Origin of the sequence: Marinifilum sp. D714, from assembly GCF_030851345.1 — a bacterium.
Taxonomy (GTDB): Bacteria; Bacteroidota; Bacteroidia; order Bacteroidales; family Marinifilaceae; genus Marinifilum.
The window spans coordinates 288,357-383,889 of record NZ_JALPNU010000004.1 but is presented as its reverse complement, the minus strand read 5'-3'; the positions used below and the strand labels follow the sequence as shown (position 1 = coordinate 383,889).

92 protein-coding genes and 4 tRNA genes (1 of these 96 running past the window's edge) are annotated in these 95,533 nt (G+C 35.9%); 64 read left to right on the top strand and 32 right to left on the bottom strand.

Annotated features, from left to right (window positions below; translation table 11 throughout):
* Positions 1–5: 5 nt before the first annotated feature.
* A tRNA-Tyr gene (locus tag M0051_RS06910) sits at positions 6–88 on the bottom strand.
* Positions 89–498: 410 nt separating this feature from the next.
* Between M0051_RS06910 and M0051_RS06905 the strand changes: the two genes are divergently transcribed.
* On the top strand, positions 499–1,365 hold the full coding sequence (locus tag M0051_RS06905) for a diacylglycerol kinase family protein (protein WP_306740799.1): 867 nt from the start codon (positions 499–501) through the stop codon (positions 1,363–1,365).
* A gap of 57 nt (positions 1,366–1,422) precedes the next feature.
* Here the strand turns inward: M0051_RS06905 and M0051_RS06900 are convergent, their stop codons facing one another.
* Entirely contained in the window at positions 1,423–2,115 is a 693-nt protein-coding gene (locus M0051_RS06900) for a tol-pal system YbgF family protein (protein WP_306740798.1), read from the bottom strand.
* 176 nt (positions 2,116–2,291) lie between these two features.
* Between M0051_RS06900 and M0051_RS06895 the strand changes: the two genes are divergently transcribed.
* Genes M0051_RS06895 through M0051_RS06885 form a run of 3 tightly spaced genes read left to right on the top strand, consistent with a single transcriptional unit; the run spans position 2,292 to position 3,971 of the window.
* Complete coding sequence (locus tag M0051_RS06895; RefSeq protein WP_306740797.1) at positions 2,292–3,401, top strand: DNA replication/repair protein RecF; 1,110 nt, start codon at positions 2,292–2,294, stop codon at positions 3,399–3,401.
* Complete coding sequence (locus M0051_RS06890) at positions 3,398–3,688, top strand: DUF721 domain-containing protein (protein WP_306740796.1); 291 nt, start codon at positions 3,398–3,400, stop codon at positions 3,686–3,688. The genes M0051_RS06895 and M0051_RS06890 overlap by 4 nt, the downstream gene beginning before the upstream one ends.
* A 13-nt stretch (positions 3,689–3,701) precedes the next feature.
* Positions 3,702–3,971, top strand: coding sequence for a hypothetical protein (locus M0051_RS06885; protein WP_306740795.1), 270 nt, complete (start codon positions 3,702–3,704; stop codon positions 3,969–3,971).
* Positions 3,972–4,026: 55 nt separating this feature from the next.
* Here the strand turns inward: M0051_RS06885 and M0051_RS06880 are convergent, their stop codons facing one another.
* Positions 4,027–4,446: a nucleoside-diphosphate kinase gene (locus tag M0051_RS06880; protein WP_306740794.1), complete on the bottom strand. Its 420-nt coding sequence runs from the start codon at positions 4,444–4,446 to the stop codon at positions 4,027–4,029.
* Between the two features lie 211 nt (positions 4,447–4,657).
* Between M0051_RS06880 and M0051_RS06875 the strand changes: the two genes are divergently transcribed.
* A complete protein-coding gene (locus M0051_RS06875) occupies positions 4,658–5,692 on the top strand; it encodes a bifunctional oligoribonuclease/PAP phosphatase NrnA (RefSeq protein ID WP_306740793.1) in 1,035 nt (344 codons plus the stop codon).
* Between the two features lie 208 nt (positions 5,693–5,900).
* Here M0051_RS06875 and M0051_RS06870 read toward each other — a convergent pair whose 3' ends face one another.
* On the bottom strand, positions 5,901–6,608 hold the full coding sequence (locus tag M0051_RS06870; RefSeq protein WP_306740792.1) for an SAM-dependent methyltransferase: 708 nt from the start codon (positions 6,606–6,608) through the stop codon (positions 5,901–5,903).
* A gap of 234 nt (positions 6,609–6,842) precedes the next feature.
* Here M0051_RS06870 and M0051_RS06865 point away from each other — a divergent pair, with 234 nt between their 5' ends.
* Positions 6,843–7,775 carry a bile acid:sodium symporter family protein gene (locus tag M0051_RS06865; protein ID WP_306740791.1) on the top strand — a complete coding sequence of 311 codons (933 nt, stop codon included), beginning with the start codon at positions 6,843–6,845 and terminating at the stop codon, positions 7,773–7,775.
* A gap of 31 nt (positions 7,776–7,806) precedes the next feature.
* Positions 7,807–8,571 (top strand): MBL fold metallo-hydrolase, encoded by a 765-nt coding sequence (locus M0051_RS06860; RefSeq protein ID WP_306740790.1) that lies wholly within the window; start codon positions 7,807–7,809, stop codon positions 8,569–8,571.
* Positions 8,572–8,629: 58 nt separating this feature from the next.
* Here M0051_RS06860 and M0051_RS06855 read toward each other — a convergent pair whose 3' ends face one another.
* Positions 8,630–9,802, bottom strand: coding sequence for an MFS transporter (locus tag M0051_RS06855; RefSeq protein ID WP_306740789.1), 1,173 nt, complete (start codon positions 9,800–9,802; stop codon positions 8,630–8,632).
* A 326-nt stretch (positions 9,803–10,128) separates the two neighbouring features.
* On the opposite strand from M0051_RS06855, the gene M0051_RS06850 reads away from it, so the two are divergent.
* Together M0051_RS06850 and M0051_RS06845 are read left to right on the top strand one after the other, a co-directional pair.
* Positions 10,129–10,203, top strand: a tRNA-Arg gene (locus tag M0051_RS06850).
* A 46-nt stretch (positions 10,204–10,249) separates the two neighbouring features.
* Positions 10,250–10,324, top strand: a tRNA-Arg gene (locus M0051_RS06845).
* An 82-nt stretch (positions 10,325–10,406) separates the two neighbouring features.
* Here the strand turns inward: M0051_RS06845 and M0051_RS06840 are convergent.
* The gene (locus M0051_RS06840; protein ID WP_306740788.1) at positions 10,407–11,651 is read right to left on the bottom strand and encodes a hypothetical protein; all 1,245 of its coding nucleotides are present in this window, start codon (positions 11,649–11,651) and stop codon (positions 10,407–10,409) included.
* A gap of 151 nt (positions 11,652–11,802) precedes the next feature.
* Between M0051_RS06840 and M0051_RS06835 the strand changes: the two genes are divergently transcribed.
* Complete coding sequence (locus tag M0051_RS06835; RefSeq protein ID WP_306740787.1) at positions 11,803–13,623, top strand: AAA family ATPase; 1,821 nt, start codon at positions 11,803–11,805, stop codon at positions 13,621–13,623.
* Entirely contained in the window at positions 13,620–14,525 is a 906-nt protein-coding gene (locus M0051_RS06830; RefSeq protein WP_306740786.1) for an HNH endonuclease, read from the top strand. The genes M0051_RS06835 and M0051_RS06830 overlap by 4 nt, the downstream gene beginning before the upstream one ends.
* 766 nt (positions 14,526–15,291) lie before the next feature.
* Here M0051_RS06830 and M0051_RS06825 read toward each other — a convergent pair.
* Positions 15,292–15,774 (bottom strand): hypothetical protein, encoded by a 483-nt coding sequence (locus tag M0051_RS06825; protein ID WP_306740785.1) that lies wholly within the window; start codon positions 15,772–15,774, stop codon positions 15,292–15,294.
* A 122-nt stretch (positions 15,775–15,896) separates the two neighbouring features.
* Positions 15,897–17,360 (bottom strand): hypothetical protein, encoded by a 1,464-nt coding sequence (locus M0051_RS06820; RefSeq protein WP_306740784.1) that lies wholly within the window; start codon positions 17,358–17,360, stop codon positions 15,897–15,899.
* 733 nt (positions 17,361–18,093) lie between these two features.
* On the opposite strand from M0051_RS06820, the gene hpf reads away from it, so the two are divergent.
* The 5 genes from hpf (at position 18,094) to M0051_RS06795 (ending at position 23,973) form a co-directional block, all read left to right on the top strand.
* Entirely contained in the window at positions 18,094–18,378 is a 285-nt protein-coding gene (gene hpf / locus M0051_RS06815) for a ribosome hibernation-promoting factor, HPF/YfiA family (protein ID WP_306740783.1), read from the top strand.
* A gap of 150 nt (positions 18,379–18,528) precedes the next feature.
* The gene (locus tag M0051_RS06810) at positions 18,529–19,068 is read left to right on the top strand and encodes an RNA polymerase sigma-70 factor (protein ID WP_306740782.1); all 540 of its coding nucleotides are present in this window, start codon (positions 18,529–18,531) and stop codon (positions 19,066–19,068) included.
* Positions 19,069–19,519: 451 nt separating this feature from the next.
* Positions 19,520–20,470: a FecR family protein gene (locus M0051_RS06805; protein ID WP_306740781.1), complete on the top strand. Its 951-nt coding sequence runs from the start codon at positions 19,520–19,522 to the stop codon at positions 20,468–20,470.
* 7 nt (positions 20,471–20,477) lie between these two features.
* A complete protein-coding gene (locus M0051_RS06800; RefSeq protein WP_306740780.1) occupies positions 20,478–23,057 on the top strand; it encodes a TonB-dependent receptor in 2,580 nt (859 codons plus the stop codon).
* 4 nt (positions 23,058–23,061) lie between these two features.
* Positions 23,062–23,973 carry a DUF4249 domain-containing protein gene (locus M0051_RS06795; RefSeq protein WP_306740779.1) on the top strand — a complete coding sequence of 304 codons (912 nt, stop codon included), beginning with the start codon at positions 23,062–23,064 and terminating at the stop codon, positions 23,971–23,973.
* Between the two features lie 69 nt (positions 23,974–24,042).
* On the opposite strand, the gene M0051_RS06790 is transcribed toward M0051_RS06795, so the two are convergent.
* Entirely contained in the window at positions 24,043–24,486 is a 444-nt protein-coding gene (locus M0051_RS06790) for a (4Fe-4S)-binding protein (protein WP_306740778.1), read from the bottom strand.
* Positions 24,487–24,739: 253 nt separating this feature from the next.
* On the opposite strand from M0051_RS06790, the gene M0051_RS06785 reads away from it, so the two are divergent.
* Positions 24,740–24,812, top strand: a tRNA-Trp gene (locus M0051_RS06785).
* A 137-nt stretch (positions 24,813–24,949) separates the two neighbouring features.
* Here M0051_RS06785 and M0051_RS06780 read toward each other — a convergent pair.
* Positions 24,950–25,096, bottom strand: coding sequence for a hypothetical protein (locus tag M0051_RS06780; protein WP_306740777.1), 147 nt, complete (start codon positions 25,094–25,096; stop codon positions 24,950–24,952).
* Between the two features lie 221 nt (positions 25,097–25,317).
* Here M0051_RS06780 and M0051_RS06775 point away from each other — a divergent pair, with 221 nt between their 5' ends.
* Positions 25,318–25,620, top strand: a complete 303-nt coding sequence (locus M0051_RS06775) for a GIY-YIG nuclease family protein (protein ID WP_306740776.1) — start codon at positions 25,318–25,320, stop codon at positions 25,618–25,620.
* 120 nt (positions 25,621–25,740) lie between these two features.
* On the opposite strand, the gene M0051_RS06770 is transcribed toward M0051_RS06775, so the two are convergent.
* The gene (locus tag M0051_RS06770) at positions 25,741–27,567 is read right to left on the bottom strand and encodes an ABC transporter ATP-binding protein (RefSeq protein ID WP_306740775.1); all 1,827 of its coding nucleotides are present in this window, start codon (positions 27,565–27,567) and stop codon (positions 25,741–25,743) included.
* A 120-nt stretch (positions 27,568–27,687) separates the two neighbouring features.
* Entirely contained in the window at positions 27,688–29,025 is a 1,338-nt protein-coding gene (purB, locus tag M0051_RS06765) for an adenylosuccinate lyase (protein WP_306740774.1), read from the bottom strand.
* Between the two features lie 193 nt (positions 29,026–29,218).
* On the opposite strand from purB, the gene M0051_RS06760 reads away from it, so the two are divergent.
* The 5 genes from M0051_RS06760 (at position 29,219) to M0051_RS06740 (ending at position 33,539) form a co-directional block, all read left to right on the top strand.
* Positions 29,219–30,001 (top strand): EI24 domain-containing protein, encoded by a 783-nt coding sequence (locus M0051_RS06760; RefSeq protein ID WP_306740773.1) that lies wholly within the window; start codon positions 29,219–29,221, stop codon positions 29,999–30,001.
* A gap of 74 nt (positions 30,002–30,075) precedes the next feature.
* On the top strand, positions 30,076–31,503 hold the full coding sequence (locus tag M0051_RS06755) for a nodulation protein NfeD (RefSeq protein WP_306740772.1): 1,428 nt from the start codon (positions 30,076–30,078) through the stop codon (positions 31,501–31,503).
* On the top strand, positions 31,496–31,921 hold the full coding sequence (locus tag M0051_RS06750; protein WP_306740771.1) for an N-acetyltransferase: 426 nt from the start codon (positions 31,496–31,498) through the stop codon (positions 31,919–31,921). Before M0051_RS06755 ends, M0051_RS06750 begins: the two co-directional genes overlap by 8 nt.
* A 9-nt stretch (positions 31,922–31,930) precedes the next feature.
* A complete protein-coding gene (locus M0051_RS06745) occupies positions 31,931–32,638 on the top strand; it encodes an MgtC/SapB family protein (protein WP_306740770.1) in 708 nt (235 codons plus the stop codon).
* A 34-nt stretch (positions 32,639–32,672) separates the two neighbouring features.
* Entirely contained in the window at positions 32,673–33,539 is an 867-nt protein-coding gene (locus tag M0051_RS06740; protein WP_306740769.1) for a bifunctional 2-polyprenyl-6-hydroxyphenol methylase/3-demethylubiquinol 3-O-methyltransferase UbiG, read from the top strand.
* A 223-nt stretch (positions 33,540–33,762) separates the two neighbouring features.
* On the opposite strand, the gene M0051_RS06735 is transcribed toward M0051_RS06740, so the two are convergent.
* The 9 genes from M0051_RS06735 to surE all read right to left on the bottom strand — a co-directional run bounded on the left by M0051_RS06735 (position 33,763) and on the right by surE (position 43,552).
* A complete protein-coding gene (locus M0051_RS06735; RefSeq protein ID WP_306740768.1) occupies positions 33,763–35,559 on the bottom strand; it encodes a long-chain fatty acid--CoA ligase in 1,797 nt (598 codons plus the stop codon).
* A gap of 236 nt (positions 35,560–35,795) precedes the next feature.
* The gene (locus M0051_RS06730) at positions 35,796–36,407 is read right to left on the bottom strand and encodes a fumarylacetoacetate hydrolase family protein (protein ID WP_306740767.1); all 612 of its coding nucleotides are present in this window, start codon (positions 36,405–36,407) and stop codon (positions 35,796–35,798) included.
* Between the two features lie 30 nt (positions 36,408–36,437).
* Positions 36,438–37,205, bottom strand: coding sequence for a 3'-5' exonuclease (locus tag M0051_RS06725; RefSeq protein WP_306740766.1), 768 nt, complete (start codon positions 37,203–37,205; stop codon positions 36,438–36,440).
* Between the two features lie 105 nt (positions 37,206–37,310).
* Entirely contained in the window at positions 37,311–38,441 is a 1,131-nt protein-coding gene (gene dnaN / locus M0051_RS06720) for a DNA polymerase III subunit beta (protein WP_306740765.1), read from the bottom strand.
* 247 nt (positions 38,442–38,688) lie between these two features.
* Positions 38,689–40,401: a gliding motility-associated ABC transporter substrate-binding protein GldG gene (gldG, locus tag M0051_RS06715; protein ID WP_306740764.1), complete on the bottom strand. Its 1,713-nt coding sequence runs from the start codon at positions 40,399–40,401 to the stop codon at positions 38,689–38,691.
* Positions 40,395–41,126, bottom strand: a complete 732-nt coding sequence (gldF, locus tag M0051_RS06710) for a gliding motility-associated ABC transporter permease subunit GldF (RefSeq protein ID WP_306740763.1) — start codon at positions 41,124–41,126, stop codon at positions 40,395–40,397. Before gldF ends, gldG begins: the two co-directional genes overlap by 7 nt.
* 111 nt (positions 41,127–41,237) lie before the next feature.
* Positions 41,238–42,371, bottom strand: a complete 1,134-nt coding sequence (gene lpxB / locus M0051_RS06705; RefSeq protein ID WP_306740762.1) for a lipid-A-disaccharide synthase — start codon at positions 42,369–42,371, stop codon at positions 41,238–41,240.
* A 124-nt stretch (positions 42,372–42,495) separates the two neighbouring features.
* The gene (locus tag M0051_RS06700) at positions 42,496–42,795 is read right to left on the bottom strand and encodes a hypothetical protein (RefSeq protein ID WP_268188722.1); all 300 of its coding nucleotides are present in this window, start codon (positions 42,793–42,795) and stop codon (positions 42,496–42,498) included.
* On the bottom strand, positions 42,779–43,552 hold the full coding sequence (gene surE, locus M0051_RS06695; protein ID WP_306740761.1) for a 5'/3'-nucleotidase SurE: 774 nt from the start codon (positions 43,550–43,552) through the stop codon (positions 42,779–42,781). Before surE ends, M0051_RS06700 begins: the two co-directional genes overlap by 17 nt.
* A 219-nt stretch (positions 43,553–43,771) precedes the next feature.
* Between surE and pheT the strand changes: the two genes are divergently transcribed.
* The 3 genes from pheT to M0051_RS06680 all read left to right on the top strand — a co-directional run bounded on the left by pheT (position 43,772) and on the right by M0051_RS06680 (position 48,964).
* A complete protein-coding gene (gene pheT / locus M0051_RS06690; RefSeq protein ID WP_306740760.1) occupies positions 43,772–46,219 on the top strand; it encodes a phenylalanine--tRNA ligase subunit beta in 2,448 nt (815 codons plus the stop codon).
* A 221-nt stretch (positions 46,220–46,440) separates the two neighbouring features.
* A complete protein-coding gene (locus M0051_RS06685; protein ID WP_306740759.1) occupies positions 46,441–48,129 on the top strand; it encodes a tetratricopeptide repeat protein in 1,689 nt (562 codons plus the stop codon).
* A 160-nt stretch (positions 48,130–48,289) separates the two neighbouring features.
* Complete coding sequence (locus M0051_RS06680) at positions 48,290–48,964, top strand: PrsW family glutamic-type intramembrane protease (protein WP_306740758.1); 675 nt, start codon at positions 48,290–48,292, stop codon at positions 48,962–48,964.
* A gap of 78 nt (positions 48,965–49,042) precedes the next feature.
* Here M0051_RS06680 and M0051_RS06675 read toward each other — a convergent pair whose 3' ends face one another.
* From M0051_RS06675 to M0051_RS06665, 3 genes are all read right to left on the bottom strand, one after another.
* On the bottom strand, positions 49,043–49,465 hold the full coding sequence (locus tag M0051_RS06675) for a VOC family protein (RefSeq protein ID WP_306740757.1): 423 nt from the start codon (positions 49,463–49,465) through the stop codon (positions 49,043–49,045).
* 276 nt (positions 49,466–49,741) lie between these two features.
* A complete protein-coding gene (locus M0051_RS06670) occupies positions 49,742–50,482 on the bottom strand; it encodes a hypothetical protein (RefSeq protein WP_306740756.1) in 741 nt (246 codons plus the stop codon).
* A gap of 327 nt (positions 50,483–50,809) precedes the next feature.
* Positions 50,810–51,265 carry a hypothetical protein gene (locus tag M0051_RS06665; protein WP_306740755.1) on the bottom strand — a complete coding sequence of 152 codons (456 nt, stop codon included), beginning with the start codon at positions 51,263–51,265 and terminating at the stop codon, positions 50,810–50,812.
* 854 nt (positions 51,266–52,119) lie between these two features.
* Between M0051_RS06665 and M0051_RS06660 the strand changes: the two genes are divergently transcribed.
* The 3 genes from M0051_RS06660 to M0051_RS06650 all read left to right on the top strand — a co-directional run bounded on the left by M0051_RS06660 (position 52,120) and on the right by M0051_RS06650 (position 53,782).
* Entirely contained in the window at positions 52,120–52,818 is a 699-nt protein-coding gene (locus tag M0051_RS06660; protein WP_306740754.1) for a hypothetical protein, read from the top strand.
* A gap of 37 nt (positions 52,819–52,855) precedes the next feature.
* The gene (locus tag M0051_RS06655) at positions 52,856–53,242 is read left to right on the top strand and encodes a hypothetical protein (protein ID WP_306740753.1); all 387 of its coding nucleotides are present in this window, start codon (positions 52,856–52,858) and stop codon (positions 53,240–53,242) included.
* 93 nt (positions 53,243–53,335) lie between these two features.
* Entirely contained in the window at positions 53,336–53,782 is a 447-nt protein-coding gene (locus tag M0051_RS06650) for a hypothetical protein (protein ID WP_306740752.1), read from the top strand.
* A 24-nt stretch (positions 53,783–53,806) separates the two neighbouring features.
* On the opposite strand, the gene M0051_RS06645 is transcribed toward M0051_RS06650, so the two are convergent.
* Positions 53,807–54,265 carry a hypothetical protein gene (locus M0051_RS06645; RefSeq protein ID WP_306740751.1) on the bottom strand — a complete coding sequence of 153 codons (459 nt, stop codon included), beginning with the start codon at positions 54,263–54,265 and terminating at the stop codon, positions 53,807–53,809.
* A 314-nt stretch (positions 54,266–54,579) separates the two neighbouring features.
* On the opposite strand from M0051_RS06645, the gene M0051_RS06640 reads away from it, so the two are divergent.
* From M0051_RS06640 to M0051_RS06615, 6 genes are all read left to right on the top strand, one after another.
* Complete coding sequence (locus M0051_RS06640; protein WP_306740750.1) at positions 54,580–54,876, top strand: helix-turn-helix transcriptional regulator; 297 nt, start codon at positions 54,580–54,582, stop codon at positions 54,874–54,876.
* 14 nt (positions 54,877–54,890) lie between these two features.
* Positions 54,891–55,127 carry a thioredoxin family protein gene (locus tag M0051_RS06635; RefSeq protein ID WP_306740749.1) on the top strand — a complete coding sequence of 79 codons (237 nt, stop codon included), beginning with the start codon at positions 54,891–54,893 and terminating at the stop codon, positions 55,125–55,127.
* Between the two features lie 65 nt (positions 55,128–55,192).
* The gene (locus M0051_RS06630; RefSeq protein WP_306740748.1) at positions 55,193–55,660 is read left to right on the top strand and encodes a nitrophenyl compound nitroreductase subunit ArsF family protein; all 468 of its coding nucleotides are present in this window, start codon (positions 55,193–55,195) and stop codon (positions 55,658–55,660) included.
* Positions 55,661–55,667: 7 nt separating this feature from the next.
* The gene (locus tag M0051_RS06625; RefSeq protein ID WP_306740747.1) at positions 55,668–56,372 is read left to right on the top strand and encodes an aromatic aminobenezylarsenical efflux permease ArsG family transporter; all 705 of its coding nucleotides are present in this window, start codon (positions 55,668–55,670) and stop codon (positions 56,370–56,372) included.
* A 23-nt stretch (positions 56,373–56,395) separates the two neighbouring features.
* Entirely contained in the window at positions 56,396–57,433 is a 1,038-nt protein-coding gene (locus tag M0051_RS06620) for a permease (protein ID WP_306740746.1), read from the top strand.
* Between the two features lie 24 nt (positions 57,434–57,457).
* Entirely contained in the window at positions 57,458–57,883 is a 426-nt protein-coding gene (locus M0051_RS06615) for a thiol-disulfide oxidoreductase DCC family protein (RefSeq protein WP_306740745.1), read from the top strand.
* Between the two features lie 350 nt (positions 57,884–58,233).
* On the opposite strand, the gene M0051_RS06610 is transcribed toward M0051_RS06615, so the two are convergent.
* A complete protein-coding gene (locus M0051_RS06610; protein ID WP_306740744.1) occupies positions 58,234–59,328 on the bottom strand; it encodes a 6-phosphofructokinase in 1,095 nt (364 codons plus the stop codon).
* 293 nt (positions 59,329–59,621) lie between these two features.
* On the opposite strand from M0051_RS06610, the gene M0051_RS06605 reads away from it, so the two are divergent.
* On the top strand, positions 59,622–60,119 hold the full coding sequence (locus tag M0051_RS06605; RefSeq protein WP_306740743.1) for an O-acetyl-ADP-ribose deacetylase: 498 nt from the start codon (positions 59,622–59,624) through the stop codon (positions 60,117–60,119).
* Here M0051_RS06605 and M0051_RS06600 read toward each other — a convergent pair.
* The 3 genes from M0051_RS06600 to M0051_RS06590 form a co-directional block, all read right to left on the bottom strand.
* Entirely contained in the window at positions 60,116–60,550 is a 435-nt protein-coding gene (locus tag M0051_RS06600) for a rhodanese-like domain-containing protein (RefSeq protein ID WP_306740742.1), read from the bottom strand. The genes M0051_RS06605 and M0051_RS06600 overlap by 4 nt on opposite strands.
* Before the next feature lie 114 nt (positions 60,551–60,664).
* Entirely contained in the window at positions 60,665–61,132 is a 468-nt protein-coding gene (locus M0051_RS06595; protein WP_306740741.1) for a hypothetical protein, read from the bottom strand.
* A gap of 123 nt (positions 61,133–61,255) precedes the next feature.
* The gene (locus M0051_RS06590) at positions 61,256–62,893 is read right to left on the bottom strand and encodes a DUF3078 domain-containing protein (protein WP_306740740.1); all 1,638 of its coding nucleotides are present in this window, start codon (positions 62,891–62,893) and stop codon (positions 61,256–61,258) included.
* 591 nt (positions 62,894–63,484) lie between these two features.
* Between M0051_RS06590 and M0051_RS06585 the strand changes: the two genes are divergently transcribed.
* Both M0051_RS06585 and M0051_RS06580 read left to right on the top strand, forming a co-directional pair.
* Positions 63,485–64,864: a tryptophanase gene (locus tag M0051_RS06585; RefSeq protein ID WP_306740739.1), complete on the top strand. Its 1,380-nt coding sequence runs from the start codon at positions 63,485–63,487 to the stop codon at positions 64,862–64,864.
* A gap of 216 nt (positions 64,865–65,080) precedes the next feature.
* A complete protein-coding gene (locus tag M0051_RS06580; protein WP_306740738.1) occupies positions 65,081–65,407 on the top strand; it encodes a hypothetical protein in 327 nt (108 codons plus the stop codon).
* Between the two features lie 76 nt (positions 65,408–65,483).
* Here M0051_RS06580 and M0051_RS06575 read toward each other — a convergent pair whose 3' ends face one another.
* Positions 65,484–66,164: a hemolysin III family protein gene (locus tag M0051_RS06575; RefSeq protein WP_306740737.1), complete on the bottom strand. Its 681-nt coding sequence runs from the start codon at positions 66,162–66,164 to the stop codon at positions 65,484–65,486.
* Positions 66,165–66,409: 245 nt separating this feature from the next.
* On the opposite strand from M0051_RS06575, the gene M0051_RS06570 reads away from it, so the two are divergent.
* The 4 genes from M0051_RS06570 (at position 66,410) to M0051_RS06555 (ending at position 69,194) form a co-directional block, all read left to right on the top strand.
* The gene (locus tag M0051_RS06570; protein ID WP_306740736.1) at positions 66,410–67,297 is read left to right on the top strand and encodes a hypothetical protein; all 888 of its coding nucleotides are present in this window, start codon (positions 66,410–66,412) and stop codon (positions 67,295–67,297) included.
* A gap of 126 nt (positions 67,298–67,423) precedes the next feature.
* On the top strand, positions 67,424–68,179 hold the full coding sequence (locus M0051_RS06565; protein WP_306740735.1) for a DUF4197 domain-containing protein: 756 nt from the start codon (positions 67,424–67,426) through the stop codon (positions 68,177–68,179).
* Positions 68,180–68,212: 33 nt separating this feature from the next.
* Positions 68,213–68,758: a GNAT family N-acetyltransferase gene (locus tag M0051_RS06560; RefSeq protein WP_306740734.1), complete on the top strand. Its 546-nt coding sequence runs from the start codon at positions 68,213–68,215 to the stop codon at positions 68,756–68,758.
* Between the two features lie 244 nt (positions 68,759–69,002).
* A complete protein-coding gene (locus tag M0051_RS06555) occupies positions 69,003–69,194 on the top strand; it encodes a cold-shock protein (protein WP_110360282.1) in 192 nt (63 codons plus the stop codon).
* A gap of 110 nt (positions 69,195–69,304) precedes the next feature.
* Here M0051_RS06555 and M0051_RS06550 read toward each other — a convergent pair whose 3' ends face one another.
* Positions 69,305–69,760 carry a cold-shock protein gene (locus tag M0051_RS06550; protein ID WP_306740733.1) on the bottom strand — a complete coding sequence of 152 codons (456 nt, stop codon included), beginning with the start codon at positions 69,758–69,760 and terminating at the stop codon, positions 69,305–69,307.
* 246 nt (positions 69,761–70,006) lie between these two features.
* Here M0051_RS06550 and M0051_RS06545 point away from each other — a divergent pair, with 246 nt between their 5' ends.
* The 22 genes from M0051_RS06545 (at position 70,007) to M0051_RS06440 (ending at position 93,178) form a co-directional block, all read left to right on the top strand.
* Positions 70,007–70,459: a DUF5362 family protein gene (locus M0051_RS06545; RefSeq protein ID WP_306740732.1), complete on the top strand. Its 453-nt coding sequence runs from the start codon at positions 70,007–70,009 to the stop codon at positions 70,457–70,459.
* Between the two features lie 383 nt (positions 70,460–70,842).
* Positions 70,843–72,375, top strand: a complete 1,533-nt coding sequence (locus M0051_RS06540) for a hypothetical protein (protein ID WP_306740731.1) — start codon at positions 70,843–70,845, stop codon at positions 72,373–72,375.
* A gap of 31 nt (positions 72,376–72,406) precedes the next feature.
* Complete coding sequence (locus M0051_RS06535; RefSeq protein ID WP_306740730.1) at positions 72,407–73,120, top strand: 3-oxoacid CoA-transferase subunit A; 714 nt, start codon at positions 72,407–72,409, stop codon at positions 73,118–73,120.
* On the top strand, positions 73,114–73,779 hold the full coding sequence (locus tag M0051_RS06530; protein ID WP_306740729.1) for a 3-oxoacid CoA-transferase subunit B: 666 nt from the start codon (positions 73,114–73,116) through the stop codon (positions 73,777–73,779). Before M0051_RS06535 ends, M0051_RS06530 begins: the two co-directional genes overlap by 7 nt.
* 7 nt (positions 73,780–73,786) lie before the next feature.
* Positions 73,787–75,133 carry an aspartate aminotransferase family protein gene (locus tag M0051_RS06525; protein ID WP_306740728.1) on the top strand — a complete coding sequence of 449 codons (1,347 nt, stop codon included), beginning with the start codon at positions 73,787–73,789 and terminating at the stop codon, positions 75,131–75,133.
* Positions 75,134–75,299: 166 nt separating this feature from the next.
* Positions 75,300–76,505 carry a 3-oxoadipyl-CoA thiolase gene (gene pcaF / locus M0051_RS06520; RefSeq protein ID WP_306740727.1) on the top strand — a complete coding sequence of 402 codons (1,206 nt, stop codon included), beginning with the start codon at positions 75,300–75,302 and terminating at the stop codon, positions 76,503–76,505.
* 306 nt (positions 76,506–76,811) lie between these two features.
* The gene (locus tag M0051_RS06515) at positions 76,812–77,081 is read left to right on the top strand and encodes a transporter suffix domain-containing protein (protein WP_306740726.1); all 270 of its coding nucleotides are present in this window, start codon (positions 76,812–76,814) and stop codon (positions 77,079–77,081) included.
* A 202-nt stretch (positions 77,082–77,283) separates the two neighbouring features.
* Positions 77,284–77,748 (top strand): hypothetical protein, encoded by a 465-nt coding sequence (locus tag M0051_RS06510; protein WP_306740725.1) that lies wholly within the window; start codon positions 77,284–77,286, stop codon positions 77,746–77,748.
* Between the two features lie 266 nt (positions 77,749–78,014).
* Positions 78,015–78,527, top strand: coding sequence for a nuclear transport factor 2 family protein (locus tag M0051_RS06505; RefSeq protein WP_306740724.1), 513 nt, complete (start codon positions 78,015–78,017; stop codon positions 78,525–78,527).
* Positions 78,528–78,581: 54 nt separating this feature from the next.
* Positions 78,582–79,535: a proline iminopeptidase-family hydrolase gene (locus M0051_RS06500; protein ID WP_306740723.1), complete on the top strand. Its 954-nt coding sequence runs from the start codon at positions 78,582–78,584 to the stop codon at positions 79,533–79,535.
* A gap of 11 nt (positions 79,536–79,546) precedes the next feature.
* Entirely contained in the window at positions 79,547–80,059 is a 513-nt protein-coding gene (locus tag M0051_RS06495) for a nuclear transport factor 2 family protein (protein ID WP_306740722.1), read from the top strand.
* A 395-nt stretch (positions 80,060–80,454) separates the two neighbouring features.
* Positions 80,455–81,309, top strand: coding sequence for an alpha/beta fold hydrolase (locus tag M0051_RS06490; RefSeq protein ID WP_306740721.1), 855 nt, complete (start codon positions 80,455–80,457; stop codon positions 81,307–81,309).
* A gap of 283 nt (positions 81,310–81,592) precedes the next feature.
* Positions 81,593–82,795, top strand: a complete 1,203-nt coding sequence (locus M0051_RS06485; protein WP_306740720.1) for a multidrug effflux MFS transporter — start codon at positions 81,593–81,595, stop codon at positions 82,793–82,795.
* 310 nt (positions 82,796–83,105) lie between these two features.
* On the top strand, positions 83,106–83,594 hold the full coding sequence (locus M0051_RS06480; protein ID WP_306740719.1) for a hypothetical protein: 489 nt from the start codon (positions 83,106–83,108) through the stop codon (positions 83,592–83,594).
* Positions 83,595–84,146: 552 nt separating this feature from the next.
* Entirely contained in the window at positions 84,147–86,474 is a 2,328-nt protein-coding gene (locus M0051_RS06475) for an SEC-C metal-binding domain-containing protein (RefSeq protein ID WP_306740718.1), read from the top strand.
* Positions 86,475–86,593: 119 nt separating this feature from the next.
* Positions 86,594–87,166, top strand: a complete 573-nt coding sequence (locus tag M0051_RS06470; protein ID WP_306740717.1) for a hypothetical protein — start codon at positions 86,594–86,596, stop codon at positions 87,164–87,166.
* Between the two features lie 257 nt (positions 87,167–87,423).
* Complete coding sequence (locus M0051_RS06465) at positions 87,424–88,212, top strand: LytTR family DNA-binding domain-containing protein (protein WP_306740716.1); 789 nt, start codon at positions 87,424–87,426, stop codon at positions 88,210–88,212.
* 114 nt (positions 88,213–88,326) lie between these two features.
* Positions 88,327–89,673 carry a TlpA disulfide reductase family protein gene (locus M0051_RS06460; protein ID WP_306740715.1) on the top strand — a complete coding sequence of 449 codons (1,347 nt, stop codon included), beginning with the start codon at positions 88,327–88,329 and terminating at the stop codon, positions 89,671–89,673.
* A gap of 294 nt (positions 89,674–89,967) precedes the next feature.
* A complete protein-coding gene (locus M0051_RS06455; RefSeq protein WP_306740714.1) occupies positions 89,968–91,089 on the top strand; it encodes an alpha/beta hydrolase-fold protein in 1,122 nt (373 codons plus the stop codon).
* A 28-nt stretch (positions 91,090–91,117) separates the two neighbouring features.
* Positions 91,118–91,945, top strand: coding sequence for a sulfurtransferase (locus M0051_RS06450; RefSeq protein ID WP_306740713.1), 828 nt, complete (start codon positions 91,118–91,120; stop codon positions 91,943–91,945).
* Positions 91,946–92,095: 150 nt separating this feature from the next.
* Positions 92,096–92,746, top strand: a complete 651-nt coding sequence (locus M0051_RS06445) for a hypothetical protein (protein ID WP_306740712.1) — start codon at positions 92,096–92,098, stop codon at positions 92,744–92,746.
* A gap of 129 nt (positions 92,747–92,875) precedes the next feature.
* On the top strand, positions 92,876–93,178 hold the full coding sequence (locus M0051_RS06440) for a hypothetical protein (RefSeq protein WP_306740711.1): 303 nt from the start codon (positions 92,876–92,878) through the stop codon (positions 93,176–93,178).
* A 141-nt stretch (positions 93,179–93,319) separates the two neighbouring features.
* Here the strand turns inward: M0051_RS06440 and M0051_RS06435 are convergent, their stop codons facing one another.
* Positions 93,320–95,533 carry the 3' portion of a TonB-dependent receptor plug domain-containing protein gene (locus M0051_RS06435; protein ID WP_306740710.1) on the bottom strand. Its footprint extends 267 nt past the window's final position, so the window shows 2,214 of its 2,481 coding nt (coding positions 268–2,481); the start codon falls outside the window, past its right edge — the gene reads right to left on this strand; its stop codon occupies positions 93,320–93,322.

The following is a 95,533-nucleotide window of genomic DNA, read 5'->3' as shown; positions in this document are numbered from 1 at the left end:
TTTTGTGGGGAGAGCAGGATTCGAACCTACGAAGACGAAAGTCAGCGGAGTTACAGTCCGCCCCAGTTGGCCACTTTGGTATCTCCCCAAAAGCAATCGCTATGTAAAAGAACTGTTGTTTATTTCTCGATTGCGGTTGCAAATATAGGGGCTTTGGCAGAATATACAAGGGCTACCAAGCTTTTTTTGAAAAAAAAATTAAGTTTTTTATGTAAGTGTTTGATTTCCTAGCTAATATTTTTGTCATTTTTTTTTAATACTTTTTTCATGTAAATATTACACCATTCAAACACCCCCTTTATAGTCACAACATCAGCAACTTACAGTAATATCCTTAACTTTAATCTCAATCAAGAGATATTCTAAAGCATTGAATGCTAAGCATTGGAACATTTAGAGTTCTTTTAATGATTATATTCGATGATATACTTATGAATCGATTTTTAAGACAAGCTTGAAATTGATTTTACAATTACATTTTCGAAATAATAGGAAGTCATGGAGAAAATTCTTTTTATTATAAACCCAATTGCAGGCAAAAAAGCAGGAAAAAATATCAATCAGGACATTATTCGATATCTGGATACCGATAAATTTAAACCTCATTTTAAATATTCGGAATATGCCGGACACATTTCAGAAATTGCAAAACAAGCATTGGAGGAGAAATACAAAGCAATTATTGTTGTTGGCGGAGATGGTACGGTAAACGAAGCTGCAAGAGTTTTGGTTCAATCTAATGTTCCAATGGGAATTATTCCATCAGGATCGGGAAATGGACTAGCCAGGCATCTTAAAATTCCCTTAACGATTAAAGGTGCAGTAAAACTCATTAATAAAATGCAAATCCTGCAAATGGATGCCATAAAAATAAACAACATGTATTCTTTTTGTGTTGCAGGTGTAGGTTTCGATGCCGAAGTTAGCCGAATGTTTCAGAAAATGGAAGCCAGAGGACTTTTCTCATATATTATAGCCTGTTTACGTTGTTTTAATCAAAGTAAAAATCAAAATTTCATTGTGCAAACCAAAGAGAAAGAATATCGATTAAATGGCTTTATGCTATGCTTTGCCAATGCCAGTCAGTTTGGCAATAATGCCTACATTGCCCCCGGTGCAGATGTTTCAGATGGAATTGTAGATCTGGTATTGGTTAAAAAGCCATCCTACCTACAAATTCCTCTGTTTGCTTACAAAATCCTTACAGGGACTGTGGAAAATCATTCTTTGTATAACAGGAGAACAGGAAAGGCATTTGAGATCACTCAAGAGAATGATTTTGCCCATTTAGATGGAGAACCAACAATTGTAGGAACAAAATTTACGGTAACAGTTGAAGAAAAAGTGCTGCGAGTAATTTATTGATACAAAAAAAACGGAAACCAATTAAGATTTCCGTTTTTAAATATCTTATAAAGATGATTACTTCACCATTGCTTTAGCTCTTGTAATGTATTTTTCGATATCACGAGCTTCTGCTGATTTAGCAAAATCCTTCTCAATTTTTTCGTAAGCAGCCAATGCTTTTTTGTATTCCCCTACCATTTCGTAAGCCAAACCAGCTTTTTGCAAATAAATAGGAGTTGTAAAATCATTTGCGTTAATTGTACTTGCATCCATATAGTTCGAAGCAGCTTTAGCATTTTCTCCTAATTCCATATAAGCATCACCTACAGCAGCTTTAGCTAAAGAACTTAAAAGGAAATCATCAGAACTGAAAGAAGTAAGCTTATCAATCGCATTTTGATATTCACCAATTCTTAAGTATGAAATACCAGCATAATACTTAGAAAGATTACCTGCTGCAGTTGAACCAAATTCGTCAACAATTTCTAAAAATCCAGGATAGTTTTCGTCACCATTTAAAGCCAATTTAAATGAATCTTGTTCGAAATATCTTTGAGCCTGGAACAATTGATTCTGAGCTTTTTCTTCTAGAGGAGTTTTGTAATACTTTTGATAAGCAAAAATTGCAACAGCCACCAAAACAACAGCAAAAGCAATGCTAGTCAATTTCTTTTGGTTCTTCTCTATATATTGTTCAGTTTTACTTAACGCCTCTTCTAGATTCTCGAAATTATCCGCAGTTTCCGGATTGTTTTTGTTCTTCGACATACTCAAATAATTAATAGGTTTATTTTTTCTAACGCAAATGTAATTTTTTTTGCCAAATATTAAGCATGATTAATATAAAAAATGAGAATAAATTAGAACTTAATTATTGGCTGGCTTTCCCTAAATTGAATTGATTTTATTTCTTAATTTTGCAGCATTACCTTAAAGTTTTGCACATGCATCTTGAAAAGCTATCTCTTATTAACTACAAGAACATACTTGAGTTGGAATTAAATTTCTCTCCAAAAATCAATTGTTTTATCGGCAATAATGGAATGGGAAAAACCAATCTTCTTGATGCTGTTTACTACTTAAGCTTTTGTAAAAGTTATTTTTCTTCTACCGATCAGCACAACATCAATCACGATCAACAATTCATGGTTTTAGAAGGAAAATATCAGCGTAAGGAATTGGAAGAAGTCGTTTATTGTGGTGTGAAACGTGGACAAAAGAAGAATTTCAAGCGAAACAAAAAAGAATACAAGAAACTCTCGGAGCACATTGGTTTACTTCCTATTGTTATGGTCTCTCCTGCCGATGGCCGACTTATTACCGATGGCAGCGAAGAACGCAGAAAGTACATGGATAGTGTGATATCGCAGTACGACAGAAAATACTTGGATGATCTGATTCGTTACAATCGAGTAATTCAACAACGGAATAAGTTACTAAAAGATTTTGCTGCAGGAACCAAATACGATGAAGATACCTTAAGCATTTGGGATGAGCAATTGGTGCATTTGGGTGCCGAAATCTATAAGAAGAGAAAAGATTTTCTGCATAAGTTAATGCCAGTTTTCCAGGAATACTATTCTGTTATTTCTCAGGGAAACGAAATTGTTAGTCTGGAATATAAATCGCAACTGCACAATCACGGAATGCGTGAATTATTAGATAATGCACGCTGGAAAGACCAGGTAATGCAATACACAACTGTGGGAATTCACAAGGATGATTTGATTTTGAATCTGGGTAATTATCCTATCAAAAAAATGGGTTCACAGGGACAAAAAAAGACTTATTTAATTGCACTAAAGATGGCTCAGTTTGAGTTCATAAAACAAATTGCAGGCTTTACACCTATACTTTTGCTGGATGATATTTTCGACAAGCTAGATTCGAATCGCGTTGAGCAAATAGTTCGTTTGGTTTCAGAGGATCGATTTGGTCAAATTTTTATTTCTGATACCAATCGTGATCATTTGGATGATATCTTATCAGGATCAGCTTTGGAATATCAACTTTTTACTATCGCTAACGGTGCCATTATTAATTCGGAATCATGAGAAGAAGCAACACTCAAAAAATAGATGAATTGATCAAGGAAGTTCTGAAAGAATCGAAACTTGATGTAAAACTGAAAGAATATGAGTTGGTAAACTCGTGGGAGAAGGTAATTGGCAAAACTGTAGCCAATGCAACTACCGATATCCACATTCGCAACCGAAGATTGTTTGTTGCGGTTCGATCATCGGTAATCCGAAACGAACTCATGATTATTCGTGATGGATTGGTAAAAGCTTTGAACCGTGAAGTACAAGCCAATATTATTGATGAAATTGTAGTGAGGTAAGTAAAAATAAATCATGAAAAAGTATACACTTATAATAATAGTATTGGTTGTTTCAACAATATTCAATGCTTTCTTTAGAGATGTTATGATTGATATTGCATTTAGTGCGATTTTATTTCAATTTTTGGGCTCGTTACTATTAGGATATGTGATATCAATGTTTGTAGCTAAGTACAAAGAAAATGATTGGGTAAAATATTGGAAAGTAATGTATGTTGTTATGGTTGCTATTAGTTTACTGGTCCATTATCTTAACTTTTTACCAACGAGTGATACATTGTGATATTAATGCTAAAGGCTAAAAGCTAACAGCTAAAAGCCTTTTGCAAATATCTTATTTAAATCACTTCTGTTGCAGAGAAATAAAATGCTCCTTCGATGCAAGCATTTTCGTCGCTATCTGAACCATGTACCGCATTTTTCGACATCGATTCTGCGAACTCTTTACGAATTGTACCTTCTTCTGCTTCGGCAGGATTGGTTGCTCCAATTAACTTTCTGAAAGCCGCTACAGCATCTTCCTTTTCCAAAATTGCAGCGACAATCGGTCCAGAACTCATAAAATCAGTCAATTCATCGTAAAACGGACGATCCTTATGAACTTCGTAAAACTTCTTCGCTTGTTCCTTGGTAATTTGAGTGTATTTCATGGCTGCAATTCTAAATCCAGCTTCGTTAATTTTTGCAAGAATTGCTCCAATATGACCCGCTGCTACTGCATCAGGTTTAATCATTGTAAAAGTTCTATCGCTTCTCATTAATTTGTGTGTATAAGGTTAAACTTGGTATACAAAAATAATATTTCTGAGTAGGCATACAACAAAATCCAACTAATTTATTTGGATTGATTCTAATTAATTATTGAGTTTTGATCATTGATTCAAATCACAATTATTTTTTAGCAATGAAATCTGCCTATCTATTTTTATCTTTACCCACTAATTTTGAATCATATTTACTCTTAAGAGAATGAATAATATAAAGAATAGAATAGATAGTAATTTAATTAAGAAGGCAGAAATTCTGTTGGAGGAATCAAAACAAATAGCAATAATCCCCCACTCTGGTCCCGATGGCGATGCCATAGGTTCATCCTTAGCATTGTACCAGTATTTAAAGAAAAAAGGTAAAACCCCTAAAATTATCAGCCCGAGTGCGTATCCTGTATTTTTGAATTGGTTACCACAAAATTCGGAGGTGATGATCTATACAAATGGCAAAAAAGAAGCCGAGGATTATTTAAAATCATCTGACCTGGTATTTATTGTCGATCACAACTCTTTTAAAAGATCGGGAGATTTGGAAACAATCCTTAAAGATTTACCTGCAAAGAAGATCATGATTGATCACCATCCCGAACCAGAACAAATTGTTGACTTGATGTTTTCGGATACAGCCATGTGTGCCACTTGTGAATTGATGTATGAATTTATTGAGGCACTTGGCGATGAAAACTTAATTGACACCCACATTGCCGAATGCTTGTATACAGGAATCGTTACAGATACTGGCGGCTTAAGCTATAATTCATCCAACCCAAGAACCTATCAAATTGTTGGAGATTTATTGGCCAGAGGAATCGATAAGAGTAAAATCCATTCAAATGTATACGATAATTTCTCTACCGATAGAATGAAGTTGTTGGGGCACTGTTTGGATCAAGGACTTGAGGTTTTAAGCGAATATCAAACAGCAATTATCACTTTAACCAAAGACGATTTACTACGATTCAATTACAAAGATGGCGATACTGAAGGTTTTGTAAATTACCCTCTATCCATACAAGGAATGCTGGTTTCGGTAATATTTATTGAGAAAGAAGATATGGTAAAAATCTCTTTCCGATCAAAAGGCAATGTACCTATAAATACTGTGGCTTCAGCACATTTTAATGGTGGAGGTCACATGAATGCCGCTGGAGGAAGAACTACAGATAATCTTAAAGATGCCATTGACAAATTCAAAGCTGTAATACCTGCATTTTATAAGAGTCTTGACCTCTAATTTAGACAGCAAAAAAGACTTGGTGGTATGATATTTGCCTTATCTAAGCCGACCAAAGTCTTGTCTTAAATAGTGGTTTTGTAAATTTTAAGGATAAAAAGACGAAGTCAAGAAATAATCCCGGTTTTAGGCGGTCGGGATTATGCCTAAATTTTTAACTATGATGCTCGCAGCGCAGGTTTTTACAATCTGCGCTGTTTTTTTGATATTATTTTTCTCGGTGTAATAGGAAAATTGCTGGTTTCTTGTGCAAATCAATATCCATTCCTTTCCATGCTTTTACAGGAAGGGTTTTAATAAATTCACTTTCCATGGTAATATCAACCGCAATACACAGTTTAGTTACTCCACTACAATTTGCAATTAAATCTTCAACCAATTTATTGTTACGATATGGTGCCTCAATAAAGATTTGTGTTTGATTTTCACTCAATGATCTTGAATCCAGTTGCTTTATTTTTTTTGCTCGTTCATTGGCTTTTATTGGCAAATATCCGTTAAAGGCAAAGTTTTGTCCGTTAAACCCCGATGCCATCAGCGACATTAAAATTGAAGATGGACCAACCAATGGCACCACTTGTATATTCTTTTCGTGAGCCAATTTTACAACATCAGCTCCCGGATCGGCAACACCTGGACAACCTGCTTCCGAAATAATTCCGATATCAAAATCTTTAATCGCATTCAGATATCCCGAAATTTCGTTAGGCGAACTGTGTTTATTTAATTCATAAAAGCGAAGCTCATCAATATTAATGGCAGAATTTACCTTTTTAAGATACCTGCGTGCCGTTCTTATATTTTCCACAATAAAATGCTTAATTGTGGGAATCAGCTCTTGAATATCCTGAGGAATTACTTGATTAACGGATGTATCTCCCAAAGTTGTTGGGATAAGATATAACTTGCCTTTCATGATGATCTAATTTTCGGCAAATGTACGAAATTACTTGTATTATTGATTTTGTATCCAATTCGAATTATCGTTTTGTAGACCTGTATGCCGAAAAAGAGAATAAATGACCTCCGCTTTTACTTTTCCTGCTTCTACCATTCAGCCTTATTTTCTATCTGGAATAATTCTAAATAATTTTGAAACCAATTAAAAAAGTTTCATCTTTACACCTAAATCATCATTTATCATTACAGAATGAAAGAGTTTGCTACAAAAATCATATTAAATAGAAACTTCATCTTGGTATTGGCAGTAATACTCGGCTTAGTCATTGGACAGTATGCATCCTTGTTTAAGAATTACACTTTTTACGTGCTGGCCGTGGTTATGACCTTCTCTACAACCGGGATTTCGACAAAAGCCATGTTTCCATTAAAGAAAATGATCAAGCCAATGATTATGGGCTCCCTTCTAAATTATGTGGTTTTTGGTGCAGTAGTGATTTCTCTTTCCTATTTCTTAATGCCTACACCCGAATTGTTTTTAGGATTTGTTGTAATCGCCTCAACACCTCCAGGTGTTGCTGTTATTCCATTTTCTCACATTTTAGATGGTGATTTAAAATATGCCATTGTAGGAACTTTGGGTGCATTCATATCTTCATTGTTTTTTGCTCCTTTAATTGTTGGTCTATTCTCTAATGTTGACGGAGGCATAAATCCTGTAGATTTATTCATTGCAATGGTTCAGCTGGTAATTATCCCTTTACTGATTTCCCGACTTTTATTGTGGAAACCGATAAAACCAACAATCGAAAAAGTGAGAGGTAGAATTGTTGATTGGGGATTTGCACTCATAATTTTTACCGCTGTAGGTTTAAACCGACAGGTATTTTTTTCTAATTTTGAAATACTCTTACTGGTTTCTTTGGTTTTGTTTCTGGGGATTTTCGGTTTAGGATGGACTTTTGAGAAAATAAGCAAAAAAATTGGAGTTCCTGCTCCGGTTGCTATGACTCAAAATTTATTGGTAACAGTAAAAAGCTCTGGTTTTGCTGTGGTTACAGCATTAACATTGTTTGGTGAAAAAGCTGCTATTCCATCTGCTGTTTTAGCAGTATTTGTATTGGCTTATCTACTATTTCTATCCATCCGAAAAGAACTTAGGGATTCAAAAAAATCAAATTAACCAAGAGGTTATATTCTGATTAGAACAAAGTATGGTAAAACTAACTTTTCTTGGAACTGGAACTTCTCAAGGTGTGCCAATTATTGCATGCAAATGCCCTGTTTGCTTATCTGATAATAAAAAAGACAAGCGATTGCGAACTTCTGTATTGATTCATGTTGACAATCAAAACATTGTAATTGACAGCGGTCCTGATTTCAGATACCAAATGTTGCGCGCCGGTGTTGAAAATATATCCGCTATTCTATTTACACATGAACACAAGGATCACACTGCAGGCTTGGACGATATTAGAGCATTCAACTGGGTAAACAAAACTGCAGTAAATATTTATGCAGAAAAACGCGTTCAAGAATCTCTAAAAAAAGAGTTTGCCTACGTTTTTGCTGAGTTCAAGTATCCTGGTATTCCTCAAATGAATTTGATAGAGGTGAACAACCAAGCTTTCAGAATAAATGGAACTACGATTCAACCCATTCGGGCCATGCACTTAAAACTACCTGTTTACGGATATCGAATAGGTGATTTGGCTTACATCACAGATGCAAACTATATCTCTCTCGAAGAGATGGAGAAACTAAAAGGCATCAAGGTATTGGTGGTGAATGCTCTTAGAAAAGAAAAACACATTTCGCATTACAACCTATCAGAAGCTCTTGACTTGGTGAATGAATTAAAACCAGAAAAGGCCTACTTTACTCATATCAGTCACCAAATGGGATTCCATGATGAAGTTCAGGCAGAACTTCCTGAGAATGTTTATTTGGCTTACGATGAACTTACCATTGAAGTCTAACCGTTGAAAAGTAAAATTGTAAAAATAGAGTAATTGGGGTATTTGAGAGAAAAATCAATTACCTCTCCACTTTTCTCATAAAAATCACACTCACTCCACCAAGAACAAGGAATATGCTTCCCGCCAGCATCAAGGCTGATGAAATACTGTAATGGTCGGTGTACCATCCCAGGAATGGTCCAATCACGGCAAAACAAATCCTGATGATAAAGTTACGCACCGATAAAACCGTGGCGCGCATATCCGATTCGGTAATTCTATTGATATAATCCTTCAATACTGGCGTAGCAATTCCTCTCACAAAATAGAAAAAGAAGAAAACGCCAACCCCAATTAAAGAGTGAAACCAACCACTTAAAATAAAGCCGCTTGAAATACCAATTACAATAAAAGTTGAAGTTCCTATTTTCCCCAGATATCCTTCAACTCGGTGAGCCAACAAAGCCACAAAACCAACCGTTAAATTCAATAGGGTCCAAATCACACCAATGGTGCTCACTTCCATATCTAAATCCTTTAAATACGGCTGTATGAACCAGGCCAAAGTTAGCGTAGCACAACCAATCACCGATGAAAGCACAATGTTCCAACGAAGCTTTGCACTGTCCCAAAGGGAGAACTTTACAATGGTTAAGATGTGTTTGAAACCAGCTTTCGATTTTTGAGAATCCTGATTGGGATCCAAAAGCAAAAATGCCGCTGGTATTGCTATAAAGGCGATAAATGATTGTAGCACAAAAGGGGTTCGCAAACTAATTAGAGCCAAACTACCCCCCGCTATTCCGGCAATTGCTTCCGCAAAATTTCCGACAGACATTACCCTACTCTCCTGCTTTAGATATTCTTTTTCGCGATTCATCTTTAAAAGACTATCGTAAAGCATTGCCGAATCGGAACCCGAAATAAAACTGCTCCCTATTCCAAGAATTAATTCAGCAGCCAGAAAACCAGTAAATCCATAACTGAACGAGTATACAACAAATCCCAGGCATCCCAATATTGCACCAAGAATAAGAGATTTCTTGCGTCCCCATACATCGGCCAGATATCCCGAAGGAATTTCAAGAACTACCACTGCAACAGAATAAATCCCTTTTAGGGTAAGTACATCTTGCATGCTTAAACCATTTTCCTGGTAAAACAAAACAATGATCGGCATGGTTAACATGAACCACTTGGCTATTTTAATAGCATACAGTTTGGGAATATTTCCTGCGTAAGTTCTTGACATTTTTATAATTTGAAATGCAAAGATAATTTCTCTGCTCAAATCTTAAAATATATTGACACAAGAGCTTCGATTAAGGAAAGATTATTCCACAATTGGATGAAAAAAAGAAGATTTTTACCCATGAAGGATAGGCTTTATCCGAAGCATCTGACCTATTCCCACCTTACCAGCTAAAATATCATTGCCGAATGAAAATATTTTCAAAAATTATTCTTTCTGAAACCTAAGTATTTAGTGCCTTTTAGCCATATATCTGAAAAAAAAATCATAAAAACATTTGCTTAAAAGCGCAATTAATCCCTATATTTGCATCGCCTTTTAAGGATGGTCCAGTAGCTCAGTTGGATTAGAGCAACAGCCTTCTAAGCTGTGGGTCCCAGGTTCGAATCCTGGCTGGATCACAAAAACTTTCTTAAAAGTTTAAAAATTTAATGTTTCTATAAGGCCGGTCCAGTAGCTCAGTTGGATTAGAGCAACAGCCTTCTAAGCTGTGGGTCCCAGGTTCGAATCCTGGCTGGATCACGAAAGGGTAGCAATTTGCTACCCTTTTTTGTTTGTACTGATTTCTATCTCAGAATTGAAATTTTCATTTAATCATACCACCTCAATACTCAAACTCTTCTACAGGCTCCTCCACTTCCATTCGTCCTTTTAACACATACTCGCGCAATCCATCTAAATTAGCGGTCTGCATGGCTTCAACCGAGAATTCTTCGTTGTGCAGCTTAAACAAATCGCCACAGCCTGCCTTTTCGAACATGGCCGATAGTTTGGGATACTGTTCTGCATCAACATTCATAAAAGTACTCAGGCGATCGATCTTCCAGTAAGGCACATCGTTTTTGCCCAATCCACAGATGTCTTTCAGATCACTACCCTCGGGCGTTGCAAAGTGTGTGATAAACAAAAAAGTGCGAATCACGAAGCAATCATCAATTACCTGGCAAAAGAAATAGCCCACCTTCACATCGTACAAATGATATGGAATCAAAATATAGGAACGAACATCATAGAAGTGCTTGAAGTACACCAAATTTTCGAACAAATTATAATTCAGCGCCTCATCGCTAAGCAAGTCCAGGCGCTCCCTCATTCTGTTCAAGGCATGTGCCTGAATATAAACCGGAACCTCATCTAAATCGGTACCATGATACTGTTTAAACCCTCCAATATTATAGTTCAAAAAGCGCGGAAAGTTAAGTCGGGGTTTGATTACCCGATAGGTAGTATGATATTTCCCCCCAATTTTAATGGATTTTTTCACCGAATGAAAAACCCCAACACATGAATTGATATCTAATCGAGGACGGTTATTCCTTTCTGGAGTATGCAGTAAAGTTAAGGTATAGATTTTACTTCTTACATCGCTGCAAAGTAAAATGGTTTTATACAGATGCAGGTAGATATTATCAACGAACTCCTGCGGTTTTTGATGAAAACTTGCAATATCCCCCAAGTATTTCCACAGCTCAATCCTTCGTTTAAACGAAATTCCCTGAATAGCCATTACTTGCTGATAGCAGAACAAGACATTTAACTCTCGTATAGAAAACCACCTGCCTTTGTATTCCGCTATAGGTTCGTGCAATCGCTGTTGTAGCAATTGCTCCATATCATGTAATTCCTTGTCCGAAACAAAATGCCCTTCCTGCGCAATCGGCTTTGACACCCTAAAATAGAAATCAAACAACACTTCTTGCTCCTTCTTATGGAATTGCATCTCCTCCTCTTGCCCAGTCAACTTTTTCAATTCCGACTGTATCTCTTTCACTACATACTTAATTCCATCTTTTCTTCTTGGTCTTTTCCGAGCTACTGTTTTCTTACCGTGCTTTTTCCTTTTAGCCATAACAAAAATCTTCTTTTCATAAGTTCTTGTACAATTTAATAAATAATTCCATCCATTGTTAAACATTATATACTTTTTTACAGCAGATTATGAGATGGATTGCTTACATTTAAAAGCTATAAAAGAGAATAAACGCTGACAGATCCTCAGGATGCTGTCAGGTTTTACCGACCTGTCAGACTGCGAAGCTGCTGACAGCCTGAAACACAAAACACCTGATACTATGGAATTGCTATACGTTTGGATTGAAGACTACAAAAACATTAAAAAGCAAGGCTTTAACTTTTCGCCGAAACATTGGTTCGATTTTGAGTACGAAGTAGACGAGGAGGGAAAAGTAATTGGTGGCACCCTACACCACAAGGAAAGAAACACCAACTATCCAGAAAACTTCTTTGGTGAAAACATTAGCAATGTAACGGCTATTGTTGGGAAGAATGGGAGTGGGAAGAGTAATTTAATGGAATTTATAATCCTGTTTTGCTCAAGTTCTCACGGACTTAACGAATACAATAAAAATATTGTTTTTATTTATGAAAGTGCTGGTAGAATTTATACCAATAGATCACAATTAAAATGTAACTTAAAATTATATCCAAAGAATTACATTCAATATCCATTCAATAGATATTCCAATAACGCAACAAAGTTAATCTTCTACTCCCCTCATACCGAAAAACATATGCTTGAAGGATTAGGAAGTGATCTAGCAGTAGATGATATCTCAGATGGAGGCATGCTCAAAGATGATTTTATGACTAGAAATGGTGAATCCTTTCTGTGTACAGATATTGAACTTCTCCAAATGGAAGACTCATTAAGACATATTCAGTTATTTAAATTATTCTTGCAGACAAAATTTAGAACGCACATTACCATTCCAAAAGAATTATACATACAAATCAATGCTAGTATAGAATTTAATGAGGAAATAAATAACAAAAACTATAGAAGGTTTTACCATAGGGATGATAATCTTTCCTTTATGCAGCACATAGAAAACAGATTATTAAATCAAATATTCGCCAATAATAATTCAATGTATACTGAGACTTATGCAAGCTTTGAAGAATTAATTATTGGGCATTATTCATTTGAATTTTATAAACAATTACAACATTTAAACAATAGTGACTTCATTGTTTATCAGAAAGAACCTTATCCATTAGGAAAATTTGATTATCATTTTACTTTCAGAATTAAAACAGAAAACCTTTCTGATGATTTCATGAGAGGTTTATATTACTATTACTTCCAAAGTAAAGTTCACTATGGATTAACAACTTTAAGCTTTACAAGAAATTTAAGTCGTAACATATTTTGGAAGTGGAATGGTATTTCGTCAGGAGAAATGTCCATGTATAATCTTTATGGTCGATTATTAGAAACGACCACAGCTTCACAATTCGTAAATTCTAACATTAAAAAAATCATTTTATTGCTTGATGAACCTGAAACATCTTTTCACCCAGAATGGCAGCGCATATTTATTACTGAGTTTATGCCATTTATTAACGAAATTTGCAATAAAGTAAATGTCCAAATATTTATAAACTCCCACTCCCCCTTCCTAGTCTCTGACCTTCCCAAAGACAATATCATCTTTTTAAATAAAAAGGAAAATGGAGATTGTGAAGTAAAACAGCCTGAAGACATGACTCACACCTTCGGCGCGAACATCCACTCCCTTTACCGCAACTCTTTCTTTTTAGAGAATGGTTTAATGGGTGAGTTTGCAAAGGAAAAAATTGATCAAGTTATACAAGACTTGAATCAACAAGATCCTAAATCGAATATTTCTGATGAAAGAAAACAAGAGATCCTTTTTATAATTGAACAAATAGGCGAACCTATACTCCAAGAGAAACTTAAAAAGAGATACAAAGAAATCTTTGAACCTCTGGACAGAAGAATCGAAGAGCTCAGATCAGAACTTGCACAACTTGAAGCATTACAAAACCTAAAATCATGATTCCAATTCATATCCCCAACCTAAACGAAATAATAGAAGAGTTTTACCAAGCAGTAAAAGCATTTTCGGAATCAAAAACATGGTTTGACACCGTAAACAATTGGCTAGTTGGTAAAGGTTATACACTAGAACAGGTTGTGAAAGCCAAACCATATGAACTTGCTATATTAATTCGAGAGCTACCAAAAGTAGGAACTCCACAAGAGTTCAAAAAAATCTACTCCGAATTCTCCAACAGCTCCAAAGGCCTGAAATATATAAATACAAATGGGGATCGAATTGTATACTCAGGAATTGATTTGATAGAAAGGTTAGGAATAAATGTTTGTCCATATTGCAACAGAACCTACGTACAAAGTATTAAGAATAAAAATCAATATCACAAAAAAAGAAGAACCTGTGAGTTTGATCATTTCTATCCGCAAAGCGAATATCCTTTTTTAGCCATCTCTTTTTACAACCTGATTCCATCTTGTAAAACTTGTAATCACATTAAAGGAAAAAATCCTATTCAATTTTCACCTTATGAAATTAATGGGGAGAGTTTGGTTGAATTTAAATATAAAATTGAAGGCATCGATTATCTAACAGATCCCAAACAAGTATCAATAGAAATCGATTGGAAGAATCAGGAGTTTTATGAATCGAATGGTAAGGTATTCGGCTTAGACGACTTGTATAAAAATCACAACGACATCGCTCAGGAAATCCTTTTGAAACGACACATCTATAATGACAGTAGAATTGATGAGTTGTTGGAAGAGTACGAAGGTCTGTTTTCTTCGAAGGAGGAAATCATTCAAATGATAGCAGGAAACTATATCAATGAAGAAGACCTCGGCAAGCGCCCACTATCCAAACTCACCAGAGACATCGCCCGCGAGGTAAAGTTCATAAAATAAGCTTTCATCAAAGGCTAACAGATCCTCCGGATGCTGTCAGGTTTTCCCAACCTGTCAGACTGCGTAGCTGCTGACAGCGTCAAACACCAATTTCTCAAGGAATAGAATCCAAACTCTGACAGGTCTATCGACGCTTTCAGGTTTGGCTGCTCAAAATTGCTATCGGCTACCCCAATTTTGGGGTCTGGGATAGGAAAATTGCTGTCGGCAATAGCAATCTTGGTCTTGCACCCCGCAAGCTTTCCCTTTAAAGGCTCGGCTTAGGGCAAAAATCCCTCGACAGAGATGTGGCAATACATCAATATATCCCATCTGAGGCTCAAGTTTTCCCTAAATTTGGTCGGCATTGCCCTATTTTAGCTCGGCCTTTCTATGGAAAGGCTCAACATTGCTATCTAAAAAAAAGAGCTCCCCTAAAAAATGGTGGCAATTTGCCCTCTCGTACCTCAATTTTGTACTTCCAAGCCTCAATGTCGAGCCATCGGATAGAAAGTTGGATGTTACAGAGGGAAATAATGAGCCTCTGGATAGAAAAGTGGCAGGTTGATCTCTTATGCTTGAGCAAATCTAAAACAAGGTGGAGCTGCAAGAGAACAATTGCGAGCCTGGCAAGAGAAAGATAGAGCAATTTTTCCCTTTCATCAAAATGTGAAGGGGAAGTTTCCACCTACTATTGCATTTATTAGATTATATAAAGATCTTGTAAACTGAGAAAGGATACCGTGCCTGGTACCCTTTCCTTTTGAATCCATCAAACAGGCGAGTCTTACTCGTCTGTTTGTTCTTCGGTTTTCTTCACACCTCGGCCTGGAAAACGTTTCGACAGCTCATCCAATTTATCCTGAGCTCCCGGATGTCCCATTTTGGCAGCATTTTTCATCAAACTATACACAATAAGTGAAGTTCGATAAGCTTCGCTACCTGCCAATGCGTAAGAATCCTTAACAGCTGAAACAATCTCAGACAACTTGTAGTCGATAGAACGCAATGTGCCAATCGCCGCCACGTCGTGATCGAATGCATCAAAATCGATAAATCCGCCTAGCATAGCAGTTTCCTGTCGAGCTACTTCGTGCGACTTGTCTACAAAAGCCACTGATTTATCGCCCATAATCAAAATATCCTTCTTCTCTTCTTTCGGAAGAACTTTCAATTTAGCCAACAAAACATCATTTAAGGTTTGCAGAGCAGTATCGATCTGAGTTTGCTCCTCAGCAGTTAAAACCAAATCGAATACATTTTTTTGCATAAAATTTAGTTTTTGATTAATACTATTTATATCAGTATCAATTTAATAATTCTTAAAGCTGTAAAAGATGATATTTGTCATAAAGCACAGGATTAATTCTCATTTTGTAAAACAAGATCAGATTATACCTTCTCTACCTTCTTAATTCCTCGTCGGTTAAAAATGATTCGATAGCGACGATAGCTGGTTTGATCGTCCATTTTGAAACGAATCACCATGTTCATGAAATAGACCTTTTCGCCCGCTGTCTTTTCGAACTGATCATCCTTTAGGTAGTAAAGTGGAATTTCAGGGTTGTCCATTTTCTGGATAAATCGGGATACATTGAAACGAATGATGTCCACAACCCCTGTAATGTTGTAGTTGCCATAGGAGTTGTCCAAAGCCTTTTGATCCAAACGCACCAGTTTTCTGTAGAAGATGATTTTCTCTCCCACTCCACGGCTTTCCACATCCACAATTCTCGATCGGTTTCTGTGTTTCATCACACGAAGTGGAACCGTATCTTCGTGAACAAAGTCGAAACTCTCCTTACACCAACCAATTTTCTCATCTCCCTTTACGCGGATGATACTTTTGTGATCGAAAAATCGTTTGTTGATCTTTCCCACCAAATAATGGCGGCTAAGGTCTTTGATTCTATCCTTTAGCATGTAAATAATTACCAAGGCTCCAAATAAAGGAATGGTAAAACTTCCCAGGCTCTTCTGAAACACAAAGGTAAGAGCAGCACCAATAATCATGGCCAGGCCTGCGGCAATGCTATACAGAAACTGAATCATAAACACCCCTTCCTTTTTCTTGCGGAAGGAAAGCAATAGCTGCCCCTCGAAATACTTCTTAAAGGCTCCCCTGCGGTGCACAAACCAACGGTTTTTGTCGGTAGGCTTTTCCTCTACCACCAGGTAGTTTTTGCTTTTCTTGTAGGCTACCTCATCGCGCACCTGGTTTAGAATTTCTTGCTTGCGTTTCTCAATCTCCGGATCATTCACTTTGCGCAAACCTCGGTGCAAATAGTAAGAGTACTCATCGAATTGATTACTCATGAACTCATCCCCAAACAAAAAGTAATCGAACATCTCCTTTCTTACCGTAGGAACATTAACAATTCTTCTCAGCTCTCGGTATCGCTCCCCAATTCTTCGAACATGGCTCAGGTAATCTTTAATGAGATATTGACGATCTTCCTCCTGATCATTTCTAAGGATATGCTGAATTTCGCGGCGAAGGGCAGAACGAAGAATGGTATGAAACATGCGAATGTGATACTCGTAGTTTGCTTCATTCTTGGAAGTGGGATAATTGGCTACCTTCTGAAAAGAATCCTCCAAGTACTTGAATACGGTTTGATCGCCCAAGGCAATTTCCCTTAGCAGGTAAGGCGGGGTAATCAAACGGATGTTGGAATTAAAATCGTTGTAAAAGTCCTCCTTCTTATAGGTGGATGGATTGATATCCAAACTACTTGGAACGAACAGCCAGGTTTTAATCGAAAACTCGTTTACCTTTCTTTCCTTACTGGGTTCGTAACCCATTTTTATCTCTACAGAAAACTTATCGTGTACTTTTACAACTTCATTTATCATTCGCCAGACTTCTTGTAATTTATGATTCGGTGTGTATTCAATGCTTAAAGGTACTGAATTCCTACCAATACATCTCCTCTTAGAAACCCCATTTTTAAAGGGATAACACTTATATCGTTTGCGGAATGAGATTCATAATTTTCAACACTTTTTCATTTTTATATCTACCTCTGCGAGTTATATATTTTTTTGGGGGATGCATTCCTCTTTTTCATCCTCATAATCGTGAACGATTACCTGCAGACTTGATACTCGAAACATTTATTTCTCAAACAACACCTATGAATGCAGGAAAAATCGTACACTGGTTTGTGTTCGATTTCTATCATTTGAAAGGACAAATGATCGCGATTCGCATTTTGCAACTCCTGTATCTCCATCATCTATTTGGTATTGGAAAGAGAATGTAATCTAATTGATTTTTATTAAAAATCCATATAGCATTTTTTCCAGATAAAAGTCAGCCTCCAACAAATTATTTTTAACATTTAAAAATTTATTTTTTTAGTTTGCTTATTTTGAACGCTTTGAAAATTAACATTTGTTAAACTTCAATAAAAACGCATTTTTCGTTTCGTAAGCTTAAAATTTTTGCTTAATTTCAGGGTAGAAAGATTAATCAAAAAGGCTTAACGAAGCCGAACATATGCGCAGAAAAAAAACCGGTTTACACTTATCAGAATATTAACTTATCCACTTGTGGATATTAAATATAGGAGGAATTGTGATGAACATGAAAATGCAATCCGTAGGTTTTAAAGCAGATAGCAAATTAGAAGCTTTCATTAACCAAAAACTTAAAAAGCTTGAGAAGTTGGAAAACAGTATTACCGCTTATGATGTAATACTAAATGTTGACAAAGCGAGTAATAAGGAAAATAAGGTTGTTGAGGTGAAAATGCAGGTTCCAGGATCGGAACTATTTGCCAAAAAACAAAGCAAGACATTTGAAGAAGCAACAGATTTGGTAGCAGATGCACTTCGAAGCCAAATTCTAAAATATAAAGAAAAGAGATAATCCTCGAACAGAAACGGAGCTAATGAGCTCCGTTTTTTTTTATTTTACATCCCTCCAACACTTTCCTTAACTTTTCTTCACATTTATTTTAACAATTTAATAGGATAATATTTCTATTTTTGATCACAGCGAACGAAAATAGAAATACAATTGTCCCACTCTACCCACAAAATTGATTTTAATCGTTGTTTCAAAGAGTACTACTCTCCTTTGTGCAATTATGCCTATTCGTTTCTAACTGATCAAGATCAGTGCGAAGATTTGGTACAGGACATTTTTCTTAAAATTTGGGATTCTCCTCCTAAAATCAATACATCCATCTCCTCTTATTTGTATAGAGCAGTTAAGAATGCCTGCATCAGCCAAATGAAGAAAAATGTACAGCAAAGCATTTTACCAATCGAGGAAGTTGAAGATCCTATCGATACTCCTTTTGAGTTAAATAGAGAAGAAAACCTTGCCAGGATTAGATCGAAGGTAGAACGTGCCGTTGAAAATTTACCACCAAAATGCAAAGAGGTATTTATCATGCGTCGAAATATGCAGATGTCCTATCTTGAGATCTCTGAACACCTTAACATTTCCAAAAAAACCATCGAAAACCAGATGAATACGGCAATTAAAAAATTAAGAGCACAATTGGATAAAAATGACTTGCTGATTTATTTCTTGATGATGGTGAAAGAGTAACAGTGATCAGTGAACAAACAGATTACAGTTTTAGGATTCATACAAACATTTCCATTCAACGAACAATCATCTCATCACATTCGCGACCTTTCTAGAGTCTACTTGAATTTAATGAAAACATTTAATTAGATGAAGAGCCTTTAATTTCGGAATTCTCCCTTTTCAGTGGAGATCCCGACAGGGAGAGGGGTGTGTTTAATTAAGTTTCTCATTATTGCACCCTTTTGCCTGTCGACATTTTCCCTAAAAGGGAAAAATTGAAATGGAAATGTAAGGTTCAATTAATTATTATCGATTGAGGAATTCTTTGAATCGATGAAAAACACTGCCAATGATACACTACTTTCACCTTTTTGTAAAAAAAAAGAAAATTCTATAGGGGTAAATCAGATTTAGTTGTCTTACCTATAGAATTGCAATTTATTTATACATGTATTAAGATTTCAGGGCCATGAAAATTAACACAGAAATATTAACTGATTATTTAAACAAGCTATGTGATAACAAAACAAAACAGGCAGTGGAAAATTGGATGGAGGAAGATCCTGCAAACCAAAAATACTTTGAAGAGTTAAGATTTTATTGGGAATGCAAATCTTCATCCGTAAAGAAAATTGAATTTGATTCGAAAAAAGCTTACAGTAAATTATTACAAAAGAAAAATTTGCAAAAACGTGTTAAAATTCGCCGTTACCTGCAGTATGCGGCAGCAATTGCAATACTAATGGTAAGTGGAATAACATCATATTTATATATGAATACCAGTTCGGATCAAACATTGGTTGTAAATAATATTGCAAATGAAAGGTTGTTGAATCTGCCTGATGGAAGTACGATTCTGTTGGCCCAGGGAAGTAGCATTAAGCATTCGAAACACTTTTCAGAGAAGGTGAGATCAATTGAGCTTACAGGGGAAGCTTTTTTTAATGTAGCAAAGGACAAAAACAGACCATTTATCATCACCACCAGTCAAACCCAAACAAAGGTTATCGGAACATCATTTCGAATTTCAGAAGCTAATGGCAATACCTTTATTGAGGTTGAATCGGGAATTGTTGAATTTAGGGGAAAAAATGAATCAACAAATAAGGTACGACTGGTGAGAGGTGATAAAGCGAAGTTTATTACCAAGCAACATGCAATTCTTAAAAGCAAAAATGAATCTCATCATTCAGAAATAAAAATTCAGTATTTAGCATATCAGAACGAAAGTTTAAAATCGATATGTAATGATTTAAATGAACTATTTAATGTAGATATCAGATTGGAAGGAGAAGCTGTTCCACAGCTCAGGTTGACAGCAGTATTTGAAAAGCAAAATCTGGAAAATATTCTGGAAACCATCTCTTTTACCCTAGATCTTGATATCGAAAAAAACAATTCGTACATCCTACTAAAATAATTTGTACATGAGAAATATATTTCTTTTTCTAACAGCAACATTCATGCTGTTGGGAATGAATACGGTAATGTCTCAATCGAAAGACAACCAAACCATTAAAACCAATCAAGAAGCTTATTCCTTTGTGGATTTAATGGATTTGATTAAAAACCAAACAAAATTGAATTGTACCTACCCAAGTGCAGAACTTGGGAAAGAGAAAATTTACCTGGGTAAGAAATCTTATCAACTAAGAATATTGCTGGATAAGGTTTGTTTGCAGCTACAATTAAAATACAAAATCATTGGAAATCAGATTGCTTTTAAAAAGTATCCAGCAAAAAAAGTAACCATTAGTGGGTATATAAAAGATGCAAACAATGGTGAAGACTTAATTGGTGCTACCTTTTATATCAAAGAGCTAAAAAAAGGTACCATCACCAATCCATATGGTTTTTACTCTTTAAGTGTTCCTGCTGGTTTTTATACGCTTAGCTATTCTTTTTTGGGTACAAAAACTCAATCAAAAGTTTTGGAAGTTACCGATAACCTGAATTTAAATATTGATTTGTCATCGGATAACCTCCAAATAAAAGAAGTTGTAGTAAGAGGAGAGGCTGCAGCCAGCAATGTTGAACGAGCTGAAATGAGTGTGGTAAAAATGCCGGCAACAACCATAAAAAAACTGCCAGCCTTAATGGGTGAGGTCGACCTAATTAAGGCGGTACAAATGCTTCCCGGCGTAAAACCTGCTGCCGAGGGTTCGAGTGGATTTAGTGTTCGGGGAGGTAATCCTGACCAAAACTTGCTGCTTCTCGATGAAGCGCCTGTATATAATGCTTCTCACTTGCTTGGCTTTTTCTCAATTTTTAATAACGATGCTTTAAGCGATATGAAGCTTTACAAAGGAGATATTCCTGCTGCTGTAGGTGGACGTCTTTCTTCTTTTCTGGACATCAGAATGAAAAACGGAAACAGCAAAAAGTTTAGTGGAAATGGTGGTATTGGTACTGTTTCATCAAGGTTAACTCTTGAAGGTCCAATAGGCAAAAACGAAAAGACCTCTTTCATGCTATCGGGAAGAAGAAGTTACGCCGATTTGTTCCTGAAGTTATCTTCCGACGAAGATGTGAAAGACAATGTCGTTTACTTTTATGATGTAAATGCAAAAATCAACCATCGCTTCAATGATAAAAACCGTCTTTTTGTATCAACCTATTTGGGGAAGGATGTTTTTAAAAGCAACGAAAATGAATTGAACTATGGAAATCGCACGGTTAGTTTGCGTTGGAACCACCTGTTTTCTAACAAATTGTTTTCCAATGCTACTTTCCTATATAGTAAATACGATTACGAATTATCAAATAAATTAGGAGCCGATGCTTTTAAGTGGCAGTCGAATATGGAAGATTATTCAGCGAAACTTGATTTCAATTACTTCTTAAATGCCAATAACAACATCAAGTTTGGTGGAATTATTACTTATCACAAATTTGAGCCAGGTCATGCGTTTGGTTTAGGAGAGCAATCTTTTCTTTCTGATTATCGTGTAAACGAATCAAATGGATTAGAAGAAGCTGTATACATTTCCAATGAACAAAAAATTGGCGATCGCTTGACCTTAAAATATGGATTGCGCTTTAGCATGTTCAATAATATAGGTAAAGGAACCGTTTATGATTTTGATGAAAATTACAATGTTGTTGATTCAACAATTTATAAAAATGGTGATATTTTTAATACATACACTAATTTAGAGCCTAGGTTCGGTCTTAAATACATGCTTACTCCTACTTCTTCGGTAAAGGCAAGTTATTCAAGAACCACTCAATACATGCAGCTGACTCAAAACTCTACAGGTGGCTTACCTTTAGACATTTGGTTTCCAGCTTCTCCAAATGTAAAACCTCAAACTTCTGACCAATTTGCTTTGGGATATTTCAGAAATTTTAGAGACAATACCATTGAAATGTCTTTGGAAGGATATTATAAAAAAATGGATAACTCCATCGATTTTAAAGACTTTGCAGAATTGCTTCTAAACAAGCATTTAGAGGGTGAATTGCGAACAGGATCGGCAGAAGCTTATGGTTTTGAATTAACAACCAATTTAACATTCGATCGCCTACAAGGTTGGATTGGATACACCTATTCCAGAACAAAACGAACAATTGAAGGCATTAACGGTGGCAATTCATATCGATCACCTTACGATGTTCCGCACAATATCAAAGCTGCATTGAGCTATACATTGACTAAAAGAACAAGCATTTCGGCCAATTTCACCTATTCTACCGGATCTCCGGTTACCTACCCAGTAGGAAGAGCGGAATACCAAGGTGCATTGATAAAAATTTATTCGGGCAGAAACTCCTATAGAATGCCTGATAATCACCGCTTAGATTTGGCATTAACTTTAAAAGGCAAAAAGAAACCTGGCCGTAAATGGGAAGGCGAATGGAATTTCTCATTGTACAATGCTTATGGTAGAAAAAATCCATGGTACGTTAGCTTCAAGCAGGATGATGACAATCCTAAGGTAATGAAAGCTGAAAAAACCTACCTATTTACCTTTGTTCCTTCAATCACTTATAACTTTAAATTCTAGAATGATGCAAACTAAAATATTAATTCCATTTTCGTCATTTGCGAACAAACAGTTAAAATACATTTGTTTGTTGATGTTTACTATTATTTTTTCATCATGTACTGAGGAAATTAATGTTGATGTAGACAGTGGAGAAACTCGCCTGTCAGTTGAAGCTGCTGTCACATCTGATTTAACAAAACACCATGTAATCCTGAAAGAAACAAGTGATGTCTTTTTCAACCAGGATGCCATACCTGTTCGCAGTGCTAAAATTACCGTTACTGACGGCAATACAATCTATAACTATCAAGAAACTAAACCAGGATACTACGAAAGCGAGGATGCATTTGCAGGCAAACCAGGTAACACATACTCTTTATCCATTACTAACGTAGATGTAAATAAGGACGGAACATTAGAAGAATATTTGGCCAGTTCAACAATGAAACCAACATACCTCATAGATTCTATAAAAATGCATTTCGATCCTGATTATGAATCGTATGACGAAGATGTTGATAAAGGACCATTTTGGTTGGTTTCTCTATATATGAAAGATGATATTAAAACAGAAGATTATTATGGTTTTGCCTGCAGAATAAATGATGTGATGGTACATGATACAATTACAGAAATACTGGTTCAAAAAGACACTTACTTTAATGGTGAAACCTCAAAAGGTGTTGATGTTGGTGAGTTTAATCAGGAAAAACCAGATGAAATACTAAAAGACAATGATATAATCACTCTGGAAACCTATGCAATAAGCGAAGAATATTACGACTTTGTGAGCCAACTTCAAGAATTGGATGAAGGCCAAAATATGTTTTCAGGACCTCCTGGAAATATTACTTCAAATATTTCTAATGGTGCCATTGGATTTTTTGCTGTCTACTCTATTACTCGAACCAATATTGTACATCGAGACAATTAATGTAGACAAATATTTGATATTTAAATGATTTCACAGATAAAAAAGAGCACTAGATTAAGTGCTCTTTTTCTATTCCTTAAAGCCAATATCAAGGTGTGAACCATCGCAAAAAGGTTTGTTTTTCGAAGCACCACACCTACAAAAGTAGCACGTATCTTCCAAAGCTTCCCTTTTTCCATCTGATTTAACCAGTGTAATTGGCCCTTCAACCATTAAAGGTCCATTGGTCATAACCTCTACCTTTTTGCCTGTCTCTAAAGCTTTAATTGGCCCCTTATCAGCCTCATCCTCTTCAGGAGAATTCATGTAAAAGGATAAAGCACGAGATGGACATTTTTGCACCTGCTTAATTATTGATTCCGTATCCGATCCTTGCATTTTTATCCAAGGACGAGTTCCTGGTTGAAAAACTGTTGGTAAGCCTTTAAAACAGATTCCGGCATGAATACAAATCGCCGAATCATAAACCACAGTCACCTCTCCGTTTGAATATTCCTTTTTTGTATTCTTCATGATTTCTTAATTTGATGTTAGATTGTCACCTCTTAATTTACCACATTTTTAAAAAATTTGCAGATTTTTATTTTAAAGCCTAAAAAATGTTTTTATGACAATTCCCTCATCCTGAATCTCCTGCAATAGCAGGAAAAACAAAGCTGAATATTTTCCTAATTTTAGCATGAAAAAGCTCTTGCAGATCTGAAAAAATGTTCTACTTTTGTCGCAGACTTTTGAGAAACGATAGTCTTAAAGTCTACAAAAACACACGGGTGTAGCTCAGTTGGTAGAGCACTGGTCTCCAAAACCAGGTGTCGGGAGTTCGAGTCTCTCCTCCCGTGCAAGACCTTCCAATTTTTTGGAAGGTTTTTTTGTATCCATATACAAACAAAAACCGCCCGAAGGCGGTTCCCTGTTTTTAATTGTTCCAATACTAATATTATTTCACTCTGGTATGAAGAGTCACCTATCGGTGATTTCACACACGCTCTTTCAATAAATAATTGTCTGCAATTTCCTGATAACTTTCTCGGTTTAAATTGTTTTTAAATCCTCTTTTTGATTTCTTCGATTGAGGTCGTCTTCTCTTTTCCCTGGTCTGTTCAGCTCTAAAAGTTTTCGACATAACATCAAATTTTTAGTTCTTCAAAAAATCATATTATCAGATATTTGTACGGGATATTTGCCTGGGACGTTACAAAAAATTGTATTTGATATTCAATAACCTTCTATTTCTCTCAAAAACCTACAATCCTACTTCAATTTACACTTCCAAAGGTTCCTGAGCGTAGTCGAAGGACCAAAAAAATAAAAGAGTTATCTTTAATAAAACCAAACTCCTATAATATGCTCTGCTATACCTACATATTAAAATGCAATGATGGTTCTTACTATACTGGTAGTACCAAGAACTTAGATAAACGATTAGAAGAACACATGCTTGGCTTAGGTTCTCATTTCACAAAAAAACACTTACCAGTAAAGTTGGTTTATTTCGAAGAATTTGATAGAATAGATGATGCGTTCTACAGAGAAAAACAGATTAAGGGTTGGAGTAGAATAAAGAAAGAAGCATTGATTAATAATCAAAAGGAAGAACTAAAATTACTCTCAGCATGTAAAAACAAAACGCACTACAAAAACTTGTAATGCGCTTGATATATTTGCGGCCCTTCGACTTCGCTCAGGGACCTAAGCTCCTACTCCACTTTGCAGATCCAAGGGTTCCTGAGCGGAGTCGAAGGACCTTTTAATTCAGAGGATTCAAACCTACAACAACTGCATATCATACAGTTTCTTATAGGCTCCATCTTTCTCGATTAATTCATCGTGTTTGCCTCGTTCTACAATTTCTCCTTCATGGAAAACACAAATTAAGTCTGCATTCTTCACTGTTGATAATCGGTGAGCAATCACCAATGAAGTTCTGTTCTCCATTAATTTATCCAATGCATCCTGTACCAGTCTTTCCGACTCCGTATCCAAAGCTGAGGTAGCCTCATCCAAAATCATGATTGGCGGGTTTTTAAGAACTGCACGTGCAATACTCAATCGCTGACGTTGTCCTCCTGAAAGCTTACTACCCCGATCTCCAATATTGGTCTCGTAACCATTCTCTGTTGCAGTAATAAAATCATGAGCATTGGCAATTTTTGCAGCAGAAATTACATCTTCCATTGTTGCATTCTCAACCCCAAAGGCAATGTTGTTAAAAATGGTATCATTAAAAAGAATTGATTCCTGGTTCACATTCCCCATCAGGTTTCGCAAATCTTTCATTTTGTAGTCACGAATGTCAACACCATCAACATTAATACTACCTTCATTTACATCGTAAAATCGTGGTAACAAATCTACAAATGTAGTTTTACCCGAACCTGATTGACCAACCAATGCTACTGTTTTTCCTTTCGAGATTTCCAGATTTACATTCTTTAAGACCTTCTTTTCTCCATTGTAAGAAAAAGCAACATTCTTATATTCTATTGACTTCCCAAAAGTTTCTACTTGTTTGGCATTATCTTTATCGACAATAGTAGATTCAACATCAAGCAATTGATCAATACGATCCATTGCTGCCAACCCTTTATGAACACTATACATAGCTTTTGAAAAGTGTTTTGCAGGATTAATAATAGAATAAAACATTCCCAAATAAGCAATAAAAGCAGAAGCACTCATATTTCCACTTCCTTCCAAAATCAACTTACCACCATAACACAGTATAATAATAATCACAATGGTTCCCATCAATTCACTCATTGGGTGAGCCAATACATATCGTCTCATCATACTATTCATGATTCTTCGATATTCATTACTCTGAACACCAAATCTATCATTCATTTTATCTTCTGCATTAAATGCTTTAATGATACGGAGTCCAGACAAGGTTTCCTCTATGGTACTTAAAATATCTCCCATCTTGTCCTGCCCAGCTCTGGATGTTTTCTTTAAAGACTTCCCAACTTTACCAATAATATAACCTGCAATTGGTAAAAGTATAAAGACAAATAAAGTTAGTTGGGGACTCATAATTATCATTCCTGACAGATAAACAACAATTATAATAGGGTTCTTAAAAATCATGTCTACCGAACTCATCACCGAGTTTTCAACCTCTTGTACATCGCCTGTTGATCGTGAAATAATATCACCTTTTTTCTCATCTGTAAAGAAAGGCAAAGGTAAACTTACAATCTTGTTGTATATAATTTGTCGCATATCACGAACAACTCCATTTCGAATACTAACAGAATGATAAGATCCTAAGAAAGTGAATAAAACTTTAAAGAAAACAACTCCCAAAAGAATCGCTCCAACATAAATAAGAGCAACTACAGCTCCATATTCTTCTGTTAATAAATTTGAGTAGTAATAAAAATTATTTTTTAATACCTCAGCTGAAAATTCAAATGGTAGTTTCTCAGTTACCACTTCAGAATTAAGTCCAAATATGGTATTTAATACCGGTACCATAACCCCAAAAGAAACCGCTCCAAATAAAGCGCCCAATAAATTGTATAAAAACATCATTCCTAAGTCCATCTGATAAGGAGGGAGGAATCGCTTAAGAACCTTAATAAAATCTTTCATTAAAAGTATAAATAGTTAAACAAGTATATTGGGGAACTAAGAATTTGCCCAATAAAAATAGGCTGTAAAAGTACAACTCTTACAGCCTAAAAACAAAGTATTAACAAATATTAATGTTTTCTAGATTCCTGTATAATTATCAGGACTAATAGTCTTCAATTGAGCTTTCAAATCATCACTAATCTCAAGTGTATCGATAAATTCAGCAATGCTTTCTCGAGTAACATGAGTATTGGTTCTGGTTAAAGCTTTTAATGCCTCATAAGGATTTGGATATCCTTCGCGACGCAAGATGGTTTGAACCGCTTCTGCAACAACAGCCCAGTTTGCTTCCAAATCAGCTTCAAAAGCTTCTTTAGCAATCAATAATTTGTCTAAACCTTTTAATAAAGATTTAAATGCAATGATGGTATGAGCAAAAGGAACTCCAATATTTCTTAGTACAGTTGAATCCGTTAGGTCACGTTGCAAGCGAGAAACTGGCAATTTTGTAGCCAAGTGCTCGAAAGTAGCGTTGGCCAAACCTAGGTTTCCTTCCGAATTTTCAAAATCGATAGGATTCACCTTGTGAGGCATAGCTGATGATCCAACTTCACCTTTTTTGATCTTCTGCTTGAAATAATTCATGGAAATATAAGTCCAGAAGTCACGGTTAAAGTCAACCAAAATGGTGTTGATGCGTTTCAGGTTATCGAAAATCGCACCCATATTATCGTAGTTCGAAATCTGAGTTGTTAACTCTTCTCTCTCCAATTTTAAAATGTCATTTACGAAGTGATTACCAAACTCTGCCCAATTCACTTCAGGATAAGCAACATGATGTGCATTAAAGTTACCTGTTGCACCGCCAAATTTAGCAGAACAAGGAACACTCTTTAACAAATCCAATTGCTTCTTCAATCGGTAAACGTATACTTGAATTTCTTTTCCTAAACGAGTTGGAGAAGCTGGCTGACCATGAGTACGGGCCAACATTGCAATTTCTTTCCAATCTTCAGAAAGACTTTCCAATTTTGCAATCAACTGATCCAATAGTGGGTAATAAACATCGTGCACAGCATCACGCAAAGAATATGGAGTCGCTGTATTGTTAATATCCTGAGATGTTAATCCAAAGTGGATGAATTCTTTGTATTTTTCCAATTTTAAAGCGTCGAATTTTTCTTTAATAAAGTACTCAACTGCCTTTACATCATGGTTGGTTACACTCTCAATGTCCTTTACTTTTTGAGCATCCTCAACAGTAAAATCAAGGTAAATGCTACGCAAATCAGTATATAAATCTTTGTTAAAATCTTTCAACTGTGGAAGAGGAACCTCGCAAAGAGCAATAAAATATTCTACTTCAACCAACACTCTGTATCGTACCAAAGCATACTCTGAAAAATACTCACCCAATAGATCTACTTTGTCACGGTAACGCCCGTCAACCGGCGAAATTGCTGTCAAACTTTGCATTTCTAAAATATTAAATGTCAATAATGGTTATTTAGAGTCACAAAGGTAATTAAAAGCTATGAAATCTGATAAGTCTGATGCAATATATTAAGCTGAGGTAGATTAAAGATTTTAGATTTAGGTTCTTTTGGGATTACGTATTTAATCTTATTTTTGTTAAAGCACACAATTGTTATCTCACATCTATAAAAACATGAAATTGATTAAAGATTTTGGCTTCGGTTTACGAACTTATTCGGAAGCCTTAAATTACATATTTAGAAAAAGACTGGCTTGGTTCTTTATTTTCCCATTATTACTCAACATTATTCTATTCTGGGTTGGATGGGATTATATCAGTTCACTATCGGAACAAACTCAAACCTACTTACAAAATTGGTTAGATCTTGAAAATGCTGATTTTTGGGGTTCTGGATTTTTAAAGGCCACAATCGGAGGATTTATCTGGATTGTGTTCAAAGTTCTCTTTTTCCTAATTTTTGCCTACTTCGGTGGCTATATCATCATCATCATCATGTCTCCTGTGTTCTCTTATCTATCGGAGCGAACAGAGAAAATTAAAACTGGTAACGATTATCCTTTTGAATTCAGGCAACTGCTTAGGGATATCATTCGTGGAGTTTTTATTGCAGTCAGAAACCTATGCATAGAATTGTTATTAACTGTATTAATGTTTTTTCTAAGCTTTATCCCAATTATTGGTTGGGCTTCAGCTATAATGCTGTTTTTTATTTCGGCTTACTTTTATGGATTTTCCTTTTTAGATTATGCCATTGAAAGAAAAAGGCTAAGCATTAAGGATAGTGTACAATTTATGAGAGAAAACAAGGGAATTGTAATTGCCAATGGCTTTGTATTTTCACTATGCTTAATTGTTCCTTTCTGTGGTGTTTCATTCTCAAGCTTTGCAGCAATTATTTCGGTTGTAGCTGGTACCTTAGCTGTTAATGAAATTTGGGAAAAAGAGAAACGTTAAATCTTACTCTTTGCAAAAGAATATTTGCGAGTTAATTGTTATCTTATATACAATAAACAACTAAAAGTACTCATATGAACCTTTTCAGAAATATTATTCTCTCTGTACTGGTTATGCTTATCAGCTTATCCGCTGAAGCAAAACTTGCCTCTGATTCATTAATTGAATCAAAGGAAAAACTTGTATACAAATTTGATATCAAGAGAGAAATTGGTCCAGCCGCCTGGCGTCAAACCAAAGATGCTTTTCAAGAAGCTGATGAATTAAATGCCGATTTGATTTTAATTCACATGAATACTTATGGAGGTATGGTAATTCATGCAGATTCAATACGAACAGCGATATTAAATAGCGAAAAACCGGTTTATGTATTTATCGACAATAATGCAGCCTCGGCAGGAGCATTAATTTCAATTGCCTGCGATAGCATTTACATGAGATCTGGAGCCAATATCGGTGCTGCCACTGTAGTCAATCAAACCGGTCAGGCTATGCCAGATAAATATCAGTCTTACATGAGATCTACCATGCGAGCTACTGCTGAATCACATGGGAAAGACACAATTATTCAAGCTGGTGATACCATTTACAAATGGAAGCGCGACCCATTAATAGCGGAAGCAATGGTTGATCCAAGAACCTATATCGAAAATGTGATTGATACAGGAAAAGTATTGACCTTTACTCCGGATGAAGCCATTAAGAATGGGTATTGCGAAGGAGTTGCCAACAGCGTTCCTGAAGTATTGGAAAAAGCAGGAGTGAAAGAATATACCATAAGATCCTACGAACCATCTGGAATAGAAAAAGTGGTTGATTTCATGATAAATCCTGTGTTACAGGGAATTTTAATCATGATCATTATAGGAGGAATTTATTTTGAATTGCAAACTCCCGGGATTGGTTTCCCGATTCTTGCTTCTGCAATTGCTGCGGTATTGTACTTCTCTCCTCTTTACCTGGAAGGAATGGCAGAAAACTGGGAAATTATTCTTTTTGGAGCAGGAGTAATACTGCTTGCGGTGGAAATATTTGTAATTCCTGGTTTTGGGGTTGCAGGGATTTCCGGAATCATATTTATCATTACGGGCTTGACCTTAAGTTTAGTTGATAATGTTGCTTTCGAATTTGAACCTCGACATATCAAAACCATTGTAGCTTCATTGCTTTTGGTGATTTTTTCAATGCTTGTAGCCATTGTTGGTTCCATTTACCTAAGTAAGAAACTATTTTCCTCCAATTCGTTCCTTGGTCATTTGGCTCTAAGTACTGTTGAAAATGCTGAAGAAGGTTACGTAGGTGTTGACATGAAAGCAAAAACCATGGTTGGCAAAATTGGTATAGCCATGAGTGTACTTCGACCATCAGGAAAAGTTATTATCGACAACCAAATCTATGATGCCAAATCAGAAGATGGCTTTATCGATAAAGAAACCGAAGTAGTGGTAATTCGATTCGAAACAGGTCAGGTATATGTAATTAAGAAAGAAGATGATGAGTAAAATCAAGATTCGAGAATATGAGACTCATGATTTCGCTGCTGTGCTTGGTTTATGGGAATTGACTGGTTTAGCTGACGAAAAACGTGCTGATAAGGCTCTCACCATAGAAAGGAGTTTGAAATTTGGAGGTAAATTCTGGCTTCTTGAAGATTTGACCAGTGACGAGTGCATTGGCACAATTTGGCTTACCAATGACTCACGCAGATTGTACCTGCATCACCTGGGCGTTCATCCAAACTATCAGCAACGAGGATACGGAAGGTTATTGAGTGAAAAGGCTCTTCAGTTTGCAAAAAAATTAAACATGCAAATTAAGCTTGAAGTTCATGAAAAAAATAAACATGCAATTAAACTTTACAAAAACTTAGGCTTTAAATACCTTGACAATTATGATGTAATGATCAAGCGAAAACACTAAAATCGATAAATGGATTATATCAATCAACTCATATCAACCACAGAAATAACAACAGAAACCATTTTTTGGAGATTGTTATTTAGTTTTTTTATTGGAGCTATTATTGGACTCGAACGTGAAGCTCACAGGCAACCTGCAGGATTACGCACACATATTTTAATTTGTATGGGAGCCAGCTTAATCATGTTATTGTCGATTTATATTCCTCAAACATTTCAAAATTTTCAAAATGGAGACCCAGGTAGAATAGCAGCCCAGGTAGTATCGGGAATTGGTTTCCTAGGAGCAGGAGCCATTATGAAATTTGGCGTTAATGTAAAAGGATTAACTACAGCTGCCTCAATTTGGGTAATCGCTGCTCTTGGTTTAACAATTGGTGCTGGAATGTACATTGGGGCAATCATTGGAACTGCCATTTTACTAATTTCACTTATTGCAATGGATGTTATTGAAAAGAAATTGTTCCCGGGGAAATTCATCAAACGTCTTCATATCCATGTTAAAAGCGATGAAGTATCTCCTGATGATTTTAAACCTATTTTGAAAAACCATCAGGTTGCCATTCGAACCATTGATGTGGAGCAGCATTACGACGAAAATAAAATTAGTTATTACCTAACTGTTCAAATTTCGGAAAGAGTTAAATTAAATGAACTAACCTCTGAATTGGGTAGTATTCCAGGAATAAAAAGAGTAAAATTGCAACAAATTCTTTAAGCATCACCAATGCTCAATTCAAAAGTCTAGTTTTATGAACTTACTAACTGCAAAAGGTCTTCTTAACTTTAATGATCTGGAAAAGATTACAAAGAAACCTAAGTTATTTGCCAAGGATGATGGTAATTTTTGGCAAGATCCATATATATCAGAACATCTTCTTTATGCCCATCTTGATGATGATTCAGATCAAGGGTCAAGAAAGTACGAAAATATTATTCAGGCAGTTAACTGGCTTTGTTCTTACATGAAATTACCTGAAGAAAGTAGATATCTTGATCTTGGTTGTGGACCTGGTTTGTACAGCGAAAACTTCTTTGGTCAGGGATTCGATGTTACAGGAATCGACTTTTCTGAAAACTCTATCAATTACGCAAAGGAACAAGCGACAGAATTTGGTTATCCAATTCAATACCTATGTAAAGATTATCTTGAGATTGATTACGAGAATGAATTCGATGTAGTCAGTCTTATTTATGGAGATCTGTGCGTGTTATCTCACCAGGATCGTGACAAGCTTTTGAAAAAAGTTTACAAAGCCCTTAAACCCGGCGGATTCTTAATATTCGATGTTTTTACCAAATACTATTTTGAAACAAAGGAGCCAGATCAATCATGGTATATTAGCGAAGAGGATGGTTTCTGGAGCGAGAAAGAACATTTGCTTTTACAATCGCACTACAAATACAAAAAAGATAAGGTTCGTCTCGATAAATACACCTTAATTTTTAATGATGGTGAAATGAGAACTCATCACATATGGAAGCATTATTTTTCGGTAAAGCGAACCATTGCAATGGCCGAAGAGCATGGATTTACAGTTAAGGATTACTGGGCTAATTTAAGAGGAAAACCATATGAAGAGGGTAGTCCTTGGATTGGGATGATTGTACAGAAGTAAGCTAAAAAGCTTCTTGTAATAGCTTGGACAAATTCCTTTTACTCCATTATAACCTTGCGCCTATCCCCGCAAACTATTCGCGACCTTGCACGCATGTTTCTTGCGCCTATTGGCGCATATAGTTCGCGCCTATAGGCGCAAGTTGTTCGCGTGATTCTAATCACAAAATAAAAACCCGAAAAATTTAATTTCTCGGGTTTCTATTAACAGTTAAACTGTTGTTTTATTCCTTATACATCTTTTCGATAAGATGCTTGTATTTTTCCTGAATTACCTTTCTTTTCAATTTAAGAGTAGATGTAATCTCTCCCGCTTCAATTGTAAATTCTTTAGGAAGTAGAGTAAATTTCTTCACCTTCTCAAATCTTGAAAGTTCCTTCTGCAATTCTTCGAATCTCTTCTCGAAAAATTCAATTATTTGTGAGTTTGCTAAAAGCTCTTCGATTGAGTTGAATACAATATTTTGCTGAATTGCATAAGCCTGTAAGGGACCGAATGCAGGCACAGCCAGTGCGGTAACATAGTTTCTACAATCTCCAATCACAGCAATTTGTTCAATAAATTGATCGTTAACCAATTTAGTTTCAATTTTCTGTGGAGCAACATATTTCCCACCGGAAGTCTTCATCAGATCCTTTATACGATCGGTAATAATCAAACGACCATTTTCGTCAATTCTACCTGCATCACCTGTACAAAACCAACCATCTTTCATAACTTCGGCTGTAGCTTCCGGCTTTTTGTAATAACCACGCATTACACCTGGGCCTTTCACCATGATTTCATCATTTTCACCGATTTTAATTTCGGTTCCAACAATTGTATTTCCAGCCGTTCCAAAATCGATATTCTTATCGCCATACAAACTAACGGTAGCCATGGTTTCGGTCAATCCATAACCAACTTTCACATTGATCCCCAAAGAATGGAAAAACTCCAATATTTCTCTGGAAACAGGTGCTCCACCACAAGGGGTAAAGTTGATTCTACCTCCCATTATTCCGCGTAGTTTGCTTAGAACTAACTTGTCGGCAATTCTATGTTTAAGCTTCAATCCCAAAGGAACTTTTTTCTCAAACATCTGATATTGATTATAGTATTTTTCGCCAACTTTTACCGACCAGTTTAACAAAGCTCTCTTGCTTGCCGAAGCTTCTTCTGTTTTATCCTTTATGCCTGAATAAATCTTTTCATATAAACGAGGAACCGTACACATTAATGTGGGCTTTACCTCTTTCATTACTTCAGCAATTTTCTTCGGATCGCGATTGAAGTAAACCTCTATACCACGGTGGAAACAAAAGAAACACCATCCTCGTTCGTACACATGACTTAATGGTAAGAAACTAAGAGAAATGTCACTCTCAGAAACATTTAACTCCTTATCATGAGAAACCAATACACTCGAAATGTTCTTATGATCTATCATTACTCCTTTAGGCTCACCAGTGGTTCCTGATGTGTAAATCAAGGTAGCCAGATCATCGAACTCTCCGCTGTAAAAGCGTTCATCAAATTCTTTTCCTAAACCTGAGTTTTGTCCACTAATAATGAACTCATCCCAATACATAGATTTATCATGATCAGTAAGCTCTGTCTTTTTATCAAAAACAACAACCATTTTCACGTGTGGAACCTCTTTAATCAATTCCATTGTACGATCGTACTGTTCTTGTTCTCCAACAAAAATAACCTGAACTTCAGAATCTTGAACTATGTATTTTGCTTCGCTTGTAGAGTTTGTAGGATATATTGGAACAGAAATGCCGCGAACACTCATAATAGCTAAGTCTGCGGTAATCCATTCAGGCATGTTTTGAGAGAAAATGGCAACAGATTGCTTCTCCTTAACACCCAATTTCATAAGAGCTTTTGATACTTGTCGAATTTGCAAACCAAATTCGTTCCAGCTTACACCTATCCACTTATTGCTCTCTTCATCTTTATAGCGCATTGCGATTCGATCTCCGAATTTTTCAATTCTATCACGAATCAACTTGCCCCAATGTTGATACTCCATAAAAGTATTTTAGTTGTAAATCGATACAAATATAATCATGTTTGACCGATTTAAAAGACTTTCACTGAATTGTAACGACTTATAATCTATTAACCTTCATCAATTTGCATCATAATACATTTCTCTCAACCCAACAAACAATCTACTTCTCAATTCCTTACACAAAAAACGACCATCAACATAAGTTAATGGTCGTTAAAAGTATCTTAAATACAGAAATTAAGCTGTATTTTGCCTTATTTCACATGAAAATCCAATAATTTCTCACCTTCCAAATCTGCAACTAAATGATCTCCAATCTTTACTGGCCCAACCCCTTCTGGTGTTCCTGTGTAAATCATGTCTCCAATTTTCAATGTAAAAAACTGCGACAAATACGAAATCAAGTAATCAATTGAGAAAATCATATTTGCTGTATTTCCAGTCTGAACTCTCTCACCATTGATATCCAAATTAAAATTCAAATTATCAACCGATTTAAACTTATTTTTTGGAATAAACTTACTAATTGGAGCTGCTCCATCAAAAGCTTTGGCCTTTTCCCAAGGCAATCCCTTTTTCTTGCATTCTGTTTGAATGTCTCGAGCTGTAAAGTCGATTCCCAAACCAATTTCCTCGTAATAACGATGCGCAAATTCAATAGGAATATTCTTACCTACTCTATTGATTTTCACAACCACTTCCAACTCATGGTGAATATCCTTGGAAAAATCTGGATAATAAAAATCATTATTATTCTTTAGTAAAGCCGAATCAGGCATAGAAAACACAACTGGTTCCTTAGGTACTGGATTGTTTAATTCCTTGGCATGATTCACGTAATTCCTTCCAATGGCTAATATCTTCATTTCATTAAATATGATCTGTTAAACAATGGATTACTTATTAAACCCTCGAAGCTTAATTTCAGTAAGGATTTTTTTCGTGTACAATGGGAAATCGCTATTCATAACCCAACCATAATAGCCTGGTTGTTGCTCCAATACCTCTTCAACTGTTTTTCCCTTGTTCTTACCAAAATTGAACCTTTCAACGCCTTTTTCATCAATGATAATAAAGCCGGCAAAATCGGCATTTTTATTCTGAGTTGAGAATTTTGCCAAAAAGTCAATATCATTCTCTAATGAATCGTATTTATCCAATTGCGATTTAAGCACCTCATAAGTTGCTTTGGTGTCTGCCTCGGCACCGTGAGCTCCTTCCAATTCCTTATTGCAATAGAAACGGTAAGCAGCTGTTAAAGTACGTTGCTCCATTTTGTGGAATATGGTTTGAACATCAACAAACTTTCTTTTGCGCATATCAAAATCGATATCAGCACGCAAAAACTCCTCTGCCAATAAAGGGAAGTCGAAACGATTCGAATTGTAACCTGCCAAATCACATCCTTCTAAATATTTAGCAATGGTTTTACCCAATTCCTTGAATGTTGGTTCATCTTTTACATCCTCATCTTTTATACCATGAACAGCCGAAGCATGGGCAGGAATATGCATTTCAGGATTAACACGATAAGTTTTCACCTCTTCATCGCCATTTGGATTAACTTTGACAATACAGATTTCAACAATACGATCCTTCGCAACATTAATTCCTGTTGTTTCTAAATCGATAAAGGCTATTGGATTCTTTAAATTAAGATTCATCTATTATTTATTGTGATTTTTAAACGGTATAAAAATATAAAACCTAACAGAAATATACTCTCTGTTAGGTTTTTAATATCATTATTTTTTGATTTTTAATTCTGCTTATGCATTAATCATCATTGGCATTAACAACATCAGTACATCTTCGTCAGCATTTTCATTATCGTATGGTAAGAAAATACCTGCTCTTGTTGGGTCAGATAATTCAATCATCACATTCGATGATGAAATGTTTGAAAGGATTTCCAATAAGAATACTGATTTAAATCCAATTTCCAATTCTTGTCCTTCGTATTGACAAAGCAATCTTTCTCTTGCTGAGATTGAGAAGTCGATATCCTGGGCAGAAACTACCAATTCGTTTGCTCTTAATTCGAACTTAATCAAGTTACTTGCAGGATTCGAGAATACAGAAACACGTTTTAAGGTGTTGTATAATTCTACTCTATCGATCGTAAGAACATTAGGATTGTTCTTTGGAATTACCGAGTTGTAGCTTGGGTAGTTTCCTTCTACTAAACGACAAATCAACTTGTAATTCGATAGTGTGAAGAATGCATTCTTATCATCGAATTCCACTTTAACAGGATTTTCTTCTTTTGGCAATATATTGCGCAATAAAGAAGCTGGTTTTTTAGGTAAAATGAATGACGACTCTACATCAGATCTTCCATCTAAACGTTTATAACGAACCAACTTGTGAGCATCTGATGCCACAAAAGTTAAATCATTATTACCCAACTCAACAAAAATACCATTCATAACCGGACGAAGTTCATCATCAGCAGTAGCGAATAAAGTTTTGTTTACACCTGTTAAAAGAACATCGCTCTCAACGGTAATATTTACCAAACTGCTCTCTTCCTTTTCTGGAAGTTTTGGGAAATCTTCACCATTTTGTCCAACGATACTAAACACTCCATTTTCTGATGTAATTTTTACAGCCAAAGAAGTGCTGTCGATATCAAAAGTTAGAGGTTGTTCTGGAAATTCTTTTAAAGTATCAGTCAAAATTTTAGCAGGAAAAGCAATTACCCCTTCTCCTTCTGAAGTTTCAAGAGGGATGGTGGTAATTAAAGTAGATTCCAAATCAGATGCAGTTGCTATCAATTCACCATCTTTAAGCTCAAAAAGGAAGTTATCCAAAATTGGTAAAGTGTTTTTACTACTGATAACTCTACTTATGGCCTGTAAGTGACTTAACAATTCTGTACTTGATACTACAAATTTCATTTGCATAATATTTAAAAGTTAACCTAAAATTCTATATTTCAACGCTTAAACAAGTTCAAAACCGAAGCTTATTTTAGCTCCGTACTAAGTGGTGAATATACAAATTTATTAAGGATTGACGATATCCTAAAGACAAAAAAGATTTGCCACTTTACTAAATAAAATCAGAATTTTATTTAAATAGGTGATATTACCGATAATATTAAGATACGAAGTAATTTTAAAATCATAAATATCTCTCTCATATTTACGATCTTGCAAATTTTCGTTTTCTCATAAAATATCTTAATACTCCAAAAATCAAAAGTAAAAACAAAGGCAAAATCACATTCACCACTTGCCAAAATAATCTTTCCGATCTGATTTTGGTTTTATCAAGCATTCTGAGTTTTACTTCTCGTGCTCTTAATTCCATCCAACCTTCGTTATCACACAAGTAATCAATACAACTCAAAAGAAAGTTTCGATTACCGTATGTTTTTCTTGAGTATCGATCGTATCCCAAAGCTTCAATCTGCCTGTTTTTTCCGACTCCACGAACCCTGTTTTTAATAATATCTCCATCAGAAACCACAATCATTTTACTTAGGTCACTTTCCGATTTAAATGATTTGCGATCGATTCCTTTCCAGGCTCTGTTCTTAAATGCCGATTGAAATTTCCCTTCAAGCAAAACCGCAATTTTCTTTCTACCTGCCGCAAAATCTTCCGGTTTAGGTTGCTGATTCACAATCTCTAAACTTACAACACTTGGTACTTTTTCCAATCGCGTATAATCAGAACTTGTAAGCAGAGTGGTTTTCTTCACATTAGCATTCTCTCCTACCCAATCAATAGAATTGGCAAATTCAGCTTTTACCACATTCAATTTTCGGGTAATGGGATGATGATCTGGTGCGTTTAACAAAGGCGAATAATACCATGGAGCAGGCGTAAATTTTGGTTTTTCTCCAGGCAATGCTGTTTGAACGGGAATCAACTGTCCCTGAATATCCATCACCAAATCAGGATTAATCCTAACCCCATAAGTAAATAACTGATCTTCGATATTTAATGGCTTATAAAAAGCTACCGTACTTTCTTTTACCTGTAAACTATCCATACTTGCCGACACCTCATCAACAAGCCATAGAATTCGTCCTCCATTCATCAAATATTGATCAATCTGATATTTGGCCTCCCTGGAAAATTCATTTCTTGGTTGTGCAATTACCAGTGCCGAATATTTCTTTTTAGATTGATTCAGTTTTTGTGCAGAAATCCTATCTACCTCATATTTTTGTAACAAAGAAGCTGTAAAATCGGCAACTTCAAATTCGTTCAATTCTCCTTGTCCAGTTAAGAAAGCAATATGCTTTGGCTGCTTACTTTGCAACATTCGAATGGCTTTTGTTAGCTCAAATTCTATGGTTTCAATGGAATGATTCAAATTTTCTTCGGCAGATAAACCTGTCACATTTTTCAGCAAATGAACTGAGGTTTCCTTTTCCGTATCATGGACTATTATGCCAGGAACAATAATCTTCTGTTTTAAACTTCCATCGGTAGTTCTTTCCTGCAAACTGGTTGGTTTTAATCCTCGTGCAGCCAACTGTTCGTACATTTGGTTCCTTTGCTTGGGATTGGGAATATCACTGGTATTAATTAAAGCATAGTTGATATTCACATTTGTATAAGCCTCCAATTCTTCGAGCATTTCAATACTTGCTTTCTGAAGCTTTTTAAATCCATGTGGCAAATCTCCTGCAAGGTAAATTTCAAAGTATAAATCTTTATTAAGAGAACTCACCAGTTGCTTGGTATTATCTGATAATGTATATCTTTTCTCAGCCGTGAAATCAATTCGAAAAAAATAAACTTGAAGAATTAGAACCAGAACTCCTAATCCGATTAAAGAAATCAATAAATTAAGAATATCCTGCTTCCTTCTGTTTTTAATCATAGCTTTTTCTTTTACCATTTTCTACTCTTTAAAACTGTTTTTGTAATCAACAAAAAAGCCACAATTACACTTATAAAATAAACCAGGTCTCTTGAGTCTACCACTCCTCGAGAAATTGATTTATAGTGTTCTTGAATTCCTAAATTGTAAATATCTGATTGCACATTCTGAAAGATGATTAAATCAGCTAAATAATCGAAACCGGTATAAAATAAAAAGCACAGAATCAAGGCAAGTAGAAATGCCACAATTTGATTATCGGTTACCGAACTGGAAAAAACACCAATTGCAACGTATACAGCGGCCAGTAGAAACAGTCCAATAAACGATCCCCAGAAAGCTCCTGAATCAATGCTCCCAACAGGATTTCCCAAATAATAAATGGAGAAATAATATATTAGGCAGAATAGTAGAGAAACAGAAATAACCAAAAGGGCCGAAAAATACTTTGCAAATACAATTTCCATCTCCTTTAAGGGTCTCGTATATACCAGTTCTATGGTCCCTTGTTTTTTCTCATCTGCGAACAATCGCATGCATACTGCAGGAATCAAAAACAGGTAAATCCATGGAGACATCTCGAACAGGACATCAAGATTTGCATAACCAGTATCCAATGGATTTGTAGAGCCTGGAAATACCCATACAAACAATCCTGTTGCAACTAAATAAACTGATAATATCAGGTAACCCGTAAGAGAACTGAAAAAGGTTCGGAACTCCTTTATTAGAAGTGCTAGCATAAAATGTGTGTTGTTTTACTATACTACCACAAATTTGCAAAATTATTTTAGTAGAAAAAATTTGTTTGCTAAATCAACTTCTTGTGAAACGAATGAAGATCTCCCCTTTGATTACTGAATACACTTTAAATCCTCAACAATCATCTTGGCAAATCGAGCAGAAGCTCCTGCTCCTCCCAATTTTTCGTTTAGCAGTTGATAATTCGCAAGCATTTCGGAGCGGTAGTTTCCTTCCACTAAAATGTTCTTTAACTCGCTGGCAATACTTTCTTTATTGCAGAAATGTTGAATCAATTCTTTCACAATCAATTTATCCATCACCAAATTAACCAAGGATATGTACTTTACCTTTAGCAATCGCTTGCCAATTGCAAAAAGAATTTTGCCACCACCTGTGATATAGCATACCACTTGTGGAATTCTCAAAAGAGCTGTTTCCAAAGTAGCTGTTCCCGAAGTTACCAATGCCGCTTTCGACTGCTGCAATAAATCGTAGGTTTGTCCGTAAACAAATTTCACATCTCTATCGCCCACTACTTGCGAGTAAAATTCCTTTGTGATAGAAGGAGCTGCAGCCACCACAAACTGATGATCTGGAAAATCATCAACAACATCTAACATTACAGGAAGTATTCTTTCAATTTCTTGCTTTCTGCTTCCTGCCAATAGAGCTACAATTGGTTTACTTGACAACTTGTTTTTAGCCGTAAAGTCTTCAAATGATTCATCTTTGTTTGGACGATTTTCAATGGCATCCAACAAAGGATTTCCACCAAAACTCACCTTATAATTGTGCTTCTTGTAGAATTCCGTTTCGAAAGGAAAAATGGTGAACATGCGATCAACATAGGCTTTAATCTTCTTCACTCTCCCCTCTTTCCAGGCCCAAATTTTTGGTGATATGTAATAATGAACACGAATTCCATTTTCCTTTGCAAACTTTGCCATTCGCAAATTGAATCCAGGATAATCCACAAGAATCAAAACATCTGGCTTGTATTCCAGAAGATCCTTCTCACATAATGAAAAGTTCGCTCGAATCTTTCCCAAATTTTTTAGCACAGTTAAGAATCCCATGAAAGCAGTTTCTCGATAATGCTTTACCAATTCACCGCCTTGTGCTTGCATAAGGTCACCACCCCAGAATCGAAATTCGGCTGCCGAATCCTCATTTTTTATTTCTTTCATCAAGTTCGAAGCATGAAGATCACCTGATGCTTCTCCTGCTATAATATAATATCTCATGGAATTCTGAATTATGATCCCGACAGTTATCGGGAATGAGTTGAGAATTAAATCCTCACAATTCAATACTTACTTGTGGATTTGGATTCAAACACCAAATCTTATTTTTCTGCTTTAGCAACATCTAAAATCCAAAACGGAAAACCATTATGGCAAAAGAATACAATATGGTAGCCAAAAGCACTCCTCTTGCTGCTCTTAACAAATCAGTTTTAATAAACAAAAAGAAAAAAACAATATTACCAAAGTATACTCCCAAAGCCATTACCTTGGTATACACCCTGTAAATTAGCAAACTGTCAATAAACTCCTTAATGGTCAATTCATCCTGAAAGCGTACCACATAAGCCAACAATATTGATAGTACAGGTACAAGCAAACCAATAATGAGTCCTAAAATAGTAGAATTAATCTTCGACTTCATAATCCCAAGTTTTTAGGTCTTCCACCAATTGGTGAGCGGTCATATCTATTTTTGTAGGAACAACTGATGCATAGCCATTATTAATTGCCCATTCATCTGTTTCTTCGGCATTCGGTTCTGCATTCTTAAAGTAACCTGTCAACCAATAATAATCTCCTCCGAAAGGATCTTGCCTATGATCAAACTCCTCTTTCCAACGTCCATCTGCCTGACGACAAACTCGAATGCCATTTATATCACCTTTAGGGAAATTTACATTCAAACAAACGCTTCTTTCCAATCCTTTTTCAATTAAATTGGCGAAAATCTTTCGACCATATTTAATGCTTTGAGAAAAATCAGCATCTGCACTAAAGTCGTTAAGCGAATACCCAATAGAAGGAATTCCATTCAAGCAACCTTCGATAGTAGCCCCCATGGTTCCCGAGTACAAAACACTAACCGAAGTATTTGCACCATGATTAATACCTGAAACCAGAAAATCAGGAGTGCGAGGTAAAATCTTGTTCAAAGCCAATTTTACACAATCCACCGGAGTTCCCTTGCAAGAATAAATGTGTAAATTTTCTTCATCCCGAACTTTTTTAATTCGAATAGGAACCTCTACAGTTATAGAATTTGATTTTCCTGAATTAGAACGGTTCGGGGCAACAACGTAGATGTCGCCAAATCCTTTAACCATTGCCACCAAAGCTTTAATTCCTTTGGCATTTAATCCATCATCGTTAGTAACAAGTATAATTGGTTTATTGCTCATATCTCAATTTTGATAATTGTACAAATATATCCGAATTTGGGGCAATAAGCAATTCCAATCATACAGATTTAAAGTAAACAAAAACTTAAACACTTTATCCTTAGATGTTCTTTGGTACTTGAGCCTAAAATTTCTACTTTTGTAAGCTTGTGAACAGTAGACAAACTGCATCTGTTTACAAGTATAATTTGATAATTATCTGATAAAATATACATACAAATGAAGGTATCGTACAAATGGCTGAAAGATTATATTGACATTGATCTTTCTCCTGCAGAAATGGATGAGATTCTAACTCAAATTGGATTGGAAGTTGGCGGAATTGAAAAATTTCAATCAATTAAAGGAGGATTAGAAGGATTGGTAATTGGTGAAGTAAAGACTTGCGAACCTCATACCAACTCAGATCATTTGAGCATTACAAGCGTTGATGTTAACGGCGACGAACTTTTACCTATTGTTTGCGGTGCACCTAATGTTGCTGCAGGACAAAAAGTAGTGGTTGCCACAGTTGGAACAGTTTTGTACGATGGCGACGATAGCTTTACCATTAAGAAATCAAAGATTAGAGGTGAGCTTTCAATGGGTATGATTTGTGCTGAGGACGAAATCGGCCTTGGTAAAGGTCACGATGGCATTATGGTTCTTCCTGAAGATGCTAAAGTAGGAACTCCTGCCGCTGAATACTTCAATATCGAGGATGATTTGACCATTGAAATTGACTTGACTCCAAATCGTATTGACGGTGCATCGCACATTGGTGTAGCTCGCGATATGGCTGCATACCTTAAGCAACAAAAAGAAATTGATTACAAACTTCCTTCAGTTGAAGATTTCAAAGTTGACAACAACAACTTGCCTATCGATGTGAAGGTAGAAAATAACGAAGCTTGCCACCGTTACTCAGGGGTTTGTATCAGCGGTGTTACAATTGCTGAATCACCAGAGTGGTTGCAAAATCGTTTGAAAGCAATTGGCTTAAGTCCAATCAACAATGTAGTGGATATTACCAACTACGTATTGTTTGAAACTGGTCAGCCATTGCACGCATTCGATTATGCAAAAACAAATGGTAAAGTAGTTGTAAAAACTCTTGCTGATGGCACCTTATTCAAAACATTGGATGAAGTTGAGAGAGAATTGAACGATAAAGATTTGATGATCTGCAACGAAAAGGAACCAATGTGTATTGCCGGTGTATTCGGTGGAATTGAATCAGGCGTAAGCGAAACTACTACTGATATTTTCTTGGAAAGTGCATACTTCGATTCAGTATTTGTTCGTAAAACTGCACGTCGTCACGGTTTAAATACCGATGCTTCTTTCCGTTTCGAACGTGGAACTGATCCTAACAACACCATTTATGCAATGAAACGTGCTGCTCTTTTAATCAAAGAGATTGCAGGTGGCGAAATTGCATCAGATGTTATCGATATTTATCCAAATCCAGTTGAAGATTTCAAGGTAGAGGTAAGCGTTGAGCGCATCGAAAACTTGATCGGAAAACAAATTGGAAAAGAAACCATCAAAAATATTCTTACCGCTTTAGAAATTAAAGTTGAGAAAGAAGATGTTGACACATTGAACCTTTTGGTTCCTCCTTACAGAGTGGATGTGAAACGTGAAGCTGATATCGTAGAGGAAGTATTGCGTATTTATGGTTTCAACAATATTGAAGTAGCTTCAAAAGTAAATGCTTCATTAAGCTATGCTCCAAAAATTGACGAGCACAAGCTAAGAAATACCATTGCTGATATGTTGACAGCTGCTGGTTTTAACGAAATCATGAATAACTCGTTGACCAAAGCTTCATACTACGAAGGATTGGAAAGCTTTAAACAAGAAAACACGGTTCGTATTTTCAACCCATTGAGTTCTGATTTGAACGCAATGCGTCAAGGATTGTTGTTTGGTGGTTTAGAGTGTGTAGCTTACAACATCAACCGCAGAAACTCAGATTTGAAATTCTACGAGTTCGGTAAATCATACCAGCACTTCGTGAATCCTGAAAACGAAAACCCAGTTGATAACTATTTCGAGAAAGAACGTTTGGGTGTTTTCATGTGTGGTAACAAAACTGCAACTAGCTGGAACTTGAAAGAAGAGCCAACAAGCTTCTACCACATGAAAGCTTACGTTGAAAATATCTTAAGACGTCTTGGTTTCAAGATCGAGAAATTAAGAATCAGAGAAACCGAAAACGATCAGTTTACCGAAGGATTAAGCTACGGTATTAAGAAAAAAGTATTGGTTGAAATGGGTATGGTGAGCGGAAAAATCTTGAAGGCAATGGATATTGACACACAGGTATACTACGCTGATTTCGACTGGGCTTTATTGATTCAGGAAGCTATGAAAAACAAGGTAAGCTATACCGAATTGCCTAAGTACCCAGCTGTAAAGCGTGACCTTGCTTTGTTAATCAACAAATCGGTAAGCTTTGCTGAAATCAAAACAATTGCTTTCAACTGCGAGAAGAAATTATTAAAATCTGTTTCATTGTTCGACGTTTACGAAGGTGAAAAACTAGGTGCTGATAAAAAATCATACGCAGTAAGTTTCATTCTTCAGGATACTGAAAAAACTTTGAACGACAAGCAGATTGACAAGATCATGCAAAAGCTAATCAAGAGCTACGAAAAACAAATTGGCGCTGAATTGCGTTAATTGTTATCAAATAAAACTAAGAAGCCGACTCCTAAAGGAATCGGCTTTTTTTTATCATTACATCACACTTTAAACACCATAGCATGTAGTAGATACTATTTAACTCCTCAAATCTATACCATTGACTTCCAGATCTATATTTCGTAAATTGCATATCAAATTTGATTTACACAAAAATACGTCGTCAGAAGGGAATGAGAGATGTATAGAAAGGAGACGCCATGAAGAAAGTAAATACCATCATTATGATCCTGCTTTTAACCTATAGTGCAGGCTGTAATTTTCTCACTAAAGAAAGCAATGAATTACCAAAACAAGATACGAATTATGAAGATTCCTATTATGACTTGGGGGAATTTCATAACAAAGTCTCAACCAAATCCAACCAGGCACAAATTTGGTTCGACAGAGGCTTAGCCTTATGTCATGCATTCAATCACGAGGAAGCTGTTCGCTGCTTTGAACGAGCATTACAAGAAGATCCGTCCATGCCAATGGCACTGTGGGGCATTGCATATGCATGGGGACCTAACATTAACAACCTGGGAATTGAAGCGCATCAGATAGCACAGGCAGCTCATTGCCTGCACCTGGCCAATTTGCATGCGAAAAATGCCAGTCCTATAGAAAAGGATTTGATTGCAACACTCGCACTTCGATATGCCACACCAGTTCCTGATGACAGGTACCCACTCAACAAGGCTTACGCCGACGCTATGCGTGAACTACACAAAAAATACCCCGAAGATGTATTGGTCACTGCACTCTTTGCCGAATCGCTTATGAACCTTCGCCCTTGGAATCATTGGACTCCCGATGGCACACCCGCCGAAGAAACCCAGGAAATCATTGCGGTTTTAGAAGATGGTTTAAAACGATCCCCAAATAATCCTGCCTTGTGTCACTTTTACATTCATGCAATGGAAGCCTCTCCTACTCCAGAAAAGGCTTTACCTGCAGCCAATGCACTACGTGATGTGATGCCTGGAGCAGGACACTTGGTACATATGCCCTCTCACATCGATGTTTTGGTGGGAGATTACGAAGCTGCCAACAAAGCTAACCAGAGCGCAATAGAGGCCGACGAAGAATTTTTAAAGAAAGAGGGAGCTTATAATTTTTATACATTCTATCGAATACACAACTATCACTTCCTGGTTTATGGAGCCATGTTCGACGGACAAAGTGAATTGGCCCTAAAAACTGCACGGGAGATCCCAAAACAAATACCAGAAGAATTACTAAAGCAATGGACTGATTATTTGGATGCTTTCATGCCAGTACCTCTGCACGTACTGATTAGATTTGGCCGCTGGGATGAGATCTTGGAAGAACCCGAACCTGCGGAATACTTGCCCATGTCGAGGACTACCTGGCATTATGCCCGGGCACTTGCTTACGCCACAAAAGGTATGGTAAAACAAGCCGAAGAGGAACAACAAGCTTTTCAGAAAAGCTTAGCTTCAGTACCCAAAACAAGCATACTATTCAACAACACTTCGCGTGATATTCTAGGCGTTGCCAATAAAATGATGGCTGGTGAGATTTCCTATCGAAAAGGGGATTATGAATTTTCTTTCGAACAATTGCGAGAGGCAGTTCAGCTTGATGATGCCTTAAACTACGACGAGCCTTGGGGATGGATGCAACCTGCTCGACATGCACTTGGTGCCTTACTAATGGAACAAGAGCGATTTGAAGAGGCAGAATCAGTCTATCGCAATGATTTGAAACGTCATCCCAAAAATCTTTGGGCATTGCACGGACTTACCGAATCTTTAGAAAAACAGGGCAAGGAAGAGGAAGCAAAAAAATATCACTCACAGTTCGAGATTGCCAGCGCGCGTGCTGATGTGAAAGTAGATCGATCCTGCTACTGCAGAATTGCAGACTTGGAGGATTCTAAATAATTAATTCTCACATAAAACATACAAGCATAGCAGGCTACAAGCGTAATTGTATGCCTGCTATCTCATTTTACAACTGCGGAAAGCATTTTTATTATTCTTATTGGTTTAACAAAAGACTTTTTCTAAATTTGATGACTTCATAGCTTATCAATAAACACACATGAATCTTCTACTAATCTCTGTAGCACCAATAGCCATAATTCTATTCTACGTTTACTATCGCGACAAATACGAGAAAGAACCACTTGCGTTATTGGGAAAAGGGCTTCTGGCTGGTATGATCACTACCATACCAATCATATTTGCAGAGAAAGCTGTATCCTCTTTTCTTCCGCATATTTTTAACGGGAAAATTGGTTATGCTTTTGGCGATGCCTTTTTAGTGGCAGCCCTTTGCGAAGAAGCCTTTAAACTATTGGCGGTTTATATTTTGGTATGGAAAAACCCAAACTTTAACGAACGATTCGATGGGATTGTATATGCCGTTTTTGTATCGCTGGGATTTGCCTTGGTAGAAAACATCATGTATGTATTTTCGAACGGAATGAGCACAGGTATTGCACGAGCTTTCACCGCCGTTCCTGCACATGCCATGTTCGGCATCATGATGGGCTATTACCTGGGATTGGCTAAGTTTTCGAAAGGCAGTAGACTTCCTCTATTTGTAATGGCATTCTTAATTCCATTCCTGGTACATGGCACCTACGACTTTATTCTAATGGTTCAAATCAACTGGGTATTAATCCTTTTCTTCCCATTCCTAATTTATTTGATGTACAAAACCAATGGGAAAATGACCGAATTGAATAACAAATCGATATTTCGATACAAGTAATTAAAATCAGCCAAACTTGTAGCCCTTACTCGCAAAGCACGAGCGGCATACTCGTACTTTCAATAGTTATCTATCCGGCTATTTATTTCTCTTTGCTAATGGATGATCTGCTTTCAATTCCAATAAGTCCCAAAGGTTTCCATACAAATCCTTAAATACTGCTACGGTTCCATAATCTGCTTCTTTAGGCTCTCTAACAAACTCAATCCCTTTCGAAATCATGTCATTATAGTCTCTCCAAAAATCATCTGAATTTAAAAACAGAAACACTCTCCCTCCTGCCTGATTTCCAATAAATTCTTTTTGTATTGGCTTAGATGCTCTAGCAAGAAGTATCGTGGTGCCAGATGAGCCTGGGGGCGATACAACAACCCAACGTTTATCCTGCTCTGGCTGATAGGTATCTTCAATTAATTCGAAGTTCAACTTTTTAGTGTAAAAATCGATTGCTTCATCATAATCTCTTACAACTAATGCTATATGTATTATTGATTGTTTCATGAATGATTATCTCTCCAATTTATTTTGTTATAAATTCTTTTCATTCTTGCACCAAATATAGAATAAAGTGCTTTTTAAGATCTGACCGTATGAAGCGAAAGGGTTTTATCTAGTTTTACCTTTCTAAAATACTAAGGAGCCAAAGCGTTGTATCTTGTTTATAATTTTTCTGTTTTTAAAACCAAATCAACGATTTGGTGATGATCGCCAAAGCCTCGAACCATCCGAAACACATCTTACCCCTTTTGCTTTATAACGGCTTGTTGTGTGTAGTTTTTAAATGTTATCTGGTTTAGTGAAAAATTCTATTATCTTTTTGTCATTTGACATCAAGGTTTCTAGATGTTCACCTATTTCATCTGAAGACATAATTGGTGAATCCAGCTGCAATGAACGTAGAGTACCGTCTTGTTGTGGTGCAATTAATATTATTCGTCCAATTCTTAAATCAAACAGTCTCATATTGACAATTGCATAGCCATTTCTATCTGCTGTCAAAAACGAGATAAAATCTATTTCGTTGGATTTGGTTTTAACAAAACCCTGACCGACATAATGAGGCTGATTTCGGGACGTAACACTAACATTTGTGTGAGAATACTTTTTCAAGTCAATGCTATCTGTCAAAATAGCAATTGTAAAGAAAACCTCATTCGGTTTACAATTTATATATTGTTTGTTAGTCGCATTTTTATTTACGTAAAAGGAATGATAGATGATTTTCTTGTCTTTTAAGTCAAATCCTTTCCAATTACCAGAATTTCCTAACCCATTAAAAGTGGTGTCTGATAAATCATAATCAGGAACTGGAAAAACTCCATTTCTCATGGGCTTTCCTTCAAATGTAAAATTATGTATGTCAGCTTGCCAATTTTTCGAACTCCATTTTATAGAATCATTTCTGTTTTTATTATGGATTCTTTCTTTTTCAAGATTCCACTCAAAATTGCTTTTCTTCTCTTGTGCATTACAACCAAGAGTTAGGATTAAAAGAATATATGTGATTATATTTTTCATACGGGCTTACTCAAATTACACACAACGTTTCGCAGGTATGGCATCATACCTCCTATTCCGTAGGTTTGTTGTTTATAATTCTATCGTTTAAATTCTCACTTCTGCCTCGGCAGAAATAAAAATATATACTACTGCCTCGGTTTATCATTTTACTTCTATTCTATTTTTGCATTCGCAAAGCACGAGCTGCAAGCTTGCGCTATCGGTGGAAACTACCGCCTTATCAAAGCCGCTACCGTTTAAAGTTTTGTTATATTATCAATCCTGAAAGCTTTCGGGAGAGTGTCACCGCCCTTGAAATTTAGCTTTTGTAGCCACTTTTGATTGCTAGTAATATATAGGAGCATGGTTTAAAACATCTATTCTAAGTCTATCATCTCTATATTCAATAGTAAACAAATTCATCGTATCAATTTCGATGAAAGCCTGTTTTCCATTATTAATCCTTATCCCAATATTAAAAACAGTATCAATGTTTTCTATTTCATAAGACTTTGCTAATCCTGTTGATGCCTCTGTAGCTATTATATCTTGGTATTTCAACTTATTATTCACTGTAATATTAACAGTGTCATTACTAAAACTTGTTTCAAAAATCAGATATATATTGCCATTTCTAAGATACCTATCATCCATGTATTTACGTGAGCGAGGCTTGATGTCTTTGAAATGATTGTAATTTATTTCTATATCATACTTGTTTTGATATCTTTCTTTTGAATTTAAATTACATCCAATCAATATAGTAACGATCAATAGACTTATGTAGATTCTTTTTTTCATTTCAATTGTGGCTAACTTGTAAATAAAGTACATCAATGCATTATTTTACTTTTCGCCACTGAAAGTACAAAACAATAATCCCTCAACAAAGCAAAGCAATAAATATTTTACACCCCATTATAGATTAACGAAATAAAGGATAATGTTGTCTGAAATATGCAAGCAACAAAGAGTAAGTTTAAAGAAATCGACAGGCATTTACAAGAAACAGCTTCTCAACTTCGAGAAGTAGACTTCCCATGCCAAGAAATAGACTCCCAATTCTAAGAAATGGGGTTTGCGGCTCATGCGGTTGACTTTCGGTCTTAAGAAATTAACTTCAGGTCTCGATCTACAGACTTCCACCTTCAAGAAATAGAATCTCAGCTTCAAGAATTGGTATTTCAGTTTCAATCTATAGGCTTTCGACTTCGCTAAATGGACTTTCCATCTCAATCATTAGGGTTTAAGCTTTAAGAAATGGTCTCTCAACCTAGAGAAGTAGCTTCTCTGTTTCGAGAAATAGACCTTACAAGTCAATCTGTAAACATATAGTTTTAATCGATAGGATTTACATTCCAATAAATACGCTTACAATCACAATGCATTCCAACAGAACACAGGAATTCAATTCTTTTTTTTGATTATTTCACATTATTATACAAACAGAAAATTAGATTCACACACCACATAAACACATCAAAACTATTAACTTTTCGAACATGCACACTTCTCAACCAACAATAACGATTGTGAACACAATACTCTTATGATTATTTTTCAATAATTTTTACGGTTAATTAAAAAATTATTTTTAATTTCGAATCACCCACTTAACTAACCAATCATAACAAAATTATTTTAACTCAAAAAAAATGGACAAATCAATTACAGCAAGAAGCAATGCTTTCCAGCAAGTGCAAATCAATTTAAGCAACAATCAAGCAAAGTTTGCTCACATCCCGGCAATGGGAAAAATGTTCACTAGCCTTACTAGCCTAATTGGTGAAACCAACGAATTAATCGACAAAGCTGAAAACATTCCAAGTAAAACTTCGGGCAACAAAAACTTGGTTCGTGCTACTTTGAGCTCTGTAGCTTTAAAAGCGAGCAATATCCTTAAGGTCTATTCTTTTATCAGTAAAGAAGAAAACCTGAGCAATTTTGTTGATCGCATTAACAATTCCTACTTAACGAAGTTGAGAGAAAAGGAACTTTTAAGTTTTTGCAAAAACTTGCTCGAAAGAATTACACCTCTTAAAACCGAACTTGCCGATTATGGCTTAAGTGAAGAGATGATTACCGAACTGAGCACTAAAATTACCGACTACGAAAAGGTATTAACTGAACCTCGCCAACTGATTAGCGAGCGCAAAACTACCAACGAATTAATCGAAGACAATATCGATCAGATTCAGAGCTTAATCAGCAATCAAATCGATCCAATGATGGAACTTTTTGTGGATGACAAGGAATTCTACCTGTCCTACAAATCAGCCAGAATGATTGTTGATCCGGCTACTCGAAAAAAGATCGAAGAAATCGAAAACCCAGAAGAACAAACCGAAGAATAAATTAAATAATAGGGGATTATTAATTTAACAACTACCAATGAAAACATTTAAAACAATTCTATTGATGATGCTATTTGCATCAATAACACTAAGCTCTTGTAGCGATGATGATATGGATCTTACCGGTGATTTAATTATCACACAATATGGAGAATATTACTCTGGAGGAACTTATGAAATCTACACCGAAAAGGCTGCATTAACCGAAAGTTCAAGTTCTACCGAGTTTTACCCTAAGCCTTTGCGTGAAGGAGAGATATATTTAAATCAAGAAATTTCTATTACAGATTTAAATCATGGAACATACTATATCGAATTCTTTAAAAAAGACAGCTACAATGGTGAAAGCATGTCATTCCAGATATCTGGAGGCAAAACCACCAGAATATCTATTAGTTCGTTTGGCATCAAACTAGAAGAATAAACTACAAACAATTTTTCTCGAATATTTTAATTGAAACACCTGCACTATCGAAAGGTTGTGTGGGTGTTTTTTACGATTTAAAATCTTAAAACATTGAACACACAACAAAAATTCTTTGTAAGCCTATCAATATTAGGATTAGTTTTTAGCAGCATGCTAAGAATTACATTTAACGCAACACCCGATTTTGAATTTGTAGACTTCTGGCTAAAAGCAATACCTCTTCCCTTCTTTGATTATGCTGGCAGCTCAAACGAAACTCATCTTACAACAACATTTGCAGGCTACATCTTTTACTTTTTTACAGGTATACTATTGCTTAAATTTACCAAAGGAGACAGGCTGCTATTTCCCTTACTTTGTGGATTCATGTTACTTACAACCTGCGCAATTTACATTGAGTGTTCATCCATAATTCAGGACATAAATTCAAATTATCAAGGACAACACATGCGCATCGGACCATTTTTATTCTTCTTGGTTTATCTGATAATAACAAAATACCCAAAGCGCTTGGAAAACAGAAAGTATTCTCTTTGAAAATAGTTTTTATGACAAGTCACATCAAGAACTCAACGACAATTTTCTATTCTTAATAATTTCTACAAGCAAGTATAATACTACCCCCAAAAGAAAGGCTGCCACATGGGCTATTGTGCTAATAAGGGGAAAGATCAATCCAAAATAAACATCTGCCAGAATCACGACTGCTACTGAAGCTAGAATCATCCATTTTGTTTTCATCAACATATACAATCTATGTCTGATTACCACAAGCACCAACATCCCCGCAAGGGCATTCCAAACAATAGAAATTCCTTGAGCCTTTAATATAAACCAGAACAATGATTGAATTAGAAATGCAATTGTAAAAACAATCGCCCAGCCTTTCGAAATTGACCTCATAGCTTGAAGAAAAAAAGGCATCATGGCCACAGCCAACAAGAAATAATTGAGAACAGAAAGCTTAACATCTCCACCATAGGTGAGTCCATTAAAAAGGGTAGTAATGATATCGTCCATACAAATTGAGTTTATAGTTTTGATTTATTTTACTCAGATAAATAGGTTTAGCGAGAACCAATTTAATGAAAATACAAAACAATAATCCATTATCCGTTCAATTTATTGTACTCCACTAATAAATATACTTGAAAAAAGAGAGACCTATCAATCAGGAAAATATACGATCCAGTCAAGTATCCAAAAAACGTATAAACATCACTAGGTGTTTTTCATCACCAACTAAAAACTGAACATTTATTTGGAGAAATAAAAAAAAGTCTACAACTTCGTTTCGTATTTTTACGAAATGCGAAACACCTAAGATAGAATACATGGAAGAAACAAAATTGTATACACAAGAGGAACAGCAAATGGCAAGGTTTGCTAAAGCATTGTCGCACCCGGTTAGGGTATACATATGCGATTTACTCTCGAAGCAAAGCTGCTGTTACAGCGGCGACTTGGCCGAAGAGGTTCCCATTGCCCGATCAACCCTATCGCAACATTTAAAAGAATTAAAAAACTCAGGTTTAATTCAGGGAGAGATCAATCCTCCTAAAATTAAATACTGCTTAAATAAAGAGAATTGGGCACTTGCCCGAAAATTGTTTAATGAATTTTTCAAATAATAAAAAACACTATCATGGATATTAAAGTATTAGGACCAGGTTGTAAAAAATGTGGAACATTGGCAGAAGCTGCAAACAAAGCTGTTGAAGAATTGGCAATTGATGCTAAAGTTGAAAAAATCGACGATATGGTTAAAATCCTATCATACGGCGTAATGTCAACCCCTGCTTTGGTGATCAACGAAAAAGTTGTTGTTAGTGGTAAAGTTCCTTCGGTATCAGAAATCAAGGAATTCATCCAAAAAGCTTAAAAAGCTGATAGCTGTAGGCTGTTAGCTGACAGCTATCAATTCAATAACACTAAAACACAAACAAAATGAAGAAAACTATAACACTTGCTATTCTAGCATTAGGATTAAGTTTTGGCGCTTGCCAATCGAACACAAAAAAAGAAACTGCAAAAGCTGAACAAGAAACAGCATGCAAAGGTGACTGCACAAAATGTGATAAATCAGCAGAGCAGAAAGTAGCAGAAAACAAAGCTGAAGCCGGAGTATATTATTTTCATGGCGACAGAAAATGTAAAACTTGCAAGGTCGTAGGTGCAAAAGCCAAGGAAGTGGCAGCAAGCTTAAATGCAAATTTCTTCGATATCAATTTCGACCAGGAAGAAAACAAAGACTTGGCTAAAACTTTCCAGGCAAGTAGTTCAGGTTTGTTCATTAAAAGTGCTAAAACAGGAGATATTCAGGATTTAACAACATTTGCGTTCCGAAATGCCATTAACGATACTCCTGCATACATCGAAAAACTGGAAACTGTAATCAAAGCCGAGCTTCAATAAGATTATAATGGAATATTTAGATCAACTATTATCGCAAAGCAGCTTTCCAATATTATCAGCATTTTTACTGGGAATCATGACAGCGATTAGTCCTTGTCCCTTGGCAACAAACATCACTGCCACAGCCTATATTAGCAAAAACCTTAGCGATAAAAAGAGAATCTTTTTAAACGGATTGGTTTACACACTTGGAAGAGCAATAAGCTACACTGCTTTAGGAGTAATTCTGTTTTTCGGTGCAAGTAAATTCGATATTTCGAGCTTCTTTAACACCTATGGCGAAAGGCTATTGGGACCATTGCTAATCATTATCGGAGTCTTTATGCTCGATATTATTTCCATTAATTTCCCAGGTGTTAGTTCGCTTACCGATAAGTTGAATGGGGAGAAAATGAGAGGAAAATATTGGGGTGCCCTGTTAATGGGAATGATTTTCGCTCTGGCTTTTTGTCCTTACAGTGGCGTGTTGTATTTCGGAATGTTAATTCCACTTACAGTTTCGCAGGCTGATGGTTTACTTTTGCCAATTGTTTTCGCCATTGCAACCGGTTTACCGGTAATTATCATCGCCTATTTATTGGCTTTCACTCTTTCGGGAGTAGGCAATTTTTACAACAAAATTAAAAGTTTCGAATACTGGTTTAGAAAAGTAGCAGCTGTAATTTTTATTTCAGCAGGGCTGTATTTTACATACATTTTCTTTATCCAATAACCGATATCAGTTTTTAGAATATCATGATCAAATCTATTCAAATCACCAATAGAAAACAGCTTTCATTGGTTTTGCTATCATTACCAATTTGGTACATTCTCTATGTAAACCTTCAGAACATTTCCGATTTTTTTATCGATACTGTTTTTGGAATGAAAGCAGGAACTCACCTTACTGAGACCATTCGTTTCTTCATTTTCGAAGTTCCTAAAGTACTGCTACTGCTTGTGCTAATTATTTTTGGAGTGGGAATCATTCGTAGCTATTTCTCACCAGAGAAAACCAGAAAAGCTTTGGCTGGCAAGTCTACTTTTTTAGGAAACGTAATGGCAGCCCTGCTAGGAGTTGTTACGCCATTCTGTTCATGTTCCGCCATTCCTTTGTTCTTAGGATTTGTTGAAGCAGGTGTACCTCTGGGAGTAACTTTCAGTTTCCTGATTGCAGCACCAATGGTAAACGAAATTGCCTTAATCATGTTGGTTGGATTATTTGGCTGGAAAACTGCAATCATTTATACCCTTACCGGATTATTAATTGCAATAGTTGCTGGCTGGTTAATCGGAGTTTTAAAATTGGAAAAATACGTACAAGAATGGGTTTTCGAAGTTAAAACTGGTCAAACCGACCAAGATGTAACCAAAATTCCATTCTCAGATAGAATTAAATCGGGTATCGATTCTGTAAAAGAAATTGTAGGTAAAATTTGGTTGTACATTGTAATTGGGGTAGCCATTGGAGCTGGTGCTCATGGGTATGTACCAGAAGATTTCATGGCCAACCTAATGGGCAAATCAGCTTGGTATTCGGTTCCTTTGTCAATTGTTATTGGAATTCCGATGTACTCAAATGCGGCAGGAATTATTCCTATTGTTAGCGTTTTAATCGAGAAAGGTGCATCACTGGGAACGGCACTGGCATTTATGATGTCGGTAATTGGCTTATCATTGCCTGAGGTAATTATCCTGAAAAAAGTACTTAAAATGCCTTTGATTCTAGCCTTTGTTGGAATTGTAGCAGCAGGTATTCTTTGCGTTGGATTTATTTTTAACTTTATCTACTAGAATAAAGTATGAGATAAAAACAAAATGCACAGTCATTCAAAAAATATTAATAATTCAAACCCTATCGTACTTTTCGATGGGGTTTGTAATTTTTGCAATACAACAGTTCGTTTTGTGCTTGCTTACAATCGGGCAGAAAACATTCATTTCTCTCCCCTTCAATCTGATTTTGCCAAACAGTTACTTGCTCAACACAAACTATCTTCCGATGATATGAATACCGTTGTTTTTATCGAAGACAACAAGGCTTACACCAAGAGCTCCGCAGCTTTTCAAATTAGCAAGCATTTAATTTATCCCTGGAAAGCACTCTATTATTTCAAATACCTACCTCATGCTATTACCAATTGGGTTTACGATCTGATTGCCAGAAACAGATACTCCTGGTTTGGCAAAAAGAATCAATGCATGGTTCCAAAACCTGAATGGAGAGATAGGTTTTATGAATAAAGCTTTAAAAGTTATAAGCTATGTATTTAGGCTATTTGAGAGCAATTATTTCCTCTTACTTTTCCATTGATGAAAAGTAACAAAAATCTACGGCGCAGCAACTCTACAACCCATAACGGTTCAAAAGCGAATAGAAATAGATAGTTTCGTTCGTTCCTCACTCAACAGCATTTCTATTTTTTCGCTTTCTTCACCTATGGGGCCCCGCTTGCTTTGCAGATGCCGATCCCTGTAACATTTTAAAGAAAATTTAAATCTGCGGCAATCATATCTTTCATAAAAATCAGCGTCTATAAACAAAAAAGCCGGAATTCATACGAACTCCGGCTTGTAATATCTTTGGACTTAAATTAGTCTCCAAATGCAATACCAACACCTTTTGCAGTAGCAACAAGGTTCGATTTTGGATCAACCAAGTTTTGCTGACCAATAGCCTCAGGAAGAGGAACAGCAACAACCTGTGGATGACGGTAAGCAACCATATGACCAAACTTACCTTCCAATACCATTTCGAATGCCTTAACACCAAACTGAGTTGCCAATACACGGTCGTAAGCTACTGGAATACCACCACGTTGTAGGTGACCCAAAACAGTAGTACGGATATCTGCTTCTACACCTGCTTCTTTCAATTCTGCAGCCAAACGATCAGCAGCACCACTTAACTTCAAGTTAGGGTTACCTACCTCATCGCTTACCTCAGCTAAAGCTGATCCACCTTTTGGCATAGCCCCTTCAGCAACTACGATAATACCGAATCCTTTACCTTTCAAGAAACGAGTATCCAATTTCTCTTTTACTTTCTTGATATCGTAAGGAATTTCAGGAATCAAACAAGCTTCTGCACCACCTGCAATTGCAGCACTTAAAGCAATCCAACCTGCATCACGTCCCATAGCTTCCAAAATGAAAACACGGTTGTGAGAAGCAGCTGTAGTTTTCAACTTATCAACAGCTTCAGTACAAATTTGTACAGCAGTTTGGTAACCAAAAGTAAAATCGGTAGCCGAAAGGTCATTATCGATAGTTTTAGGTACACCAATAATGTTTAATCCTTTTTCGTAAAGAGCTTGTGAAATTTTCTGAGAACCGTCACCACCAATGCTAATTACAGCATCGATTCCCAAGTATTGTAATTTGCGGATCATTTCATCAGAACGGTCAGCAGATCCCCAAGAACCATCTTTGTTTTTTACTGGCCAAGCAAAAGGACCACCTTTTGTAGTTGTTCCAATAATCGTACCCCCTTGATAGTGAATACCTTTAACTGCAGCATCATCTAATATCTTAATTTCAGTAGGTTCCTTCAAAATTCCGTCGAAAGACTGAATACTTCCTACAACTTCCCAATCCTTTTCTTGAGCTGCACGTTTCACAACGGCGCGAATCACAGCATTCAAACCAGGGCAATCACCACCTCCGGTCGCAACTAATACTCTTTTCATAATTGTCAATTTAATATTTCAATCAATTTGCTTGGCTAGCGCGGCTAAAATAAAAATATTTTTCCAAACCGAAACAAACAATTTCACTGTCAGTGAATTGCAATCGATTTCGAAATTGTTTTTTATAATGATTTTGAATTATTAATTTTAAAATACACAAGATCGATATTTAGTATAAATTGAAAATCTGTGTATAGATTAAAATGAAATAATCATTTGGTTCAGAGGTGAAAGATCACCATACAATTTAGGATAATTAACAGGGATAGAAAAGTAAAATTAAACTAGCTGTCATGAAAATTAAAATTTTTAAGGGAGATATTACCAAACTGAAAATCGATTGTATTGTAAATGCAGCAAACAGAAGCCTATTGGGAGGTGGTGGAGTTGACGGAGCAATACACAGAGCTGCTGGCCCCGCATTATTGGAAGAGTGTCGCACACTTAATGGATGTTCCACAGGAGAGGCCAAAATCACGAAAGCATATAATTTACCTTGCAAGTACGTTATTCATACCGTTGGTCCTGTTTATAGCGGAGGTAAATATGATGAAGATCAATTGCTAAAGAGTTGCTACAAAGAGAGCATAAAGCTTGCTGAGAAGTATAAACTGCAAAGTATTGCTTTCCCAAATATCAGCACAGGTGTTTATCGCTACCCTAAAAAGGAAGCTGCCGAGATCGCCATTAAAACCGTTCGAAAACAATTGGCAAAATGCAAATACTTAAAAGAGCTTGTTTTTTGCGTATTCGATGATGAAAACTTAAAGCTATACAATGAATTACTTTAAATGGAAATGGTTTCTTCTACCGTTTCTTTATGATTCCATCGCTTATATTTACCCCAATTCAACATTTTTGTATATCCTTTTTCTTCTAAAAAGATAATTACATTTTGTGTTTTAATGGTTAAATCACAATACAATATCAATGCCTTGTCTTTAGGTATTTTAGGGTACCAGTTTTCCACATCATGATGCGGAAAGCTTTTTGCATTGGGAATATGCCCCATTAAGAAATATTCCTCTTCCCTAACATCCAGAATCCAAATGTCATCTTGTTGTTCCTGTGTAAGCTCCAAAAGCCTATCTGGATTCAGAAATTCTTTCAAATCCTCTCCTTCTGAAGATACATAAGCGAAATAATTTGGTACATGAATAAAATACCAATATACGCCAAACCCAACAGCAACAACTGATACAATTAATAAAATTAAATTCATAGGCAGTAAAATCAACACCGAAAAAATAGTCTGTTCTAATGTGATTTGCAAAAAAAAATCTCCTTCAAGGAGATTTTAATTTTATTCTGATTAATAAGTCAATTTCGTACGCAACTATCTTTTCATTGTAGCAATGAAAGTATCGCTATCAAGGAAGAAGTCAAGTGCATCATTAATTGATGGCAAAATTACATCAACGTGATCAATAATATCTTTATGAATTCCTTCTGACTGAAGCGTAGCTACTGAAATTATTGATTGAACGAACAATCCTATATCTATACGAGCATTACCAATAGCTGCAACATTTTGACTTCCCAAAGAAAGCAATACATCTTCTTTTTCTCTGGAATTGCTCGCTTCATAATAAGCTATACCACTCGACAATGCTAAATCCCTTGCATTTCCACGTTGGTCTGATGAAATCATAACCACGTTAACTCCTATCATTTGTAAACGATGAATTCTTTCCACCACACCAGGAACCATTTCTCCTTTAACGGTTAATGTTCCATTCGAATCTACCACCAAGGTATCGATAGTAATCGTTCCAACACCTGGAACCTCATAATTTAAACTCATAGATTAATGTTTTAATTTCAATCCCAAAATAATGTTTTTTAAACAATTATCATAGGTTTAAAAACACAACAAACTACCTCTACCTGTTACAAAAATGGGTGTTTATACCATTTTTATATTGATTTAAAATCGGTAACTAATCCCAATTGAAAAGTTCTCTTTAAACTGAACTTTCGATCCGGTATCATCGTCAGAGATTAAATGGGTTGAGAATTTAGACAACAAGTACTGGTTGATTGGCATTGTAAGACTTAACTCCCAATCCACATCAATATTTTTAGGCTTTTCGCTATAATTCGAATACAAAGTAAACTTGTTTACCAAAACTAAATCTTCCCAAAATTTCAATTTATGATAAAGGTTTACATACGAACCAACCTCTTTTTTAACTTTCTTGTCTTCGTCAACACCATAAGCCGTTTGATCTATATTTGCCGTATCCTTAACGATAGTATACTTGGATGAAAGTGGTGAAAGAAGTACTGAAAAATTCTTATTGGGTTTATAATCCATACCAACGGAAGCAATGATATAAGCAGGTGCAAAAAAGTTTGACTTCAACACTCGTGGTGCATCACTTGGATACGAATAGCCTTTTACCATTTGTGTTTTTAAATTAAACTGTGCAGAATAGTACCAATTCTTCACCGCTTTTTGTCCGTATTTGGTATTAAACTCAATTCTATCTTCATTCTTTCTAAATCCATCCTCACCTGATTTTAACAATCCGTATTTTAATTTCAGACTGTTGTCCCAGGTATGGTTTCCTCTTTTGTAATTTGCAAATGCCTCAAGGGTTGAGGTGGTGGCCATGGTGCTCTCTCCTCCTCTAGACCAACTATCACTTACATGACCTTGATTAAAAGCCATTCCAACTGTTGCTCCAACTTTCCAGATTTGAGAATAGCGTTTGTATTTACCCAGCTTGGCTAATGCATATTGATCTGCTCGTTCTTTTTTCTCTAACAACACTCTTGTTCCTCTCACTTTTGAACGTTGCACCGATTGCTGATAAACATCATCATCAACCAAAATTCTAACCGATCGATCTGAGGTATTCTGTATCCAAATACCTATAGAATCTCGTTTGTTCTTTTTTAGCCAAAATCTCTTGTAGTCTTGTTTTCCATTATTAATCCAAAACTTTATAGAGTCATTCATAAAGTTACGCACCCCAAGAAATACAGAATCTCGGCTAATCTCTCTTATCCATTGGTGCACCGGATCGTGTTCCACGTAATTATAAAGCTCATCCAAAGCTTCAGTCTTCCATGTTTCATGACTTTCCACTTCCTCAATCACCGGCAAATCCGGCTGATAGCTTAATATCTTTTCAAGTTCAATTTGTTTTTTAACTTCTCTTAAAGCCTCTTCAGTTTTTCTCTTTTCTATATAATCCTTAAGGTAAAAAACCATATTTCGGATGCTATCATTCCCCACATACTGAAGCAAAGTATTTACCGCATTACGAACAGAATCGGTTTGATGTTGATTTGGAGCATAGTCCACTGCCAGTTCACGTACTATAAACCTGAATCCTACATTTTCAATATGATTCAAAGGATCTTTTATAGGATGTAAAACAGAATCGTGCGTAAAGTGCTTTAGCGAATCTGTTCTATTGTGTCTTATTTTATAAACCGACTCTTCAAATCGAATGGTATCCAGAAGCAAAGAGTCTTTCTGCAACTGTATCGTATTTTGAGATAACAAAACAAATGGCTGAATTACAATCAGCAATACAAGAAAATATCGAATCATTGGGCTTAGCTCTGTTCGGATTAATAATATGGGCTTTTGGAACATACACTAACCAAATACAATCCTAGCATATTTGGTTTGTGCAAAAATGTCAAATTTATTTTGTTCTTAAAAGCATTTATGCGGGCAATCTATTCAAAAAATAGACCAAAATATCGTTTATTTCTAAAGGATCCTCAATTCAATCGTTTGCATATTTTTAGCCCTTAATTTTTGTTTCAAGTCAAAAAGTTTTATTTTTGCCAACAGTAGAAAATTCAGAAAGCATGGAAATTAAATTTCAACTTCCTAAACTGACACACAAAGTCTACCTTAACATCAAAAACAGAGACGAGTTTCACTTCTAATCCGTCTCGGGACATTCCTGTCCCATTTTTTTCAATACAATATACAATAGCAATTTTTTGATCAGATTACTACATCAGGTCAGTTCTTATTGCATATCTGTATTTCATTTTTTGGCTAACTCAATATCACAACAATGTAATTGATTGATTTGTAGTATCCACAGTTATTTTAGGTACCATAAATTGAACCAAAGCCAATACTAGTAACGAACAAAATATTAAGCAATTAAATAAAAAAATTATCATGGAAATTCCATTTGCAGAATCATTCAAAATTAAGATGGTTGAAACCATTAGAAGAAGTACTCGTGAAGAAAGAGAACAATGGTTAAAAGATGCCAACTATAACTTATTTAACCTTAAAAGTGATCAGGTTTTTATTGACTTATTGACCGATTCAGGTACAGGTGCGATGAGTGACAAACAATGGTCAGCTATGATGTTAGGTGACGAAAGTTACGCAGGTGCTCGTTCATATTACAACATGAAAGAAGCATTAAAAAACATCTTGGGATTCGATCACTTCCTGCCTACTCACCAAGGACGTGCTGCTGAGAATGTATTGTTCTCTGTTTTGGTAAAAGATGGTGATGTTGTTCCTGGAAACTCTCATTTCGACACTACCAAAGGTCACATCGAGTTTAGAAAAGCAAAAGCTATCGACTGTACAATTGATGAAGCTTTTGATACTGAAATTGATCATCCATTTAAAGGAAACCTTGACCTTGTAAAATTAGAGTCTGTTCTTTCAACTTATCCAAAGGAGCAAATTCCTATGATCATTGTTACAGTTACTTGTAACACATCAGGAGGTCAGCCTGTTTCTATGGCCAACATTAAAGCAGTAAAAGAATTGGCAGACAAGTATGAAATTCCTGTGTGTTTCGATTCTGCTCGTTTTGCTGAGAATGCTTACTTCATTAAGACTCGTGAAGAAGGTTATGCTGATAAAACAATCAAAGAGATTGTATTGGAGATGTACTCGTATGCTGATATGGCAACCATGAGTTCTAAGAAGGATGCAATTGTGAACATGGGTGGTTTCATTGGTATGAAGAGCGAAGAACTTTGGAAAAAAGCTTCTACTTACAATATCATGTTCGAAGGATATGTTACTTATGGTGGTATGTCAGGTCGCGACATGAATGCTTTGGCTCAAGGTTTGGATGAAGGTACTGAATTCGACTATTTGGAAACTCGTATCAAACAAGTAGAATATCTTGGTGGTAAATTGGAAGAGTATGGCATCCCATTTCAAAAGCCAATTGGCGGTCACGCTATTTTCGTAGATGCTAAGAAAATTTTATCTCACATTCCAAAAGAAGAATACCAGGCACAAACTTTAGGTTGCGAGTTGTATTTAGAAGCTGGTATCCGTGGTGTTGAAATTGGAACTATTTTGGCAGATAGAGATCCTGAAACTAGAGAAAACCGTTACCCGGATTTGGAATTGTTGCGTTTGGCTATTCCTAGAAGAACCTATACGAACAACCATATGGATGTAATTGCTGCAGCTCTTAAAAATGTTTACGATCGCAGACACGAAATCAAGCATGGTTTCAAAATTGTTGACGAAGCTCCAATTATGAGACACTTTACAGTGCAGTTGGAGAAAATCGACTAAGACAAAATCACAACTACATATATGATCAAGGCTCCCTTCGGGGGGCTTTTTTTATGCTTTCAAATAAAGAAATCATTCTTTAATAACTTTTATTTTTTCAGAACTTTAAAATTGCTTAATTTTAAGAAAGATCAATATATCAGCAAAATAAAAGCTATACCCTCTGTTTTTTATTAAAGAAAAAAAGAAGCAAACTCTAACCTAAATTAACGAACTATGACTACAATTGATCTTAAGGTAACTTTACAATTGAACGAAGAGGATTATTTTAAAGTTGGTGATCACATCTTCACGAAAAATGACAAATTAAAATCTATTGAAGAAAGATTACACTTCTGTGGATCATCTGCAATTAAAGCTTTCAAAGAGTACGAGAGCCTATTAACTATGGAAATCATGGACAATTGGTCAAAGCTGATCAAAGCTTTAAACCAAACCACTTCGTGCTGTGCGGTATGGGATAATCGAAAAATTATCCAGGAATTGGTAGAAAAGAGAGACCACCCTGTATCGTGGTATGTTGAAAATTGTAGAATCTGCTAACTGCCCAAAAACTAACAAATTGAAAAGACTTTCCTTCAGGAAGGTCTTTTTAATTTAACCAATTCCTTAAGCTTCACTATACTGCATAATAAACTGCAACAAAATGCGATAAACTCCCACCAAACACAAACAAGTGCCAAATAAAATGATTAAAAGGCAATCTCTTCCACACATAGAAAATCACACCTAAGGTATAGAATACTCCTCCAATAATGATCCATTGCAAACTTAGAGTAGGCAAAACAGCACTAAATGCATCAAAATTAAAAACAAGAATATAGCCCATAAACAAATACATCAGCAGGGAAATCCATTTGTACCTTCCCAACAAGAATAGTTTGTACACGATGCCTAATCCAACCAAAACCCACAAAATTGCCAGATAGATTTTACCTACCATATTATCCAGGTAAATTACCAAAAAGGGTGTGTATGTTCCTGCAATCATAACGAATATGCTAATGTGATCCATTTTTCTGAACATGCTCCTTTTGGGATGATCGATCATATAATGATACAGTGCAGAGGAAAAATAGAGCAGAAGAAAACCTAGCAGAAAAATAAAAACAGCCAATACTCCTTTCCAAGTTTGCGTTTCCCATGCCTGATACATCAACCAGGTCCCAGCTGGAATTATAAAGAAAACTCCCGCCAAATGTGAAATCCAATTCCATAGCTCATGAAGAGATTCCTGGCTATTCAAGAATCTTTTTTTATCCTCCTTAATTCGACTAGTTATTAGTAGCAACCGCTTCATTTACCTACTTCTTTTGGTTTGGAAGATTAAATTTCCGAAAAATAGATGAAGCCACAAAGTATTCACATCACAATTTAATTTTAATTCAAATAGTCCTATATCCTAATATTTAAAGCGCATCTGTCCTAAATTAAATTCAATACAATCGCTAATCATGGTAAATATGCGACATAACACTTTCTATATGTTTTCATATTTATATATTGTGATCTCTAAACATCTTTATAATTACAAAACACAATAAAATGAGAAACTTACTATTATTACTAGCTTTATGCATTATCACTCAAGCGAGTATTGCCCAAGAATCTGGACTTTCTCCATTCTTTAAGGTTGGAACATCCGATAAATCGATATCTGCATTAACTGCAGAAATCAAAACCCAACTTCAGACCAATAATTTTAAAATCGCTGGTGAATATGCTCCAGAATCAAATGACAACTTGCATGTTATTTGTTTTACAAGAAATGATTTACAAAATTTATGCTTACAGTCAACAGACAGAGGTGCATTGGCAAGCGTATTAAAAATTGGTTTGGTGAAAAAAGAACAACAAACCACAATAAGTATGCTGAATCCTGACTATATGTTTTGCGCTTACCTTAACAATTACGAGACAAACAAGATTGCGTATGATAAAATTACAGCAGATGTAAAAACTGCTCTTAAAAACTTCGGGAGTGAATTCACAGCTTTTGGTGGAGAAATTAAAGCTACTGCCTTAAAGAAGTATCACTATAAAATAATGATGCCTTATTTTAAAGATCCGGTTGAACTTAACGAATTTGAAAGTTTTGAAGCTGGAGTTGAGAAAATACGTAACAATCTAAGTGCAGGAAAAGAAAATACCAAATTGATTTACGAACAAGTATTTACAAATGAAAAAATTGCTGTATTTGGTGTAGGATTGCTTGATCAGGAAAGTGGAGAAAAGCATTTCCTACCAATTATTGGAGAAGACCACATTGCTGCTATGCCATACGAAATCATCCTTCAGGACAAAGAAGTTACCATGCTACATGGGAAATACCGTTTTGCATTGTACTGGCCAGAACTTACCATGGGCACTTTTATGAAAATTATGAGTACTCCAGGTGATGTAGAAGATTTTATGGAAGCACTAACTAAATAATCCATGTTTTATAAATCTCTCCCCTGTAGATTTAAATCCCTTGTTAACTCAAGGGATTTTTTATTGTTTCAATTTTTGATACCTTCGAACTTCAATTATTACCACGGACCAAAATTTAGTTTCAGAATGAAAAAATACCTTTATCTAATAATAATCTCTACAATGTTTTGGTCTTGTGCCGAAATGCAAGCCGTAATCGACCAATACAATTTGGAACAATACAAGCCTTTAACTGATAGTGAAGTTTCTGCCGGATTGAAAGAAGCGCTAAAAGTAGGAAGTGTAAATGCAGCCAATCTACTCTCGATAGAAGATGGCTTTTACAAAAATGAATTGGTAAAGATTCTTCTTCCTCCTGAAGCTCAAAAAATATCCAAGAATATTAGCATGATACCGGGCGGAAAGGATTTAATTGATAAAGTAGAAATCCGATTAAATCGCGCTGCTGAAGATGCTGTAAAAGAAGCTGCTCCTATTTTTGCTGCAGCCATTACAGAAATGACCATTGCAGATGCTTTTGGTATTTTAAAAGGCAATGATGATGCAGCAACCCAATATCTTAAAAGCAAAACATCTGACAAATTAAAGGGTTTGTTTATGCCAAAGGTAAAAGCATCGCTTGATAAAAAACTGGTTGCGAACATCTCTACCAACGAATCATGGGACTTACTCACCAATAATTACAATAAGGTGGCAGGTAGTTTTGCAGGTCAATTGGCAAACCTGGAACCTGTAAATACAAAATTAGATGATTACGTTACCCAAAAAGCTTTGGATGCCCTGTTTCTAAAAGTTGCAGAAGAAGAAAAACAAATCAGGAAAGATCCTTTAAAACGTGTCAGCAATATTCTGAAAAGAGTATTTGGAGAGTTGGACAAATAACAGTGAACAATGATCAGTAAACAATTATCCAAAATGAAACTTGAAACAAAACGCTTGGTGCTGGAAAAACTGGAGATGAAACATGCTGAAGCATTCTACTTCTACCGATCGGATGCGGAAACCAATAAATACCAAGGCTGGATTCCATACGCATTGGAAGATTGTCAGCACTTCATAAAAAACAGGATTGCCGGAGAGTTTAACGAAACAGGAACTTGGTATCAATTTGCCATTATACTGAAAGAATCGAATGAAATGATTGGTGATTTTGGTGTTCACTTTCTTGATGGTGACACGCGTCAGGTAGAAATAGGATGTACCATTAATAAAAAATATCACAGAAAAGGTTATGCAAAGGAAGCTGTAAATGTTGTAATCAACTATTTATTTTGCAATTTGAAGAAGCATCGAATTTACGCTTCGGTTGATCCGCTAAACAAAGCCTCAATTCAACTAATGGAAAAACTTGGCTTTCGAAAAGAAGCTCATTTTAAAGAAAGTATTTTAATCAATGGAAAGTGGGTAGATGATGTAATTTATGCCATTTTAGGGAAAGAATGGTTGGCTACAAACGATTAATTTTTCAACCTTCTCATTATCTATTTATTATAAAATCCATCAATTTAAAAGTTTTTTCTTTTAGGTATCATTTTTTTACCTACCTTTGGCTCGATATTAAGTCATAGGTCGGTTGATGATCGACTCTTTTAATTTCAATATTATTTGTTACTATTCATTCCATTCCCGGAATTTAAATTAACAGGATCATACGGGAGTTATTAAGAAAGACTTATTTCGAATTATTATTTTAATTTAAATTACAATGGAAGGAACAGTAAAATTCTTTAACGAATCAAAAGGTTTTGGATTTATCAAACCAGCTGATCAAGGTGATGATGTTTTCGTACACGTATCAGGTCTTGTTGACGAGATCAGAGAAAACGACAAAGTTGAATACGATGTTGAAAACGGAAGAAAAGGTTTAAACGCAGTAAATGTAAGAGTGATTGAATAATCGCTACACCTTTATAAGAAATTGAAAAAGCACCTCTAGAGGTGCTTTTTTTTTATTGTCTAAATCTTATATCAAGCACTACTGCGCTGATATGAAGTATAATTTGAAAGTTACTTTTTTAGAGTAACATTAACGGCATTCATTCCTTTAGGTCCACGCTCAGTATCAAACTCTACCTTATCGTTCTCCTTAATGGTATCTACCAATCCATTTACGTGTACAAAAATGCTATCACCAGTACTTAAGTCCTTAATAAAGCCATAGCCTTTTGATTCGTTGAAGAAACTTACAACACCTTGTCTCTTTCCTTCCTCTTCTGCAAAGTCACCACTATTTCTGGCTCCTAGCACAATGTCTTCTGCGTTAATCTCTTCCTTTTTCTTAGTAGGATCTGGTGGTGTTGATGTAATGTTTCCGAATTCATCTACATAAGCAATCATGTCGTCCAAACTACTTTTTCCACCTGCTTCTTTTCGAGCCTCTTTTCGAGCTTCTTTCTCTTTTCTTTTCTGCAGTTTTCTTTTTTCTTTCTCTTTTTTGTTATACGTCTCTTGCGATCTTCCCATAAAATTTTTAGTGATACCTTAATGATTAATAAAACCTTAATGAATCGATTCTGATAATAGTTTAACCTACTTCACTCAAGACAGAAAGGTTCTGCAAGGTAAGCATTTATTTACATTACTTACTCATTTTATACAAAGCATTTTAAAATGACAGCAATTTTGCTGAAACATCTGCCAATTACCACCGAAAATAAAAAAGAAATAACTATTTTAAGCTAATTAAAAATTTAACAAAACCCTTTAAACATGCAAAATAACGAAGGAAGAGAAGCCAAGCCAATCGAGCTAACGGCACAATCGGTAATTTACCTCAACGAAACCCGAAAATGGACCATGTTTTTTTCCATACTTGGATTTGTTTTTCTGGGAATACTGCTAATTGCTGCAATTTTTATGGCAACTATGTTTGGTGCTCTTGCAGGAGGTAACTTACCCTTTATGGGAAGTGGAATATTAATAGGAGTATTCTATTTGCTATTAGGCATATTGTACTTCTTCCCGATTTTTTATCTGTACAAATTTTCGAAACACTCAAAAACTGCCATTTACAGTGAAGACAGTGAACAATTAAGCCTGGCATTTAAGTATTTAAAAAAGCACTACAAATTTATTGGTATTTTAAGCATTGTAATTCTATCCTTCTACGTTTTGGCATTTCTGATCATGTCAATTGCAGGTGGAATTGGAACTTTCATGTAATACCATTTAAATTTCAGAGTGAGCTCAAGCGAAACTGTGAAATATTAAATTGAAATGCCAATTAGATATTTGGAACCAAACGAACAAATGGCTCATACTAATTAACAATCGGTATAAGACACAGCCACCAATATAATTTAAACCTTCTCTGTTTTCTCGGGGAAGGTTTTTTATTTGCAATAAATGCATTTAAATAATATCAGTTTTTGTTGTAACTTGATTACATGTAACCCATTATGATGCTATGTAAATCAGTAAACTTTGCAATCTAAATTGTTTTGCATTGCAAATACCAATAAAGCCAACAAACCATGGGTAGAAATAGGTATAGGAGTACATACTCTTACAGTTAAATCAGACTATTAATCGTAAAATAGTTTTACATGTTACATTCAGAAAAAATTGATTTTACCAAACAATTTGCTCATCACGGAATTGATGAAAATGCAGCCCAAATCATCGAGAAAGAAAAGCTATTGCCTAATAGCCTCATCAACAAATTACATCACTGCTTTCCGCAATATTCTATTTTAAAAGAGGAAAGTGCACCGATGTTTACCTCCAGTAAAAATCGCTATACAGGTATTGATGGTTTCAGAGAAATCATATCTATACTAAATGCCAATGGTATTGATATTGGCTACATCGAAGAGCGAGAGCTTTTTATTAATGTGTACCGATTTATGGCAACCAAGCATGTTTTGAATACCATAAACTGGAAAGACTATATTAACGATTCTGTATTTCAATTGGTATTTCCTCAGCCTGGAATGATGAAAGCTGAATTACTGGAAAGATACAAGAATGCCAAATCAGAAAAGGAAAAGCAACAAATTTGTAAGGATTACATTCTTGATACCAACCCTCACGATGGCAAACAATTGTTGAACAAGGCCTGTTTCGAAAATGAGCATGGCAATTTTGAAATTCTGGATGGCAGCCAACACAAATATCCGCAGTGTTTTCTTATTTTTGATAAAAGCACACAAAGCTGTTTTGCTTTCTGCAATTATTGTTTCCGCCATGCCCAGGTAAGAGGCGATGAAGACATGTTTATACAGGAAGATATTGATCAGGTTCATGATTATCTGAGAAAGCACAAAGAAGTAACCGATATTTTGCTTACTGGTGGTGATGGTGGATTAATGCCTTACTCCCGATTAAAGGAATATTTATTGCCATTGATCACCGATCCCGAATTGTCACACATCAGAAACATACGCATGGCTTCCAGGGGTTTAACCTACGATCCTCAAATAATAATCCAGCCGAGCTTTGATGATACACTGGCACTTTACAAAGAATTGATCAACTATGGAATTCAAGTAATTTGGATGGGACATTTCTCTGGTCCAAAAGAATTAATGAATCTGACCACCATTGCGGCTGTTCGACGATTACGAGCCGCCGGAATAACGGTTAAAAGTCAGAGTCCAATCATGAAGCATATCAGTTTGTTCCCTGATGAAAATGGAGGAATTGATATCAATAAATCGGCTCAAAACTGGATAGACCTTGGACATGTACTCATGATGCTGGGCATTGGTTTCCATTCCATGTATTATGCACGACCAACGGGAGAACATCACTACTTCACGGCACCATTGGCAGATATCAATAAGGTATTTAGCCAGATATACAGAAGTCTTCCATCAGTTGGCCGACCTTCCAGGTATATCTCTATGACCTCATCAGCCGGGAAAGCCTCGATGTTGGGTACCGTAGAGGTGAACGGAGAAACAGCCTTTGCACTTAAATTCAACGAAGCCAGAAATATGGAATGGATGGACAGGGTGTATTTGGCAAAATACGACGACCAACAGAACACCATTGAAAAACTGAAACCATTTGAAGGTGACAAATATTTCTATACAGATGAATTAGAAGCCATAGAAAAACAATTAGAGAGAAAATAGAATATCGTTCAAACAATACCATTTCTGTTCTATGATTAACAAAACAGTAAAATCATTAGCCGAAGCCGTACAAGACATTCACGATGGTGCCACCATAATGATTAGTGGCTTTGGTGAAGCTGGCAGCCCCATTGAATTGATTCATGCCTTGATCGATCAAGGGGCTAAAGACCTTACTGTGGTGAGTAACAATACCGGAAGTGGAAATGTAGGACTGGCAGCCTTAATCGAACAACGAAGAGTTAAAAAGATGATCTGTTCTTTTCCCAGAACTGCCAACTCAACTGTATTTCCTGAACTCTACAATGCCGGTGAAATAGAATTGGAGCTCGTACCGCAAGGTACCTTAGCAGAAAGAATAAGAGCCGGCGGTGCAGGCATTCCAGCATTCTACACTCCTGCCTCGGTAAATACTCCTTTGGCAAAAGGAAAGGAATGCAGAGTATTTGACGGGATAGAATATGTATTGGAAAGAGGCATTAAAGCCGATTTCTCTCTGGTAAAATGCGAACTGGCCGATCGTTATGGCAATTTAACCTATCATGCTACCGCACGAAATTTTGGACCCATCATGTGTACAGCCGCCACAACAAGCATTGTTCAGGCGAAAAAGGTAGTGGAGGCAGGTGTCATAGATCCCGAAATCGTGGTAACACCAGGAATTTTTGTGAATCATATTATCGAAGTTTCCAATCCTGCCCATGAATCTGATTTGGTGGCACAAAAACTTACATACCCATGGTAGAAAAGCATATAAATATCGGCTGGAGCAAAAAGGAAATGGCTCAAAATGTAGCGGTGGACATTCCCGATGGCTCCTATGTGAACCTCGGAATTGGCATGCCCGAAATGGTTGCCGACTTTGTTCCCGAAGGTCGTGAACTGATCTATCAGACTGAAAATGGATTGCTGGGAATGGGCGCTGTACCAATGGCCGGACAAGAAGACCCTGAATTGATAAATGCTGGTAAAAAACCTGTAACTACCATACCCGGAGCTTGCTTCTTTCATCATGCCGATAGTTTTACCATGATTAGAGGTGGTCACATTGATGTATGCGTATTGGGTGCCATGCAAATCTCTAAAAATGGCGATTTGGCCAACTGGTCAACGGGTGCAGCCAATGCCATACCTGCAGTAGGGGGAGCAATGGATTTGGTGGCAGGTGTAAAAAGGATACTGGTAATTACAAAGCACAATACCAAAGATGGCAAACCTAAAATCCTAAATCAATGTAGCTATCCGCTTACCGGCAAAGGGGTTGTGGAAAGCATTTATACAAACCTGGCCATAATCGATGTAAAAAAAGAAGGCCTTTTTGTAAGAAAACTAGGCCCCAATGTTGATTTTGAATATTTACAGCAACATACCGAAGCCAAACTATTTCAATATACTAAACTCTGAAATCATCATGGAAAATGCTGATAATGTAAATTATAAATCAAGCCTAAAACTCTACAAAAGAGCAAAAAAAGTGATAACCGGTGGAGTAAGTAGAAATACCATTTTCCGCCGTCCCCATCCTTTTTATGTTGCTCAGGCCAAAGGCAGCTATGTAACCGATATCGATGGCAATACCCGAATAGATTTCGCCAACAATATGGCTTCTTTGATTCATGGGCACTCCCATCCTGTGATTGTAGATGCCGTTACGGAACAAATGCAAAACGGGACTGCATATACATTGGGAAGTGAGGTGGAAGTAGAGTTTGGTGAGTTGTTGGTGGAAAGAAACAAAGAGTTTGAAAAAATTCGATTTGTGAACTCAGGCACCGAGGCAGTAATGTCTATGATAAAAGCAGCCCGGGCTTATACAGGTAGACCTAAAATTGCAAAGGCTGAAGGAGCCTACCACGGCACCTACGATTTTGCAGAAATTAGTCAGATTGCAGAACCTCACAATTGGGGGGACATCGACAAACCCAATTCGGTTCCGGTAACTTATGGCACCCCCGAAAGTGTAAAAAAGGATGTGATTGTATTCCCTTACAACGATATTGAGCGTACCATCAATTTATTGGAAGCCAACAAAAATGAACTGGCTTGCGTATTAATTGACCCGATTTCTCACCGGGTTGGGATGTACCCAATTGAGGAAAAATATTTGCTGGAAATATACAATTGGACAAGAAAAAACAAGGTGCTTCTGGTATTCGACGAAGTGGTAACCTATCGTGTAACCTATAGTGGAGCTCAGAATCTGTATCCTATAAAGCCAGATTTGACTGCCCTTGGAAAAATCATAGGTGGTGGATTTCCTGTTGGCGCCATTGCTGGTAGCGCAAAAATCATGTCGGTATTCGATCCTACGAAAAAAGTAATTAAACAGCCCCATTCAGGCACATTTTCGGCCAATCCGGTTACCATGATTGCAGGAAAAACAGCCATGCAATTGTACGATAGACAGGCAGTGGATGACATCAATAAAATGGCAGCTATCGCTAAAAAGCAAATCCAGGAAGTCATTCAGTTGGCCGATGTTCCTGTCGCGATCACAGGAGCGGGATCAATGTTCCGTTTACATTTCCGCTACAAACCACCACGCAATTATCGTGAAACCTACCAGGCTCCAGATGAAAGAAAAGTAATTGTAGACCTTCTCGACTATCTTTTCCTTCACGAAAACCTGATTCTGATCAACACCTTCGCTTGCATGTTTGCCACCACCATCACACAGATAGAAGTAGATCGTCTGTCTCAATCCCTATACAATGGATTTAAGAAATACAAAGCTGAAATTCATCAGTTTGCCAAGTAAGTATGAAGTAAAAAGGATAAAGTAGTAAGGATAAAGTGATAAGTATCAAAATGAAAACTACATTTCCCTGGCACTTCAGAAATCTTGATGATAAAGTTAATTCTATTACAAACACTAATTTAAGCCTAGATCGAACTCACGTTCACTAAGCTCTTAAAGAAACCATATGACAACAACTGTATATATCTGCGATGCCATAAGAACTCCTGTAGGAAAATATGCAGGGACACTGGCTTCCGTTCGAACGGATGATTTAGCAGCCATTCCTCTAAAAGCCTTGATGAATCGAAATCCGGAAATGGATTGGGCAGCCATTGATGACATATTAATGGGCTGTGCCAATCAGTCAGGAGAAGACAACCGAAATGTAGCAAGAATGGCTACCCTTTTGGCTGGTTTTCCTGAAACGGTTCCTGCTGCTACCATCAACCGCCTGTGCGGATCGGGAATGGATGCCATTGGAAGTGCAGCCAGGGCCATAAAAGCAGGAGAAGCAGATTTGATGATTGCCGGAGGTGTGGAAAGCATGTCGAGAGCGCCATTTGTAATGGGAAAAGCAGAGACAGCGTTTGGTCGTACCCACAAACTGGAAGATACCACCATCGGCTGGCGATTTGTGAATAAAAAACTAGACCAGATGTATGGTACCGAAGGAATGATTCAAACGGCACAAAACATTGCCGACGATTTTTCAATCTCTCGCGAAGATCAAGACAAGTTTGCACGATGGAGCCAGGAAAAAGCACGCAACGCTCAGGAAAATGGAAGTTTGGCTCACGAGATTGTCCCCGTGGAAATCCCACAGCGAAAAGCTGATCCCATCCTCTTCTCTACCGACGAACATCCACGGCTTTCCACATTGGAAAAACTGGCAAGTCTGAAATCAATTTCCGGACCCAACGGATGCATTACTGCAGGAAATGCTTCGGGAGTAAACGATGGAGCCGCTGCCATGCTACTGGCTTCCGAACAGGCGGTAAAAAAATACCATCTCACTCCTAAGGTAAAGATATTGGGCATGGCTACTGCTGGTGTTCTGCCAAGAATTATGGGTATGGGACCGGTGACAGCTACTCGAAAAGTGCTACAACTAACCGGACTCCATCTTGATGATATGGATATCATTGAATTGAACGAGGCCTTTGCAGCACAATCGCTTGGCTGCACCCGTGAATTGGGACTGGCAGATGATGACCCACGCATCAATCCTTTGGGAGGTGCCATTGCCCTAGGTCATCCATTGGGAATGAGCGGAGCCCGCATCACCACATCAGCATATTACCAATTGATTCACTCCGATGCTAAGTATGCCCTTTGCACCATGTGTATTGGCGTTGGACAGGGAATTGCTTTAGTGTTGGAGAAAGTTTAATATGGATTATTTAAACGTGAATCAAGGGTTAAAAATATACTTTCAAAAAGCAATCGAAAGTTTGCTAACTATTAAATAGATTTAGGAATTCTTCCCTTTTAGGGAAGATGGCGACAGCCAGAAGGGTGTATTTTTAATTATATTCTTCTTATTTCACCCTTTTCCCTGTCGGGATTTTCCCTTGTAAGGGAAAAACTCAACTTGAAAATATAATAAAATTCATCATTGTCTAATCAATACAGCTATTTCAAGTCTTAATTCGCAATTTTTATAACTGATTTAAGCACTTGACCTAATACAAACAGCATGAAAAAGAAGAACTGGCAAATCAAATTAGGGATTTTTCTAATCATTCTATGCATCCCATTCTTTCTGATTATACCTGTATTTCCCTTTATGGAATTGGAGGCCAAAACCAAGATTACCCTTTCCACCGTATCGCTGATTATTGGGGAAGTACTGTTTTGGTCTGGTGGAATATTGGTGGGTAAAGAGCTCTTTAAGAAATACAAATCCTACTTTAATCCTAAAAATTGGTTCAAGAAAACAGATCAAAACGAAAAACAACGTAAGTAATAAGCTGAATTACAACACCACCCATCTTTTGCCAGTGTAAATTAGAATCTTGAAAACAGGAATCTACACGGGGTAATGATTCAAAATACATCAATCTTCATATATCATTATGATACACGTATTTTTATTAACATATAGATTTTAAGAGTTTTATATCAACCAAAAATTCACTAAATTAGTATATCACCAAAGAAAATCAACCATGAAAAAACTAATGCTTATACTAATTGTAATTGCGGCGAGTTGTACACCTCAACCAGAAAAAATCTCAGAATCGGAAGTAAAGAAAACCATTGAAGGCTTTTTTGAAGCCTTTGAAAAAGAAAACAACACCCCTGAATTATTAGATGATTACATCACTAAAGATTTTATAATCTATGAAGCGCAAAGAGAGATGAATAAAGATGAGTTCCTGGAATTTGTTGCCTCATTCCCCATTATCGAAAATGACTGGAAAATGAGTGATCTTAAAATCTCATCGGATATCAATTCTGCCCATATCAGTTTATTCAACACCGGAAATTTTATCATGCAATTTGATACTACCAAAGTACATCACAAATATGAGTGGTTCGAGAGTGCATATATGGTAAAAGAAGATGGTAAACTGAAAATCAAATTCTATTTTTCTGATAACGTCTCTATGGAAACGGATACTATAAAATAATTTAAACTTACGGTTCTTAAGCCTCCCCTACTTGCGCGAACTTGTTATACCATTTAAATTTCAGAATAAGTCTTAAGCAAATCTGTGAAATATTAAATTGAAATGCCGATTTATAATTGGTTAGGCATTTGGAATAATACGAACAAATGGCTCATACCAATTAATAATCTGCATTATCTCCAATTGTAATGCCGGTTACTATGTGAGACTGAATCCGTTTTGAAATTCCTGTAGAATTAGTTTGAAAACTTAAAACCTATGTAATGATGATACGATTTCTACCTGTTTTAATTATCATCCTTTCAGTCTTGGGATGCAATACCTCCATACAAAAGGAAAGTGTAGACAAGGAGGCACTCAAGAAATTGATCAACGAAAAGAATGTCAGGATTTCTGGCTTCTACAAAAAAGGAATGGTAGATTCCCTTGCCAGCTTTTTCACAAAAAACTCCATACAAATGATTCCAAATCAAAAACCCATAATGGGGGCTGAGGAATACAAAGAAGCATGGAGCGAATTCATGCAATTTGGAACCTGGGATTTTAAACTAAAAACAGTTGAAGTGAAAACCAGTGGCAAACTGGCTGTTGAACTTGGAAAGTATAGCTTGGAATTTACACCCAATGAGAATTCTCCCATCCCACAGATGAGTGACAAAGGCAATTATATGGTTTTGTGGGAAAAAATAGAAGGAAAGTGGCAGGTGATCTGGGATGCTCCGGTTAGCGAACTTCCCTTACCAAGCCTTCAAGCAGAAAAAGAGATGGAACAAGAGTAAGCAAAATGTTTCCATCCTGAAAAAATCAGTAACAATCAATAAAACAATGGCGATATGAAAAAGAAATGGACTTTTAGATTGTTTTTATTTGGACTGGCTTCAGTTCTTATTACAGGATGTCAGCCGAAAGCAAAACTCTCTTCCGGTGAGGGATATATTGATGTAACTGGGGGAAAAGTATGGTATAAAATTGCAGGAAGTGGAACAGAAACACCACTGGTATTGTTGCATGGTGGCCCCGGTTATCCATCCTATTACTTGAACCCATTGGCAGAATTAAGCAAAAATAGACCCATCATTTTTCTGGATCAATTGGGCTGTGGTAGATCCGATCATCACACGGATACAACACTCATGAATATCGAAACTTTCGTAACGCAAGTCCATCAGTTTGTGAATGAACTGGGATTGAAAAAATTCTACCTGTATGGGCATTCCTGGGGAGGAATCCTGGGCATGGAGTATTACCTCAAACATCCTGATCAAGTAAAAGCAATGATTCTGGCAAGTCCGGCATTAAGCATCCCCCAATGGCTGGAAGATTGCAATGAATTGATCCAAACCCTACCCGATTCAGTACAAATGGCAATCAAAGCCAGCGAAGAAAGCGGCAATTATGACTCCAAGGAATATCAGGAGGCAATTGGTATGTTTTACCGAAAGTTTGTAGCAAAAAAATTACCCTGGGATTCGAATATGGACAGCACAATTGAAGGGGCAAATATGAATATTTACCAATACATGTGGGGACCTAGTGAGTTTACAGCAAGTGGAACACTGAAGAATTACGATCGCTCAAATCAACTTCAAAACATAAGCATCCCAAGCCTTTACATTAGCGGAGAATCTGACGAAGTGCTTCCTTCAACTCTAAAACACTTCCAAAGCTTGACTCCGGGTGCCAAATCTACAATAATTGGAAATGCAGCCCACATTACCATGCACGACAACCCTAAGCCTTACCTGCAGGCAATAGATGATTTTTTGAAAGAAGTTGATGACCAATAAAACCAGATAACATGAAAAAATTAATTCTGACTACCCTTATTGCAGGCCTTTTATTTGGCTATGCCTGCAATACTTCTAAAAACGATTCGCTAAGCAATCAGAATAGAGAAACCATCAGATCGGAAATACAGGTACTCCTCAAACAAATTATTGAAGATGCCTCCGAGGTAAATCACGAAAAGGTAATGGAATACTATTCCAATCAGCCTGATTTCATTTCCATAAGCAATGGTACCAAATCTGATTACACAGGATTCTTCGAATCATGCAAAAACAACTATGAAGCATCAAAAAATCAGATCATTGATAATTCGGAAACGATCATCAAGATACTTGATGCTGAAACTGTATTGGTGACTTTGGGAGGAAAAGCTCAGGTAAATCTCAAAAATGATGATCAAATTAAAGTTGATCCATTTAGCATCACACTCCTTTTTAAGAAAATGAATGGTGCCTGGAAGATTACCTATACTCATGAATCAGGGAATCATATTTTTGTAGAAAATGATACAAGTACAAATTAGGCTTTGTATGATTTATAGTGGGTAATTCTTTACCTTGTTCGACTGACCAAAGTGGGCATTGGAAGGTTAAGCTAATTAGACGCAGAAAAATTTTTAGTAAGACGGGGAAGCTAAGAACTTGTTCGAAGATCACCCCGCCGCACTTAAAGTTTTCAAGTATAAATAGTTTAAGCTTACACGCCCTAGATTTTTTGCATCCTTTTTCATCAATGGAACCGACCGAAGGGAGCTCATGAATTCCTTTTTAAGAAATCATTTGATGAATAAAAAGGATGAGCCATGCGGCTTGAGCAAATCAAAGTTTAGGTAATGAATAATAGCATCATTCATTTTATTTACGATTGATTTGATTAACTATAATATTCAGTATAAAACCAAAAACTAAGACTTCCACCATGAAAAACCATTTCATTATCATTCTAATTCTTTTCATTTCGTCTGAAATCCATGCCCAAAATTCACCAACTGAAAAGTATGGTTCAAATCTCACAAATGGAAAACACGCAAGCATAAACGAAGCTCAAATTTATTACGAAACCTATGGAGAAGGAACACCCTTGCTTCTTTTGCATGGAGGCGTAGGTTCTATCATTAACTTTCAGGAATGTATTCCCACATTGGCCGAGCACTTTAAAGTGATTGCGATTGACAGTCCGGGACATGGGCGCTCAAGTCATCTTGATTCTTTGAGTTATCCACTTATGGCCGATTACATCTCACAATTTATTGATCATCTGCAGCTCGACAGCCTTTATATTCTGGGATGGAGCGATGGTGGAATCATTGGTTTATATCTTGCTGCTGATCGCTCTGATAAAGTAAAAAAACTATTGGCCATTGGCGTAAATACCGGAACCAACGGATTAAGTAAAGATATGTTGGACTGGACCAATAATGGATTGATAAACTGGGCAAAAGACAAGGATGGTTGGTGGATGAAGACACACTTGCCTCTGCTACCGCAACCCGAAAAAATCGATGAATATCTGGAGAATACGAAGAAGATGTGGCTGACAGAAATCTATATTCCACAAACAAAGGTTCAATCGATAAAAGTCCCTACAATGATTATGCTGGGAGACAAAGATTCAATTAAAAAAGAACACACCCTCGAGATTTACCGAGATATAGAAAATGCTCAGCTGTGTATTCTTCCCAATACGGGACATTATGTATTTGGCAAATCAGGCAAACTTGTAAATCAAATTGCCATTGATTTTTTTAATGAAAAAACTAAACCCAAGAAATAAATCATATTAAAATGCAAATAATACCATTTACAATTCGTGTTTGGTATTATACCGCTATAGCCATTAAACAATCGGTAATAAATAGCAACAAAAGCCATTTGAAGGGAAGGTACAAATGGCTTTTATCAATTCATAATCTGCAGATATGACTTGCCTTCCTCTTTTGTATAAGAATAATGCAAAGCCGAATGTTTGGCATAAATTTATATCTTCGTATCCCAATTTTCTATTGTTGATTCAACCCAAAGATCAATTGTAGCACCTATTATTTCATAACCATAGCATGCAAATCAAAAGAAAATCAGATACCGAATTTATCATCATCATGGCCTCTTTGATGTCCCTGGCATCCCTTTCGATAGATGCCTTGCTTCCCGGATTGCCCGAAATTGCCAAAACCATCGGCATAAGCGATCCAAAGAACAATCAGTTGCTGATTACGATGATATTTTTAGGAATGGGTTTCGGCCAATTGCTTTCAGGTCCCTTATCGGATAGTATTGGTCGAAAAAACACCATCTACATTGGCTTTTCGCTCTTTGCATTTTCGAGCATGCTTTGCATTTACGCTTCGAGCATGGAGATGATGATTGCAGGACGTTTTCTACAGGGAATTGGCCTATCAGCACCCCGAACCGTTGCTACCGCCATGGTACGCGACCGATTTGTGGGGGATTATATGGCCAAAATCATGTCCTTTGTTACGGTAATCTTTATTCTGGCGCCCATTGTGGCTCCTTCCTTTGGCAAACTAATGCTCGACACCTTTGGCTGGGAATCCATTTTTTCGAGCCAGTTGCTATTTGGCCTGTTTGTAATTCTGTGGTTGTGGCAACGCCAGCAAGAAACCCTCAAAGTTGAAAACCGAAGGAAGCTGACCCTATCGCTTTTCTCCAATGGAATTAAGGAGTTTACCAAACACAAACAATCCGTAATTTTCACCTTCATGTCTGGATTAATCCTATCGGCCTTTATGGTGTATTTGAGTTCCAGCCAGCAGATATTCCAGGAGCAATACGGATTGGTAGAAGAGTTTCCCTTTATCTTCTCAGGAATTGCCGTTGTAATTGGCCTATCTACCTTTTTAAACGGAAGCTTTGTAATTCGATTTGGCATGCTAAAGCTGGCCCAAAGCTTTACCACTCTCCTTTTCTGCATTTCCTCAAGCTACGTACTCTTGTTTTTCGGCAAACCCAATCCTGATATTGGCATTCTCCTATTATTTTTTGTGGGCATGCTTTTTTGTATTGGCTTCATATTCGGAAACATCAACGCATTGGCCATGCAACCCATGGGGCACATTGCCGGTATTGGAGCCGCCCTGTTTGGTTTTATCGGAACGGTAATGGCAGTACCCATTGCTACCTTTATTGGCCGATTTATTGATACAACAACACTGCCTCTTTTCGCAGGTTTTGCAACCTGCAGTGGCATTTCATTGCTATTGATTCAGTATTATAAGTTTTTGGGGAGAAGAGAAAGTTGATTACAACATAAAATACACTACCGCTACAATAGCAACTTTAGTGACTTTTCGTCTTAACTCCCCTATTTACGCACAACACCTCCCACAATGCACTAATTTTCAATATTAATTCATTATTTAGACTGCATCTAAATCCAATTATTGATTATTAAACATCAATTATTTATTTAACTTTAAGTGTCCAACGTGCAAATCGAGTACCAACACAATGAGTACCTCCCACTAGCTCATGTATTCGAAAATTATTGATTTTAATAGTAAAGATTGACGCTCCTACATTAATCTTTAGAAACAATTAAATTGAAATAGCATGAAAACAAATGATGTTATTCAGGTAGTATACAATACCGAAGAACAAACAGCATTGGAAACCAATCTTAGTGCAATTGAAGATTTTGCTGCTAAGAATGCACCTAACCTTAATGCTGAAGATAGACAACAGTATGGATCTATACATGAAACCAATAAATTGTTGGTTGACAAGTGTAAAACTCTAATGGAACAGAATCCGCAATTGATTCCAGCCTTTGTAGAGAAGGAAGAATTTCAGCGCGATTATGACGCCAGAAAATTTATTGAGGATACTCTTTTGCGTCTTGATGGAATCAAAAGAAAGTTGGAAGACACCAAAATTCTTTTGGATTACGACAACTATCAGGATGCAATGGCTTTTTACCGTTCGGCACGCTATTTGGCTAACGAGCAAGAGGAATTTGCCATTCCAGTATACGATGAACTAAAGCAGTACTTCCCAGGTAAGAAGAACGGCAGCAGTTCCGATACGGAAACAGAAGAATAAAGAAAATGGGGCTTTGTGTTGGCCTCATTTCTTATTAACAGACAATTATAATCAAACCACCCATTTTTATTACCATACAGAAATACTGATTAACAGTATCTACCTGGTTACCCAACCAGGTAAAGTAGGTTGATAGACCTACTCGACACACTTACCTAACCAGGTAAAGTAGGTTGGTGAACCTACTCGAGACACCTACCCAACCACCTAAAGTAGGTTGGTAGACCTACTAGACACGCTTACCCAACCACCTAAAGCAGGTTGATAGACCTACTCAAGACACTTACCCAAGCACCTATAGCAGGTTGCTGAACCTACTCCAGGCACTACCCCAACCTATTGCAGAAGCCAATACATTCGCGATTGGTATTCATCCAACTTCCTCATCTGGTATAAATAACAATATAAAAGTCTTTGTAAAGGGATTATTGTTTTGTAAATTAATGAGCGGAAATATACTTAAAAGGACTATACAAGCGCTCATGGATTAAACAAAAACACTTCCATATCCTTGTAAATTACCCAAAATTAACCTTCTCAATTAGTAATGAAATGGTAATTCGTGATTCAAAAGAAATAATAAAAGATTTAAAGAAATTAGTTCGCTCTGAAGGATATATTTATACTCTATGCTTAATAATAATGGATGATTTTCATTTTGAAATTGAAAAATTGCATGAGGTAAACTATTGGGAAAGATTAAACAAGAATGAAGTGTCACTTATATTAGGACTGTTAATACAAGAAAATATTTTGCTAGTTCAACCAAAATCACCTCTTGATCTCATAGACTTAAAAAACAGAACTTATTCATTAATGGAAGAACTCCATCATTCAACAAATAAACCAATGATTGAGAAGTTTAAGCATATTTTTGAGAATCAAGATTCAGTAGAAAAGACTTCTAAAAAAGATTTTTGGGGAGGAGAAAATTCTTTTATTGAACCAATTTTTTATGCTGGGGATGGCATATATGATTTTCAATATCTAGAATATTTAGAAAAAAAATACAAATACGATGAAACCTGGCTAAGAGAAAAAAAAAGTTTCAAGTTTGAAGAGGTCTGTACAATTGTATCAAGTATTAAGGAATTACACCAAGATAAAATAGGTAAAGTAAACTTTCTTGGTTTAAAAGAGAATAAATCAAAGCTATTAAAAGAACTTAAAAAGGATAAATCTTTACCTAAAGAAGCAAGAAAGGTTAAGACTGAAGAATTTTTATCAATGATGGAGTTCTATCAATTTTATGAGTTATTTAACACAGATAATCATATTAAGAATGGATTTTTGCCAGAGCAGATATCTGAAAGTGGATGGGATTCATTTTATAATGGACTATTAAATTTATTGTGTATTTCACCTAATGAATTTGATTCAAGTCTAAATATCACAAGCTTTTTAAATAACTTCTCAATTCAAGCGAATGCAAATGGTGTAAACAAGCATTTTAAAAATATCGGAGATTTTAATCTATTCACTGCTAAGCCAATAATTGAACTTGAAAACAATAAATATTTTGTCCCATCTAGTTTTTGTTTGCATGAGGCTATTTATGAGAGTCCTTACTATTGGATGCTTGAAGATAAAGAGTATCTCGGCAGATTATCCGACCACCGTGGAAAAGTAGGTGAAGAAATAACTTATGAACTTTTAAAAAAAGTATTTGGTAGCAATAGAGTATTTCAATCAGTTAGAATTGAATCAAAAAAAGGACATGACGATTCAGATATAGATGTTTTGTGTGTGCTTGGAAGTAAGGCATTGTGTGTACAAGTAAAATCTAAAAAACTTACTCAGCTATCAAGAAAAGGTAGCTTTGAACAACTTAAAAAGGATTTTAAAGGGGCTGTTCAAGATGCATATAATCAGGGAATTATTTGTAGAGAAAGAATCCTTGAAAACTCTGCAACTTTTTACAATTCTGATGGAGATAAAATAAAACTTTCAGAGGATATTGAGGAAGTATATATTTTAGGTGTTACAACTGAAAATTACCCAACTCTAACACATCAAACGTCAATATTCCTGGAAAAAGAAGAAAACTCTCCTCATCCTTTATTCATAACAATTTTTGACTTAGAACTTGTACTATTTTATTTAGATAACCCTTATGATTTCCTTTACTATGTCCGACAACGAATAGATTTAATGGATTACTTTAATGCTAATGAAGAAATTCATTTTTTAGGGTATCATTTAATTCATAAGTTATGGAAAGATGATAAAGTTGATTATAAGCAAATAGATCCCAGCATTGGGCAATTAATTGATAGGAATTATTATCCTTTCAAATTAGGTATTAAAACATCATCAAGGAATGATAAAATAAGAAACCGATGGAAAAACGAAGATTTTGAAACCTTGTGTAATCAAATTGGAAATTTAACATCTCCTAAAGTAACGGATGTGATTTTTCATTTACTTGATTGGTCCGAACAATCTCGAGATAATCTAGTCAGGCTAATTAAAGAAACCAAAGCTAAAACACAAATAGATAATGCATGGCACAATTTCTCTTTGATGGCTGGTCCTGAAAGATCATCTTTTGGCTTGTCATATATTTCATGGGGAGATAATAACTCGGAGGAATTTATGAGAATGCTTCTTAAGTATAGTAGGGCAAGAAAGTATAAAAGTAAAGCCGATTACTGGATTGGAATTGGTTCCACAAAGGACAGCAGAAAATTCGTAAATGGTTTTGTTTTTAATGATAAAAAATGGAAATATGATGAATTTCTCGAAGAAGAAATTAAAGATATGTTTGATGGCGATAACAAAGGATTACATATTAAATACGGTAAAAAAATTGGTCGTAATGAACCTTGCCCTTGCTCCAGTGGCAAGAAATATAAACGCTGTTGTGGTAGATTAAATTAACCCCTGCTGGTGCGCGATTCAATCTCGTTCCATTGCCAAAATAAAACCAAATGAGAGAACTCATTCGGTAGCAGAGTTTGTATCCTTTTGAAAAAAGCAAAACCAAATAGATCCATAAAATGAATGCCATTGTTCCCCTAAAAATAAGCAAAGATTTAAAAGAGAGCCAGATTGATTGGAAAATCATCATTTTATTTTTGCCAATCGCTTTTTTTACATTCTTTTTTCATGAGTTCGGACACTGGACTTTTGGAGAAATATTAGGTAATGATATGACCTTAAGTTTAAACAATTCCACAACCAGTAATGGCAATTTTAAGGATGCTTCCCATGCTTTGTGGTCTGCAATAGGAGGCCCATTATTTACTATTATTCAGGCATTGCTATTTTCCTTTGTTGTTTGGAAAACAAAATCAATCATCGCTTATTCATTTGTGTTTGTAGCAGTGTTTTCACGCTTTTATTCAATTGTTTTTGGCGGTATTGTGTTATTGCAAGATGAAACAAGGATTGCTCTAAAATTAGGCGTAAATAATTATCTAATTTCAGGCATTGTATTGGCTATCTTGTTTTCAATTTTATGGAAATGCCATAAGATTCTTAAATTAAATTTAAAGGCATTAGGATATTTTGTGGTGTTAGGAGTTTTTGCCACATTAATCGTAATAGGATTAAATGAGTTAATTAAATAAAGAAATGGGGCACAAATGATGTTGGTACGCAATTCTATCATGTTCCATTGTCAAAACAAACCATGCTAAATGATTTGTGCGATAGTGAAGATTCTAATTGAAACTTTATCGCAAAAGTTGAACAGTCACCACGCAAACAGCACATTTACCCCCACTAAGCTCCTCACTACCAAAGTATGTAAAAGAGTTGTTTTTTGTCCCTCGCAAACTGCACGCTATTTTTTAACTTTACGATAGATCAAATTAAAATACAAATGATGAAGAATAGGCAAAATTGGTTATTGATAAAAATAGGAGGTATAGCATTTACATCTCTTGCAATTTTCTACCTCACATATTCGGGTATAAAAGCCGACCTGATTCATGGATATTACTTATTGACACTCATTCTTCAAGTCATGATAACTTGGGAGGGATTTTTGTTGTTTTTACAATATCTTGACAAGAAAATACACTGGAATGATGCATTAATAAAAAGATTACTATATCAGATTATTGGAGGAACTTTTGTTGTACTTTTTGTTTTCACCGTCATTCAATTTATGATTTATCCCATAGACAAGTTTATTTTGAGCAGACACCGTTTACATGGTTATTGGGATTTTGATATTATCATTTGTTTTCTTTTAGCTATAATTATTCAGTTGATATATGTAATCTATTACTTCTATATTCATTGGGCAAATAATAATATTCGAAAAGAATTTATATCACGAATAGGAAATCGTCAGAAAGTAATCTTGGAAGATGAAATACTTTGCTTTTATACTGAAAACAAAACTGTATTTGCTATAACTGAAAATAAGGATAAACATATTTTGGACTTATCCCTAGAAAAGATAATTGACGAAGTCAATTCCTTAGATTTCTTTAAAGCAAACCGACAATATATTGTAAGAAAAAGCTGCATAAAAGAAATAAATAAAGAGCCAAATAATCGCTTATCAATCATTACTGAATGTGAATCTTTAATTCCTGAATCAATAATTATAAGTCGAAAAAACACCCCTACATTCAGAAAGTGGTTTCACCATACTCAGAAATAATTTAAAATCATGTATGCTTTAGCTCAAAAAAACATACACTTCAGGCATAATTTAGCTTGAATCCCTTGTGATATAAAGGTTAGTAACTTCTTTTGCTGAAAACAAAAACTGAATATGAAAGCAAAACAATTTTTTCACTTAGCCTTAATTTTCATTCTCGTATCTTGTTCCTTTAACCCTAACGAAAATTATTCTACAATAGAAGGACAACTACCCAAACTAGCGTCTAAAGACATTAGTTTTGGTTTTAAAGATTCACTGGTTAAAACTGCAGTTAATTCTGATGGATATTTCCACTTCAACATACCTCTAAAGACATATCAATATGTTTACTCAAAAGAGTTAAACAGAAAGCTCTTTTTTCTCCCAAATGATAGCTTGCATATAAATGGGACTACGGATAAATATATTTTTAATGGCGGTCAAAGTGCACTGATAAACAATTATTATACCAACTGGAAAGAATACTTACATACTGTTGCAGATACTGCAAATTCGAAAAAATACTATAGTCAAAAGCCTTATGATTTCTTGAAGTCAGTTGATAGCTGGATAAAGGTTTGGCTAAAACCTCTTGTTGAACTTCAAACTTCTTACCCTAATTTAAATCCTGATTTCATTTCCTTTGAAAAGTTAAGAATTAAGTATTGGATGTACAGTGATTTAAATGACTATAAAAGCCTGGACATTCCAGCAGATTTTTATAAATATCTTGAATCTGTTAGTTTTAATGAACCTACTTTATTACAACTTGATGAGTATAAATACTTTCTAAGCTCATATGTTTTTATGAGAACTAGAAATTTAGAAACATTAGATAAGCTACAAATAACCTCAAAGATGCTTGATGTTATTGAGGAAACATTTTACAACGAAAGGGTCAAAAATGAAGTATCAAAAGAAGTTATCCGAATTCAAACGAATAGGTTAGCAATTAATGACACCTTACTTAAGCGTTTTAAAAACATTTGCAAAAATGATTTATATATAAGTAAAATAGAGAATGAATATCAAACTCTTAAACACTTATTGAAAGGCACCAAAGCACCAGAGTTTGAACTTATCGATTTGGATGGAAGTAAAGCATATTTGAATGATTTTAAAGGTAAATATTTATTGATTGATGTATGGTCAACAACTTGTACCCCTTGCATTAGAGAATTTCCATATTTAGAAAAGTTGAGAAATGAGTTTGAAAATAGAGATCTTAAAATTATAACAGCTTGTCTTTCTAACGAAACTGCATGGAAAAGGGCATTAACAAAGTATGGACTTAAACATGATCAATTTAGAATAGAAAATGGATGGAGTTCAAGTTTTAAGGATGATTATATAAAATCATCAGGAGTTCCTTTATATATTTTAATTGACCCGAATGGTTTTTTAATTGATGCGAGGGCACCAAAACCTTCTGAAAACCTAAAAGAGTTGATTTATTCATTAGATGGTATAAAAAACTAGTACATTATTTTAATTACCCCTTTTTGTCCCTCCTACTGATGCACAATTCCCGCAGCCAAAATTCTACTACACGAGAGGAGTCGTGTAATAGCAAGGAGGTATACGATATGAAAATAAATATGAGAGATAAGGCCATTGGGTCTTGTCTCTTTTGTTTAAATAACAATATGAAGTCTTTGTAAAGGGATTATTGTTTTGTAAATTGACGAGCAGTTATTGCACAATACCTGCCCACAGTAGATGAAATGTGTAATAAGCGATAGAAGAAAATAAATGCGATTTAAATAATTTAATATGGACACAAAAATTAGAATTACATCGTTATCAATAATAGCACTATTATTTTTCCCTATATTGAGTAATGGACAAGATGCAAAACTATTTGTAAGAAAAGACACTATTTATTCCAAAGTTCTTAATGAAACAAGGATAATTGATGTTTATCTGCCACCAAATTATTTTGATGCGAATGACAATTATCCTTTGCAGATAGTTTTAGGTAATACTTCAAGAACACAAATGTATTATGCTCTTGCAAACTATTTGAGTCAATCCTATCAACCTGAGCATTTACACGAATTATATTCCATTCCACAATCAATAATTGTTGGTGTAGGGCATACTAATCGAAAGAATATCGACAATTTTCGTAAATATATAACCACCGAAGTTATCCCTATAATATCCAAAAAATATCGAGAAAGTCACTATAAAACTATCGTAGGGCATTCTGTCAGTGGTGAACTGGTTTTACATTCTTTATTAGACAGTGATAGTCCATTTAATTCGTTTTTTTGCTCTGCTCCAGCTAATTCAGATTTTTTTATTAAAAAATTGAGAAATAAGGAAATAGCAAATAACCTTACGACCTCCAAACGTAAATTATTTTTTGCCGCAGGGGAGAATGATTATTTTAATACTGAGAACCGAATACTTATAAATAAGTTTAAAGAACTCAAACAAAAAGGGTTTTCTTTTGAAAGCACAATTAAGCCATATGCAAACCACCATAGCGTTTTGCCTATGTCAATAATCGATGCTTTATTTTTTATTTATCAAGACTGGCATTTTACAATTCCAGAAGAACAGACAGTCGATGCGACCAATTTACTCATAGACCATTATGAAAAAATATCAAGAAAGATAGGTTTTGAAGTACAGCCTCCTGAATTTGATTTTTACTTACTTGCATACCTACTCAATATTCGTAAGGCATTTAATGAAAAAATTAAAGTTCTAAAAATGTGTAAAAAGTATTATCCACAAGCTATAAATGCTGATGCATATTTAGCACGCACTTATTATAATCTGGGTAACTTACAAGAAGCCAAAACATACAATCAAAAGGCTTTGTTGATTAACTCAGATAATGAATTTGCAAAACAAACCAAAGAATTAATAGATAAACACAGATAAATTACAAACACACAACATTTGAATACAATTGAAAAAGATAGTATCAGCTGAATGGCTTCATAAAAACTTAAGCAATCCAAAACTCATAATTCTTGACGCAAGTATTGAAACCAATGCGAGCGGAAAAGAGTTTGAGAAATTTGAACAGACAATTCCATTGGCTAGACGGTTTGACTTGAAAAATGTATTTCTTGACAAAACTTGTCCTTTCCCGAATACCATACCAAGACCACAGGAGTTTGAATCTGAATGCAGAAAACTTGGAATTAATAATGATTCTGAAATTGTCGTTTTCGACAATAATGGAGTTTATTCGAGCCCAAGAGTTTGGTGGTTATTTAATGTGATGGGACACCAAAAAATATGCGTTTTGAATGGTGGCCTTCCGAATTGGATAAAACATGGATTTAGAACCGAAAAAGAGCACATTAAAACTTATGGAGTTGGCGATTTCGAAGTGAAATTTGACAAAACATTAATCGTTGATTTCGAACAGATGGTAAACAATACAATCGATAAAAAGTTTACAACAGTAGACGCAAGGTCGGAAAGTAGATTTAATGGAACGGGAAAAGAACCTAGAAAACATTTAAAAAGCGGTAAAATTAAAAACTCAATTAACATCCCATATCAAGATGTTTTACAAGACGGAAAGTATAAATCTAAAAGTGAGCTAAATAAACTTTTTGAAGAAAAATGCAAAGATGAAAAAGAGTTGGTTTTCAGTTGTGGTTCGGGAATCTCTGCCTGTATTGTGATGTTGGCTTGTCAAATAGGATATGTTAATAGCTTAAAAGTATATGACGGTTCCTGGACGGAATGGGCTGAACGGAACAATTTAAAAACCCTGGTGTAACAAGGTGGCTAGTAATAGCCTCCTGCTGGTGAGCGATTCTATCGCGTTCCATTGCCAAAATTCAACCACACAAGAGGATTGATTTCATCGAACTTCGTTACGTTCGGCAGCAAAGATTGAATAAACCGACATCAATATTACAAGCAAACAATGATTAATAGACATTCATTTTTACTGATTGGATCAATGATTTTAGTGCTTTTAGCTACTGCCTTTATATCCATAGATACAAGATTTTCAGGTATTGATAAAGCAGAAACTTGGAATAATAAAGAAAATACTTGTGAATTTTCGGACACCACATCATTGCCAAGGTATTCCTACATAGAGAATTATCAAAACGATGCAAAGATCGATTCAAATAATGTTAGAATTAGAAAAGCAAATCTTATAGACTTGAGTAATGCCTACGAAGAAAAAATCCTAACAAATGAAGAGTTTCTGGATAATATGACTGATGGAGGTGGTGAGCTTAAAGCTTATTACTTAAAAGGCCAAATAGATAAAATCTCATTATGGCTTGGACTGTCATATGGAATATCAACATATGATTATTACTTTGAAAATGAAAAGTTGTTTTACATACACGAAACTTTCAAACAATTTGAATATGTTGATAGTACTGGAAGCTTTAATTACTCAAAAACAGAACAAACATTTACAGGGAGATACTATTTCATGAACGATGTCTTGTACGATTATGAAACAACTGGTCACAATAGGTTTGAAAGCGATGAGATTGATCCGGAACAAGTCTTAATTGAGGAAGCCAATATTTGGATTGAGAAGTTAAAAAAGTAACCCCCTAAGCCCTTCTGGTGCGAGATTCTATCACTTTTCATTGCCAAATAGAACCAATCTAAATGGTTTGTGCGGCAACAGGAAGATGTTAAGAAATCAGCACTTTAGCTTTTAATGAATTTCAAACAAATGAATTCAAGACAAAAAATAATATACATTGTTTTAATTGCTGTAATATGCATTGTTATTTTGATGTCAATTTTTGACCTATGGTCAAGCTTGGGAATAGATAAATCCTTTGAGAAAGTAATAATAGTAATAGCAGGCTTTTTAGGAAGTATTTTTGCTAGAATGATAATAAAATTACTCTATGAATTTATCAGGTGGTTTGCCAAAACATTGTTGAAACTAATCTCTGATTTGATTGATTCAAATCCTGGTAAAATGGATAATAAATCAATGAATAACAGCAATAAGAAAGAAACACATTAAATGAATAATTGAATTTCCATCTATGACATATTTCAAACACTAACACGGAAAAACAAATAGAATAGCAGCTATAAAAAAACCTCACCCGAACGTTTCGGGTGAGGTTTTTTTATGACTTTGCCTTGAATGATTGTTCCTCGCCTAAAAATCCAACTGAAACCCCAGGGCCACAGATCTTGCTTGTGCTAATGTTTGAGCATCTATTCCATATGCTGTATCTGGATTTAAGCCATCGTAGCCTGTAATGGTAAATAAATTTCTAGCTGTAGCATAAATGCGTGTTTTGATATCCTTGCCAAAAAGTTTCGGAATGGAATAGCCAATGCTAATGTTCTCCATGCGCACAAAAGAGGCATTATTCAGGTAATAATCGGAGCTGGCATGTTGCCTGGTAAAATCAGTTTCCAACACACTTTTGTGCATATTGAATGGAGCATTTCCATAATGGCCTCTTTGCGCTGCAACCGCATCATAGGTGTAATTCCCGATATTCCCTCTTAGGGTGAATGCAGCATCCCATTGTTTATAAGTGAACTGTGATGAGAAACCAAACATTACTTTTGGAGCAGCAGATTTATACATTCTGAGTTCTCCCGAATTTTCAAGTGGCTTTCCATTGGGACCATAAACCTGAGGATACAAGTAAAAGGAGTATAGCTCTTCCCCAACTTTAAAGAATCTCCCCTGTTGATTGTAATACGTATTCCGTGCACCATTCTCATCAAGCTGAAGCAACTTGTTTTTATTGCAGGCAATGTTGCATTGCAGATTCCAATTTATTTTATCGTTTGCAATAGGAGTTGCTTGTAAGCTTAACTCAAATCCTTTGTTTTCAATCTGAGCTGAATTCATAATTATTGCCTGATCGCCAAGCATTGAATGATAATTTTCTTCGAAAAATACATTTTTATGCTTCAGGATATACCCTTCTATGCTGGCGCTTAATCTGTTGTTTAAAAATGAAAGATCTATTCCAAAGTTTGTTGTATACTCACGCCCCACTTGTTTTCTTATCATCTCATCTCCAGTCTTACCAAGTATGGCATAGCCAATTCTTAGGTCCAAAGTATTTAAAACAGAGCCCTTGTCTTTTTTCAAAACCTGATAGTTCACATCAAAGGAAGCCGACTTGACATTCTGATCCCACTTCTCACCTGCATCCAATCTGTAATTTCCTCCAAGTGTAAGTCGTTCCCACAACTCCAAGGATACCAAGCCATACAATGATTTAATCTTTCTATCCACATTGTAAGAATAATTTTGGTGTGAGTTTGTGTTTGGATTCTGGATCACATCAGAAGCAGAACCCATCGATTCATAAGATGCTTTTCCAGTTCTAAGTTTGTCTTTCTCTTTAATATATCCTATGCCAACATTTAATCCTGACAGGACATCATTAATTCGGGTATGATAATCGATACCAGCCTTGATAATGGTGGTATTCATTTCGTATGATTCACCATTAGCAGAGGTCCATTGGTTACCACTTGAATAATGATTACTGATAGCAAAGCGATTCCAATTGTCATCCGATTTGTTTTTCCCAATCAGGAAAGATGCCTTCATCCCTTTTACAAATGGCAAGTTGTAATCTGCTTTAAAATTCAGGTTCCAATTTCTTTGGTCTGCCCCATTACCCGACATCTGAAGCATTTTTACCGGATTATAAATGGTATTGTATTCATTCCTGTAGATATCCTCTCTGGAAGAAGATGCTTGCGTAGGATCAAAAATAACAGCAGCCTCATAAGCCTTTTGATTACAGAATTCGTGATCGATTTTTGCTATTTGATATCCCAAACTTAAGGCAAGCTGATCATCCAATAGCTTTCGGTTTAACTGCAGACTGGCAGTCCAGCGGCTATAATCCGAATTCTTTAAAATCCCCTCCTGATTGTTGTGCCCACCAGCTATTCTGTAGGAGGTTTTGCCCAACAAACCAGATAGGCTAAGGTGCTGATGGTGTCCAAAAGCATTTTGAAGGACTTCATCCTGCCAGTTTGTATTTGAATTGCCAAGTTGGCTTTTGTAATCGGAATTAGCTGGCAAGTGTTCTGACAAAGCTTTTTTGTACTGAGTAGCATTTAAAACATCAACAGTATTGGTATTGCTTAAAATGGAAGCGGTGCTGCTAAAGCGAATGGAAATAGGCTTTTTGCTATTGGAACGCTTGGTGGTAATCAACAACACGCCATTACCTGCACTATAGCCATAGGGCACAATCTCATTCCCATTTTTTAAAAACTGAATACTCTCCACATTCTGAGGGTCGATGACATTCAAGAAATTCCCAAACCCTTCAGGTTCAACATACATGGGAATACCATCAACGTAAACCAATGGATGATCCAATTC

Bases quoted from the DNA above. Each gene is read 5' to 3' on its own strand.
- M0051_RS06840 (WP_306740788.1), bottom strand. From the start codon at position 11,651: ATGGCTAAAAGGAAAAAGCACGGTAAGAAAACAGTAGCTCGGAAAAGA.
- M0051_RS06755 (WP_306740772.1), top strand. From the start codon at position 30,076: ATGAACCTTTTCAGAAATATTATTCTCTCTGTACTGGTTATGCTTATC.
- M0051_RS06750 (WP_306740771.1), top strand. From the start codon at position 31,496: ATGAGTAAAATCAAGATTCGAGAATATGAGACTCATGATTTCGCTGCT.
- M0051_RS06835 (WP_306740787.1), top strand. From the start codon at position 11,803: ATGCTGTCAGGTTTTACCGACCTGTCAGACTGCGAAGCTGCTGACAGC.
- lpxB (WP_306740762.1), bottom strand. From the start codon at position 42,371: ATGAGATATTATATTATAGCAGGAGAAGCATCAGGTGATCTTCATGCT.
- M0051_RS06880 (WP_306740794.1), bottom strand. From the start codon at position 4,446: ATGAGAAGCGATAGAACTTTTACAATGATTAAACCTGATGCAGTAGCA.
- M0051_RS06510 (WP_306740725.1), top strand. From the start codon at position 77,284: ATGAAAAAACTAATGCTTATACTAATTGTAATTGCGGCGAGTTGTACA.
- M0051_RS06725 (WP_306740766.1), bottom strand. From the start codon at position 37,205: ATGAATCTTAATTTAAAGAATCCAATAGCCTTTATCGATTTAGAAACA.
- M0051_RS06870 (WP_306740792.1), bottom strand. From the start codon at position 6,608: ATGAAAGGCAAGTTATATCTTATCCCAACAACTTTGGGAGATACATCC.
- M0051_RS06675 (WP_306740757.1), bottom strand. From the start codon at position 49,465: ATGAAACAATCAATAATACATATAGCATTAGTTGTAAGAGATTATGAT.
- M0051_RS06875 (WP_306740793.1), top strand. From the start codon at position 4,658: ATGAATAATATAAAGAATAGAATAGATAGTAATTTAATTAAGAAGGCA.
- M0051_RS06465 (WP_306740716.1), top strand. From the start codon at position 87,424: ATGAAGAATAGGCAAAATTGGTTATTGATAAAAATAGGAGGTATAGCA.
- M0051_RS06730 (WP_306740767.1), bottom strand. From the start codon at position 36,407: ATGAAGATATTAGCCATTGGAAGGAATTACGTGAATCATGCCAAGGAA.
- M0051_RS06490 (WP_306740721.1), top strand. From the start codon at position 80,455: ATGAAAAACCATTTCATTATCATTCTAATTCTTTTCATTTCGTCTGAA.
- M0051_RS06900 (WP_306740798.1), bottom strand. From the start codon at position 2,115: ATGTCGAAGAACAAAAACAATCCGGAAACTGCGGATAATTTCGAGAAT.
- M0051_RS06530 (WP_306740729.1), top strand. From the start codon at position 73,114: ATGGTAGAAAAGCATATAAATATCGGCTGGAGCAAAAAGGAAATGGCT.
- M0051_RS06830 (WP_306740786.1), top strand. From the start codon at position 13,620: ATGATTCCAATTCATATCCCCAACCTAAACGAAATAATAGAAGAGTTT.
- M0051_RS06615 (WP_306740745.1), top strand. From the start codon at position 57,458: ATGCACAGTCATTCAAAAAATATTAATAATTCAAACCCTATCGTACTT.
- M0051_RS06805 (WP_306740781.1), top strand. From the start codon at position 19,520: ATGAAAATTAACACAGAAATATTAACTGATTATTTAAACAAGCTATGT.
- M0051_RS06620 (WP_306740746.1), top strand. From the start codon at position 56,396: ATGATCAAATCTATTCAAATCACCAATAGAAAACAGCTTTCATTGGTT.
- M0051_RS06655 (WP_306740753.1), top strand. From the start codon at position 52,856: ATGAAAACATTTAAAACAATTCTATTGATGATGCTATTTGCATCAATA.
- dnaN (WP_306740765.1), bottom strand. From the start codon at position 38,441: ATGAAATTTGTAGTATCAAGTACAGAATTGTTAAGTCACTTACAGGCC.
- M0051_RS06475 (WP_306740718.1), top strand. From the start codon at position 84,147: ATGGTAATTCGTGATTCAAAAGAAATAATAAAAGATTTAAAGAAATTA.
- M0051_RS06605 (WP_306740743.1), top strand. From the start codon at position 59,622: ATGAAAATTAAAATTTTTAAGGGAGATATTACCAAACTGAAAATCGAT.
- M0051_RS06790 (WP_306740778.1), bottom strand. From the start codon at position 24,486: ATGAAGAATACAAAAAAGGAATATTCAAACGGAGAGGTGACTGTGGTT.
- gldF (WP_306740763.1), bottom strand. From the start codon at position 41,126: ATGCTAGCACTTCTAATAAAGGAGTTCCGAACCTTTTTCAGTTCTCTT.
- M0051_RS06480 (WP_306740719.1), top strand. From the start codon at position 83,106: ATGAAAACAAATGATGTTATTCAGGTAGTATACAATACCGAAGAACAA.
- M0051_RS06535 (WP_306740730.1), top strand. From the start codon at position 72,407: ATGATTAACAAAACAGTAAAATCATTAGCCGAAGCCGTACAAGACATT.
- M0051_RS06540 (WP_306740731.1), top strand. From the start codon at position 70,843: ATGTTACATTCAGAAAAAATTGATTTTACCAAACAATTTGCTCATCAC.
- M0051_RS06640 (WP_306740750.1), top strand. From the start codon at position 54,580: ATGGAAGAAACAAAATTGTATACACAAGAGGAACAGCAAATGGCAAGG.
- M0051_RS06855 (WP_306740789.1), bottom strand. From the start codon at position 9,802: ATGTCAAGAACTTACGCAGGAAATATTCCCAAACTGTATGCTATTAAA.
- M0051_RS06890 (WP_306740796.1), top strand. From the start codon at position 3,398: ATGAGAAGAAGCAACACTCAAAAAATAGATGAATTGATCAAGGAAGTT.
- M0051_RS06600 (WP_306740742.1), bottom strand. From the start codon at position 60,550: ATGAATTTAATTTTATTAATTGTATCAGTTGTTGCTGTTGGGTTTGGC.
- M0051_RS06775 (WP_306740776.1), top strand. From the start codon at position 25,318: ATGCTCTGCTATACCTACATATTAAAATGCAATGATGGTTCTTACTAT.
- M0051_RS06585 (WP_306740739.1), top strand. From the start codon at position 63,485: ATGGAAATTCCATTTGCAGAATCATTCAAAATTAAGATGGTTGAAACC.
- M0051_RS06795 (WP_306740779.1), top strand. From the start codon at position 23,062: ATGCAAACTAAAATATTAATTCCATTTTCGTCATTTGCGAACAAACAG.
- M0051_RS06770 (WP_306740775.1), bottom strand. From the start codon at position 27,567: ATGAAAGATTTTATTAAGGTTCTTAAGCGATTCCTCCCTCCTTATCAG.
- M0051_RS06595 (WP_306740741.1), bottom strand. From the start codon at position 61,132: ATGAGTTTAAATTATGAGGTTCCAGGTGTTGGAACGATTACTATCGAT.
- M0051_RS06525 (WP_306740728.1), top strand. From the start codon at position 73,787: ATGGAAAATGCTGATAATGTAAATTATAAATCAAGCCTAAAACTCTAC.
- M0051_RS06780 (WP_306740777.1), bottom strand. From the start codon at position 25,096: ATGTCGAAAACTTTTAGAGCTGAACAGACCAGGGAAAAGAGAAGACGA.
- M0051_RS06700 (WP_268188722.1), bottom strand. From the start codon at position 42,795: ATGAAGTCGAAGATTAATTCTACTATTTTAGGACTCATTATTGGTTTG.
- M0051_RS06685 (WP_306740759.1), top strand. From the start codon at position 46,441: ATGAAGAAAGTAAATACCATCATTATGATCCTGCTTTTAACCTATAGT.
- M0051_RS06565 (WP_306740735.1), top strand. From the start codon at position 67,424: ATGAAAAAATACCTTTATCTAATAATAATCTCTACAATGTTTTGGTCT.
- M0051_RS06800 (WP_306740780.1), top strand. From the start codon at position 20,478: ATGAGAAATATATTTCTTTTTCTAACAGCAACATTCATGCTGTTGGGA.
- M0051_RS06610 (WP_306740744.1), bottom strand. From the start codon at position 59,328: ATGAAAAGAGTATTAGTTGCGACCGGAGGTGGTGATTGCCCTGGTTTG.
- M0051_RS06570 (WP_306740736.1), top strand. From the start codon at position 66,410: ATGAGAAACTTACTATTATTACTAGCTTTATGCATTATCACTCAAGCG.
- M0051_RS06660 (WP_306740754.1), top strand. From the start codon at position 52,120: ATGGACAAATCAATTACAGCAAGAAGCAATGCTTTCCAGCAAGTGCAA.
- M0051_RS06825 (WP_306740785.1), bottom strand. From the start codon at position 15,774: ATGCAAAAAAATGTATTCGATTTGGTTTTAACTGCTGAGGAGCAAACT.
- hpf (WP_306740783.1), top strand. From the start codon at position 18,094: ATGAAAATGCAATCCGTAGGTTTTAAAGCAGATAGCAAATTAGAAGCT.
- M0051_RS06820 (WP_306740784.1), bottom strand. From the start codon at position 17,360: ATGATAAATGAAGTTGTAAAAGTACACGATAAGTTTTCTGTAGAGATA.
- M0051_RS06665 (WP_306740755.1), bottom strand. From the start codon at position 51,265: ATGAAAAAAAGAATCTACATAAGTCTATTGATCGTTACTATATTGATT.
- M0051_RS06580 (WP_306740738.1), top strand. From the start codon at position 65,081: ATGACTACAATTGATCTTAAGGTAACTTTACAATTGAACGAAGAGGAT.
- M0051_RS06460 (WP_306740715.1), top strand. From the start codon at position 88,327: ATGAAAGCAAAACAATTTTTTCACTTAGCCTTAATTTTCATTCTCGTA.
- M0051_RS06575 (WP_306740737.1), bottom strand. From the start codon at position 66,164: ATGAAGCGGTTGCTACTAATAACTAGTCGAATTAAGGAGGATAAAAAA.
- M0051_RS06500 (WP_306740723.1), top strand. From the start codon at position 78,582: ATGAAAAAGAAATGGACTTTTAGATTGTTTTTATTTGGACTGGCTTCA.
- M0051_RS06740 (WP_306740769.1), top strand. From the start codon at position 32,673: ATGAACTTACTAACTGCAAAAGGTCTTCTTAACTTTAATGATCTGGAA.
- M0051_RS06470 (WP_306740717.1), top strand. From the start codon at position 86,594: ATGAATGCCATTGTTCCCCTAAAAATAAGCAAAGATTTAAAAGAGAGC.
- M0051_RS06735 (WP_306740768.1), bottom strand. From the start codon at position 35,559: ATGGAGTATCAACATTGGGGCAAGTTGATTCGTGATAGAATTGAAAAA.
- M0051_RS06680 (WP_306740758.1), top strand. From the start codon at position 48,290: ATGAATCTTCTACTAATCTCTGTAGCACCAATAGCCATAATTCTATTC.
- M0051_RS06550 (WP_306740733.1), bottom strand. From the start codon at position 69,760: ATGGGAAGATCGCAAGAGACGTATAACAAAAAAGAGAAAGAAAAAAGA.
- M0051_RS06670 (WP_306740756.1), bottom strand. From the start codon at position 50,482: ATGAAAAATATAATCACATATATTCTTTTAATCCTAACTCTTGGTTGT.
- M0051_RS06905 (WP_306740799.1), top strand. From the start codon at position 499: ATGGAGAAAATTCTTTTTATTATAAACCCAATTGCAGGCAAAAAAGCA.
- pcaF (WP_306740727.1), top strand. From the start codon at position 75,300: ATGACAACAACTGTATATATCTGCGATGCCATAAGAACTCCTGTAGGA.
- M0051_RS06440 (WP_306740711.1), top strand. From the start codon at position 92,876: ATGAATTCAAGACAAAAAATAATATACATTGTTTTAATTGCTGTAATA.
- M0051_RS06885 (WP_306740795.1), top strand. From the start codon at position 3,702: ATGAAAAAGTATACACTTATAATAATAGTATTGGTTGTTTCAACAATA.
- M0051_RS06635 (WP_306740749.1), top strand. From the start codon at position 54,891: ATGGATATTAAAGTATTAGGACCAGGTTGTAAAAAATGTGGAACATTG.
- M0051_RS06495 (WP_306740722.1), top strand. From the start codon at position 79,547: ATGAAAAAATTAATTCTGACTACCCTTATTGCAGGCCTTTTATTTGGC.
- M0051_RS06625 (WP_306740747.1), top strand. From the start codon at position 55,668: ATGGAATATTTAGATCAACTATTATCGCAAAGCAGCTTTCCAATATTA.
- M0051_RS06485 (WP_306740720.1), top strand. From the start codon at position 81,593: ATGCAAATCAAAAGAAAATCAGATACCGAATTTATCATCATCATGGCC.
- pheT (WP_306740760.1), top strand. From the start codon at position 43,772: ATGAAGGTATCGTACAAATGGCTGAAAGATTATATTGACATTGATCTT.
- M0051_RS06545 (WP_306740732.1), top strand. From the start codon at position 70,007: ATGCAAAATAACGAAGGAAGAGAAGCCAAGCCAATCGAGCTAACGGCA.
- M0051_RS06515 (WP_306740726.1), top strand. From the start codon at position 76,812: ATGAAAAAGAAGAACTGGCAAATCAAATTAGGGATTTTTCTAATCATT.
- M0051_RS06760 (WP_306740773.1), top strand. From the start codon at position 29,219: ATGAAATTGATTAAAGATTTTGGCTTCGGTTTACGAACTTATTCGGAA.
- M0051_RS06645 (WP_306740751.1), bottom strand. From the start codon at position 54,265: ATGGACGATATCATTACTACCCTTTTTAATGGACTCACCTATGGTGGA.
- M0051_RS06505 (WP_306740724.1), top strand. From the start codon at position 78,015: ATGATACGATTTCTACCTGTTTTAATTATCATCCTTTCAGTCTTGGGA.
- M0051_RS06555 (WP_110360282.1), top strand. From the start codon at position 69,003: ATGGAAGGAACAGTAAAATTCTTTAACGAATCAAAAGGTTTTGGATTT.
- M0051_RS06630 (WP_306740748.1), top strand. From the start codon at position 55,193: ATGAAGAAAACTATAACACTTGCTATTCTAGCATTAGGATTAAGTTTT.
- surE (WP_306740761.1), bottom strand. From the start codon at position 43,552: ATGAGCAATAAACCAATTATACTTGTTACTAACGATGATGGATTAAAT.
- M0051_RS06560 (WP_306740734.1), top strand. From the start codon at position 68,213: ATGAAACTTGAAACAAAACGCTTGGTGCTGGAAAAACTGGAGATGAAA.
- M0051_RS06895 (WP_306740797.1), top strand. From the start codon at position 2,292: ATGCATCTTGAAAAGCTATCTCTTATTAACTACAAGAACATACTTGAG.
- M0051_RS06455 (WP_306740714.1), top strand. From the start codon at position 89,968: ATGGACACAAAAATTAGAATTACATCGTTATCAATAATAGCACTATTA.
- M0051_RS06865 (WP_306740791.1), top strand. From the start codon at position 6,843: ATGAAAGAGTTTGCTACAAAAATCATATTAAATAGAAACTTCATCTTG.
- M0051_RS06745 (WP_306740770.1), top strand. From the start codon at position 31,931: ATGGATTATATCAATCAACTCATATCAACCACAGAAATAACAACAGAA.
- M0051_RS06590 (WP_306740740.1), bottom strand. From the start codon at position 62,893: ATGATTCGATATTTTCTTGTATTGCTGATTGTAATTCAGCCATTTGTT.
- M0051_RS06445 (WP_306740712.1), top strand. From the start codon at position 92,096: ATGATTAATAGACATTCATTTTTACTGATTGGATCAATGATTTTAGTG.
- gldG (WP_306740764.1), bottom strand. From the start codon at position 40,401: ATGGTAAAAGAAAAAGCTATGATTAAAAACAGAAGGAAGCAGGATATT.
- purB (WP_306740774.1), bottom strand. From the start codon at position 29,025: ATGCAAAGTTTGACAGCAATTTCGCCGGTTGACGGGCGTTACCGTGAC.
- M0051_RS06860 (WP_306740790.1), top strand. From the start codon at position 7,807: ATGGTAAAACTAACTTTTCTTGGAACTGGAACTTCTCAAGGTGTGCCA.